Source organism: Rothia sp. QJM3NY_36 (genome assembly GCF_056173115.1).
The window spans coordinates 1,198,525-1,313,367 of sequence record NZ_CM149658.1; the positions used below are offsets into that span (position 1 = coordinate 1,198,525).

The window sequence follows — 114,843 nt, forward strand, 5'->3', positions numbered from 1 at the left end:
TGGAGGATGAGGGCCTGATCGCCGCCCCGCACGCCAGCGCCGGGCGCATCCCCACGGACAAGGGCTACCGCGCCTTCGTGGACCGCATCGACGCCGTGCGGCCGCTGACCCCGGCCCAGCGCCGGGTCATCGTCGAGTTCCTCGGCTCCTCCCACGATCTCGACGAGGTCATGGCCCGCACGGTGCGCCTGCTCTCCCAGCTGACCCACCAGGTCGCCGTCGTGCGCTATCCCCGGCGCACCGGGGAGCGGGTCCGGCACCTGGACCTGGTGCCCCTGGAGCCGGACACGGCCCTGCTGATCCTCATCACCAGCCGCGGGCGCGTGCTGCAGCAGCCGGTGCCCCTGCCCGTCGACGCCGGGCACGCGGGGGAGGACCTCGCCCTGCTGCGCACCCGCCTGCTGGAGGAGCTGGTCGAGGCCCCGCTGGATGCGGCTGCGGCCCGCGCCGACACCGTGCTCGCCACCCTGCCGCCCGGGGCGCGCGAGGCCGGGGCGCGGGTGATGGCGGGCCTGGCGGGCCTGGCCGACGGCGGCGCGCAGGACCGGCTGCTGATGGCCGGGACCAGCTACCTCGCCCAGTCCACCCGGGACTTCCGCAGCAGCATCGCCCCGATCCTGGATGCGCTGGAGGAGCAGGTCGTCATGCTGCGCCTGCTCTCGGAGCTCGGGGAGGAGCACCCCGGAGCCACCGGCGTCTCGGTGCGCATCGGCGCCGAGAACGCCGCGACCCCCCTGACCGACGCCTCGGTCGTGGCCAGCGTGTACGGTCCGGCCGGCAGCGCCCAGCTGGGCGTGGTCGGACCGACCCGCATGGACTACCCCGAGACCATGGCCGCCGTGCGGGCCGTGGCCCGCTACCTCTCGCGCCTGCTGCGCGAGGACCAGCCCTGACCCGCACCCGACCCTGACCATCGACCCCGCCACGCGGTGAGCACACCGCGAGAAGAAGGAACGAGCACACCGTGAGCAGCCACTACGAAACCCTCGGCGTCTCCCGCGACGCCAGCCCCGAGGAGATCAAGAAGGCCTACCGGAAGAAGGCCCGCACCCTGCATCCCGACGTCAACCCCTCCCCGGAGGCCGCCGAGGAGTTCAAGCGCGTCTCCCACGCCCACGACGTCCTCTCCGACCCGGAGAAGCGCCGGATCTACGACGCGACCGGCAACGAGAACGGCACCGCCGGCGGCTTCGGCGGTGGCGGCGGATTCCCCGGCGGGGGCTTCGGCTTCTCCGACATCTTCGAAACCTTCTTCAACGGCGCCCAGTCCTCCCGCGGCCCGGCCAGCCGGGCCCGGCAGGGCCAGGACGCCCTGATCACCGTGCGCATCGACCTGCGCGAGGCCGTGTTCGGCGCCGAGAAGGAGGTCATGGTCGACACCGCCGTGACCTGCCCGGAGTGCTCCGGGAAGGGCACCCAGGACGGCACCGAGCCGGAGACCTGCGAGGTCTGCCACGGGCGCGGGCAGGTCCAGCGCCAGGTCCAGTCCATCCTCGGCAACGTGGTGACCACCGCCGAGTGCCCGCACTGCCACGGCTTCGGCACCGTCATCAAGCACCCCTGCCAGGAGTGCTACGGCGAGGGCCGGGTGCGCCAGCGCCGGCCGCTGACCGTGAAGATCCCGGCCGGGGTGTCCACCGGCACCCGCATCCGGCTGTCCGGGCAGGGCGAGGCCGGCACGGGCGGGGGACCCAACGGCGATCTCTACGTGGAGATCCGGGTCAGCCCGGACGAGGTCTTCACCCGGGAGGGAGACGACCTGCACGCCAGCATCACCGTCCCGATGACCGCGGCCGCCCTGGGCACCTCGGTCACCCTGGAGACCTTCGACGGACCGCGCGAGGTCACCGTGGAGCCGGGCACCCAGAACGGGCAGACCGTGACCCTGCGCGGCCTGGGCGCGACCCGCCTGCGCGGCAGCGGCCGCGGCGACGTGATCGCGCACCTGCAGGTCACGACCCCGACCCGCCTGAACGACGAGCAGCGCGAGCTGCTGCGGAAGCTGGCCCAGCTGCGCGGGGAGGACGACGGCGCCGGGCAGACCGTGCAGCGCGGCTCCGGGCAGGGCTTCTTCTCCCGGCTGCGCGACCGCTTCCAGGACTGACCCCGCCACCGCACAGGAGCCGCCATGACCCGCCCCGTCTTCCGCGTCCCCACCGATCTCCTGCGCGACGCGCGTTCGGAGGACTCCGTCGAACTGACCGGCCCGGAGGGCCACCACGCCCGCACCGTGCGTCGCCTGGGCCCCGGCGAGGAGCTGGATCTGGTCGACGGGCGCGGGCTGCGCGCCCCCGGCGTCGTCCGGGAGCTGCTGCCCGAGGGCCTGTTGGTGCGCCTGATGGCCGATCCCGCCCCGGAGCCGGTCGGCCGACTCGTGCTGGTCCAGGCCCTGGCCAAGGGGGACCGGGACCTGATGGCCGTGGAGATGGCCACCGAGCTCGGGGTCGCGGCGATCGTGCCGTGGCAGGCCGAGCGCAGCATCGTGCGCTGGAAGGGGGAGCGGGCCGCGCGCTCCCACGCCAAGTGGGAGCGCACCGCGGCGGCGGCCGCCAAGCAGGCCCGGCGCGCCGTCGTGCCCGACGTGCTGCCGCTGGCCGATCTGGAGGCCCTGCTCGGGCAGGTGGGCCCCGAGGACCTGGTGCTCGTGCTGCACGAGCAGGCCCGGAACCCGCTGAGCCGGGAGGTGCCCGCCCGCCTGCCGGATCCGCAGGGCCGGGGCCGGGTCCTGCTCGTCGTGGGTCCGGAGGGCGGGATCTCGCCGGAGGAGACGCGCCGGCTCGTCGCGGCCGGCGCGCACCCGGTGCGCCTGGGCCCGGAGGTGCTGCGCACCTCCACGGCCGGGGCCGCCGCCCTGGCCGTGCTGCAGGTCCTGTCCGGGCACTGGTCCCAGCTCGGCCCGGGGTCCGAGGGCGCCGATCCCGACGGGACGGATCCCCTGACCCCCGATCCCGACGAACCCGCCGCATCCTCCTGAGGATCCCTCCCGCCGGACCCCGGGCGCAGACGAGCCCGGGGGCGGGCGGGTAGGCTGGGATGGAGCATCCCGCCCCCGCGCACGCCCACCGTCGAAAGGCTCTCCGCCGCCGTGCTCTCCGATTCGCCGACCGGCGACTCCCGCCCGCTGTCCGTCTCCCGCACGTATGCCTTCGCCTCGCGCGAGGCGATGATCGGGGCCTTGGGCCCCCAGGACTCCTCGCTGCTGGTCATCGAACAGGCCTTCCCCGACGTCTCCCTGCACCTGCGCGGCCTGGAGGTCGGGGTCAGCGGTCCCTCCGCCCAGGTGCAGCTGGTGTTGCGTCTGCTCGAGGAGCTGGAGGCCCTGGCCCGGCAGGACACCCGCATCACCGTGCAGACCGTCCAGCGGCTCACGGACCTGCTCGTGCGCAACATGGCCCAGGCCGCGCCGAGCCTGACGAAGAACATCCTCTCCAGCCGGGGCCGGAAGATCCGCCCCAAGACCGTCAACCAGTCCGCGTACGTCGAGGCGATCGACGCGAACACGGTCGTGTTCGGCATCGGCCCGGCCGGCACCGGCAAGACCTACCTGGCGATGGCCAAGGCCGTGCAGGCCCTGCAGGCCAAGGAGGTCAACCGGATCATCCTGACCCGCCCGGCGGTGGAGGCGGGGGAGTCCCTGGGCTTCCTGCCCGGCAGCCTCAACGAGAAGATCGACCCGTACCTGCGTCCCCTCTACGACGCCCTGCACGACATGATGGACCCGGATTCCATCCCCCGGCTCATGGAGGCCGGGACCATCGAGGTCGCGCCGCTGGCCTACATGCGCGGGCGCACCCTCAACGACGCCTTCGTGATCCTCGACGAGGCGCAGAACACCACCGCGGAGCAGATGAAGATGTTCCTGACCCGCCTGGGCTTCGGCTCCAAGATGGTCATCACCGGGGACGTCACCCAGGTGGATCTGCCCCGGGGGGCCGCCTCGGGGCTGCGGCAGGTGCAGACGATCCTGCGCGATGTGCAGGACGTGCACTTCGCGCGCCTGGAGGCCGTGGACGTCGTGCGCCACCAGCTGGTCAGCGACATCGTCACCGCCTACGGGCGGTGGGAGCAGGATTCCGCCCACGCCCGGGACAAGCGGGCGCGCGACGCCGCCCGGGCGGGTTCCGCGGACTCCCGGAGAGACTCGCGGGACGCCGGGAGCGCCGGGGCGGATGCGGGGGAGCGGGCATGATCCTGGACATCGAGGTCTCCGAGCCGAGCACCGACGCCGAGCGCACGGCCTTCGCGGAGGTGGACCTGGCCCAGCTGCGCGCCCTGGTGGACTTCGCCGGCGCCCGTCTGCACCTGGGGGAGGAGGTCGAGCTGTCCCTGGCCGTGGTCACCGACGAGCAGATGGCCCAGCTGCACCGGCAGTGGATGGATCTGCCCGGGCCCACGGACGTGATGTCCTTCCCGATGGACGAGCTGAGGCCCGGCACCGCCGAGGACCCGGCGGCCGGGGTGCTCGGCGACGTCGTGCTGTGCCCGACGGTGGCCCGGGAGCAGGGTGAGCGCGCGGGGCACGGAACGGCCGATGAGCTGTGCCTGCTCACCGTGCACGGGATCCTGCACTGCCTGGGCTATGACCACGCCGAACCCGAGCAGGAGCGGGAGATGTTCGCTCTGCAGCGGCGGATCCTGGAGGACTTCCTCGGACACCCCGCCCCGGTCGAGACCCGCCACTAGAAGAAGGCCGTCATGAGCACCGTCCTGCTGATCCTCGCCGTCCTCGTCCTGCTGGGCCTGGCCTTCCTGATGACCGCCGCGGAGTCCGCGTTCACCTACCTGCCCCGCCACGAGGCGGAGACCGTCAGCCGGGAGGAGGGGCGGGCCAGCCTGCGTGCGGTGCTGGCCGATCCCCGGCCGCACATGTACGCACTGCGCTTCACCCGCATCGTGGGGGAGTCCGCGGTCAGCGTGATCCTCCTGCTGCTGCTGATGCGGGTGCTGCCCTGGGTCTGGCTGGCGGCGGTGCTGACCGTGCTGCTGGCCTCCCTGGCGGGCTTCGTGCTGGTCGGGGTCGCCCCGCGCCACCTCGGCCGGGCCCATCCGCTGCGGGTGGCCGGTGCCACGGCGAAGCTGCTGCGGGCCCTGACCCGAGGCATGGGGCCCGTGCCCCGCTGGCTGATGCGACTGGGGGCGCGGATCTCCCCGGCCACCGAGGAGAACGCCGGATTCTTCACCGAGGAGGAGCTGCGCGAGTTCGTGGACCGGGCCTCCACCACGGATCTGATCGAGGACAGCGAGGCGGCCATGCTGCACTCGATCTTCGAGCTGGACGACACCCGCATCCGCGCCGTGATGGTGCCGCGCCCGGACATCGTCAGCTTCGAGGCCGAGGACACCCTGGACAACGCCCTGAACCTCTTCCTGAGGTCCGGCTACTCCCGCATCCCCGTGCTGGGCGAGGACGTCGACGACGTGCGCGGCTTCCTGTACCTGAAGGACGTCGCCGAGGCGATGCTCGCGGATCGGGGCCGGGCCCGCGAGCGCGGCGTCGGGCAGCTGCTGCGTCCGGCCAGGTTCGTCCCCGAGTCCCAGAAGGTCTCGGAGCTGCTGCCCCAGATGCAGCGGGAGGGGACCCACATCGCCGTCGTGGTGGACGAGTACGGCGGCACGGCCGGGCTGGTCACGCTGGAGGATCTCATCGAGGAGCTGGTGGGGGAGATCGTGGACGAGTATGATGCCGCGGTCCCGGAGGTCACCGCCGAGGGGGATGCCTACCTGGTCTCGGCCCGGCTGTCGGTGGGGGACCTGGGAAACCTGTTCGACCTGGACCTGGAGGACGACGACGTGGATACGGTCGGGGGGCTGCTGGCCAAGGCCCTGGGGCGGGTGCCGATCGTCGGGTCGGAGGCGCAGATCTACGGGCTGAAGCTGAAGGCCGTTAGGCTCGAAGGACGCCGCAACCGGGTGGGCACGGTCCTGGCCAGCCCCGTCGCCCCGGAGCCGGCCGAGTCCGCCGCCGAGCACGAGGAGTGACCATGGAATTCGCCGCCGTTCCCGAGGGCTTCCGGGCGGGCTTCGCCGTGCTCGTCGGGCGCCCCAATGCCGGGAAGTCCACCCTGACCAACGCCCTGGTGGGTCAGAAGGTGGCCATCACGTCCAACCGTCCGCAGACCACCCGGCACACGATCCGGGGGATCGTGCACCGTCCCGAGCACCAGCTGATCCTCATCGACACCCCGGGGCTGCACCGGCCGCGCACCCTGCTGGGTCAGCGGCTGAACGACCTGGTGGCCGAGACCCTGGCGGAGGTGGACGTCATCGGGTTCTGCCTGCCGGCCGATGAGCGGATCGGTCCCGGGGATCGCTACATCGCCGCGCAGCTGGCCGCGGCCGGGAACCGGCCCGTCGTCGCGATCGTCACGAAGGCGGATGCGGTGCCTCCGCAGCGTCTGGCCGAGCAGCTGCTGGCCGTGCAGGCCCTCGGCGAGGAGACCATGGCCGCCGAGCAGGAGGCCCGCCGGCAGCGTCGGGCCCGACGCCGCGGCTCCGGCGCGGGTGCGCCGAAGGCCGAGTCCGATGCCGGTCGCTCCGGCTGGGCCGACGTCATCCCCGTCTCCGCGGTCAGCGGCTACCAGGTGGAGGCGGTCGCGCAGGTGCTGGGCTCCCACCTGCCGGTCTCCCCGCCGCTGTACCCGGAGGGGGATCTCACGGATGAGCCGGAGGCGGTGATGATCGCCGAGCTGGTGCGCGAGGCGGCCCTGGAGGGGGTCCGGGACGAGCTGCCGCACTCGGTGGCCGTCACGGTCGAGGAGATGGTCGACCGGGAGGGTCGCCCCGCCGAGGACCCGATGGTGGATGTGCACGTGAACCTGTACGTGGAGCGGGAGTCCCAGAAGGCCATCATCATCGGGCGCCGGGGCTCGCGGCTGAAGGAGATCGGCACCAAGGCCCGGGCCGGGATCGAGCCCCTGCTGGGGGCGAAGGTGTACCTGAGCATCCACGTGAAGGTCGCCAAGGACTGGCAGCGCGATCCGCGCGCCCTGGGCCGGCTGGGGTTCTGATCCCGACTCACGGGCGGCATTCAGCCGGGCGTCGTAGAATCGAGCGCGACCCCGGCCTCTTCCCCCAGGAGACTCCGTGCCAGAAACCTCCAGCGCCCCCGAGCAGGACGTCCGCGCCGTGCCCCGCGGTCGGCACTTCCGCAACGACGGACTGGTCTCGCGCAGCGGCCTGTGGGCCGCGCTGTGCTGCATCGCCCTGCTGCTGGTCGTGATGGGCGCCGGCGGCGTCGCGGCCCTGCGGCTGCGGCACAACGTCAGCACCGACGCCCTGAACCTCGGGGGCAGCGAGAACCTCGAGGACGGTCCCCTGGACATCCTGGTGATCGGATCGGACACCCGCGCCGGGGCCAACAGCGCCTACGGCGACGCCGCCGATGCCTCCTCGGGGGCCCGCTCGGATGTGATGATGCTGGTGCAGATCAGTCAGGACCGGCAGAACGTCAGCGTCGTCTCCTTCCCCCGGGACCTGATGGTGGACATCCCGCAGTGCACCAACCAGAAGACGGGGCAGACCTACCCTGAGTCCCCGGACACCCAGATCAACGAATCCCTGGATCACGGCGGGCCGGGGTGCTCGGTGGCCACGATCAACAAGATCACCGGGATCAACATCGACCACTTCATGCTCGTGGACTTCAACGCCGTCAAGCAGCTCAGCTCCGTGGTGGGAGGGGTGCAGGTCTGTGTGGACCAGGCGGTCGATGATCCCTACTCGGGGCTGAAGCTGCCCAAGGGGGAGTCGGAGGTGGAAGGGGAGCAGGCCCTGTCCTTCCTGCGCTCCCGCCACGGCTTCGGCGACGGCTCGGACACCACCCGGATCAAGGCCCAGCAGGCGTTCCTGGCCTCGCTGCTGCGCAAGGTCAAGGCGCAGGGGACCCTGACCAACCCGGGGACGATGTACCGGATCGCGGAGGCGATCACGCAGAACGTGACCGTGGATTCCGGGCTGACCGATCCCAGCACCCTCGTGTCGATCGGCAGCATCTTCGCCGGCGTCGACCTGGACAAGGTGGTCTTCGCGACGGTGCCGAACGAGGCCTATCCGGCCAACCCGAACAAGCTGCAGCTGTCCGACTCCGCGCAGCAGGTCTTCGCGACCCTGCGCAAGGACGGATCCCTGGCGGCGAAGGAGCAGCCCTCCGCCTCCGCCTCCGCGCAGCCCTCCCCGTCGGCGTCGGTGGACCGCTCCGTGCCGGTCTCGGTGATCGATGCGACCGGCACGAGCTCCCAGGGGGAGCACGTGGCCGACCTCGTGGAGAAGCTGGGCTACACGCAGGTCACGCACCAGCAGGCCCAGAACCAGCTGGCCGGCACGACCGTGTACTACAGCACCGGCTATGAGGAGCAGGCGGAGCAGATCGGTCAGGCCCTGGGGGTTGCGGCGGAGCAGATCCAGCCCAGCGAGGCCTACGCCGGGGTCGCGGTGCTGCCCGGGCTGGACTTCACCTCGGGCGACAAGGTCAAGGCCGATGACCAGGAGATCGTCGGCGGCGCCTCCGGGCAGACCGCGCAGGAGTCCCCCTGCCAGCAGGCCTTCGGGTACTAGGCCCGGGCGGCCCGCGCGGTGCGGGAACGCCCGAGCCGGTCCCGGTTCGTCCATTATCTGGACTCCGGGGCGGGCAGGGGGCGTGCGGCGGGGCACGGTGATACGTTGCTGATGTGATGCACACGGCAGTACTCCGACGCCTTAGCCGCCGCAGCGAGGTCAGCTTCCCCTAGGCCGACCCCCTCGCTGCGGAGCCGCCGCCCGCGTCGACCGCCCATCCTGACCCAGGAAGAAGGCGAGTGCCTTGCCCAACCGCCAGCAGCCCTCCCCGATGCCCACCCATCGGTATCGTCCCTATCTCGAGCAGCTGCCCGTGTCCCTGCCGGACCGCACCTGGCCGGACCGGGTCATCACTCAGGCCCCGCGCTGGTGCGCGGTGGACCTGCGCGACGGGAACCAGGCCCTGGCCGATCCGATGGACACCGACCGCAAGCTGGCCATGTTCAAGCTCCTGGTGGCCATGGGCTACAAGGAGATCGAGGTCGGCTTCCCCTCGGCCTCCCAGACGGACTTCGACTTCGTGCGCACCCTCATCGAGGGTCGGCACATCCCCGAGGACGTCACGATCCAGGTGCTGGTCCAGTGCCGGGAGCACCTGATCGAGCGCACCTACGAGGCCATCGAGGGCGCCCCCTCCGCGATCGTGCACTTCTACAACTCCACCTCGGTGCTGCAGCGCCGGGTGGTCTTCCAGGCGGATCAGGACGAGATCCTGGACATCGCCCTGCGCGGGGCCCGGCTGTGCGCCAAGTACGAGGAGCAGCTGGGCAGCGCCGTGCCCATCACCTACGAGTACTCTCCGGAGTCCTACACGGGCACCGAGGTCCAGTACGCGGCCCGGGTCGCCAACGCCGTCGCCGCCGAGCTGGGGGTCGGCGACGGCCGCGAGGTCATCATCAACCTGCCGGCCACCGTAGAGATGGCCACCCCCAACATCTACGCCGACTCCATCGAGTGGATGCACCGGCACCTGGAGCACCGGGAGAACGTGGTGCTGTCCCTGCACCCGCACAACGACCGCGGCACCGGTGTGGCCGCGGCCGAGCTGGGGTACCTGGCCGGGGCCGACCGGATCGAAGGGTGCCTGTTCGGCAACGGCGAGCGCACCGGCAACGTGGACCTGGTGACGCTGGGACTGAACATGCTGACCCAGGGCGTGGATCCGCAGATCGACTTCTCCGACATCGAGCACATCCGCCACACCGTGGAGTACGCGAACCAGCTGCGCGTGCCCGAGCGCACCCCCTACGGCGGGGAGCTGGTCTTCACGGCCTTCTCCGGGTCCCACCAGGACGCCATCAAGAAGGGCTTCGATGCGATGGCCCAGCGGGCGGAGCAGACCGGGCAGGACCCCGCGGACATGGAATGGGCGGTGCCGTACCTGCCGATCGACCCGAAGGACGTCGGGCGCGACTACGAGGCCGTGATCCGGGTAAACTCCCAGTCCGGCAAGGGCGGGATCGCCTACCTGCTGCAGCGGCAGAAGGGCCTGGAGATGCCCAAGCGGGCGCAGGCCGAGTTCTCCGCGCTGGTCCAGGCGCGCACCGACGAGCAGGGCGGGGAGATCACCAGCGTCGCCCTGTGGGAGATCTTCCGGGACGAGTACCTGCCGGCCGAGGAGCCGGGGGCTGCGCGCTGGGGCCGGTTCCGCATCGCCTCGATGACCACCGAGGCCGCAGACACGGGGGACACGACGCTGCGGGTGCGGCTGGAGGCCGGGGGCCGTGTCCTGGAGCGCTCCGGCACCGGCAGCGGCCCGATCGACGCGATGACGCAGATCCTCTCCCGCGAGGGAGTGGATGTGCGCGTGCTGGACTACTCCGAGCACGCGCTGAGCTCGGGGGAGTACGCCCAGGCCGCCAGCTACGTCGAGGCGGCCGTGGGGGATCGGGTGCTGTGGGGCGTGGGCATCGACGCCAACACCACCCGCGCCGGGCTGAAGGCCGTGGTCTCCGCGGTGAACCGCGCGCTGCGCTGAGTTGGGGCGTTCGGATCGGCCCGTGCCGTGGCCGCCGTCGGCCGGGACCCTGCGCTCCCGGCCTCGAGCGGGCTGCCGTGGGAGAATGGAGGCGTGCCTCTGACCGCGATCCCCGCCCGCAGCTCCCGGGACCTGCTGCTGATCCTCGCGACCCACCCCCTGGGGGAGGCCGACCGGATCATCGTGGGTCTCACCGCCCACCACGGGATGCTGCGCGCGGTGGCCAAGGGGGTGCGGCGGGCCTCGTCGAAGATGGGGGCGCGCCTGGAGCCGTTCATGGTCGCGGACGTCTCCTTCGTCTCCGGACGCTCCCTGGCCACGATCACCCAGGCCGTGACCGTCAAGGCCTACTCCGCCCCGCTGGTGGCCGATTGGGACGCGTATCTGGCGGCCAGCGCGATCTGCGAGGTCGCCGACCGCATCGGGCAGGGGGAGCAGGACACGGCCGCGGCGCTGTTCCCCCTCACGGCCGGGGCGCTGTCGGCCCTGGCGCGGCACCTGCACGATCCGCGCGACGTCCTGGACTCCTACCTGCTGCGCGCCCTGGCAGCGGCCGGCTGGTCGGTCAGCACGAACCGCTGCGTGCGCTGCGGGGGTGAGGCGGACCTTCTCGGGTGGTCCGTGCGCGACGGCGGCGCCGTCGGCTCCGGATGCCTGGAACCGGGGGACCGGCCCCTGCGCGCCGGGGATCTGGACCGCCTCGACGCCCTGGCCCGGGGTGACTGGGCCGCGCTGGACTCGGCGGACGACGATGCCTCGCGTCGTCGGACCGGGCGGCTGGTGCGGGCTTCGGTACAGTGGCACCTGGACCACGCGTTCCGGTCCTTCGATCTGCTGGAAGAAAGGCCTCGATGAATCAGCCGGTGCAGCCCTTCCCCCATCCCAGCGGTCGCACCGCGCCGGACATCCCCCGGCGCTTCGTGCCGCAGCACGTCGCGGTGGTCATGGACGGCAACGGCCGGTGGGCCAACGCCCGCGGTCTGCCGCGCAACGAGGGCCACAAGGCCGGGGAGCAGGCGCTGCTGGACGTCGTGGCCGGGGCCATCGAGATGGGGATCCCGTATGTCAGCGCCTACGCCTTCTCCACGGAGAACTGGAAGCGCTCCCTGGACGAGGTCAGCTTCCTCATGCGCTTCTGCACGGACGTGCTGGAGCGCCAGCTGGAGACCCTGAAGTCCTGGGGGGTGCGCATCCGGTGGGCCGGGCGCAGACCCCGACTGTGGACCTCGGTGATCCGGCAGCTGGAGCAGTGCGAGCGGGAGACCAGAGAGAACACGGTGTGCACGCTGGTGATGTGCGTGAACTACGGGGGCCGCGCCGAGATCGCCGATGCCGCCGCCGCCATCGCCGCCGACGCCGCGGCGGGGCGCCTGAAGCCGGGCTCGGTCACGGAGAAGACCTTCGCCCGGTACCTGGACGAGCCCGAGGTGCCCGACGTCGACCTGTTCCTGCGCACCTCGGGGGAGCAGCGCTTCTCCAACTTCCTCCTGTGGCAGTCGGCCTACGCGGAGATGGTCTTCATGGACGTGCTCTGGCCGGACATGGACCGGCTCGTGCTGTGGCGCGCGGTCGAGGAGTACGCCCGGCGGGACCGACGCTACGGGGCGGCCGTCGACAAGGCTTCAAGCAACACCTGAGATTGAACAACAGACCTTCAACTGCAACCTGAGATATAACGAGCGAGGATGAACATGGTGCGCTTCTACCCGACCTTCTTCCGCGTGGTCTTCTCCGGGATGGATCCCGAACGAGCCCACCGCATCGGCTTCGACGGCATCAAGGCGGCCCGGGCCACCGGCGCCTCCCGGCTCCTGCGGGTCCTGTGCGCCCCCCACCCGCAGCTGCGCACCCGCGCTCTGGGGCTGGACTTCCCGTCGCCCTTCGGTCTGGCCGCCGGCTTCGACAAAGGCGCAACCGGCGTCGCGGCGCTGGCGGATCTGGGGTTCGGGCATGTTGAGGTCGGCACCATCACGGCCCAGGCCCAGCCCGGCAATCCCCGCCCGCGGCTGTTCCGCCTCGTGCGCGACCGCGCCGTGATCAACCGCATGGGCTTCAACAACGACGGCGCCGGGGCCATCGGCCCGCGCCTGGCCGCGGCGCACGCGGACCTGGAGGGGGCTCGGAGCGGACGCCGCGTCCGCCCCGTGATCGGGGTGAACATCGGCAAGACCAAGATCGTGCCCCTGGAGGAGGCCACCGCGGATTACCTGGAGAGCACCCGCGCCCTGGCCCCGCAGGCCGATTACCTGGCCGTGAACGTCAGCTCCCCGAACACTCCCGGCCTGCGGGATCTGCAGACCGCGCAGAGCCTCGAGCCGCTGCTGCGCGCGGTCGGGGAGGAGGCGGACCGGGTGGCCGGGCGTCACGTGCCCCTGCTGGTGAAGATCGCCCCGGATCTGGAGGACGAGCAGATCCGGGAGATCGCCGAGCTGGCCGAGCGAGTCGGTCTGGACGGGATCATCGCGGTGAACACCACGATCGCCCGCGAGGGCCTGGGCCTGCGCAGCGACCCCGCGGAGGTGGCCGAGCGCGGTGCGGGCGGGCTCTCCGGCGAGCCCCTGCGTCGACGGGCCCTGGAGGTCCTGGATCTGCTGCGCGGCATCGTCCCGGAGTCCATGGCCGTCGTCTCGGTCGGCGGCGTCACCACGGCCCAGGATGTCTACGAGCGCCTGGAGCACGGGGCGGACCTCGTGCAGGGCTACACCGCGTTCCTCTACGAGGGCCCGTTCTGGGTCCGCCGGATCAACCGCGGCCTGCGCCGGCTGATGGCTCGGCGGGATCCCCGCCGCTCCCGCTGAGGCCGGGATCAGGCGGGGCGCTCCCCGTGGCGGACCTGGGGCTTGGGCAGACGCAGGCGGCGGATCATCATGGCCCGGTTCCACGCGTACCAGGCCGAGCCCTGCTGGACCGTGGTGAACTTCTCGACCAGGCGGGATTTCAGCTTCCGCCACATCAGCCAGGTGTCGATGATCCACACGAGGATCAGGATCCACATGATGTTCACCAGGATGGGCTGCTGGGCCGGCAGGAACATGCTTCCGATGAACAGGATCAGCAGCACGACGATGAAGAAGTCGCCGATGTTGCGCCGGGAATCCACGAAGTCGCGCGCGAAGCGGCGCTGCGGGCCCCGATCGCGCGCGGGCAGATAGCGTTCGTCGCCGGTCTGCATCGCCTGGTTCTGCAGGATCCGCGCCTCGCGGGCGGCCTCGCGGTTGGCTTCCTTGGCCGCCTTGCGATCCTGGGGGACCAGCGGACGACGCCGGGCGGCCTCCTGCTCCTTGCGGCTGGGGGTGGGGCGGCCCTTGCCGGGGGTCGTTCCGCGCCCGCCGTCGTGTGGGCGGGTCGGCGATTCCCGGACGCTCTCCTGGGCGGGATCGGGCCGATCTTCCTGGGCTTTCTTCTTCTTTCCGAACACCCGACCATGGTACCGGTCCGCCGTCCCGGTGCGGCCCGGGCGCACGACCTGCCGGGCGGGCCGGTGGGAAGCCCGCGCGGCGGCCCGGGCCGGTGCATGCGGGGCGGGCGCGGATAGGCTGGAGGGCATGAGCACCGATGCAACACCCCACACGCCCGCCGACCGCCCGCAGGAGCACGCCGCGCTGATGCGCGCGGTGGAGGAGGACTTCCCGCGGATCCTCGAGCAGCTCACCGAGCTGGTCGCCATCCCCTCGATCGCCTGGGAGAGCCACGACCTCAGCCAGGTGTCCCGCAGCGCGGAGGCCGTCGCCGAGCTGGCTCGCCAGGCCGGGCTGGAGCAGGTGGAGATCCTCACCGCCGCCCGCCCGGACGGATCCCAGGGGATGCCCGCCGTCGTCGCCTCCCGACCGGCCGCCCCGGGGTATCCGACCGTCATGCTCTACGCCCACCACGACGTGCAGCCGGTCTCCGATCCGCAGCAGTGGAACACCGAGCCCTTCGTCGCCACCCCGGTGGGCGATCGGCTCTACGGCCGCGGGGCCGCCGATGACAAGGCCGGGGTCATGGTCCATCTGGCCTCGGTGCGCCACCTGATCGACACCCTCGGGGATGACCTGCGCCTGGGCATCACCCTGTTCATCGAGGGGGAGGAGGAGGCGGGCTCGCCCAGCTTCGAGAACTTCCTGGCTCAGTATCGGGACAAGCTGGCCGCGCAGACCATCGTCGTCGCTGATTCGGCGAACTGGCGGGCCGGGGTCCCGGCCCTGACCTCGAGTCTGCGCGGGGTCGTCTCCGGCACGGTCACCGTGCGCACGATGGACCACGCGCTGCACTCGGGGATGTTCGGCGGGCCCCTGCTGGATGCGACCACCGTGATGGTCCGGCTGCTGGCCACCCTGCACGATGCCGACGGCGCGGTCGCCGTCGAGGGCCTCGTGCGCGCGCCGGAGCCGGAGCTGGACTACGACGAGGCCGACTTCCGGGCCGACGCCGGGGTGGCCGAGGAGGCGGCGCTGGCCGGGCGCGGATCCCTCACGTCGCGGCTGTGGGCCCAGCCGGCGCTGTCGGTGATCGGAATGGACGTGACCCCGGTGGAGCACTCCTCCAACACGATGGTCGAGACCTGCCGCGCCCGGGTCAGCCTGCGGCTGGCACCGGGCCAGGACCCGGCCGAGGCCCACCGACTGCTGGAGCGGCACCTGCGCGAGCACGCTCCCGCGGGCGTGCAGGTGACCTACGACGCGGGGGAGGCAGGCAGCCCGTTCGAGGCCGACACCTCCTCGGCCTCGGCCCAGGCCGTGCTCGCCGCGATGGGCGAGGCCTGGGGCGTGCAGCCGGTGCTGACCGGCATGGGCGGCTCCATCCCGTTCGTCGCCTCGCTGACCGAGACCTTCCCGCAGGCCGCGATCCTGATCACCGGCATCGAGGATCCGGACACCCGCGCCCACAGCGCCAACGAGTCCCTGTACGTCCCGGACTTCCGCCGGGCCATCGAGGCGCAGGCGCTGTTCCTGGCGCGGATGAACGAGAACGGCTCCGGGTCCGAGGCCGCCGGGGAATAAACGGAAGGCCCACCGCCGTTGGCCACAGGTGCACGGCGGACTAGGCTTTCGGAACACGAGGACGGATCCGCCAGATCCCCGATCGGGAAAGGAACACGACCATGAGCGTCGCCACCGAAGAGACTGCCACCGAGATGCCCACCCACGGGGTGACCCTGACCGAGGTCGCCGCCGAGAAGGTCCGCTCCCTGCTCGAGCAGGAGGGCCGCGAGGACCTGCGGCTGCGGGTCGCCGTGCAGCCGGGCGGCTGCTCCGGGCTGATCTACCAGCTGTACTTCGACGAGCGCGTGCTCGACGGCGACGCCGTGCGCGACTTCGACGGCGTCGAGGTCATCGTGGATCGGATGTCCGTGCCGTATCTGGACGGCTCGACCATCGACTTCGAGGACACCATCCAGAAGCAGGGCTTCTCCATCGACAACCCCAACGCCCAGGGCTCCTGCGCCTGCGGGGACTCCTTCCACTGATCCGCCCACGCGGATTCCCGAGCGTAACGTGGCCCGCATCCCCCCTCCCAGGAGGGCGGATGCGGGCCGCGTTCGCGTGCGGCTGCTGCCCCGGGATCACGCGGCGGCGCGGTCCTCGAGACCGGGATGTCGCAGCCGGGCGAGGCGCGCGACACGGGATATCCTGATGACACAGTGTCAGTGCGAACTCGCAGGTGCGGGTAAGCTTCTGAAGAGAAAACCAGGCTAGGGTCGGTCCCGGCTTCCCCTCCGGGAGGCACACCGGACCGCCCCTGCGCCGCATCACACGCATGGATTTAGAGGAAGGGCAGTCTGTGAGTTCGCAGCATCGAACCGGCTCCCGGTGGACCAAGACGCTCGTCGTCGGGGCATCGGCCGCGGCCACCCTGCTGATGACGGGGTGTTCGGACGTCGCGCAGCGAGGCTTCCTGCCGACGGAGCGGGGCACCACCAACCACGTGGACACGATCATGGATCTGTGGATCGGGTCGTGGATCGCGGCGCTGGCCGTGGGCCTGATCACCTGGGGTCTGATGCTGTGGTGCATCATCGCCTACCGGCGTCGCAAGAACGAGACCGGGTACCCCAAGCAGGTGGGCTACCACCTGCCGCTGGAGATCTTCTACACGCTGGTCCCGATCATCCTGATCGTCAGCCTCTTCTCTTTCTCCGATCGCGTCGAGCGCGAGGTGGACGCCCGCTACGACCACCCCGACGTCACCGTCGAGGTCTACGGCAAGCAGTGGGCCTGGGACTTCAACTACGTGGACTCCAACGTGCACACCTCCGGGGCGCAGGCGGACCTGACCGGCAAGGAGGGCGTCGAAGAGAAGCTGGACACCCTCTACCTGCCGGAGCACTCCAAGGTCGAGCTGCAGCTGAAGAGCCGCGACGTCAACCACTCCTTCTGGGTTCCGGCGTTCCTGCAGAAGCTGGACACGATCCCCGGCCAGACCAACTACATGAGCTTCACCACCGGCGGTACGGGGGAGTACCAGGGCAAGTGCGCCGAGCTGTGCGGTGAATACCACTCCGAGATGCTCTTCAAGGTCAAGGTGGTCTCCCAGGAGGACTACCGGAAGCAGATGGAGCTGTTCGCCGACGAGGATCACCCGCAGAACCACGGGATCCTCGGCGACGAGTACAACCGGAACCCGAACAAGACCAAGACCGACCAGTAGGGAAGCACCGATGTCTACCTTCGAGTATTCAGCGGACCAGACCCAAGTTGCTCCGCGCGCCGTGCCCCGCTCCCGCGGGCGCATCGTCGTCAACTGGCTGACGTCCACCGACCACAAGACCATCGGGTACATGTACCTGATCGCGTCGTTCACCTTCTTCTGCCTCGCCGGCGTCATGGCGCTGATCATGCGCCTGGAGCTGTTCGAGCCGGGGATGCAGATCCTGGAGACCAAGGATCAGTTCAACCAGCTGTTCACGATGCACGGCACCCTGATGCTGCTGATGTTCGGCACGCCCGTGTTCGTCGGCTTCGCCAACGTCATCGTGCCCCTGCAGATCGGCGCACCCGACGTCGCCTTCCCGCGGCTGAACGCGCTGGCCTTCTGGTTCTTCCTCTTCGGGTCGCTGGTGGCCATCGCCGGGTTCATCACCCCGCAGGGCGCGGCCTCCTTCGGCTGGTTCGCGTACGCACCGCTGAACTCCACGACGTACAGCCCCAGCGTGGGCGGCGACCTGTGGGTCTTCGGCCTGGCGCTGCAGGGCTTCGGCACCATCATGGGCGGCGTCAACTTCATCACCACGATCCTGTGCATGCGCGCCCCGGGCATGACCATGTGGCGCACCCCGGTGTTCACCTGGACCACCCTGATCACCGCGATCCTGATCATCATGATCTTCCCGCCGCTGGCCGCGGCGCTGTTCGCCCTGGGGATGGACCGTCGCCTGGGCGGTCACATCTACGACGCCGAGAACGGCGGGCCGATCCTGTGGCAGCACCTGTTCTGGTTCTTCGGGCACCCCGAGGTGTACGTCCTGGCGCTGCCGTTCTTCGGCGTCGTCTCCGAGATCATCCCGGTGTTCTCCCGCAAGCCGATCTTCGGCTACAAGGGCCTGGTGTACGCGACCATCGCGATCGCCGCCCTGTCGGTGACCGTGTGGGCGCACCACATGTACGTGACCGGCGCCGTGATGCTGCCGTTCTTCTCCTTCATGACGATGATGATCGGCGTGCCCACGGGCGTGAAGTTCTTCAACTGGATCGGCACGATGTGGCAGGGTTCGATCACCTTCGAGACGCCGATGCTGTGGGTGTTCGGCTTCCTGCTGACCTTCCTGTTCGGCGGCGTCACCGGCATCATCCTGGCCACCCCGCCGCTGGACTTCCACCTGTCCGACACCTACTTCGTGGTGGCGCACTTCCACTACACGGTCTTCGGCACCGTGGTGTTCTGCGCCTTCGCGGCCACCTACTTCTGGTGGCCCAAGTTCACTGGGAAGATGCTCAACGAGCGTCTGGGCAAGATCCACTTCTGGCTGCTGTTCATCGGCTTCCACACGACCTTCCTCATCCAGCACTGGCTGGGCGTGGACGGCATGCCGCGTCGCTACGCGGACTACATGGTCGAGGACGGCTTCACCTGGATGAACCAGATCTCCACGATCGGCTCGATGATCCTGGCGGTGTCGATGATCCCGTTCTTCTGGAACGTGTACATCACCACCCGCTACGGCAAGAAGGTCGAGGTGGACGATCCCTGGGGCTTCGGCGGCTCGCTGGAGTGGGCGACCTCCTGCCCGCCCCCGCGGCACAACTTCACGGCCCTGCCCCGGATCCGCTCCGAGCGCCCCGCGCTGGATCTGCACCATCCGGAACTGTCCACCAACCACGACGTCGCTGCCGCGGCCCGCCAGGCCGCCTCGGTCAGCGCCTAGGGGAGGAACACGCTATGCGCATCACCGGACTGCTCTTCGGAGGCCTCACGGTCTTCCTGGTCCCTGTGGCCATCGTGTACGGATTCATGACGGGCTTCGAGGAGTGGGTCGGATTCCCCGCCCTGCTGCTGACCGCCATCATGTGCGGGTTCCTGGCCTTCTTCATCTTCTTCACGGAGAAGCACCACCCCGATCAGCCGTCGGACAACCTGGACGGTGAGATCGTGGACGCCGCCGGGGACTACGGGTTCTACTCCCCGTGGAGCTGGTGGCCGCTGATGCTGGGCATCGTCTGCGCCATCGCCGTCGTCGGCATGGCTGTGGGCTGGTGGATCCTGGCGATCGCGGCCCCGCTGGCCGTGGTCGGCCTCGTCGGCTGGGTCTACGAGTACAACCGCGGGGCCCACGCCCACTGACACCCCTCCGCCGCGGATCCCCGGTGTGGGGAACCGCGGCCGCCGGGTAGGTACCGGCACGATACGGGAGCGTCCCCCTCGGCGCAGAGCATGCTCTGCACCGAGGGGGACGCTCCTTTTTCGTATGCTTGCGCCCCTGTGCCCCTGTCTGATGCCCTCGCGGGGCCGCTGCGCTCGGAAGCCGGTTTTCTTCTCCCGGCCCGCGGCCTTGCGGGGATGCGCACGCCTCGTGCCCGCGGACAGTCTGCCCGAGGGGCGTCCGTTCTCGTGGCGAGCAGCTGTCGCCGTGGCGCCCGTCGATGCCGGGCCCCGCCGGGCGCCATCGGCCCGGTGGGGGGCCGGGGACCATCTGCCGAGGGCTGCCTCATGCTGGAGCCCCCCGCAGGGTCCGATACCGGTCCCACGGGCCCCGGTTCTCCGCCGGAGGCAACCCTCTGTCTGTCCCCTACGGGCGAGCCAAGTCGGGGGATCCGGGTGGTCTCGTTCCCGGACTGATCCTGGGCCGATCCCAGACCGACGGGGGCGACGCTGGGCCGACCGGGGAGTGCTCCTCTGGTTTTCGCCAAACCGTCGGCGCCATGCCGGAAGCCGGGGCGGGTCCCCGGCAGAAGGACCTACCCCGGATCATCGGATGCAGGACGCCCGCCCCGCGTCCGGCTCCGGCGATGCCTTCCCGGTGATGCCGCGTGCCCGCAGCGTCGTGAGTGCAGCACTCCCGAGTGCGTTGAGATGAGGGTTTAGTGCTGACGTGCACTGTTCGTTCTCAGGTGCGTCCCGTCGTGCGGTATCCCAACACGATCCCCGCATCTCAGCACGCATCCGGTATCTCCGCGGGGGCGGGGAGAGAGACGAGTCAGGAAGCGACGCCCAGGACGCTGGATCGGCCCTGCGGCTCTCCCCGGCGGGGACCAAATCCACCGTGTGACCGCACGTACTCAACGTGATGACCGAGACCCGACCGAGAGCCTGCCCCTCGTCCCCTCTCGCGCTCCCACCTGGAGCCGGGCACCGCGCCGCAGCACCCGCCCAGCCCGGATATCGCACCCCCGGCCTGCGCCCGCCGCGCCGGCCCCGCGCTCCAGCGCCTCTCTGCGTCTGTGTGCGCCTCCGAACGCAAGTCAGCGGGCAGCCCCGCAAGAGTGGTGACGGTGGGCCGACGCCGCCAGAGGGGGCGCCGGATCCGCTCCGGGACAGGGCACCGGCTCCGGAACGGGGACCTCAGGGCCTCGCCAGTGCGGCGCAGGGCGACGTGGAGGCGAGGGCGGGTCCCCGTTCGGACCCGGTGGGTGTGTGCCGGCCGGGTCTCACGTCATGAGCACCAGGGGACCGGAACCGGCATCGGCCGCGTTTGGGGACGGGTTCGTCGCTTCGGGACGGGGTATTCCGGTCCCGAAACGACGAACCCCTCCCGAACGGCCCGCGAGGTGAGCCCGGTCCGAACCCGGCCCAGAGTATGCGAAGAGGCCCCGCGCATCAGCCGATGCGCGGGGCCTGTCCAGACCGGGGGAGCGGATCAGTGCTTCTCGTCGGACTCCAGCTCGTGGTGGTGCTGTGCCGCCTCCAGCTCACGCGGGGTGACCGGGGCGACCCGGTCGTGGAAGAACACGCGGGACAGGGCCCCGCGGATCTTCTCCTTGCCGCCGATCTTCCCCTCCTCATCCGGGGTGGCCGGCTGGTAGACGGGGGACTCGAAGGAGACCAGGCGGTACCGGTCGTACTCGTTCAGCGGCTCGTGGATCTCGATGAACTCGCCGTGCGGCAGCTGGACGACCCGACCGGACTCGACGCCGTGCAGGACCAGCTCCCGGTCCTTGCGCTGCAGGGACAGGCAGATCCGCCGAGTGATCTCGAAGGCGATGAACGGGCCGAAGAAGAACAGGAACCGCAGCACGTAGAGCACGTCGTTGAAGGCCACGTGGAAGTGGGTGGCGATCAGGTCGGAGCTCGCGGCGGTCATCATCACGGCGTACCAGGTGATCCCGGCGACCCCGGCACCCGTGCGGAACGGGGCGTTGCGGGGACGATCCAGGATGTGGTGCTCCCGGTTGTCCTTGGTCACCCAGCGCTCCAGCCACGGCCAGGTGAAGAACACGCCCAGCAGGATCGCGGCCGGGATCATCGGCAGCAGAACCGCCAGGACCCAGGTGCCGCCGGCCTGCAGCTGCCAGTGCCACGGCCAGGAGCCGGGCATCAGACGCAGCGCGCCGTCGACCCAGCCGATGTACCAGTCCGGCTGCGTACCGGCCTGCACGGGGGAGGGATCGTAGGGGCCGTAGTTCCAGATCGCGTTGATCGTGGTGGTCGCCCCGAGCAGGGCGATCACGCCGAAGACGATGAAGAAGAACCCGCCGGCCTTCGCGGCGTAGACGGGGCCCACGGGGAAGCCCACGACGTTCTTCTCGGTGCGGCCCGGACCCGGGTACTGGGTGTGCTTGTGCACGACGACCATGAACAGGTGGATGGCCACCGTCAGCAGGATCAGGGCCGGGACGATCATGATGTGCAGCGTGTACAGGCGCCCGATCACGTGGTGGCCCGGGAACTCCCCGCCGAAGAAGAACAGGGAGAGGTAGGTGCCGACCAGCGGGATCGCCTTCATGACGCCGTCGATGATGCGCAGGCCGTTGCCGGAGAGCACGTCATCCGGCAGGGAGTAGCCGGTGAATCCGGCGGCCATGGCCAGCACGAACAGCGTGCCGCCGACGACCCAGTTCAGCTCGCGCGGGCGGCGGAAGGCGCCGGTGAAGAACACGCGCATCATGTGCACCGCGATCGCGACGACGAACATCAGCGCGGCCCAGTGGTGGACCTGGCGCATGAACAGCCCGCCGCGGGTCTCGAAGGAGATGTCCAGCGCCGAGGCGTAGGCCCCGGACATCTCCACGCCCTTCATGGGCACGTAGGCGCCGTCGTAGACGACCGTGTCCATGGTGGGGTTGAAGAAGAAGGTCAGGTAGGTGCCGGACAGGATGAGGATGACCAGGCAGTACAGGGCCACCTCGCCGAACATGAAGGACCAGTGGTCCGGGAAGATCTTCCGCCCGAACTCCTTGATGATCCCGGACATCCCAACCCGGGAGTCGACGAAGTTGGCAATGCGGCCGGTGCGGGTCTCCGGCTGGTATTCGGTCACAGCGTTGGACATGATCAGGCCTCACTCGCCATTTCTTTTTTCTGCTTGCCGCGCTCCCAGTAGGCCGGGCCGACGGGCTCGTGGAAGTCGCTGCGCGCCTCCAGGTAGCCCTCGGCGTTGACCCGGATGGGCAGCTGGGGCAGCGCGTGAGCCGCGGGTCCGAAGACGACCTCGCACTCGTGGGAGGCGTCGAAGGTGGACTGGTGGCAGGGGCACAGCAGGTGGTGGGTGCGCTGCTCGTACAGGGCGATCGGGCAGCCGACATGGGTGCAGACCTTGGAGTAGGCGACGATGCCGTCCACGTTCCAGTCCTCGCGCCCCTCGGAGACGTGCATCTCCTCGGGCTTCATGCGCATCAGCAGCACGACGGCCTTGGCCTTCTCCTCCAGGTAGCCGTCCTGGTGGGAGATGCCGAGGATGTTCTCCGGCAGCACGTGGTAGGCGGAGCCGATCGTGACGTCCGCGGCGCGGATCGGGGTGCCGGAGGGATCCCGGACCAGACGCACGCCCTCGCCCCACAGGGTCTGCTTGAGCACACCCGGGTTGATCGGGCCGAGCTCGCGGAACAGCGTCACGAAGGTCAGCGGCGCGAGGATCACGGCGCCGATCAGGGTGTTGCGCAGCAGCGGGCGGCGCTTGACCCCGGACTCCTCGATGATGGTCTCCACGATCTCCTGGGCCTCGGCCCGGTCGGGCTCGGCGGAGATCTCGTGGCGCATCTCGACCATCTCGTGATCGGGCATCAGGCTGCGGGCCCACTGCACGATCCCGACGCCGATGCCGAACATCGCGAAGGAGATGCCCAGCCCCAGCAGCAGGTTCTGCAGGCGCAGCCGCGCGGTGGGATCGGGATCCATGACGTCGTAGATGTCGCCGTCCACGCGGACCCCGAAGAAGCCCACGAAGAACAGCAGCGAGCCCAGCATCGAGAGCACGAACAGCCAGGAGACGCGGTGCTCGGCCTTCTTGGCGGCCTTCGGGTCCACATCCGTCAGGCGCGGACGGTGGTGGGGAAGCCCCGGATCGGGGAACGAGCCCTCGCGGTGCTGATCGGAGGTAGCGACGGCGCCGGAGCTCTCCGGTGCTGCGTCACGATGGTTGCCCATGTGTTCCTCTATCTTCCTAGGTACGAATTCTTGTGTGTGAGCGCGGCCTGTCCGCTCAGGCGGAGCGGGAGGTCAGCCAGACGGTGAAGGCGATGACGATGCCCAGCCCGATGGTCCAGATGAACAGGCCCTCGGAGACGGGGCCCAGGGAGCCCAGCGCGAAGCCGCCGGGGGTCGTGTTGGTCTCCAGGGACTTCAGGTAGGTGATGACGTCGCGCTTCTCCTCGGGGGTGATGTTCGCGTCGTTGAACACCGGCATGTTCTGCGGGCCGGTCTCCATGGCCTCCCAGATGTGCTTCTCGGAGACGCCCATCAGGGTCGGGGCCCACTTGCCGCGGGTCAGCGCACCACCGGCGCCGGCCGCGTTGTGGCACATGGCGCAGTTGGCCAGGAAGACCTTGGCGCCGTTGGCGGCGTCGCCCTTGGACACGTCCACGTCCTCGTCGTCGGGCACCCCCGGGCCCGCGCCGAGGGAGGCCACGTAGGCGGCGAGCTGCTTGATCTGCTCGTCGTTGAACTGGCCGGGCTTGACCTGGGCCTGCACCCCCTGCATCTCCAGCGGCATGCGCCCGGTGCCGACCTGGAAGTCGACGGCGGCAGCGCCCACGCCGATCAGCGACGGGCCCGCATCGGTGCCGTCGGCCTCGGTGCCGTGGCAGGTGGCGCAGTTGGCGCTGAACAGCTTCTCACCCTGCTCGATGTCCTGGCTGGTGTACGCGGCGGTGTCAGCCTGGGCCTGGTTGGAGGCGGTGGCAACTGCGTAGAGACCGCCGGTGAGCACCAGGGCGATGGCCAGGAGGACGACGGCCGCCAGCGGGTGACGCCGCTTCTGGGAAAGTGCCTTCACGTCAATGATCCTTCGGTGTGTGAGTGAGTACGTGGGGGAGCCCGCAGGCCGGTGCTACTTCAGGAAGTAGACGACGGCGAACAGGACGATCCACACGACGTCGACGAAGTGCCAGTAGTAGGACACGACGATCGCGGAGGTGGCCTCGTAGTGCCCGAATCGCTTGGCCACCAGCGCCCGTCCGATGATGAACAGGAACGCGATGAGCCCGGCGGTCACGTGCAGCGCGTGGAATCCGGTGGTGATGTAGAAGGCCGAGCCGTAGGCGTTGGCGGCGATGGTCACGCCCTCCTGCACCAGGGTCGCGTACTCCATGGCCTGCAGGCTCACGAACACGGCGCCCATGATGAAGGTCAGGAAGAACCACTCGACCATGCCCCACTGGCCGATCTGGAAGATCGAGCCGGTGCGGCGGGCCTTGAGCTGCTCCGCCTTGAACACGCCGAACTGGCAGGTCACGGAGCTGAGCACCAGGACCACGGTGTTGCCGAAGGCCAGGGGCACGTCCAGCAGCTTCGTGTCCTCCGCCCAGACCTCGGGGGAGGTGGCACGCAGCGTGAAGTACATGGCGAACAGGCCGGCGAAGAACATCAGCTCGCTGGCCAGCCACACCACCGTGCCTACGGACACGATGTTGGGCCGGTTCAGGGTCGGTGCCGCCGACTGACTGGGGGTATGGGATGCAGTTGTCACACAGACATTATGTCGGTAAAACTCACAGGCCACCAACAGGCGCGCCCATGTCGACCCCTCGGCGTGTCCCTCACAGGGCCTGCGGCCCGCCGAATCCCGCGTGTTTCCGGCCCCCGACCATCGTAAAGATCACGTAACCCGTACCGGCGCGGATGGCAAGGGCAGGGGAGCGGTTCCCAGCAGACGCCCAGAACACGTGCGGATGCTCCCCAGGGTGGCGGCGCACCCTGTGCGCGTGTTCTCCTAGTCTTTAAGGCATGACGACGCAGCAGAGCACCGGGACCAGCTGGACGCAGCTCCTCCTCGCCATCGAACGGCGTGAGGACCTCACTGAGGAGCAGGCCGCCTGGGCCATGCGCGAGATGATGAGCGGGAGTGCGGACCCCGCGGTCGTGGCCGGCTTCCTGATCGGCCTGCGCACCAAGGGGGAGACGGCCGCCGAGCTGCGGGGCCTGGCCGAGACCATGCTCGCCATGGCTCGGCCCTATGCGGGGTCGCGGGAGGCCGTGGACATCGTGGGCACGGGCGGGGACCGGCACAACACGGTGAACATCTCGACGATGGCGGCCCTGACGATCGCCGGCGCGGGGGAGAAGGTGGTCAAACACGGCAACCGCGCCTCGACCTCCGCGACCGGCTCCGCGGATGCCCTGGAGCGCCTCGGGGTGCCCCTGGATGCCCCGCAGGAGCGGATCGAGGCGGCCGCCGACGCCGTCGGATTCAGCTTCCTGTTCGCCAACACCTACCACCCGGCCATGCGCCACATCGCCCCGGTGCGCCGCGCCCTCGGCGTCCCGACCGTGTTCAACGTGCTGGGGCCGCTGGCCAACCCCGCCCGGGTGCGCTCCTCGGTGATCGGCGTCGCGGACCCGAGGATGGCCCCGCTCATGGCGGAGGTCTTCGCCCGCCGCGGGGACCGCGCCCTCGTCTTCACCGGCGCCCGGAACCTGGATGAGCTCAGCCTGATCGGGCCCAACGAGATCTGGGAGACTGCGGACGGGCAGATCCAGCGGATGCGCCTGGAGCCGGCGGACGTGGACCTGCCCGGAAACACCCTGGAGGACATCACCGGCCGGGACGCCGCGCACAACGCGGAGGTGATCCGCCGGGTGCTGGCGGGGGAGCCGGGTCCCATCCGGGACACCGTCGTGCTCAACGCCGCCGCCGGGCTCGTGGCGCGCCGGGCGGACGTCGGCTGCCCGCTGGCCGAGCGGATCGGCGAGGCGATTCCGCGCGCGCAGCGGGCCCTGGATTCGGGGGCCGCGCAGCGGCTGCTGGAGCGCTGGATCCGGTTCCTGACCGATGGAGAGCTCGACGAAGACACAACCTCAGCTTGAGGTTGACCTCTGCCGGATGCCCTCAGGGGCAACGGCGGGCGAGCAGCCGCCCCAGCGCACGGTGCCCGAGCAGGAAGATCCCGGTGACGATCAGGGTCACGACGACGAAGCTCCAGTGTGTGCCCTCGCCGACGAGGCGGCGCAGCACCATGCCGAGCAGCACCGTGCCCAGCCACATGACGATCCCGGTGGGCCAGAGCCCGCCCGGGGCGCGCCAGGCGCGGCAGACCAGCCAGGTGACGGCCAGGCCGACGAGGAACGGCCAGGCCGTCACCGGGGTGCCCAGCAGATCTTCGCCGTGCGAGAGCCTGCCGAGGCCGGCGAACACCACGACAGCGAGAACGTCGGCCGTCAGAACGGGCCACACCGCCCGCGTCGGCGCGGCGTCGGAGGATGATGCGGTGGTGCGGGGATGCCGAGAGCTCATGATCTCCGAATCTACCGGGGACCTCGTTTCGAGCCGCATCCGCCGCCGCCGGAGGAGGGGCGCTCCGCGCTCTACTTTACATAATGTAGATTATCGGCGTGTTATGGGGCGGCGGGATCCCGCGCATGAGGTGGCCCTCGGTGCCCGGATTCGGCAGGATGGTGAGCACGAGCCGACATCGCCACCGGAGAGGAACCCACCCGCCATGTTCGACTGGTTCGCACAGAATCCCTGGGCCCTGTGGCTGCTGGTCGTGCTCCTGCTCGGCGTGATCGAGATGTTCTCGCTGGAGTTCGTCTGCCTGATGATGGCCGGCGGCGCGGCGGCCGCCGCGGTGACCGCCGTCGCCACCGGTTCCTGGCCGATCCAGGTGCTGGTGTTCGCCGCGGTCTCCCTGGCCCTGCTCGGTCTGGTGCGCCCGTCCATGGTCCGGCGGCTGAACCGCAACACCCCGGAGACCCGCAACAACGCCGAGGCGCTGGTGGGTCGACCCGTGCAGGCCCTGGAGCGGGTCACCGGCCTCCAGGGGCTGGTGCGCCTGGAAGGCGACGTCTGGACCGCTCGCAGCGCGGGCGGGCTGAGCCTGGACACCGGCGCCTTCGGACGGGTCGTGCGCATCGACGGGGCGACCGCTGTGGTCGACCCCGACGCCGATGCCGGCGAGTCCTCCGTCTCCGCCCACTGACCCTCGACACCATCCACCATCACCGGCGGGGCCGCGTCCCCTCCCTGACCCCCGAGGAGAAACCATGAACGGCGGAACCGCAGGACTGATCCTGCTGGCCCTGCTCATCCTGTTCGTCGCGGTCGTGCTGTTCAAGGCCGTGCGCATCATCCCCCAGGCTCGTGCCGGGATCGTCGAGCGCCTGGGCAAGTACCACACCACCTTGAACCCCGGTCTGCACTTCACGGTGCCGTTCATCGACCGGGTGCTGCCCCTGATCGACTTGCGCGAGCAGGTGGTCTCCTTCCCGTCCCAGTCCGTGATCACCGAGGACAACCTCGTGGTCGGCATCGACACCGTGGTCTACTTCCAGGTCACCGATCCGCAGGCGGCGACCTACGAGATCACCAATTACATCCACGCCGTGGACGAGCTGACCAGCGCGACCCTGCGCAACGTCGTCGGCGGGCTGAACCTGGAGCAGACCCTGACGTCCCGCGATCAGATCAACGCCGAGTTGCGCGGGGTCCTGGACTCGACCACCGGGCGCTGGGGGCTGCGCGTGTCCCGCGTGGACATCAAGGAGATCACCCCGCCGGCCTCCATCCAGGATTCGATGGAGAAGCAGATGCGCGCCGAGCGGGACCGGCGTGCCGCGATCCTGACGGCCGAGGGCGAGAAGCAGTCCCAGATCCTCACCGCGGAGGGTGAGCGCCAGGCCGCGATCCTCTCCGCGGAAGGCGACGCGAAGGCCGCGATTCTGCGGGCCGACGGCGAGGCTCAGGCCGTGCACAAGGTGTTCACCGCGATCCACCGGGCTAAGCCGACCCAGAAGCTGCTCAGCTACCAGTACCTGCAGACCCTGCCGAAGCTGGCCGAGGGCAGCGCGAACAAGCTGTGGTTCGTGCCGACCGAGCTCGGCGACGCCCTGCGCGGCATCGGCAAGGCCTTCGGCGACGGCACCCCCGGGGATCCCCTCTCCCCCTTCGGCGGGACGGATGAGCAGGAGCCCGCCCCGGAGCCTGAACCGGAGGACGAGCCGATCGTGGACAGCCCAGAGCTTCGCATCACCGATGAGGACCTCACCGCGGATCCCACGCGCACCAGCGTGGATCCCGACGAATTCGAGATGCCGCCCTCCAGCATCGACCCGGAGGCCCCGGCGTCCGCGGCGGATCCCTTCCCCCGCACCCCCGCCTCCGGCACCGCAGCCGAACCCGAGGCCGGCGCCGAGCCCGACGAGGGACCCGCCCGCTCCTGAACCGCCGGTGCGGGTCGGCCCAGGATGAACCGGGCATCCCGGGGAATAACGGGCCGGTCCGTCCGGTTGTAGGGTGACAGAAAAGCGCGTCCCCGGCTCGCGAGCCGGAGACCGGGACGAGACATGCGAAGGGATCACCGATGAGCGATCGCAGCCTCCGGGGCATGCGCCTGGGCTCTCAGTCCATGGAGACCGAAGCCGGTGTGGAGCCGGCCCCGCGCCAGCGGGTGGAGTACCGCACCGAGGACGGCGAGCGGGTCTTCGTGATCTTCGCCGCCGAGGCGGAGATCCCCCCGACCTGGACCGCCAAGTCGGGCAAGGAGGCCGTGCTGGTGGACGGGTCCAAGCCGGACGCCTCCCACGAGAAGCCCGTGCGCACGCACTGGGACATGCTGCTGGAGCGGCGCAGCATGGAGGAGCTGGAGCAGACCCTCCAGCAGCGCCTCGAGTACTACCGGGAGCGCCACGCCGTCTGAGGCGCCGGAAGACCCACGCCGCGCTCCTTGCGCCGCAGACGGTGCGACCGCGGAGCGCTGAGGGCGGCGAAAGGCCCCCGCCCACCCTTCACGGGTGCGCGGGGGCCTTTCTCATGCTGTGGGAACGGGCCCGACGGCGCCGGCTTACTCCCCTGCCGCCTGGGCTGCTCAGGCTCGGGAGAACAGCTGGCGCACGCGGCGGCCCAAGGTTGCGGCCCGCGCACTCAGGCCCCACCGGGCCACCTTCGTCATGGACTCCAGGATGACCCCGGAATCCATCTTGGAGTTGCCCACCTCGCGCTCGACGAAGGTGATGGGCACCTCCACCACGCGCATCCCGGCCAGCTCCGCTCGCCACCCCAGATCCACCTGGAAGCAGTAGCCCACGGATTCGACGCCGTCCAGGTCGATCCGCTCCAGGGTGGTCCGTCGGAAAGCCCGGTAGCCGGCGGTGATGTCCTTGACCCCGGTGCCCAGCATCACCTGGGTGTACACATTCGCGCCGCGGGAGAGCGCCTGCCGGTACCACGGCCAGTTCTCGGTCTCGCCGCCCGGGACGTACCGGGAGCCGATGGCCAGATCCGCGCCCCGCTCCACGGCCTCCAGCAGGCGGCCCAGCTGCTCGGGCTGGTGCGAGCAGTCCGCGTCCATCTCCACCAGCACGTCGTAGTCCCGCTCCAGGCCCCAGCGGAAGCCGGCCAGATAGGCCGCGCCGAGGCCGGCCTTACCCTGCCGGTGCAGGACGTGCACGTGCTCATCGGCGGCCGCGATCTCATCGGCCAGCTGTCCCGTGCCGTCGGGGCTGTTGTCATCGACCACCAGGATGTGCACCTGCGGCTGCGCGGCGCGCAGGCGACGCACCACCACCGGCAGCGCCTCCCGTTCGTCATACGTGGGGATCACGGTCAGGGTCTTCAGTCGCACAGGGCACTCCTCATCGCCGCGTCCCAGGGCGCGCGGCGAGCATAGTCTCGGGTCGCTGGCCAGTATATCGGCCAGCCCTTCCCCGCACCGACCCAGCGACCGGGCACCCCGTCCGACGGGCCTCTCACCAGGTCAGCTCCGAGGTGCCGATCAGGGAGAGGCGGGCCTGCGGGAGCGGGACATCCGGCCCCAGCGCGGGCAGCAGCGGGGTGCGGGCTCGGGGATCCGTGCTCCATGCGGCGATCCTCTCATCGGCGGTCTGCACCATGAGCGCCTCCGTGCGCCACCCGATGAGATCCGCGGGGGCCTCCGGCACGAGCTGGCCGCCGAAGGGTCCGTCGACGCCGCAGACCCGACGCACCCCGCGGGTCTGCAGCCCGAAGCAGCCGCGGGTGGAGATCCCGGGGCCCTGCTGCTCAAGGCGCAGGGCCGCCAGCGTGAGCCGCCACGGCCGCGGGGCCGTTCCGGGTTCGAGGACCTCGGCCACGCCCAGGGGTCGCCCGGCGCTCAGGCCCGCCCGGGCCACGTCGATCCATCCGCCCGGCTCCGGTGCGTCCTCCGGGGCCAGCACGAGCAGCGGATCGCCCTCCGCCTGCTCGGCCTGCGCCGGATCCAGGGGTCCCTGCGGGCCCAGGCGCCGCACGCGCGCGGGAAGCGGGCTGCGCTGACCGGCGGCGTCCACCCACCCGCGCTGCGGATCCAGGACCGCGTGCACGCCGGCCCGCCGCAGGTCCAGCCAGCCCCGCTCTTCCGAGGGCTCCGGTCCGGCGGCCGCGAAGCTGGGGGTCAGCAGCAGGCCGTCCAGGTCCACGGTGTGCACGTGCACGTCCGTGAGGGAGTCGGCCCCGGCTTCCTGCCCGACCCAGCGGATCCGGCCGTCCTGGACCAGCAGCGCGGTGGCGAAGGGATCGACCGGCGAGTACACGGAGCCGTTCCGGTAGATCACCGTCGCCGCGCTCCGATCGGCCGTTCGTATCTGCTGCTGCGCGCTCATCGCCGCTCCTCCTCGATCGGTTCCTCCCCGCGCGGTGCCTGCGCGCGGGGCTCCTGCGCCGCGGCCTCATCGGGGGTGCGCGCCTGCGGGTCCAGCTCGTGCAGCACGACGCCGCGGCGCACGCGGGCCGCGGCAGCCTCGCACAGGGTGCGCCAGTCGGGATCCTCTGCGCGGGCGTGTCCGAGCTGATCCAGCGCGTCGATGACCTGCTTCGCGGCGCGTACGAAGTCCCCGGCCGCCAGCCCGGAGTTCTCCAGGGACTGCGCGAGGCTGTCCCCCCGGGCCCAGCGGTGCATGGACCACATCAGCCCGACGTCCGGCGCGGGGGTCTCGGGCAGGCGGTGGTGCCGCTCGGCCTCGGTCAGCCGCTGCCAGAGCCGGCGCAGCTGGGCCATCCGCTCCCCCAGGCCCGCGGGATACCGGCCGAGGAACTCCGTGGCCTCGCGCTTGCCCTCATGCACGACGGCGGTCACGGCCGCGGCCAGGGCCGCCGGGTCCAGATCGTCGAAGACCCCGTCGCTCAGGGCAAGGCTGGTCAGTAGGTCCCGCTCCCCGTAGATCCGGCGCAGCGGCGCCGCCAGCGGGGTCAGTCTCAGCTCCTCGCGCTCGCCGCCGCGCTCGACGTAGCCGTAGTCGGTGAGCAGGTCGGTGATGCGCTGGAACCGGTGGGCGATGGTGCTCGTGCGGGAGTCGATCTCCCGGCGCAGGGCGTCGGTCTCCCGGCGCAGGCGCACCCACCGGTTGAACCAGCGGGCGTGCTCCTCGCGGTGGGAGCAGCCGTGGCACGGGTGGGACTCCACCGCGGTGCGCAGTCGATCGATCTCCTCCCGGCGGGTGTCCCGGGCCGGATCGAAGTCGGCCTCCCGCGCCCCGGAGATCGAGCGGGGCGGTTTGTGCTCGCGCAGGGCGGCGAACATGCGCGAGGCCATATCCCGGCGCTCCTGAGCGCTGCGGGGGGCGAAACCCTTGGGCATCTTGGCCCGGGAGACCGGGCGCACAGCACCCGCGAAGTCCTCCGGACGCAGCTGACGCAGCTGAGCGGCCTCGGTGACCACCCCCACCTGCACGTCCCGGGCCTCCTGAGGCCGGGCGATCACGACGGCGTGCCCGGCGTGCTTCCCATGGGGGACCTCGAGGATGTCCCCGGGCTGCAGCAGCCGCAGGTCGTCCGCGGCGACGGCCCGGCGGGCGAAGCGGCGGTCCCGGGTGGACTTCTTCTCCAGCTGATTCAACCTGTACTTCAGGTCCGCATATTCCGCGTAGTCCCCGAGGTGGCAGGTCATGGACTCCTCGTACCCGGCGAGGGCCTGCTCCTGGCGGCGGACCTTCGCGGCCTGGCTGACCACGGAGCGATCCGCCTGGAACTGGGCGAAGGAGGACTCCAGAATGGTCATCGTCCGCTCGACCCCGAAGCGATCCAGCAGGTTCACGGACATGTTGTACGTGGGCTTGAAGCTCGAGTAGAGGGGATAGGTTCGGCGGGAGGCCAGCCCGGCGATGGACTTGGCGTCCATCCCGTCGTTCCACAGCACCACGGCGTGGCCCTCGACGTCGATGCCGCGCCGCCCGGCCCGCCCGGTCAGCTGGGTGTACTCCCCCGGTGAGATGTCCACGTGGCGTTCGCCGTTGAACTTGGTGAGCTTCTCCAGCACGACGGAGCGGGCCGGCATGTTGATGCCCAGGGCCAGGGTCTCGGTCGCGAACACGGCCTTGACCAGCCCCTGGGAGAACAGCTGCTCCACGATCTCCTTGAACAGCGGGAGCATCCCCGCGTGGTGGGCGGCGATGCCGCGGGTCAGGCCCTCCCGCCAGGTGTCGTATCCCAGCACGCGCAGATCCTTCAGCGGCACCCCGACCGTGGCCTCCGCGAGGTAGGCCCGGATGAGCCGGGCCTGGCGGTCGTCGGTCAGGCGCAGATCGGCGTCGATGCACTGGCGCACGGCGTCGTCGCAGGCGGCTCGGGAGAAGATGAACACGATCGAGGGCAGCAGACCCTCCCGATCCATCTCCTGCAGCACCACCGGGCGCGGGGCCCGGCGGGTCCGCGGGGTGCGGGGTCGCTGCCCGCCGCGGCGCCCGCGCCGGGGACCTGTGCGGTGGGAGGTGGCCTGCAGCAGGTCCGGGTTGACCCTCACCTGGTCGGCCCCGCGATCGCGCACGATGTCCGCGGCCTGGGCGATCGTGGTGTCCCCGGAGAACAGGTCGAACAACCGCGAGCCGACCATGACGTGCTGCCACAGCGGCACGGGCCGGTGCTCGGAGACCACCACGCGTGTGGAGCCGCGCACGGCGTCCAGCCACTGCCCGAACTCCTCGGCGTTGGAGATGGTCGCGGACAGGGAGATGACGCTGACCGAGGCCGGCAGGTGGATGATGACCTCCTCCCACACGGCCCCGCGGAAGCGGTCGGCGAGGTAGTGCACCTCGTCCATGACCACGTAGCGCAGGCCCCGCAGCGTCGGGGCGCCGGCGTAGAGCATGTTGCGCAGCACCTCGGTGGTCATCACGAGGATCGGCGCCTCGGTGTTGACCGACACGTCCCCGGTGAGCAGGCCGACGCGGTCCGCGCCGTGCACCCGCACCAGGTCCTGGTACTTCTGGTTGCTCAGCGCCTTGATGGGGGTCGTGTAGAACGCCTTGGCGCCCTCGGCGCGGGCCAGATGCACCGCGAACTCGCCGACGACGGTCTTCCCGGCCCCGGTCGGCGCCGCCACGAGCACCCCTTCACCGTCCTCGACGGCGCGGCAGGCCTGCAGCTGGAAGTCATCCAGCTCGAAGTCCAGTCCGGCGGCGAAGCGCCCCAGCGGGGTCTTGGCGAAGGAGGAGCGGTCCCGGGCGGCGAGGTACTGGTCGGCGTAGCTGGGCATATACCCATCCTATCGGCGGAGCTGTGCGGCTCATCCGGGATTCGGCGGGCGGCGGACAGCCCCGAGACAGGTTCAGCGGCCCAGGGTGCGCAGCTGATCCTCCGGGGTGGCCGCATCCGATCCGACGCCGGCATCGTCCAGCGCGGCGGCGGCCCTGCGGTCCCGTCGTCGGTCCCCCCACAGGCACAGGCCGATGGCCAGGAAGAACAGGATCAGCAGCGGGGCCATGAGGTAGAACATGGTCAGCACGTCCGAGCCGGGAGCCGCGATCGCGGCGAGCAGGGCCACCAGCACCACGACCCAGCGCCAGGACTTCAGGATGGTGCGGCCCCGGATCAGCCCCATCATGTTCAGCCCCACCAGCACGACCGGCAGCACGAAGGCCACGCCGAAGGCCAGCAGCAGGCGCAGCACGAAGGCGATGTAGGTCTTGGCGTCGATGAAGTTGTCCCCGCCCTCCGGCGTGAAGATGGTCAGGGCGATGACCGCCGCCGGCATGCACAGCCACGCGATGACCACTCCGCCCAGGAACAGCAGGACGGAGCTGCAGAAGAACACCAGGGCGTAGGCCTTCTCCTTCCGGTGCAGAGCCGGCAGGATGTACGCCCACAGCTGGTAGAGCCACACCGGGGAGGCCAGGATGACGCCGATGGTCAGGGAGACCTGCACCATGAGGTCGAAGGGGGACCCGACCGCGGAGTAGTTGATGGAGATGTTGCGGGAGGGATCCTGCGCGATCTGGTGCAGGGGCGCCTGGATGGCCTGCATCGCCGGGTCGTAGAGGAAGAACCCTCCGACCATGCCGGCCAGGGTCGCGACGGCGGATTTGATCAGACGGTTGCGGAACTCCCTCAGGTGCTCGCGCAGCTCCATCTGGGCGCCGGGCGTGCGCTTGCGACGGCGCGGGCGGTCCGCCCTCTGGGTACGTGCCATGGCTCCCGGTCAGCTGCGGGTGGAATCCGAGCCGGTGCTGGTCTGCTCGGCGCGGGACTGGTCGGCCGCGGTGGAGCCTTCGCCGGAGGAGGCGGACCCGTCCTTGACGACCTCGCCGTTGACCACGGTGGTGGACTGGCCGGAAGCGGGTTTCTTGTCGTTGCGCATCTCGGAGACCTCCGACTTGAAGATGCGCATGGACTGGCCCAGGCTGCGGGCCATGCCGGGCAGCTTGGGCGCCCCGAACAGCAGCAGCAGGACCACGAGGAGGATGAGCAGGTGCGTGGGGCTGTGGAAGAGGTTACCCATGGTTGTTTCCTTTCTGTGCGCCGCGGCGCAGGTCATCCACGCGCTGCGGCTGGCCTCGGCGGTCACGACGGGCGATGCGGCGGGCGGCCAAGCGGTCCCGACGTGCCTCCCGCCCGGTCAGGTACTCCCGCCGCGCCTGATCCAACGGAACCAGGATACCGGGCACCGGGGTCCGGCGGATGTGACGTGCGACCGCCGCGGAGCCCTGCTCCCAGCGGCGGGTCATGTCCTCGCCGAGCTCGGAGACGGCTTCCAGCGCGGCCAGGGCTCGGCGTCCGGTGCGCAGCGTCAGGATCGCGAGCACGGCGAGGCCCGTCAGCGCGAGCACGGCCCAGAGCAGGACCCAGAACCACCACGGCATGGGCCCCAGTATACGCAGACGAGGGGCGCCGGGACCGCAGCGGCGAGCACCGGATACCCGCTTCCGGGGCGGCTCAGGTGGCGGGTGTGACGTCGGGGATCTGCTCCCAGGCCGCCATCTGCCCGCCGTGGCGGCGCAGGACCCGGCGCAGCTGGTCGGGATCGCGCACGGGGATGCGCCAGAGCCCGGCCCGGGCCAGGTCCGCCGGGGCGAGGACCTCGGCCTCACGGATCGCGCCCAGCTCCCGGGCCGCGTCGGCCTCGACGTCGGGGTGCACCCACAGCAGCATGCTCGCCTGCGCCGCTGCGCCCGTCCGCACCCGGGCCCGCGCTTCCTCCGGCTCCGTGGCCGGGAGATCCGGCTCCCCGGGCCGGCCGGGGCCGGCGTCGTGCACGCCGTGCACCGCGTCCAGCCGGTAGGTGCGCTCCTGATCCCGGGCGAGGTCTCGGGCCCGCAGGTACCAGATGCCTCGCCGGGATTCGACCGCCAGGGGCTGGAGCAGCCGCTCCCGCGGTCGGTCATCGCCCCGCGAGCGGTAATCCAGCCGGACCCGTCCCCCCGTGCGGGCGGCCTCCCGCAGGCGTCCGGCGAGCCGACTGAGGTCCTCCTCCAGACGCACGGACAGGGCCGGTACGGGGGCGGCCGCCTCGTCCGGGCGCGGCAGCGTGCGGGCGAGCATCAGGGCGAGCTCGCCGAGCTCGGCGTCGTGGTCGGGCAGCAGCTCGGCCAGCAGGCGGGTGCCCAGCAGCAGTCGCAGGGTCTGCTGGGGCCCCAGGCGCACCGGGCCGGCCAGGCGGGTGCTCAGGCTCAGGCGCACGTCGTCCTCGTGCGCTTCGACCCGCAGGTCGGCACCGTCCCCCACGGCGTCGCCCGCGTCGGCCAGGATCTCCAGGTCCTTCACGATCCTGCGGCGATCCACCCCGAACTCCTCGGCCAGCTGCGAGACCTCCGCCCCCGGGACCTCGGACAGGCGCACGATCAGATCAGCCAGGCGGGCGAACCGGGCGTAGCGGCTCTCCCGCTCCGGGCTGCGGCGGACCGGGCGGGTGCGTACCCGGCCCTCCGCCCGGGCCCGGCGGATCAGCTCGCGTCGGTCCTGCGCCGCGTCCACCAGATGTCGGGCCCGGGTTCGCACCGCCTCCAGGCCTCGTGTTCCCAGCTCCGGGGACTCCACGGTGACGGCGCCGTCGGCTTCGGCCAGGCAGCGAGCCAGCTCCAGCACGTCGAGGATCCGCACAGGAACCCCGTCCTCCGGTGTGATCGGGGTCTCCGAATCCGCCCGCAGCGCCAGGCCCTCCTCGATCCAGTCCCGCACCAGCGGAGCGAGGGCGGCCGGTGCGCGCAGCACGGCACGAGGCCCGGAGACCTCGGTGATGCCGTCCAGCACGGCCGACAGGTCCAGGTCCGTCGGGACGGACCGCCCCTGGGCGGGGGCCCTCCGCAGCTGGGCCATGCGCGAGAGCCGGAACAGCCGGGGCGCCCGCCGCTGCGGATCCCAGCCGTGGACGTACCAGTGCCCGAAGCGCTGGCCCAGGCCCCACGGGCGCATCCGTCGCTCCCGCCCGGTCAGTTCCAGGGCGCCGCGGTAGGTGAAGCGCAGGTCCTCGCCCAGCGCCAGGGCATCCAGCACCTGGTCCAGCCCCGGGGCGGAGCTCAGCCGCACCTCGAGGCGATCCAGGCGCGCCGTGGTCACCGGGTCTTCATCGGGGATGTCGGTCACCGGCCCGGACTCCGCGGGCCCGGGGAGCTCGGCCTCGGCCTCTCGGTCCGAAGCGGCCTCGGGGGTCAGCACCCGCAGGCGGCGCAGGGCCTGGTCGCCCTCGCGCACCAGCTCCGGTTCCTCCCACAGTCGGGAGGCCAGGCCCAGGAAGAGCCGCTGGCGTGCGCTGAGACTCAGCCGGGGCAGCCACAGCCCGTCCTGATCCAGGACGTAGGCCGGGCCATCGGCTCGGTGCACAGTGCGCAGGGGGAGACCGACGGCGCGCAGGGCCGCCTTGTCCCGCTCGAAGCTGCGCTCGAAGGCCTCCTCGCTCGGGGCCTGCCGGTAGTCCTGGATGGCCTCGCGGATCCTGGCTCGGTCCGCGGGAAGCTCCCGGGTGATCAGGAAGGCGTACAGGGCCAGCAGACGCTCGGAGACCCCGGCCGGCACGGTGCTGCTCATCGGCGCCGCCTCTGGCGCGCGGCGGATCTGTGCCCCACGACGGCGGTGCCGCTCAGCGGGCGTCGACCAGATCGACGACGAAGATCAGCGCCTCGTTCGGTCCGATCACCCCGCCGGCCCCGCGCTCGCCGTAGGCCTGCTGCGCCGGGATCTCCAGGCGGCGGCGTCCGCCCACCCGCATCCCGAGCAGGCCCTGGTCCCACCCTTCGATGACCTGCCCGACGCCCACGGTGAATCGCAGCGGCTCCCCGCGGTTCCAGGAGGCGTCGAACTCCTCCCCGCCGGAGAAGGTGACGCCGACGTAGTGGCAGCTGACGGTGTCGCCGCGCTGCGCGGCCCGCCCGGCGCCTTCGATGAGGTCGGTGACCACCAGCTCGGTGGGCGCCGGGCCCTCGGGGAAGTCGATCTCGGGCTTGGTTCGATCCAGGGTGCGCTGGCCGAAGGACATGAGATGCTCCTTATCGTCGTCGGGGTGGGATGCTCACTTGCTCTCGGCCGAGGCCGAAGGAGCCACCGAGGCGGGGGCCGAGGAGGCCTGTCCGGAGGGGCTCGGGGAGGGTGTGGTCTGCTTCGGGGTGGGCTGGGTGCCGAGGATGTCCACCACGAAGACCAGGGCCCCGCCCGGGTTCTTCGTGCCCTTGACCTCCTCGTCGGTGCCGTAGGCCTGGTCCGCCGGGACCACCAGCTCCACCCGATCCCCGACGTGCTTGCCCTTCAGCCCGTCCTTCCATCCGGCGATGACCTGGTCCAGGGCGAAGCTGGTCGGGTCCTTCGTCCAGTTGGAGTCGAACTGCTTGCCGTCGGACCACTTCACCCCGGCGTACTTCACGAACACGGTGTCCGTGGCTTTGACCTCCGTGCCGGAGCCGTTGATGAGGTTCTGGGCGGTCAGCTCGGTGGGCTGCTCGGTGTCCTTCGGGATCGTGATCTTCGGGCCGTCGTCCTCGATCTTCACGCTGGGCAGCCCGGAGGGCAGGTCCTTGACCTCATCACCCTCGGCGTGGTCCAGGATCTTCTCGGACACGGTGTAGACCTCCAGCACGGAGGCGTCCTTCGAGCCGGTCTTCGCCTCATCCGGGGCCTGGGCGAAGGCGAAGGTCGTGCCGACCTTGGCGTTGACCAGCGCGTCGTAGAGCTCGGGCAGCTTGTCCTTCACGTCGTCGTTGAGCACGACGGTCATCGGCTGCTGGCTCTGGTAGGTGTCCTGCACCTCCTTGCCGTCCTCGCCGTTGTACAGCGCGGCGTTGACGATGACGGTGTCCCCCGGATCGACGTCGGCGCCGTCGCCTTCCTTGAGGACCTTGGTGGTCGCGTCGTCGACCTTGAACGGGGTCTGGAAGCTGACCTCGGGGGCCTTGTCCGCTCCCTTGTCCGTGTAGTCGATGGAGTCCATCGCGTGCTGGCCGCAGCCGGTCAGGGCCAGGGCCAGGATGGCCGCGGCGGCGGAGAGCTTGAGGGGTTTGCGCACTGGGATTCTTTCCTCGCTGACGGGATCGGTGGTCTTCGCGGTGCCTCACCGGTGGATGCGTGCCCGACTCTAGTACATGCGCCGGGGCGCACCCTGCGCCGGACTAGACCAGCGGGACGCCGGCCTGATCCTCGGGCGGGTCTGCCGGAGCCCGGCGACCCACCAGGGTGCGCACGGTCTCCTCGACGGCCGGGTCGCTGGCCGCGAAGGGATCCTGGCACACGTGGGAGAGGTCGGGACGCTGGTTGATCTTCAGGTGCACCCAGTCGACCGTGAAGTCCTGGCCGGCCTCGCGGGCGGCGCGGATGAATCCGCCGCGCACCCGGGCCCGGGTCCGCGGACCCTCGGCGATGGACTGGGCGATCTGCTCCTCCGTGACCCACCGCCGGGTCAGGCCCCGCCGCTGCAGGAGGTGGAACAGCCCCCGGGAGCGGTTGATGTCGTGGTAGGCCAGGTCCACCTGCGCCAGGCGCGGGTCGGCGGGATCCAGGCCGTGGCCCCGTGAGACCCGCTCCATCAGCCGGCGCTTGATGGCCCAGTCGATCTCCGTGTCGATCCCGGAGATGTCCTGGGTCTCGATCGCCTCCAGCGTGCGCTCCCACAGGTCCATCACGACGTCGGTCTCCGGGCGGTCCGAGCCCTGGGCATCGAGGAAGTCCGCGGCGGCCTCCAGGCAGATCCGCTGCAGCTGCAGCCCGCTGAGCCGGCGCCCGTCGGCCAGCTCCACCTCGGCGGCACCCGTGGGGTCGTGGGAGACCGCGCGCAGGGCCTGCCCGGGGTGGCGCAGCTGCAGATCCGGCAGGCCCACCCGGTGCTCGATCATCCGCAGCATCAGATCCGTCATGCCCGCCCGCGCCAGCAGGGTGGTCTCGGACATGTTGGAGTCCCCCACGATCACGTGCAGGCGCCGGTAGGCCGAGGGATCCGCGTGCGGCTCGTCCCGGGTGTTGATCAGGGGCCGGGAGCGGGTGGTCGCCGAGGAGGCCGCCTCCCAGACGTGGTCCGCGCGCTGGGAGAAGGAGTAGGACCCGCCCTCCCGGCCGGCCTGCACGGCGGCCGCGGAGCCCGGGGGATGCAGTCGGCCCGCGCCGACCACCAGCTGCCGGGTCACCAGGAACGGCACCAGGTGGCGCACCAGCCGTGGGAACTCCACGCGCCGGGAGATCAGGTAGTTCTCGTGCGAGCCGTAGGAGTTCCCGGCCGAGTCCACGTTGTTCTTGAACAGGTGCAGCCGGCCCGGACGGTCCCTCAGCGCCAGCGCGTCCTCGGCCTGCTCGGCGAGATCCTCGAAGATCCGCTCGCCGGCCTTGTCCTGACGGACCAGATCGGTCAGGCTCGCGCACTCGGCCGTCGCGTACTCCGGGTGGGAACCGACGTCGAGGTACAGCCGCGCGCCGTTGCCGAGGAACACGTTGGAGGACCGCCCCCACTCCACCACGGGCCGGAACAGCACGCGGGCGGCCTCCTCGGGAGCCAGCTGCCCCAGCCCGTCCGGGGCGAAGCGGAGGCCGAACTCGGTCTCGACGCCGAAGATCCTGCTGCGCATGGGGCCTACTGGCCGCCCTTCTGCACGAAGCCGCGCACGTAGTCCTCGGCGTTCTCCTCCAGGACGCTGTCGATCTCGTCGAGGATGTCATCGGATTCGCTCACCAGCTGCTGATCCACCGGGCGCGCGGCGCCCAGCAGCTCCTGGTCCGTCTCGGTACCGGTCTCGGTCTGCCGCTGCTGCGCGGCGTCGCGGAACTGCGCCATCTCGATCTGTCCTCTCCTCCGGGGTCGCGGGCCTGCTCAGCCCAGGGTCTGCATCCCGAGTCTACGCAGGGCCGCCACGGCGCTCGGTGAGGTCTCCAGCACGTGCTCGGTCTCGGCCCGGGTCCCGCGCAGCGGGTCATCAACGACCCAGCGGTGCACCCGATCGGTGTCCGGGTCGCGCAGCGCCAGCACCTCCCAGCCGGCCGAGTGCACCTGATCCGGCCAGAGGACGATCAGCCGACCCCGCAGCCACGCGCGGGTGTCCTCCGGGGGCGTGCGCACCGCCTCCTCGATCCGCTCCTGCGGCACCAGGGTGCGCATCCGACCCAGGGCGACCAGCTTGGCGTACAGGCTGCGCTCCGGGCGCAGATCCGCGTACTGCAGGTCCAGGGCCTGCACCTTCGGGTGCCCGACGTCGATGCCGCGCTGGGCGTAACCGCGGATCAGGGCGTACTTGGCGACCCAGTCCAGGCGATCCGCCTGGCTCAGCGGATCCCGCGCGAGCCCATCCAGCACCTCGAACCAGATCCGGAAGATCTCCTCGTCCCGCGGCTGCAGAGCGCCCAGGGCCTCCGCGCGCTCGCGGGAGGCCTCTGCGTAGATCCGCTGGATCTCCAGACCCGTCAGGCGCCGCCCGTCGGTCAGCTCCACGCGGGTGGTCAGCGAGGGGTCCCGGGAGATGAGCTGCATGGCATGCACGGGGGCGGCCAGCTCCAGGGCCGGGGCTGCGTCGTGCTCGATGAGGGTGAGCACGGCCGCGGTGGAGGCGAACTTCAGCAGCGTGGAGGTGTGGGAGAGGGTGGCGTCCCCGGGGATCACGTGCAGGCGCCGCCACCGGGCGGCATCGGCGTGGGGCTCGTCCCGGGTGTTGACCAGGGGACGCCGGATGGTGGTCTCCAGGCCGATGGTGCGCTCGAAGAAGTCCGCGCGCTGGCTGATCTGGAAGCCGGGGCGCACGCCCTGCGCCCCGAGTCCGGCCCGCCCGGCCCCGGCCAGGACGGGGCGGGTGGCCAGGAAGGGGATCATGACCGCGGCGATGCGGGAGAAGTCGATGCGGCGGGGCACGAGGTAGTTCTCGTGGTAGCCGTAGGACACAGCTTTGTTGTCCGTGTTGTTCTTGTGCAGCACCACCGGATCCGGCCAGGAGGCGCCGTAGCGGGCGGGCACCGCCTGGGCCGCCCGGCCGGCGATGAGGTCTCCGGCGGCGTCGCGCACCAGCGCCTCCCACGGGTGGGTGGTCTCCGGGGCGGAGTACTCCGGGTGGGCGTGATCCACGTAGAAGCGCGCGCCGTCCGGCAGCACGCGGTTCATCGCGGCCCGCTCCCAGAACCGCGGATCCGCGGCCTGCGGGGAATCGGCGATCAGCTCCCGGGCCACGTCCTGGCTGGTGAGCACCCGGCTGCGGTGGGTCAGCTGGCTCGGGTGGGCCTGCTCCTCCTCCATCCGCCCGCCGCGGGCATCGCGCAGCGGCGTCTCCCCGGCGTAGTCCCAGCCCGCGTCCCGGGCCGCATCCGGGTAGGAGTCGACGACCAGCGCGGACAGGATGGTCTCGTGGGCGCCGGGGCGCGTCGGGCAGCTGACCCCGAACTCGGTCTCGGAGCCCATGGGCCGGGTGAAGATCACGAGCGCCCCTCCCCCGACGCCGCCGCGGGCCGCTCCAGCCCCTGCAGGGCCACGGAGTGCCCGAGGCTCTTGAGCCAGTCCTCCACATCCGCCCGGGAGGCGGCGTCGCGCTGCTGGGCGAACTCCTCGGCCGCGCTGCGCACCAGGTGCCGGGTGGCCAGGCCCTTCTCCCCGGTCTCCAGGTACTCCTTGATCGCGTGCTTCTTGGCCCGATCCACGACGTTGCGCAGCAGCGCCCCGGAGACGAAATCCCCCCAGTGCGCCGGGATCCGGTGGCCGTCGGCGAGGATCGCGTCCAGGTACCGGTGCCGCTCGTCCCGGGCGAAGATCTCCTCGGCGGTGGTCTCGATCATCGCCGCGACGGCGGCCGCCCGGTCCCCGCCGTGGGCGCGCACCTCCTGCGCGTCCAGTGGCAGCTCGGTGGTCACGTAGAGTCCGAGGATCTGGGCCGAGCCCTCCCGGTCCGGGCGGTCCACCCGCACCTTCACGTCCAGGCGGCCGGGGCGCAGCACGGCCGGATCGATCATGTCCTCCCGGTTGGTGGCCCCGATGACGATGACGTTATCCAGCGCCTCGACGCCGTCGATCTCGGCGAGCAGCTGCGGGACGATGGTGGTCTCCACGTCCGAGGAGCGCCCGGCCCCTCGGGTGCGGAACAGGGACTCCATCTCGTCGAAGAAGATCACCACGGGGCTGCCGGCGTCGGCCTTGTCCCGGGCGCGGGAGAAGATCGCCCGGATCTGGCGCTCGGTCTCTCCCACGAACTTGTCCAGCAGCTCCGGGCCCTTGACGTTGAGGAAATACCCCCGCACATCGGCCCCGCCGGCGGCGGCCTCCATCCGCTGGGCCAGGGAGCGGGCCACGGCCTTGGCGATCAGGGTCTTGCCGTTGCCGGGCGGGCCGTAGAGCAGGATCCCCTTGGGGGCCTTCAGATGGTGCTCGCGGTACAGCTCGGGATGCAGGAACGGCAACTCGACGGCGTCGCGGATCTGCTCGATCTGCGCGGAGAGCCCCCCGATGTCCGCGAAGGTCGTCTCCGGGGTCTCCTCCAGGACCAGCTCCTCGGCCTCGGTCTTGGGCACGGTGCACAGGGCCAGGCCCGCCGCCGGATCCCAGGCCACCGCGTCGCCGATGCCCAGCGGGACCTCGGCCAGCAGCCCGGATCGACGGGCCACGGCCTGGGTGGACTGTCCGGTGCCCACCACGAGGCGGTCCTCGTCCAGGATCTCCCGGACTGTGGCGATCTCCCCGGAGAGCCGGTAGCCGAGGTTCGCGCAGGCCCCCGCGGACTCGGTGAGCAGCACGACCATCCCGGGGCGCAGCTGCTCCGGGTCCAGCAGGAGGCTGACCGGCACCCGCATCCGGCGCCCGCCCAGCAGCACGTCCAGGCTGGCCTGGGTCAGGATCGCCGGGGTCTCGGCCTCCTGGGTCAGCGCCCCCGCGCGCACCGGCGGGTTCACCCGCAGCACCAGCGCCTCGTTCATCGGGGCCTCGAGCTCCTGGGCCAGGGCCTGGCGCAGCCGGCGGATGTCGTCCTGGGCGGTGCGCAGGGTTCCGGTGAGCCGCTCGTTGCGGGCCATGGCCTCGCGCAGGGCGCGGTCCAGGCTCAGCCGCTGCTGGCGCAGTCCTGCGGCCTCGCGACGCAGCCGCTCGCGCTCTCGGTCGGCGGGGGGATTCTCGGCGGTGGACATGCCTCTCAGCATCTCACCACCGGGCGCACCGGGCCGAATCCGTTGCGCCGGGATGCGGCTAGTCCTCGTCCGCCTCTCCGGCGGCGTGGCGGGCCAGGGAGCGGGCATCGCGGGCGGCCCGACGCAGCTTCCGGTCCGAGACCGCCCGCTCCCCCAGGGCCTGCGGGGTCCAGGCCTCCAGGTCCTCCGCGGTGTAGTCGGTCTTGGAGGCCCGCCGCTTCGGAGCCAGGCGCTGCTCGCCGTCGGCCAGGCGCCGGGCGCTGATGAGGAAGCCGGTGTGCGCGACCATCCGGTGGTCCGGGCGCACCGCCAGCCCCTCCACATGCCAGCCCCGGACCATGGTCTCGAAGGACTCCGGCTCGGTGAAGCGGCCATCGGCGCGCATCGCCTCCGCGGTGCGCGAGAGCTGGGTGACGGTCGCGACGTAGCAGATCAGCACCCCGCCCGGGGCCAGGGCCGTGGCGACGGCGTCCAGGCACTCCCAGGGGGCCAGCATGTCCAACACGGCCCGATCCACGGTCCCGGGCTGCTCGTGCTCCCCGAGGGCCTCGGCGAGGTCCCCGAGAGTCAGCTCCCAGGCCGGGTGGGGCCCGCCGAACATCGTCTCAACGTTGCCTCGGGCGATCTCGGCGAACTCCTCGCGCCGCTCGAAGGAGCGCAGGTGCCCGGCCTCCCCGACCGCGCGCAGCAGCGAGATGCTCAGGGCCCCGGAGCCGACCCCGGCCTCGATGACCCGGGCCCCGGGGAAGATGTCCGCCATGGTGATGATCTGCCCGGCGTCCTTGGGGTAGACCACCGCGGCCCCGCGCGGCATGGACAGCACGAAGTCCTTCAGCAGCGGACGCAGCGCCTGGTACCGGAAGCCCGCGGAGTTCTCCACGACGATGCCCTCGGGCCGCCCGATCAGCTGCTCGTGGTGCAGCACGCCGCGGTGGGTGTGGAACTGCCCATCCTCGACCAGGGTGATGGTGCTCATCCTGCCCCGCTCGTCGGTGAGCTGCACCCGCTCCCCCGGGCGCAGCGGGCCGCGGCGGCGCGCCGCCCCCACCGGCTCGGCGGGGGCAGCCGGGCCCTTCCGCGCCTCGTCCGCAGCGTCGGCCGGGTGCGTGGGATTCTCGGGGCTGGGGGTCATGGGCGGGGCACCTGCTCCTGGTCGGGGTCAGCTCTCCCCGGAGCACGAGCTCCGGGCAGCTGCCAGTATCTCATGCGCCGCGGGAGCGGGAGCCGGCGGCCAGGGCCCCGGTCACGGCCCGGCGCACGTCCTCCTCGGCCAGGATCGCGGGAGCGGGCAGCCCCGTGACCGGCCACCACCCGCCGGGCAGCGCCTGGGCGGTGCGCACCAGCTCCTCCCCCGCCAGGTCGGCGGCGACGGCAGGGCCGAACGGCGCGCGGCGCAGCACCGCCTCGACCGGCGTCGAGACCGCACCCGCCTCGGCCACGCGACCCAGGGCCTGGGCGTCGACCACGCCCAGGGCCTCGGGACCCGCGGCGACCACCAGGACCGGGGCGGGCGCGCCGTCCGGCGGCACGCCCTCCTGCAGCCGCAGGGCCCGGGAGACGGGGTCCCGGGGATCCAGCACGCGCAGCGGACGGGCCAGGTCCCCCGCGCGCAGCGGGGCGAGCCGGTCGCGGGTGCGCTGGGCCAGCACGGCCCGGCGGGCCCCGTCGAGGAGGAAGACCGCGAGCAGGAACGTGATGACCAGCTCCGTCACCCCCGCCGCCCGTCCGGGCAGGAGCAGGCGCAGCACCAGGGCCGCGGCCACGAGCCCGCCGAGGACCGCCGCGGTGCGCACCCCGGCCCGGCGGGATCCGCTGATCCGCCAGATCAGGGCGGCGACGGCGTGCCCGCCGTCCAGCGGCAGACCGGGCAGGAGATTGAAGGCCCCGACCAGCAGGTTGGCGGTCGTGACCAGCTCCACGACCAGCCGCGGCAGGCCGCCGGGGTCCAGACTCCCCAGCAGGATCGCCCCCAGCAGGGCCAGCACGAGGTTCGCGGCGGGCCCGGCGAGGCTGACCAGGGCGGAGCGCCCGGGGGCCTCCCGCGCGGCGTCGAAGGCCGTGTGCCCGCCCATCAGGGTCAGCCGGATCTCCCGCACCTGCCAGCCGAAGGCCCGGGCGGCCCCGGCGTGGGCGAGCTCGTGGACCAGCACGGACAGGCCCAGCAGCACGGCGAAGGCCAGGGCCGCCAGATAGGCCCGGGCGCCGAGCCACGGCAGGCGCTGGTGCAGGTAGCCGCCGTAGCCGACGACGATCAGCCCGGTCAGCAGGAACCACGAGCCGGAGACCCGCACCACGGGAGTCCGCACCCCGCGTTCGGCTCCCCGCTGCGGTGCCACGGCGCTCAGAGGGCGACGCCGAGGCGGGCGGCGATCAGGTCCCGGACCAGACCGGCCTGGCCCGCGCCCTCGCCGCGCAGGGCCTGATCCGCCCAGGCGTCCACCGCGCGCAGCGCCCCGGGAGCGTCGAGGTCATCGCCGAGCCGCTCCCGCACCTGGCGCAGCAGCCGACGCGCCGGCGACTCGTCGGCTTCGGCCTCGCCCTCCCGAGGGCCGGTCAGTTCGGCCTCGCGGGCCGCCTGCAGAGCCTGGCGCCAGGTGCGCAGGCGCTCGCGGGAGCGCTCCAGCAGCTCGTCGGTCCAGAACCAGTCCTCCCGGTAGTGGTGGGCGAGGATGGCCAGGCGGATGGCCCGCGGGTCCTCCCCGCGCTGGCGCAGGGTGGAGACCAGCACCAGGTTGCCCCGGGACTTGGACATCTTCTCCCCGTCCAGCCCCACCATCCCGGTGTGGGCGTAGCGCAGGGCCATCTCCTGCCCGGTCACGGCGAAGGCGTGCCCGGCGCCCATCTCGTGGTGGGGGAAGCGCAGGTCGGAGCCGCCGCCCTGCACGGTGTAGGGCATGCCCAGGAAGCGGTCGGCGATCACGGTGCACTCGATGTGCCAGCCGGGGCGGCCCCGCCCCAGGGCGGCGCCGTCCCAGGACGGCTCGCCGTCGCGGTGGACCCGCCACAGCAGGGGGTCGAAGGGGTCGCGCTTGCCCGGGCGCTGCGGATCCCCGCCGCGCTCGGCGAACAGCGGGCGCATCTGCTCCTCGGTGTATCCGCTGACCCGCCCGAGGAACCACCGGGCGGGATCGTGCTCGGTGTCCGCGGCGGCGCGCACGTCGAAGTACACGTCCCCGTCCGGCTGGGGGACCCCGTGCTCGTCGGGGCCGCCGGGCACGCGGTAGGCGGTGCCCCGCTGCAGCATCGTCTCGACCCACGGCACGATCCACTCCACGGCTTCGGTCGCGCCGATGTAGTGGGCCGGCGGCAGCACGTTCAGGGCGCGCATGTCCGTGCGGAACAGCTCGGTCTGCTCGGCGGCCAGCTCCCGCCAGTCCACCCCGGTGGCTTCGGCCCGCTCCAGCAGCGGGTCGTCCACGTCGGTGACGTTCTGCACGTAGGTGACTTCCTGCCCGGCGTCGCGCAGGGCGCGGTGCAGGAGGTCGAAGGCCACGTAGGTCGCGGCGTGTCCCATGTGGGTCGCATCGTAGGGGGTGATGCCGCACACGTACAGGCCCGCGGTCGGGGCCTCCGGGAGGGCCTCGGTCCGGGCGAGGCGGGTGTCGTACAGGGTGGGGGCCGGCGCGTGACCGGGCAGCGGGGTCCAGGGGGTCGCGGTCCAGGACTTCATGGCGGGCGCCTTTCGTCGGGTGGGATCCGACGCCGCGGCGTCGGATCCCGGTGCGGATGCGGGGGATGCGGCGGGGATCAGGGCACGAGCACGCCGGTGCCCAGCAGCACGAAGACCAGCGCGCCGAGGCCGATCCGGTACCACACGAACAGCGTGTAGCTGTGGGAGCTGACGTACTTCAGGAACCAGCCGATCATGACGTAGCCGACGCCGAAGGCGACCACGGTGGCCAGCAGGGTCGGGCCCGCCGTGTAGTAGGCGTCGAAGCCGTCGCCGATGGACTTGGCGAATTTGTACAGGCCGGACAGGAACACCGCGGGGATCGCGAGGAGGAAGGAGTAGCGGGCCGCGGCCTGGCGGGTGTACCCCATGAGCAGGCCGGCGGTGATGGTCCCGCCGGAGCGGGAGACCCCCGGGATCAGGGCCAGGGCCTGCGCGAAGCCGTAGAGCACGCCATCGCGCAGGTTCAGGTCGCTCAGGCGCAGCTGCTCCCGGCCGACCCGGTCCGCCAGCCCCAGGAACACGCCGAAGACGACGAGCATGGTCGCCGTGATCCACAGGCTGCGGAACTCGGTGTCGATGTAGTCCTGCAGCAGCAGCCCGAGGATGCCGATGGGCAGGGAGCCCAGGATCACGTACCAGCCCATCCGAGCGTCGGGGTCGGAGCGGGGGACGGTGCCGCGCAGGGATCCGAACCACCGGGTGATGATCCGGACGATGTCGCGCCAGAAGAAGATCAGCACGGCCGTCTCGGTGCCCAGCTGGGTGATCGCGGTGAACGCGGCCCCGGGGTCCGAGTCATGGGGCAGCAGCTGCCCGACGATGCTGATGTGCCCCGAGGAGGAGATCGGGAGGAATTCCGTCAGGCCCTGCACCAGGCCGAGGATGAGTGCTTGTAACCATGCCACGGATGCTGACTCTACCGAAACGGCCCCGCCGCGCAGACACCGTCTGCGCGGCGGGGCCGCAGCATGGCCGCCATCCGCCGGGGCGGGTGGGGCGCAGATCACCCGAGGGGCTCAGTCGAGCTCGCCCTCCGGGTCCTCGTCATCGTCGTCCTCGAGGTCCTCCTCGTCGAAGTCCTCGTCGTCGTCTTCTTCGTCCTCATCATCGTCCTCGACGAAGACCTCCAGGGGCGTCACCTCGTCGTAGGTGACGTAGAGGGCGTCCTCGTAGACCTCGAAGGCGTCGGCGATGCCGAGATAGGCGGCATCCACGGCCGGGTCCTGGTCCCCGCGGCGGGAGGCGACCGCGTTCAGGTGCTCTTCCAGGGCTTCGGTCAGCTGGGTCAGCGCGGTGCGGGGATCTGTCGTCATGGTCTCCAAACTAGCCCCTTTCGGCGGTCAGGGGAACACGGGCACGCTGTGGGCGGACGCGGCGTCGCCGCCGTCCCCGGTGACCCGGAAGCGGACGGCGGCGACGCGGCGTCGGCGAGCAGCCGGATCGGCCTCTCGCTGGGGGTTTCGGCTGTCAGTACCCGAGGCTGGACAGGGACTCGCGCAGGGTCTGCGCGGAGGCCTGCAGCTTCTTGGTCTCGGCCTCGTCCATCGGCACCTCCAGCACGCGCCGGACGCCGCCGAAGCCGACGACGCAGGGCACGGACAGGGCCACCCCGTCGATGCCCTGGTAGCCCTCCAGCACGGTGGACACCGGCAGCACGGCGTCCTGACCCTGCAGCACGGCCTTGGCGATGCGGGCCCCGGACAGGCCGATCGCGTAGTTGGTCGCGCCCTTGCCCTCGATGACCTTGTAGGCCGCGCGCATGACGTCGTGGCCCAGGGTGTCCTTGACCTCGTCGGTGAACAGGGCGGAGCCGTCATCCCCGGTCCACTGGTCCACGGGGACCTGCCCGATCGTGGCGGAGGACCACAGCGGGAACTCCGAGTCCCCGTGCTCGCCGACGATCATGGCGTGCACCGAGTCGCTGGAGACCCCGGCGGCGTTGCCGATCAGCCAGCGCAGCCGGGAGGAGTCCAGCACGGTGCCGGAGGAGAAGACCTGGTGGGCGCCCAGCCCGGAGATCCGCTGGGCGACGACGGTGAGGACGTCGCAGGGGTTGGTCACGAGCATGTAGACGGCGTCCGGGGCCTGCTCCAGCAGCGTCGGCATCATGGACTCGAGGATCTTGACGTTGGTCCCGGCCAGCTCCAGGCGGGTCTGCCCGGGCTTCTGGGGGGCGCCGGCGGTGATGATGATCATGTCGCAGCCCTTAAGCAGCTCCGGGTCTCCCCCGCCGGTGATCCGGACGTTGGAGGCGAACAGCGAGCCGTGGGCGATGTCCAGGGCCTCGGCCTCGGCCTTCTGGGCGGCGATGTCGTAGAGGACGACCTCGCGGGCGACGTTCTGGATCACGGAGGCGTAGGCCATGGCGGAGCCGACGCCGCCCGCTCCGACGATGCCGAGCTTGGTGGACGGACGATCCTGGGTGACGGTCATGGTGTTCCCTTTCCTGCGACGTTCGGCCGCTTTCTTCGTCGACGGGCCGATACCACGCACCATGATGCCACCTGAGTGAGGGTTTCTGTGGGTTTCTGTGGGTTTATGACGTGGATGTTGCCGCGGCACCCCACACGAACCCGCACAGACGCGACCGCACCCCGCCGAGTACGGCGAAGGCCCCGGAACCTGGATCCGTTCCGGGGCCTTGTGATGACTCGCGTGCGCGAGGGGGGACTTGAACCCCCACCCTCTAATACGAGGACTAGCACCTCAAGCTAGCGCGTCTGCCTATTCCGCCACCCGCGCGAGTGCCGTCTGACGTCCCCTGGGGGCGCCGGACAACGAGTAGAAACTTACCTGCTGGCTCGACGCTGTGCAACTTCCGCATCGCCAGCCCCGCCCCCGCCCCGCGGAGCCGCGGGACGGGGGCGGGGGCCGCCTCAGGACGGACGGCCGAAGGAGACCTCGAAGTGCTGCCGGGCCCCGCGCCCGATGCCGCGCACGGCCGTCTGCCCGTCGGGCTCGGGATCGCATACCTTCCACAGGTCCACGGCGGCCGGCAGGAAGACCGGGGATCCGAAGGCCACCCGCCAGGTCCCGGCCGCGCCGGGATCGGAGACCAGCAGCCCCAGGGCCCGCGAGGCGCAGTACATCCCGTGGGCCAGGGAGGACTTCATCCCGAAGGCCTTGGCGCTCACCGCGCTGAGGTGGATCGGGTTGGCGTCGCCGCTCACCGCGGCGTAGCGGCGCCCGATGTCGCCCGGCAGGCGCCAGCGCCCGATCAGCCGGGCCCCCTCCCGCGGATCCGGCCGGTCGGTCTTCGCCGTCGGGGCGCCGTCGTCGCCTGCGGCCGTCTTGGACAGGTACAGGGATTCGTCCGAGAAGACCAGCCGTCCGGACTCGTCCCAGATCTCGGCGAGCACGGTGACGGTGATGCCGCGCCGGTGGCGCCCGAACTCCCGGATCCGGGAGCGGACCGTGAGCTGCTCGTCGGCGCCCACCGGGTGGTGCACCGTCGCGGTGTTCTCCAGGTGGATCAGGCCGAGCACCGGCAGCGGGAAGGCCTTGGCGGTGAGCACCCGCATGGAGACGGGGAAGGTCAGCGTGTGCAGGAATCCCGCGTGCACGTGCTCGGCCTGTGCGGCCCCCACGCAGCGGGCGAAGGCCGCCGCCCGCTCGGCGTCGGCCTGCACCCGCTGGCGCACGGGGGTGATCGCCTGGGGGTCGGGCAGGGCGTCCGGGCGGGTGCGGCCCCGCTCGGGCAGGCGCGAGCGCAGGGCGCCCGAGGCCTCGTGGCGCACCACCGAGCCCAGGGTCCCCAGGGGTCCGGCGGGCCCGGCCGAGCCGGTGGATCGGGAGGAGGAGAAGGACGTGGGCAGGGAGATCCTGGGCATCGCGCGGATCACGCCCCCACCATGGACTGCCCGCACACGCGCAGGGTCTGTCCGTTGACCCCCGCCGCGGCGTCGGAGGCGAGGAAGGCCACGGCCTGGGCCACGTCCTCCGGGCGCCCGCCCTGGGACAGGGAGTTCAGGCGGCGGGCGACCTCGCGGGTCACGGTCGGCATGGCCCGGGTCATCTCCGTCTCGATGAATCCGGGGGCCACCGCGTTGATGGTCCCTCCGGTCTCGGCGAGGTCCTCGGCTTCGGCCGCGACCATGCCGATGATCCCGGCTTTGGAGGCGGCGTAGTTGGTCTGGCCCTTGTTCCCCGCGATGCCGCTGGTGGAGGCCAGGCACACGATGCGCGGGTGCTGCCCGAGCGCCCCGGATTCCAGCAGCTGGCGGTTCATCCGCAGCTGGGAGGAGAGGTTCACGGCCAGCACGGAGCCCCACCGGGCGGCGTCCATGTTGGCCAGCATCTTGTCGCGGGTGATGCCGGCGTTGTGGATCACGACGTCGAGGGTGCCGAAGGCGCGCCGAGCGGTCTCGGCGATGCGCCGGCCGGCGTCCTCGGCGGTGATGTCCAGCTGCAGGGCCTGGCCGGAGACCTCGTTGGCCACCGTCGCCAGGGCCTCCCCGGCCGCGGGCACGTCTACGAGCAGCAGGCGGGCGCCGTCGGCGTGCAGGCGGCGCACGATAGCCGCGCCGATGCCCCGGGCGGCGCCGGTGACGACGGCGACCTTGCCTTCCAGCGGACGCTCGGGGTCCGGGGCGCCCGGGCCATCGGCGGCGGCGACCACCAGCGGCTGACCGGAGACGTAGGCGGAGCGGGCCGAGAGCAGGAAGCGCAGCGGGCCCTCCAGCGCCGGGGCGTCGAGGCCGAAGTCCCCGTCCAGCAGCAGCGCATTGCAGGTGGCGCCGCGGCGGGACTCGTGGGCGAGGGAGCGCATGAAGCCGACGACGCCGGCCTGGGCGGCGACCAGCTCAGGGTCGTCCTCGGTGCTGCCGGTGCGTCCCAGCACCACGATGCGCCCGGAGGAGCCCAGGCTGCGCAGCGCCGCACCGACGCCCAGGGCGATCTCCTGCAGCTGGCCGGGGTCGGTCACGGCAGTGAAGTCGGCGATGATCGCGCCGTAGGTGGTGCCGGGGCTGGGGTGCCGGTGCACCTCGAGGTCCCAGGCCAGCAGACGCCGGGCCAGCGGATCCGACGCGGGGCCGCCGACGACCAGAACGCGGGGGTCGGCCAGCAGCGGCGCGCCGGGCTCGTCGCGGCGCAGGGCGGTGGGTCGGGGCAGGCCGAGGGCTTCGGCCAGCTTCTTGCCGATCGGGGAGTTGACCAGCTGGGTGTAGGAGTCCTTCATGGTCTCTCGTCGCCTCCTGGGGCGTGGGTGGTGCGGCCCTGACGGGGGCCGCGGACGATGGGCGGGGCCGGGGATGATGGGAACCGAGCCCGGCGCCGGGAGGGGCGCCGGGCCGGCCCCCGGGGTGCGGATCAGGCGGATTCGAGGATCATGGCCACGCCGAGGCCGCCGGCGGCGCACACGGAGACCAGGCCGCGCTGGGGCTTGCCGGTCTGCTCGGCGCTCTCGTGCAGCTGCTTGGCCAGGGAGGCGATGATGCGTCCGCCGGTGGCCGCGAAGGGGTGCCCGGCGGCCAGGGAGGAGCCGTTGACGTTGAGCTTGGCGCGGTCGATCGCGCCGAGGGCTCCGTCCCGGCCCAGGCGGGTGCGGCAGAACTCGTCGTCCTCCCAGGCGGCCAGGGCGGAGAGCACGGTCCCGGCGAAGGCCTCGTGGATCTCGTAGAAGTCGAAGTCCTGCAGGCTCAGGCCCTGCCGCTCCAGCAGCTGGGGCACGCCGTAGACGGGGGCCATCAGCAGGCCCTCCGCGCCGGAGACGAAGTCCACGGCGGCGGCCTGCGCGTCCACGACCTTCGCCAGCGGGGCCAGCCCGTGGGCCTCGGCCCACTCCCGGCTGCCCAGCAGCACCGCGGAGGCGCCGTCGGTCAGCGGGGTGGAGTTGCCGGCGGTCATCGTGGCCTCCTCCGGCAGGGAGCGGCCGAAGACGGGCTTGAGCTTGGCCAGGGCCTCCATCGAGGAGTCCGGGCGCAGGTTGTTGTCCCGGGCCAGACCGTGGAAGCCGGTGAGCAGATCGTCGAAGAAGCCGCGGTCGTAGGCGGCGGCGAGGTTGCGGTGGCTGTTCATGGCCAGCTCGTCCTGGGCCTCGCGGGTGATGCCCCAGCCGGCGGTGGTGATGGCCTGGTGCTCCCCCATGGACAGGCCGGTGCGCGGCTCGCCGGTCCCGGGAGCCTCGGGCTTGATGTCGGCGGGGCGCAGGGCGGCGACGGCGGCCAGGCGCTGCTTGACGGTCTTGGCCCGTCCCAGGGCCAGCAGGGCGCGGCGCAGCTTCTCGGATACGGCGATCGGGGCGTCCGAGGCGGTGTCCACGCCGCCGGCGATGCCGGAGTCCAGCTGGCCCAGCCGGATCTTGTTGGTCAGGTTCCACACGGTCTCCACCCCGGTGGCGCAGGCCATCTGGACGTCGAAGGCGGGGGTCGCGGGATCCAGCGCGGAGCCGAGCACGGCCTCGCGGGTGAGGTTGAAGTCGCGGGCGTGCTTCAGGACGGCGCCGGCGGCCACCTCCCCGACCCGCTCCCCGGCCAGCCCGCAGCGGGCGACCAGCCCGTCGATGGCGGCGGTGAGCATCTCCTGGTTGGGCACGTCGGCGTAGGCGCCGTGGGAGCGGGCGAAGGGGATGCGGTTGCCGCCGAGGACGAAAGCTTCTGCTGCTGACAAGGGATCCTCCGGATCGTCGGGGCGTGCGGGTGGGTCCCGCGCGCCGGCAGATGTGACTGGACTGACACAGGACAGAGTACCTGATACTCTGCGTATCGTGAACACCGCAGCCCACCGCCCCGCAGGTCACGGCCCCTACCGCACCCGCGACGGCCGCAGCACCCGATGGGAGGCGCACCGGGTCGCCCGCCGCGAGGAGCTGCTGAGCAAGGCCCGACGAGCCATCCACGAGATCGGCGCCGAGGCCTCCATGGAGGAGATCGCGCAGTACGCCGGGACCTCCAAGTCCGTCTTCTACCGGTACTTCCGGGACAAGAACGGGCTGGGCCAGGCCCTCGGCGAATCCCTGCTGGCGCACCTGGAGGCCCGCATCGCCGAAGCGGTCCGGCGCGATCCGCAGGACAGCGCCCCGCCGCGCGCCGTCGTCGCCCGGATGATCGAGGTCTACCTGGTCCTCGTGCAGCGCTCCCCCGCACTGCACGCCTTCGTCACCTCCCAGGCGGGCCTGGGCTGGTCCCGACCCTCCGAGGCCCAGCGACCGACCGCGAGCCTGGGGCTGTTCGCCGACCACGTCTCGCGGCTGCTGCTGGAGGCGCTGGGCCCGGTCCCCGATCAGGCCCTCGCCGCCCGGCTGCCCGACCCCGACCAGGCCGCTCACCTGCTGCACTACTGGGCCCGCTCCGTCGTCGGCCTGGTGCACGCCGCGGCCGAGCAGTGGGCCGGAGAGGTGGCCGCAGGCACCGCCCCCGACCGCGACCTGCTGGTCCGGCAGCTGAGCGCCTGGGTGCTGTCCCCGATGCCCGCACCCACCGGCTGATCCCCCCCAACTCCCCTCCGCATCCAGCGGAATCCGACCCCGTCTGACACGAAGGAGTACCGCAGACATGACCCTCACCGAGCACCCCCGCACCGCACCCGAGCCGACCCCCGCCGACGATGCCGCCACCAACCGCGAGGTCCCCGAGCGCCGTCGTTCTCCCCGCCCGGACCACGCCCGCACCCTGGACACCGACGCCCTCTACGCGCAGCTGATGGGCCGCTGGCGGGCGGAGCGGGAGGACACCCGGAAGCTGATCAAGGACCCGGCGCTGTGGAAGCAGCCCGAGCTGACCTACCACGATCAGCGCCAGCGCGTCTTCGAGCAGCTGGGCATCCTCGTGCAGAACCAGTCCGTGCACCGGGCCTACCCCGCCTACGTCGGCGGCGGAGAGAACCCCGGCGGCAACATCGCCGGCTTCGAGGAGCTGGTCGCGGCCGACCCGTCCCTGCAGATCAAGGCCGGCGTGCAGTGGGGCCTGTTCGGCGCCGCCGTGCACCAGCTGGGCACCGAGGAGCACCACCGCAAGTGGCTGCCGGGGATCATGTCCCTGGAGATTCCCGGGGCCTTCGCGATGACCGAGATCGGGCACGGCTCGGATGTGGCCGCGATCGGCACGACCGCCACCTACGATCCGGACACGCAGGAGTTCGTGATCAACACCCCGTTCAAGGCCGCCTGGAAGGAGTACCTGGGCAACGCCGCGGTGCACGGTCAGGCCGCCACGGTCTTCGCGCAGTTGATCACCCGGGGCGTGAACCACGGGGTGCACTGCTTCTTCGTGCCGATCCGCGATGCGCAGCTGAACCTGCTGCCCGGGGTGCAGTCCGCCGACGACGGCATGAAGGGCGGCCTGAACGGCATCGACAACGGCCAGCTGGCCTTCGACCACGTGCGCATCCCCCGGGAGAACCTGCTCAACCGCTACGGCGACGTCGCCGAGGACGGCACCTACACCTCCCCCATCGAATCCCCCGGCCGCCGGTTCTTCACGATGCTGGGCACCCTCGTGCAGGGCCGGGTCTCCCTGGACGGGGCCTCGACCAAGGCGGCCCAGGTGGGACTGTCCATCGCGCTGACCTACGCCTACCAGCGCCGCCAGTTCGACGACGGCGCCGGGGAGGAGGCGACCCTGATGAGCCACCAGCTGCATCGGCGTCGGCTGCTGCCGCTGCTGGCCCAGACCTACGCCGCCTCCTTCGCCCATCACGACCTGCTGGAGGCCTTCCACGACGTGTTCAGCGGGGACAACGACACCCCGGAGTCCCGGGCCGAGCTGGAGACCCTCGCGGCGGGGCTGAAGCCGATCTCCACCTGGCACGCGCTGAACACCCTGCAGACCTGCCGCGAGGCCTGCGGCGGATCCGGATTCATCACCAAGAACCGCTTCACCGGGCTGTACCAGGATCTGGACGTGTACGCGACCTTCGAGGGGGACAACCACATCCTGCTGCAGCTGGTCGGCAAGCGGCTGCTCGGGGACTACTCCAAGGAGTTCGCCGGCGCCGACTTCGGCTCGATCACCAAGTACGTCTCCTCCCGCGCCGAGGACCTCGCCCTGAACCGCTCCGGTCTGCGCCGGGTGGCCCAGGCGGTCCAGGACACCGCCGACGCCCGGAAGTCCGCGAACGCGCTGAAGGATCCGGTGGCCCAGGCGCAGCTGATGCGGGCCCGGGTGGACAACCTGATCGGCCGGATCGCCGATGAGCTGCGCCCGGCCCGGAAGATGTCCAAGGCCGACGCCGCCGAGGTGTTCAACTCCCAGCAGGTGCGTCTGATCGAGGCCGCCCGCTCGCACGCCGAGCTGCTGCAGTGGGAGGCGCTGCACCGGGCGGTGCAGGAGGCCGAGGGCGTCAACGCCGAGGTGCTGACCTGGCTGCGGGACCTGTTCGGGATGACCCTGATCGAGAAGAACCTGGGCTGGTACCTCTCCCACGGCCTGCTCTCCACCCAGCGGGCCCGCACCGTGGAGTCCTACATCCTGCGCCTGATCGACCGGATCGAGCCCTACACCCTGGATCTGGTGGCCGCCTTCGGCTACGAGCAGGAGCACCTGCGCGCGGAGATCTCCTCCGGGATCGAGGCCGAGCGCCAGGAGGAGGCCCGCGCCTACTACCGCGATCTGCGGGCCAGCTCCGAGGCTCCGGTGGAGGAGAAGACGCTGCGGGCCCGTCAGGCCGGCGCCGGGAAGACCGCCCGACGCCGCTGAGCCACCCCCCCCCCCCGCCGAGTCGCGCTCGCCGATGCGCCGCACCCGGGTCCCTCCCCCCCACGGGACCCGGGTGCGGCCATGCCGACATGGTGCATCTCACGTGTGTTTTGATGAAGGGGTGCGAAACGACAACCTGACGGCTGAGGAAGCCCGCGACCGCTCGGCCCTGCTGCGCGTCGACAGCTACGACGTCCATGTGGACCTGACCCACGCCGTGGACCCCGAGCGCCTGGCCTACCCGGTGCGCGCGGCGGTCCGCTTCGAGGTGCTCGCCGAGGATCCGGCGGCTCAGACCACGTTCATCGAGTATCTGCACCATTCGGTCGAGGCGATCACCCTCAACGGCCGCCGCCTGGACCCCCGGACCGCGGTGGTCGGCTCGCGGATCACCCTGACGGGTCTGGAGCGCAGCAACGAGCTCGTCGTGCACGGCTTCTCCCTGTACTCCCGCTCCGGGGAGGGCCTGCACCGCTTCCTGGACCCGGAGGACGGGCGCACCTACCTGTACACCCAGTACGAGCCGGCCGACTGCCGCCGGGTCTTCCCGACCTTCGAGCAGCCGGACCTGAAGGCCTCCTTCCGCTTCGCCGTGACCGCCCCCAGGGACTGGGTCGTCGCCTCCAACACCCCGGTGGAGCGGGAGGATCAGGATCCGGTGGATGAGAGCGTGAGCAAGCGGATCTTCGCCCCGACGCAGCGGATCTCCACCTACATCACGACGCTGCTGGCCGGACAGTACCACGCGGTCAGCTCGATGTACCAGCCCAGCGCGGACACCGCGGTGGACGGCGTCGAGCCGAAGCCGATGACCCTGTACTGCCGGCAGGCGCTGGCCGCGCATCTGCCGGCTCGGGAGCTGTTCGAGCTGGTCGGGGCCGGTCTGGACTTCTTCCAGGACCTGTTCGACCTGGCCTACCCCTTCCCGCAGTACGACCAGGCCTTCGTCCCGGAGTACAACCTGGGCGCGATGGAGAATCCGGGGCTGGTGACCTTCACCGAGAACTACCTGCACCCGGGCGGGGCCACCGAGGCCCAGCGCGAGGCGCGGGCCAACGTCATCATGCACGAGATGTCGCACATGTGGTTCGGGGACCTGGTCACCATGAGCTGGTGGTCCGGCCTGTGGCTGAAGGAGTCCTTCGCGGAGTTCATGGGCGCCCTGGGGGCTGAGCGCGCCGGCGGCTTCGACCAGGCCTGGGTCAGCTTCGCCCACGGACGCAAGGCCTGGGCCTATCGCCAGGACGCCTACTCCACGACCCACCCGATCGTCGCGGACATCCCCGATGTGGAGGCGGCCAAGCAGAACTTCGACGGCATCACCTACGCCAAGGGCGCCTCGGTGCTCAAGCAGCTGGTGGCCCACGTGGGCTTCGAGCGGTTCATCGGCGCCGCCCGGGTCTACTTCCGCCGCCACGCCTGGGGGACCGCGCGCCTAGAGGATTTCCTGGCGGCCCTGGAGGAGTCCTGCGGGCGGGACCTCGCGGCCTGGGCGCGGCAGTGGCTGCAGACCTCCGGGGTCTCGGTGCTGCGCCAGGACGGCTCCCGCCTCATCCAGGAGCTGCCCGAGGGCGTCTCCCCCGAGCTCGGCCGGGCCCACACGCTGCACGCGGGCGTCTTCGACGAGATCGACGGCACCCTGCGCCTGCGCGAGGACCGGGCCCTGGAGGTGCCCGCGGGCCCCGAGGGCCTGGACCTGGAGCTTCCGGGCGCCCTCGCCGCCGCGGATCCGCGGGGTCTGCTGCTGCTGAACCGGGAGGACCTGACCTACGCCGTCACCCGGGTGGCCCCGGACCAGCTGGACACCTCGCTGCGAGCCGGACACACCCTGGAGGCCCCGCTGGATCGGGCCGTGCTCGGCTCCGCCCTGTGGACCATGGTCCGCGACGCGCAGCTGACCCCGTCCTCCTACCTCGACTACGCTCTGGCCGGGGTGCGCGCGGAGAACAGCGCGACCCTGTTGGAGACGACGGCCCGGCACGTGCACGAGGCCATCGAGGAGCTCTGCGCCCCCGCCCAGCGCCCGCAGCTGCGTTCCCGGGCCGCCGAGGCCTTCCTCACCGCCCTGGAGGCAGCGGCCCCCGAATCCGACGCGCAGCGCATCCTGCTGCGCCACGTCCTGATCCTGGCCCGCACCACCGAGGAGGCGCTGCCGGTGGCCGAGCAGGTGCACGCCGCCTGGTCTGAGGATCCTGGTGCGGCCCGCTGGGGCGGGCTGGAGCTGACCGACGAGTTGGCCTGGAGCGCCCGGCTCGCCCTGGCCCTGTCCGGTCGTCTCACAGCGGAGGACCTGGACGTCGCCCTGGATGCCCGGCGCAACCGGCACGCCGAGGTGGGCTGGAACCGGGCCAGGGCAGCGGTGCCGGATGCCGCGGCCAAGCAGTGGGCGTGGGCGCGGATCTTCTCCGGGCGTCTGTCCAATGACGAGCTCTCCGCCGCGGCCGCAGGCTTCGCCGACGGTCCGGCGCGGCTGCGCGCGGCCTACGCCGATCGCTACTTCGCCGCGCTGGAGTCGGTGTGGGCCGAGCACTCCATCGGCATGGCCTCCCGGATCGTGGGAGGGCTGTTCCCGGACCTCGACGCCGTCGAGGACTCCCCGCAGCGAGCCGGGGCCTGGCTCGAGGAGCATGAGCAGGCCCCCCGGGCGCTGCGTCGGCTGGTCATCGAGCACCGGGAGGACGCGCTGCGGGTGCGCCGGGTGCGCGCAGCCTGCGCCGGGGTGTGAGATTCTGGAGGGGCCGCCGCGCGCTGGTCCCCTCCACGTGCGGCATCCAACGGGCATGAAGGAGAACTGGCGTGACGCAGTACGCACTCAATGATCGCGGATCCCTGGAAGTGATCACGGACGACTACTACGACACCGAGATCCTCCGGCTCATGGACAATCTGCGCTTCGACCGGGAGCAGCACCACGACGGGCTGGCCCACCTGGTCCCGGAACCGGACAATCCGCACGCCCCCGGCTCCATCGCGGTGTGGGTGGACGGGCTGAAGATCGCGCGGATGTCCGCCGAGGACTCCCGCCGCTACCTGCCCGCGATCGCCCGCGTCGTGGTCTCCGGGCACGACCCCGTGGTCCCGGTGCGGGTGTGGGCCACGATGCGCGGGAAGGCGGGCCAGGTGCGCCTGGAATCCCGGGCGGTGCTGTCCATCGCCCGGCCGGATCAGCTGTTCCCCCTCAACGCCTGCCCGTCCCGGGCGGCCCTGCTGCCCCAGGGCCCCACCCTGAAGGTGCTGGACGAGAAGGACCACGCCGAGTACCTGCACTCGATCCTCCCGGTCTCCGGGGAAGGCCGGGTGATCCTGACCCTGGAGGCGGATCGGCACCGGCAACCCGACGGCACCGAGACGGACTCCGTGGACGTGCTGCACGACCGGCGGGTGGTCGGGCGCCTGTCCACGCAGATGTCCGAGCAGCTGGCCCCGGTGGTGCGCTACGCCTTCGAGCGGGACAAGCTCACCGCGGCCTGGGGCACGATCCGCGGCAACGCCTTCGAGCTGTCGCTGTCGGTGCAGACCGCTCGCGCCGAGGACCTGACACCTGCCTGGTTCGAGCAGCTGCCCCACGGCCTGCCCCCGCTGGTCCCGGAGCAGGAGCACTACGATCTGGAGGACGCCTACCGGCCCAGCCACGCCGAGAAGCACCCGGAATCCCGTCGCCCCGCCGCTCCCGCGCCCGAGGACCCGGCCCCGTCCTCCCAGCGCGCCCCGCGGCGGGAGGCGCAGCGTCGCCCCGCCCGACGGCGCGCGGGCAGCGCCTCCGCCCCGCGGGCCTCCCGCGCGCCGCGCGCCCAGCGGGGCCCGAATCAGCGGATCGGCTGGCTCATCGGGGTGCTGGGGGCGCTGGTGCTGCTGGCCGGGGTGGTCCTGCTGTTCGTCCGCCCGGTCCTGGGCATCCTGGGACTGCTGCTGGGCGGCTCCCTGGCCTTCTGCGGGCTGTACCTGGCCCGCCTGGACGTCGCCGAGCAGCCGGTGCCCATCCGGCATCCGGCCCTGGACCAGGACCCAGCCCCGATCGAGGAGACGGCTCCCGCCCCGACGGCGTCGGCCCCGCAGACCCAGGATCCCGCTCCGGACGCCTCGGCGGATGCTCCGGCGGCAGACTACCCCGGCGAGGGCTATGACTGGGCCCCGCAGCGCGCCTCCCGTCGTGCGACCCGGGAGACCGAGGGCGCCTGATGCTGGAGCGCGCCCGCACCCGCACCGACCGCTTCCTGCAGATCGGCGAAGTCCTGATCAAGCACGGCCTGGGGTCTCTGCTGGGCGGGGTGCTCTCCGCCCCGTGGGCCGCTCCCCTGCGGAAGGTGCGGCAGCTGGATCCGCAGCATCGGCACACCCAGGCCGAGCATCTGCGCCTGGCGCTGGAGGAGCTGGGCCCCACCTTCGTCAAGCTCGGCCAGCTCGCCTCCACCCGGCAGGATCTGCTGCCGGAGGATTACACGCGGGAGCTGGCCCGGCTGCAGGACTCCTCCCCGCCGGTCTCCTTCCAGCGTCTGATCGGGCAGTTCGACGGGCAGCCGGAGGAGCAGCTGCTGGCCTCCTTCGAGAGCATCGATCCGCAGCCGCTGGCCACCGGCTCCATCGGCCAGGTCCACGCCGCCGTGCTGGACGGGCGCGACGTCGTCGTGAAGATCCGGCGCCCAGGGGTGCTCGCGGGCGTGCACCAGGACCTGGACATCCTCGCCGAGCTGTCCAAGATGCTCTCCCGCTATGTCGGGATCGCCCGCGGCTACGACGTCGTGGAGCTGACCCGGCAGTTCGCTCAGCGCATCGAGGAGGAGCTGGACTACACGATCGAAGGCGAGCACTGCGATCGCTTCGCGGAGTTCTTCGCCGAGGACCCCTGGATCCGCATCCCCCGCATCCACTGGGAGGCCAGCAGCTGCGCGCTGCTCACCGAGGATCGGGTGCGGGGACTGAAGATCAGCGACATCCCCGCGCTGGATGCCGCCGGGGTGGACCGGCACCTGCTCGCGGTCACGGCCACGCAGGCCCTGTGCCGCATGGTCTTCCAGCTGGGCCTGTTCCACGCCGACCCACACCCCGGCAATCTGTTCGTGCAGCCGGACGGGTCGATCACCGTCATCGACTTCGGGATGGTCGGGGAGCTCTCGGAGCGGTTCCGGGACCGTCTGGTCCCGCTGCTGGTCGGGATCACCACGGGCAATGCGCGCCAGGCCGCGCGGGCGACGGTGCGCCTGACGGCCCGCCCCGAGCAGGAGGTCCGGGCCGCGGACCTGGAACCGGACATGCAGCGGATCATCTCCGGGTACACCGGGCGCAGCCTGCAGGAGCTGAACCTGGCCCAGCTGCTCACGGATGTGCTGCGGATGCTGCATCGACACCACCTGGTCCTGCCCCCGGAGGCGGCGATGCTGGTGAAGATGATCGCCACCGCCGAGGCGCTGGGCACCACCCTGGACCCGGGCTTCGACATCGTGGCCGTCCTGACGCCCTATGCGCAGCAGTACGTCCGCTCCCGGCTCAGCCCGGAGATGCTCCTGCGCCGGGCCCGGGAGGCCGCCAAGGAGGCCGTCTCGTTGGGCATGGACGCCCCGGAGTCCGTGCGCCGGGTCCTGGGGGTGCTGGAGAGCGGCGGCTTCGACGTGCACCTGCGCGCCGATGAGCTGGAGGAGCTCATGGGCAAGGTCGAGAAGCTGGGCACCCGGGTCGTGGCCGGAGCCGTGCTGGCGGCGGTGATCAACGGGTCTGCGCACATCGTCGCCTCGGACCCGGGCCGGTTCAAGTCCTGGTATCCGGCGCTGGTCGGGGCGGGGGCCGGCTCCGCCGGGATGATCGGCGGGTACCTGGCCTGGTCCCTGCGCCCGCGCCGACGCCGCTGATCCCCCGCCCCGCCGGCCCCGCCCCGGTGCGGACTCAGTCCGTCGGGATGGTCTTGACGTAGTCGGCCATGGTCCCGTTCTCCAGGGCCTGGGAGAGCCGGTGGATCGCGTCCTCATCCGGGATGACGATGGACTGCCCGTCCTCGGACCACCCGGTGCCTGAGTTGGGCAGGGTGAACATGGTCATGTTCCGCAGCCCGCTGGGTCCGGCCTTCATGCCCATCGCGACGATCTCGCGGGCCGTGAGGTCCTCGTCCACGGAGACGTACGGAGAGAACTTCTCCACGGCGTCGCTGAGCTTGGTGGGGCTGGAGAGGGTCTCGGGGCTGAGGATCTTCTTCAGGAGTCCGCGCAGGTAGATCCGCTGGTCGCGCACCCGCTGGTAGTCCCCGTCCTGGAAGCTGTACCGGTCGCGCACGAAAGCCAGCGCCTCGTCCCCGTCGAGGGTCTGCTCGCCCTTGCGGAACTCGTGGCCGTCGGCGGTGAAGTCCATGGGCACATCCACCGGCACCCCGCCGACGGCGTTCGTCAGGTCGCGGAAGCCCTGGAAGTCGATCTCTGCGACGTGGTCGATGCGCGTGCCCAGGAGCTGCTCGATCGTCCGCACCTCCAGGGGGATCCCGCCGTAGTTCAGCCCGGCGTTGATCTTGGCTTTGCCGTGACCGGGGATGTCCACCCAGGTGTCGCGCATGATGGACACCACGTAGGCGGCGCCGCCGTCGGAGGGGATGTGCACGAGCATGATCGCGTCCGAGCGCTGACCGCTCACGACCTTCTCGTCCGCCTCTCCTTTGCGAGAGTCGCTGCCCAGGAGCAGGATGTTGTAGGAGCCATCCTCCTTGGGCCGGCCGGCGTCATCCGAGGGCAGCGCCTGGGAGAGCTTGGGCGAGTCGGTGTCGAAGTCGTGGCCGAGCTTGTACAGGAAGCCGCCGACGATCAGCACCGGGATCAGCAGCAGCACCAGCAGAACACCGAGCAGGGTCAGCACCTTGCGCCGGCGCGACCAGGGCCTGCGGCGCGATGGGGTCTCGGGAAGGGCGGATTCCGGGGTGGTGGACATGGGTGCTCCGGTGGCTCGGGCTTGGCGGGGATCGGGTCGATCCCACTGTAGCGGCTCGGGGCTCACCCCGAGATCACCGGCACGGGCCCACCCGGTCGACCGCAGACGCCTCGGGCCGGGGCGCGCTCACCGATCCGGTGAGCGCGCCCCGGCCCGAGCCGGTGGTGGCAGTCGCCGCCTACTTGGCGGACTTGCCGAAGTTCTTGAACCGGGCGTTGAAGCGCTCGACGCGCCCGGCGGAGTCCATGATCCGCTGCTTGCCGGTGTAGAAGGGGTGGGACTCGGAGGAGATCTCGACCTCGACGAGAGGGTACTCGTTGCCGTCTTCCCAGGTGTCGGTCTTGGAGCTGGTGACGGTCGAACGGGTCAGGAAGGACTTGCCGGAGGCGAGGTCGCGGAAGATGACCTCGTGGTAATCCGGGTGGATATCGGTCTGCATGGTGTCTACCTCTCGCGGACTGGATTTTGCCAGGCCTGGGGACGCGGTGTCCCGCCCGGTCATCCGGGCGGGCGCCGTCGGAGTCGACGGCGACTCCCCAGGCTACCACGCGACGGCCCTCGCGGTCAGGGGCGCGCGCCGTCTTCCTCGGCGGACTCCCGCGGGCGGGTCTCCCAGAAGGCGACGGCCGAGGCCGCGGCCACGTTGAGGGAGTCCACGGCGTGGCTCATGGGGATGATCACGCGCGCATCCACCGCCGCCAGGGTCTCCGAGCGCAGGCCGTGACCCTCGGTGCCCAGCACCAGGGCGAGTCGCTGCGGGGCGGCCCGCCCGAGCCGGTCCAGGGTCACCGCGTCGTCGCTGAGGGCCAGGGCGGCCGTGGTGAATCCGCGCTCGCGCAGCAGGGACAGGTCCGCGGGCCAGGAGTCCAGCCGGGCCCAGGGGACCTGGAAGACGGTGCCCATCGAGACGCGGATGGAGCGTCGGTACAGGGGGTCGGCGCAGCGCGGGGTGATCAGCACGGCGTCCACGTCCAGGGCGGCGGCGCTGCGGAAGATCGCCCCGACGTTGGTGTGATCCACCACGTCCTCCAGGATCGCGACCCGCCGGGCGCCGTCGAGCACCCGCTCGACCGGGACGGGGGCGGGGCGGCGCATCACCGCGAGGGCGCCGCGGTGCAGGTGGAAGCCGGTCAGACCCTCCAGCACGGCGTCCTCCGCGACGTACGCGGGGGTCTGCGGATGACTGCGCAGCACGTCCGCCAGGTCCTCGGCCCATTTGTCCGACATGAGGAAGGAGAGCGGCTCGTGCCCGGCCGCCAGGGCGCGGCGGACCACCTTGGAGGATTCCGCGAGGTAGACGCCCCACTCGGCTTCCCGGGAGGTGCGCAGGCGCACGTCCGTCAGCCCCCGGTAGAAGCGCAGGTCTCGCAGCACCGGGTCCGCGGCTCGCCCGTCGGCGGCCTCCACCTGCTCGGCGTCGATCCGACGCACCGAGGGGATCGCATCGACCAGCGCCCGCCGGGCAGCCAGCTGGGCGGGGCCGTTCTGCGGGGTGCTCACGGGCGCGCGGCGAAGGCCGTGTGCCGCCCGTCGATGGTGCGCAGCCGCAGCGGGGTCTGGTAGGCGCGGGAGAAGCTGCGGTCCGTGAGGACCTCCTCCAACGGGCCCTGGGCGATGACCCGCCCGTGGCTGAGCAGCAGCAGGTGGGTGATTCCCTGCGGCAGCTCCTCGAGGTGGTGGGTCACCAGGACGCTCGCGGGCGCGTCCGGGTCGGCATTGAGCGCGGACAGACGCTGCACGAGGTCCTCGCGCCCGCCGATGTCCATGCCCGCGGCGGGCTCATCGAGGATCAGCAGCTCGGGATCCGTCATCAGGGCGCGGGCGATCAGGGTGCGCTTGCGCTCCCCGTCGGACAGCGTGCCGAAGGTCCGCTCGGCCAGGCGGGAGATGCCCCAGTCCACCAGCAGCTGCTCGGCGCGGTCGTGGTCGTCGGCGTCGTAGGATTCCCGCCAGCGCCCGGTCACCCCGTAGGCGGCGGTGACGACGACGTCGCGCACCGTCTCCCCCGCCGGGATCTGGGCTGCCACCGCGGCGGAGGTCAGCCCGATGCGCGGGCGCAGCTCGAAGACGTCCACGGCTCCGAGGATCTCGTCGAGGATGTCCACCGTGCCGCGCGTGGGGTGCAGCCGGGCGGAGGCGACGTTCATCAGCGTGGACTTCCCGGCCCCGTTGGGGCCCATCACGGCCCAGCGCTGCCCGTCCTCCACCCGCCAGGTCACCCCGTCCAGGAGGGCGCGCCCGCCGCGCACGACCGAGACGTCGACCAGATCCAGTACAGTGCTCATGCCTCGACCCTAAGCCACGGCGCGCGCACCGGCCCAACCGATCCGCGGTTCCGGTCGGCCGCGCGCGGAAGGACTCTTCTGCGATCCCGCCGAGGCATCAGCAGCCCCAGGCGCGGGGGTTCGCGGAGCAGCCGTCCTTCACCCACCCGGACTTCGTCCGCCACACGCTCACCGTCTGCGGTTGGGATGGGAGGGTCGCGGTACCCTCGACCGGCTGCCACTGCCCGTCCCCCACCCGGTACTCCCCGCGGAACTCGGTGGAGATGACGATGGCGTAATCCCCGGTCTCCCGGTACTGGTGGGAGGTGGAGGTGGGGGTGTCCCAGCTGTTCTCCGGCAGGGCCCGACCGGGGTCGGTGGTGGGTCCGGTGGTGGTGCCGTCGCCGTAGTCGAAGGTGTAGGAGACCGGGGTGGCCCGCACCCGCACCGACTGCCCCAACAGGGTGACCTCCAGTTCCTGGGGCCGGCTGTCGACGTAGATGTTGGTGTGGTAGTTCTTCAGCGTGTTGGGGCCGGGCTGGATGCTCACGGTCCCCGGGTGGATGGGCATCTTCTTCAGATCTTCGGCGGTGACGGTCGGGGTCGGCGGTGTGGTGACTCTTTCGGCGGCGTCTTCGGGGGACTGGGAGCCGGGAGACGCGCAGTATTGCGTTCCCGTGGACTCCCATTCGCCGCCTGATTTGAGGCGACGAAAGACTCGATGCAAAACGCCACGACCTCCATCGGGTCTAGCGCAGGATGGATTCAGGTTGCATGCGTCTCCGGGCACGTCCTCCCCGGGCCTCGGGCATCCGTAGTGTGCGAAGTATTCATAAGGGTCCTCCGGGATCTCATCGACAGAACCTCCTCCTTGGTCACCGCCGGATGGAGGCTGGCTCCCTGGTTCGGTCGGCCGTCCTCCGGGTTGGGTCTTCTGCCTCTTGATGATGAGGGAGCCGTTTCCATCGATCCACCCATCATCAGCGGACTTCTCTGCGAAGCTCGGGGGCAACGCGAACGATGAATATAAAAGGAGCGCCATTGCGATCAAGCACAGCCTTTTCCACTTACTCCGGATCGCCATAATCAACATCCTGGATGTGGTTGAATCCGCGGAACTTCCATTGGTCCTTCTCCCACGAGAGGACGGCAGTCATGGGTTGATTGTTGAAGTCTCTCCCGGGAGTGTCATGCTCGTGTCCTGATGGGGAGTACACCCCACCACTGAGTCGGTTGAGACGCACGTAGAGTTCCTGGTATTGGGGGTCGACCTTCTCCAGGGGCTGCGGCTCCAGGTAGATCTGCTGCTCCGTGCCCACGCTCCACTTGCCCTCGCGGTAGTACCGCTCGTAGTTCTCCATGACCTTGGTGAACTGGTCGTTGTCCGCCGACATCGCTTCGCGGACGTACTGCGGGTCCCCGGTCTGCAGGAGGTAGTTCAGGGAGTCCGCCCAGTACTGGAGGAAAGCTCTCGCCCCGGCGTCGGTCTCCTCCTTGCCCACGTCCGGCAGACTCGGCACCGGCACATTGCGGGCCGGGTGCTCCGGCGTCGCCTTCTCGTACCCGGTCGAGGACGCCGACGCAGAGGCGCTGGCGGAAACCGAGGCGCTGGCCGATGCCTGCGGATCCGCGGTGCCGACCACCTCACCGCTGCTCTCACCCCCGCAGCCGGACAGCAGGAGGGCGCCGGCCAGGACCAGCGGCGCCAGGAATGATGCGGGACGGTGCGAACGGGCCACGGGAGCCTCCGGGTGCTCGAGGGTCAGACGAGGATCATGCGATGTGAATCACTCAGGTCCCCCGAGACTAGCCCATCCCACGCCCCGGCCGGAAGGTTGTCCACAGCTCCGGGGGGGGGGCGACGCCTCCGCACCGGCGACTCAGTCCAGCCGCGTCGGGTCCTCCGGGTCGAAGCTGCCGTAGCGACCGAGCAGATCCCGCTCCCGCTCGCTCAGGGCCGTGGGCTCACCGGTCTCGGCATCGACCATGACCATCACCGTCAGGCCGTCGAAGGCCACCCGACCGTCCTGGATGCCGCGGCAGGTGATCGTGTACGAGCTGCGGCCCACGCGCCCGACGCCGAGCTCCACGCTCAGCTGCGGCCCGTAGACGACGGGGCGGCGGTAGTTCAGCTCCATCCGCGCCACGAGCGTCGGGCGATCCCGCACATCGGTCCGGTCCCAGGCCTCTCGGAGCCACCGGATGCGGGCCTCCTCGATCAGGGTGATCACCCGGGCGTTGTTCACGTGCCCCAGCAGATCCTGATCCGACCAGCGCACCTCGGGGGTGCACACGTACGCGGGATACTCGGCCATGACGTCCTCTTCCGACGAACCACCCGCGGGCATCCGAGGACGCCGGCGGCTTTCGATCACCGTACCGCCGCCCGGACGCCAGCCGCACCCGCGACCGCTCTCCGATCCCCCACCGACGGTCCCTCTCGGCACGGCACCTACGATGGGGACATGTCCGACCCCCGCCGTCTCATCGCCTTCTCCTCCCGTCCCCCGTCCGAGGAGAACCGGTCCTCCTCCGCCCCCGCCTCGGCCGCGCCGCCGCTGGGGCAGCTGCCCGTGCCAGCACCCGGGGAGAGGACGGAGGCCGTGCCCGGGCTGCTCGGATCCCGTACCCGGCCCACGGCGCTGGTGCAACGCGCAGCCGCCGCAGGAATCGGCCTTCCGGCGGGGGTCGAGGAGATCCACGTGCCGCCCCTTCCCCCGCGCGACGGCGGCACCTCCGCTCGCCGGGGACCCCGCCAGGCCCCCGGCCCCGGGTTCCGCGTGCTGCGCTGGCCCCCGACGCTCGCAGCCGATGCGGAGTCTTCCGCTCACGGAGCCGCCGCAGGGTCGGAAGCTGACGTGAACCTGGAGGTCCCGGACCCCGGCGTCGAACGGGTGCAGAGCGTCCTGGACGCCCTGGATCCGCAGGCGCGCTGGCAGGTCATGGCCGTGCCCGCGCTGCCGGAGGGCACCCCCCGACTGGTGGTCACGGACGTGGACTCCACACTGATCGGCCAGGAGGTCATCGACGAGCTGGGCGCCCGCGCCGGGGCCCGCGAGCGGATCGCGGCGATCACCGAGCGGGCCATGCGGGGGGAGCTGGATTTCGCGGCCTCCCTGCGCGAACGAGTCGCCGCCCTGGCGGGCCTGTCGGCCAGCGTGCTGGAGGAGGTGCGCGAGGACCTCGTCCTGAATTCGGGGGCGCGCGAGCTGGTGGCGCGGCTGCACGCCCGGGGGGATCGGATCGGCGCCGTCTCCGGCGGCTTCTGTGCGATCCTGGATCCCCTGGGTGCAAGCCTCGGGCTGGATCGGACCCTGGCCAACGGCCTGGAGATCGCCGACGACGGGTCCGGACCCCGCCTGACCGGTCGGGTGCTCGGGCCCGTGGTGGATGCCGCGGCCAAGCGCCGCGCCCTGACCGCCTGGGCCGGGGAGCTCGGCGTCGCCGAAGAGGCGACGACGGCGATGGGCGACGGCGCCAACGACCTGCTCATGGTCGAGGCCGCCGGACTGGGCGTCGCCTACTGCGCCAAGCCGACCCTGGACGCGGCAGCCGCGGCACGGATCCCCGTGCCGCGGCTGGATGCGCTGCTGGCGCTGCTGGGCTGAGCGCGACAGCACGGGTGCCGCCGATCCGGGACCGGCGGCACCGAGGCGGTGTCGATCAGTCTACGAAGCCCTTGGCCCCGCCGACCAGCTCCACGTGGCCGGTGGGAACACCGGCCGTGACCATCGCGGCGACCTCGGAGGCGAACTCCTCGACCGAGTACAGCTTCCCGGCCTCCGCCCGACGGGCCTCCAGCGCCCCGGGGCGAGCCCGGTTGAGCAGGGTCGCGGTGACGGTGCCCTCGATCATGTCCCCCGAGACGACGACGAAGTCGATGCCCCTCTCGGACAGCTGCGGGATCTCCTCGGTGAGGGCGTCCTCTCCGGCGCGCTTGGAGCGGGCGACGGCCTCGTACTCGGGCATCGTCTCGACCTCGCGGATGAAGTGCGCCTGGTGGCTGGTCACGTACACGACCCGACCCCCGGGGCGCATCACGGCGGCGGCGGTGCGCAGCACATCCAGCTGCGCGTCGCGGTTCAGCCGCAGCGCGTAGTCCTCCCCCAGATCGGTCTCCATGCCGCCGGAGGCGTTGAGCACCAGCACGTCCAGGCCCCCGTAGGTCTGCACCGCCGTGTCCACCAGGGTCTGCACGTCCTCGTGCTTCGTGACGTCCGCTCCCACGGCGACGGCGCGGCCCCCGGCCTCCTCGATCGCCTGGACCACCTTCTTGGCCCGCGGGGCCTTCTGCCGGTAGTTCACCACGACGCCGGCGCCCTCGGCGGCCAGCAGCTTGGCCGTGTCCGCCCCAACCCCCCGCGAGGAGCCGGTGATGATCGCGGACTTCCCGTCCAACTGTCCCATTGCTTCGTGTCCTTTCCTCGATGCCGCACCCGGGCCCGCCTCGTTCAGGCGGGCCCGGCTCGCGGCGGATGATCGGTGCGCGGGTCCCCCGGAGGGGATTCCCGCGATGTGTCTCAGTGGCCCATGCCGAGCCCGCCGTCGACGGGGATCACGGCTCCGGAGATGTACCCGGCGTCCTCCCCGGCCAGCCAGCGGACCACGCGCGCGACCTCCTCGGCCTGCCCGTAGCGCTTGGCGGGGATCGCCTCGAGGTACTTCTGCTGCGTCTCCTCCGGCAGGGCGTCGGTCATCTCGGTCTGGATGTACCCGGGGGCCACGACGTTGGCCGTGACGTTGCGCGACCCCAGCTCGCGGGTCAGGGAGCGGGCGATGCCCACCAGCCCGGCCTTGGAGGCCGCGTAGTTCAGCTGGCCCGGGGAGCCGTAGAGCCCGACGACGGAGGAGATCAGGATGACGCGACCGAACTTCTTCCGCAGGAACCCCTTGGCCGCCCGCTGCACCACCCGGAACGCGCCGGTGAGGTTGGTGTCGATGACCGCGGAGAAGTCCTCCTCCTTCATCCGCAGCAGGAGGGTGTCGCGGGTGATCCCGGCGTTGGCGACCAGGACCTCCACCGGGCCGAACTCGGCCTCGATCTCGGAGAAGGCCCGGTCCACGGAGGCTGCGTCGGTCACGTCGGCCTGCACCGCGAAGAAGCCCTCAGGCGCCTCGCCCGAGCGGTAGGTCACGCAGACCCGGTGCCCCTGCTCGCGGAAGGCCTCGGCGATGCTGCGTCCGATCCCCCGGTTGCCGCCGGTCACCAGCACGGTGCGGGGGGTCGTGGCGGGTTCGTCGGGGTGCTCGATGCTCATCGGGGTCCTTCCCGGGATGCGGTGGATGGAATCGCCCCCATCCTAGCCGAGGTCCCCTCCGGCCCGCCCGGTGGGATCCCGGACACCGGCCCCTGCCGATCGGAGCCGGAGGTGACACAATGGGCACGGTCATCAACCCAGCGGGTCCCCCTCTCCATGAGCACCGGGCGGGCGCCGCGATCATCCGGTGAGGAGGGCGGTGTCCCATGTCCGAGGCCACGACGTCGCGCTCCCGCGCATCCCGCCGGGAGGAGCCCGAGGCGTACTCCATCACCGGGGCGCAGGCCCCGCACAGCCAGGGCGTCGAGACGCGGATGCGCCGCTACGCGCTGAAGATGGCCCTGCGCCTGGTGTGCATCGTCCTGGCGCTAGTCACCGACGGCTGGATCCGCTGGACCTGCGTGGGCGCGGCCATGGTGCTGCCGTGGGTGGCGGTGGTCCTGGCCAACGGCAGCGATCGCGCGGAGGTGCGCGACGTCTCCGCCTACACCGATCCCGCGCCGCGCCCCCTGCCCTCGCCCGATCTCTCCGGGGATCACGCGAGCACGCCGCGGGAGGACGTCATCGAGGGCGAGTTCCGCGAGGGCCCGGGCGCCTCGCCGACGCGCGGAACCGGCGGGGACGGGCCGGATCCGCGCAAGGGGCGGTCATGGACCTGACCGACCTGCTCGGCGTCGGCCGGGAACCGCCCGCACCGGAGCGGCCCGTGTGCTCCCGCCGCGGGTGCACCGCCCCGGCCCGCTGGCGCCTGGAATGGAACAACCCGAAGATCCACGCCCCCGAGCGGCGCAAGACGTGGCTGGCCTGCGAGGAACACCGGGAGCACCTGGCGCGATTCCTGCGGGCCCGCGGATTCCTGCGGGACATCCGCCCGATGGACGCCCCCGACGACTGACGCCCGCCCTTTCCCCTCCCTTACCCTTTCCCGATCCGAGAGGAGCCCCTGACTTCCGTGTACCGATTTCTCGTCAGCGGCCGGTGGATCGCGGGCTTCCTGGTCTGCGTGCTGTTCTCCCTGCTGTGCGTGTACCTGGCCGGCTGGCAGATGGACCGCAAGGAGGCCCTGGATCACCGCAACAACCTGATCAGCGAGAACTACGACGCCCGCCCCCTGGAGGGCCAGGCCGCGCTGGAGCAGTTCGAGCGCTTCGATCCCGACCGGCAGTGGACCCCGGCCCGCGTGCAGGGGCGGTACCTGCCCGAGCACCAGGTGCTGGTGCGCAACCGCCCGCACGAGGGCGCCGTCGGCTTCGAGGTGCTGGTGCCGCTACGCACCTCGCAGGGTGAAATCGTGGTGATCGACCGCGGCTGGGTGCCCGCCGGGGACTCCAACGCGGCTCCGGCCCAGGCAGTGCCCGCCCCGCCGTCGGGGACGGTGCAGGTCACGGCCCGGCTGCACGCGGGTGAGCCCTCCACGGACCGCTCCGCCCCGGCCGGGCAGATCCAGTCCGTGGACCTGCCGGACTACGCCCGGCAGACGGGACTGGATCTGGCCGAGGCCGCCTACGGGATCATGGCCTCGGAGGATCCCGCCCCGGCCCAGCGGCCGCAGCAGCTGTCCGCCCCGGAGCAGAGCGCCGGACCCAACCTGTCCTACTCCCTGCAGTGGTACTCCTTCGCGGTGCTGGTGTACGTGGCCTACGGCTGGTGCGCCCGGCAGAAGGTGCGCAACGATCGCCTGGATGCCCAGCTGGCCGAGGAGCTGCAGCGCCGGTTCCGCAGCTACTACGCCGAGGACGGCACCTACATCGGCACCGAGGACGAGGCGGTGGTGCGCCGTCAGATGGAGATGATCGACGACATGCCCCCGCACATGAAGTCGATCGTGCGCCCCAAGCTCGCCAAGGCCCGCAGCCGTCCGACGGACGCCGAGGAGGAGGACGCCCTGCTGGACGCGATGGCCCGCTCCCGCGACGCGGACCCGGTGGATCGCGACTGAGCCGACAGAGCCGACGGCCCCGACGCCGACCCGGGACCGCCCCGGCCCGCCGGCTCAGGCGAGACTGATGAGGTCCTGGTACTCCTGGGACCAGTGGTCCTCCACCGCGTCGGGCAGCATGAGCACCCGCTCCGGGTTCAGCGCCTCCACCGCGCCCTCGTCGTGGGAGACCATGACGATCGCGCCCTCGTAGGTCTTCAGCGCGTTGAGGATCTCCTCGCGGCTGGCCGGATCCAGGTTGTTGGTCGGCTCATCCAGCAGCAGCACGTTGGCCGAGGAGGCCACCAGGGTCGCCAGAGCCAGGCGGGTCTTCTCCCCGCCGGAGAGCACCCCGGCGGGTTTGGCGACGTCGTCCCCGGAGAACAGGAAGGATCCGAGGATGGTGCGCACCTGGGTGTCCTGCAGATCCGGTGCGGCGGTGCGCATGTTCTCCAGCACGGTGCGGCTGCCGTCCAGGGTGTCGTGCTCCTGGGCGAAGTAGCCCAGCTTCAGCCCGTGCCCGGGCTGCACCTGGCCGGAGTCCGGGGCGGACACCCCGGCGAGCATGCGCAGCAGGGTCGTCTTGCCGGCCCCGTTCAGGCCCAGCACCACCACGCGCGAGCCGCGGTCGATGGCCAGGTCCACGTTGGTGAAGATCTCCAGGGACCCGTAGGACTTCGACAGCCCCTGGGCCCGCAGCGGGGTCTTCCCGCAGGGGGCCGGCGCCGGGAAGCGGATCGCGGCCACCCGGTCCTGGGCCTGCTCCGGCTCGACCTCGCGCATCAGCCGCTCGGCCCGCTTGATCATCTGCTGGGCGGCCACGGCCTTGGTCGCCTTGGCGCGCATCTTCTCCGCCTGGGCCATCAGGGCCCCGGCCTTCTTCTGCGCGTTGGCCCGCTCCCGCTTGCGCCGGGCCTCGTCCTGCTCGCGCTGGGCGAGGTAGTGCTTCCAGTCCATGTTGTATTCGTCGACCACGCAGCGCATGGCGTCCAGGTACAGCACCTTGTTGACCACCAGCTCCATCAGGGCGACGTCGTGGCTGATCACCAGCAGGCCGCCCGAGTAGGTGCGCAGGAACTCCCGCAGCCACTCGATCGAATCGGCGTCGAGGTGGTTGGTCGGCTCGTCCAGCAGCATGGTGTCAGCACCCTGGAAGAGGATGCGGGCCAGCTCCACACGACGCCGCTGCCCGCCGGAGAGGGTGGACAGGGGCTGGTCCAGGACGCGATCGGGCAGGTCCAGGTTGTGGGTGATGCTCGCGGCCTCGGATTCGGCCGCGTACCCGCCGCCGGCGATGAACTCGGCCTCCAGCCGGTCGTAGCGGCGCAGGGCCTTGGCCCGCACGGACTCGTCCTCGCTGGCCATCTCCTCCTGGGTGCGCCGCATCCGGGAGACGACCCCGGCGAGGTTGCGGGCGGAGAAGATCCGGTCCCGGGCGGACTGGGTCATGTCCTCGACCTTCGGGTCCTGCGGCAGGTAGCCGATGGACCCGGAGCGGGTGACCTCGCCGTCGGCGGGCAGGGTCTGCCCGGCCAGGACCTTGGTCATTGTGGTCTTGCCGGCGCCGTTGCGTCCGACCAGCCCGATCTTGTCCCCGCGGTTGATGCGGAAGCTCACATCCTCCATGAGCAGTCGGGCGCCGGCGCGCAGTTCGAGGTGGGAGACGGTCAGCAAGGGCTTACGGCCAGCCTTTCGGTTGCGGGAGTGGGATGGGGCGAGACGAGGGGCCGGCGGGCCCACAGGCGCCCGCCGACCCCTCATCCTAGCGGCGTGCGGTCACCGCGTCGGGTCGGTGCCGCGGGATCAGATGTTGAAGCCGAGGGCGCGCATCTGGTCCCGGCCCTCCTCGGTGATCCGCTCGGGACCCCACGGCGGCATCCACACCCAGTTCACGTGCCACTGGTCGATCAGCGGCTCGAGGTTCTGGGCGACCTGCTCCTCGATGACGTCCTGCAGGGGGCAGGCGGCGGTGGTCAGGGTCATGTCCATGACCAGGGCACCGTCCTCCTCGTTCCAGCGGGTCCCGTACAGCAGGCCCAGGTCCACGATGTTGACCCCGAGCTCCGGGTCGATGACGTTGGCCAGGGCGTCCTCGATCTCCTGGTCGGAGGGCCGCCCGGCGGGTGCGGTCTCGGTCATGCCTGGGCGGCCTCCCGGTTCTGGAGGTAGTTGACGTAGCCCTCCTCCTCCAGGCGCTCGGCCAGCTCGGGCCCGCCCTGGTCGGCCATCTTGCCGTCCACGAAAACGTGGACGAAGTCGGGCTTGATGTAGCGCAGGATGCGCGTGTAGTGGGTGATCAGCATGACGCCCATGTCGTTGGCGTCGTGGGCGCGGTTCACGCCCTCGGAGACCACCTGCAGGGCGTCGATGTCCAGCCCGGAGTCGGTCTCGTCCAGGATCGCGAACTTGGGCTTGAGCAGCTCCAGCTGCAGGATCTCGTGGCGCTTCTTCTCGCCACCCGAGAAGCCCTCGTTGACGTTGCGGGTCACGAAGTCCGGGTCGATCTTCAGCTGGCCCATGGCCGCCTTGACGTCCTTGGTCCAGGTGCGCAGGGCCGGGGCCTCGCCGTCCACGGCGGTCTTGGCCGAGCGCAGGAAGTTGGACATGGTCACCCCGGGGATCTCCACCGGGTACTGCATGGCCAGGAACAGCCCGGCGCGGGCGCGCTCGTCCACGGACATCTCGGTGACGTCCTCGCCGTCGAGCAGGATCTCGCCGGAGTCCACGCGGTACTTGGGGTGCCCGGCGATGGTCGAGGCCAGCGTGGACTTGCCGGAGCCGTTGGGGCCCATGATCGCGTGGATCTCGCCGGAGTTGATGGTCAGGTTCACGCCCTTGAGGATGGGCTTGGTGTTCTCGTCATCGAGGATGACCGAGACGTGCAGGTCCTTGATTTCCAGAGTGGACAAGGGATTCCTCCTTGGGAAGGGAAGTCGGTGCGGGCCGCACGGGCCCGAGGGGTCAGTTGTCGCTGATGGCCAGCTCGTCCTCGAGGGCGTCCATGAGCCGCTCCTCCAGCTCATCCACCCGGATCTGCTGGATGATCTCGTTGAGGAAGCCGCGCACCACCAGGCGGCGGGCCTGCTTCTCGGGGATGCCGCGGGCCATGAGGTACCACAGGTGGTCGCCGTCCAGCTGACCGGTGGTCGAGGCGTGCCCGGCGCCCTCGATGACGCCGGTCTCGATCTCCAGGTTCGGCACGGAGTCGGCGCGGGCGCCGTCGGTGAGCACGAGGTTCTGGTTCTTCTCGTAGCTGTCGGTGCCCTCGGCCTCCTTCTGGATCAGCACGTCCCCGACCCACACGGTGTGCGCGTCCTGCCCCTGCAGCGCGCCCTTGTAGAGCACGTTGGAGGTGTTGTTCGGGGCGTTGTGGTCCACGAAGGAGCGGTGCTCCAGGTGCTGGCCGGCGTCGGCGAAGTACAGCCCGAACAGCTGGGCGTCGGCGCCCTCCCCGGCGTAGCGGACGTTCGCGTTCAGCCGCACGATGCCGCCGCCGAGGGTCACGTTGACGTGGCGGTAGTGGGCATCGCGCCCGACCTGCGCGTCGTGCTGGCCCACGTGGATCGCGGAGTCCTCCCACAGCTGCAGGGAGATCACGGACAGGCTCGCCCCGTCGCCGACGATCACCTCGACGTTGCCGTTGTGGTGGGCGGTGCCGGTGTGCTCCAGGACCACGGTCGCGTGGGAGTTCGGCCGCGCCTCGATGACCAGGTGGGAGTTGGCTCGGCGGCCCTCGGCCTGTCCGCGCAGGCGCACGGTCACGGGTTGGCTGCGCTCCTCATCCTGCGGGATGACCAGGTGGGTCGCGGACTCGGCGTTGGCGGAGCCGACGACGGCGGCCCGGTCGGCCGGGCGCAGCACGGTCCCGCGCGGGGCCTCGGTGCGGCCCAGGGCCGGAGCCTGCCAGGCCTGCGGGGCGTCGACCTCGATCTGCAGGGCGCCGTCCTCGGTGGGGGCGTCGGCGAAGACGGGGGCGAGCTTCTTCACCGGGGTGAAGCGCCATTCCTCCTCGCGCCCGGTGGGCTCGGCGAAGTCGGCGACGTCGTGGCTCCAGGGCCGCTCGGCCCGGGAGTGCATGACCTGGGACCCGGGCTGCCCGGCGTTGGCGGACTTGCGCACCCGGATCGTGTCGTCGGCGGTCAGCTCCGGGGAGAGCTTCTCGCCCTCCTCGCTCATCCCGGGGATGGCCACCCGGGACTCGCCGGTGTGCACGCCGTCGACCTTCTCCGGTTCGGCGGCGGGGTGCTCCTTGTTGATCTGCTCAGTCATCGGGTTAGCCTACGGATCCTTCCATCTGGAGTTCGATCAGACGATTCAGCTCGAGCGCGTACTCCATGGGCAGCTCGCGCGCGATCGGCTCGACGAACCCGCGCACGATCATCGCCATGGCCTCGTCCTCGGGCAGGCCGCGCTGCTGGAGGTAGAACAGCTGCTCCTCGGACACGCGAGACACGGTGGCCTCGTGGCCCAGGGTCACGTCGTCCTCGCGGATGTCGATGTACGGGTAGGTGTCCGAGCGGGAGATGGTGTCCACCAGCAGGGCGTCGCACACCACGTTGTTCTTGGAGTTGTGCGCCCCCTCCCGGATCTGCACGAGCCCCCGGTACGCGGCGCGTCCGCCGGAGCGGGCCACGGACTTGGAGACGATCGAGCTGGAGGTGTTCGGGGCGATGTGCACCATCTTGGAGCCGGTGTCCTGGTGCTGGCCCTCGCCGGCGAAGGCGATGGACAGGGTCTCGCCCTTGGCGTGCTCGCCGACCATGTAGACGGCCGGGTACTTCTGGGTGACCTTGGAGCCGATGTTCCCGTCGATCCACTCCATGGTGGCGCCCTCGTGGGCGATGGCCCGCTTGGTCACCAGGTTGTAGACGTTGTTGGACCAGTTCTGGATGGTCGTGTAGCGCACGCGGGCGTTCTTCTTGCAGATGATCTCCACGACCGCGGAGTGCAGCGAGTCCGACTTGTAGATCGGGGCGGTGCAGCCCTCGATGTAGTGGACGTAGGAGTCCTCGTCGGCGATGATCAGGGTCCGCTCGAACTGGCCCATGTTCTCGGTGTTGATGCGGAAGTAGGCCTGCAGCGGGATCTCCACGTGCACGCCCTTGGGCACGTACACGAAGGAGCCGCCGGACCACACGGCCGTGTTCAGCGCCGCGAACTTGTTGTCCCCGACGGGGATCGCGGTGCCGAAGTACTCCTCGAAGAACTCGGGGTGCTCCTTCAGGGCGGTGTCCGTGTCCATGAAGATCACGCCCTGCTTCTCCAGGTCCTCGCGGATCTGGTGGTACACGACCTCGGACTCGTACTGCGCGGCCACGCCGGCCACCAGGCGGTTGCGTTCGGCCTCGGGGATGCCCAGCTTCTCGTAGGTCTCCCGGATGTCCTCGGGCAGCTCCTCCCAGGACTCGGCCTGCTTCTCCGTGGAGCGCACGAAGTACTTGATGTTGTCGAAGTCGATCCCGGACAGGTCCGCACCCCACGTGGGCAGGGGCTTGCGGTCGAAGAACTTCAGGCCCTTCAGCCGCAGCTGCAGCATCCACTCGGGCTCGTTCTTCTTCGCGGAGATGTCCCGGACGACCTCCTCGCTCAGCCCGCGCCGGGCGGCCTGCCCGGCGGCGTCGGAGTCGTACCAGCCGTACTGGTAGTTCCCGATGCCCTCGAGCTCCGGGTTCTTCTCCAGGATCTCGGAGATGACTCCTCCGTCGGCCTGGCGCTCAACCTGTTCAGTCATGTGAGCCTTCCTTGGTGGGTCGGACGTTTCTTCCTGAAACGCTGGCTTGTGCTCCCCGCGCGAGCGGGATGTGCGTGGTGCAGACGTGGGCCCCGCCGGCCATGGTGGACAGCCTGCGCACGTCCACCCCCAGCAGCGAGGCGATCATGCGGGTCTCCTCGTCGCAGAACTCCGGGAACTCCTCGGCCAGGTCCCGCACCGGGCAGTGGCCCTGGCACAGCTGGACGCTGGAGAGCAGGTGCTCCGGAAGCTCCACCGCCTTGGCGGCTTCGCTCATGGCCATCGTGGAGGTGCTGGCGACGAAGCCGTCGCGGGTCATCGCGTCCCCCAGGGCCCGGGCGCGGGCGCCGATGTCCGGGCCCGCCGCCTCAACGACGGGGCGGTAGCGCCGCTCCATCTCCTCGAAGCGCGACTGGGCGAAGCGCTCCAGGGCCCCCTCCCCGAGTGCCGCCCGCAGGGTGCGCAGGGAGTCCAGGGCGATGTCCAGGTAGTCGTTGCCCAGCTGGGCGTGACCCTGGGGGGCGACGACGTAGCGCCGGGCGGGCCTGCCGGCCCTCGCCCCGGGCTTGCGCACCAGGGTGACTTCCACGAGCTGGTCCTTCTCCAGGGCCTCGAGGTGGCGCCGGATGGCCGCCGGGGTGAGCCCGAGGGCGCTGGCGAGGTCGGCCGCAGATACCGGACCGTGAGCCAGCACGCCCTGGAGGACGCGGTCGCGCGTCCTCTCCTCGGGCTCCCCGGCACCGGCGGCGCGGGGCGCGGACTGCTTCTGCTTCACGGAATACACAACCAAAGTATGTGCTTATTTGTTCCGGGCGATCCAGTGAGGCAGACCTTTCCTCGTGCCACCCGCCCGCAGGGACCACTCGGTGGAGGCGCGGGCCCCGAGATGCCCCTGCCCTCCCGCCGCGGACCGTACACTGGGACGGTGCCGAACCACGGATCCACCCCGACCGCCGTGGCCCCCGCGGAGACCGCGCCGGGGCCCCTCGCCGACGAGCAACCCGCCGTGCTGGTGCAGCGGCTGCGCAAGGAGTTCCCCGCCGCCGGTTCCCGCCGGACCCGGGGCGGGCGCACGGTGTGCGCCGTCGACGGGGTGAGCCTGAGCGCGCGCGCCGGGGCCGTGACCGCCCTGCTGGGCACCAACGGCGCCGGCAAGACCACCACGCTGTCCTGCGCCCAGGGCCTGGTGCGCCCGAGCTCCGGTACCGTGCGCCTGCTGGGCGAGGATCCATGGCGGGCCGGGCCGCAGCTGCGCGCCCGCGTGGGCATCATGCTCCAGGACGGCGGACTGCCCCAGGCGATCCGGCCCGTGCCCCTGCTGCACCACGTGGCCTCGATGTATGAGGACCCGGTGGACATGGATGCCCTGATCCGGCGACTGGGCATCGATGAGTTCGACGGGACCACCATCCGGCGCCTGTCCGGCGGGCAGCGCCAGCGGGTCAGCCTGGCCGCCGCCCTGGCAGGCGGCCCGGAGGTGCTCTTCCTGGACGAGCCCTCGGCCGGGCTGGACCCGCACTCGCGCAAGGTGGTCTTCGACCTGATCCGCGAGGTGAGGGCTGCCGGGACCGCCGTCGTGCTGACCACCCACCTCATGGACGACGCCGAGCGGCTGGCGGACCAGGTCTACATCATGGACGCCGGGAAGGTGGTCCTGGAGGGCACGGTGGATCAGCTGCTGGCCGGCTCCCGCGACGCCCAGACCCTCGTGTTCACCCTGCCGCGCTGCGGGCTCGGGATCGAGGACCTCCTCCCCCAGCAGCTGCGCGCGGGGCTCACGCTGTCGGAGGACTCCCCCGGCGCGTACACCCTCACCGGCCCCCTGGGCCCGGCGCACCTGGCGGCGCTGACCGCCGGGTGGGAGCGGCAGGACGTGCTGCCGACGCACCTTGAGCTGACCCCGCGCTCCCTGGAGGACCTGTTCCTGGACATCTCGGAAGGAGAGCGGTCGTGAGCGCGACTCCCACGGACTTCACCCGCCGCACGGGCCGGCCGGCACCGGCCGCCCGGCGGATCCTGCGCCAGGGCGGATACGAGATCCTGGCGATGCTGAAGAACGGCGAACAGCTGCTGCTGCTCATCCTGTTCCCGCTGATGGCGCTGATCGGCCTGACCAGCACGGGTTTCCTCGACGGATGGGCCCGGGAGTTCGGCGCGTCCCGGGTGGACCTGGCGATGCCCGGGATCCTCGCCCTGTGCACGATCTCCACGGCCCTGTCCGGTCAGGGCATCGCCACCGGCTTCGACCGCCGCTACGGGGTCCTGCGCTTCCTGTCCACCACTCCCCTGGGTCGCGGCGGGCTGATCGCCGGCAAGGCCCTGGCGGTGCTGGGGGTCATGGTCGTGCAGTACGCCGTGATGGGCGCGGTCGGGCTGTTCCTGGGCTGGGAGCCGCGCCCGACGGCGGTGCTGGCCTCCGTGCCCACCCTGGTGCTCGGGGCCGCGGCCTTCACCGCCCTGGGGCTGCTGGTGGCCGGTACGATCCGGGCCGAGGCGACCCTGGCCGTGGTCAACACGCTGTGGGTCCTGCTGGCCACCGTCGGCGGCACGCTGCTGCCGGCCCGGCACTTCCCCGGCGCGGCCGCCGCCCTGATCGAGCTGCTGCCCTCCGGGGCCCTGGGCTCGGCGCTGCGCGCGGAGATGCTGGGCCAGGGGCCGCTGTGGGGTCCGCACCTGGTGCTGCTGGTCTGGGCCGCGGCCGCCGGGCTGCTGGCGCGCCGGCTGTTCCGGTGGTCCTGAGCATTCCCTGCGCCTGCCCGCCAGCGTCGGCGTCGCAGGCATCTGACGCGGGCATCACGGCGTCACGGTTGGCTCCGCGCACCACCGACGGCGGATAATCGACGGGGGCCCAGCGCCCCGCACGCACGCGGAAACCGGGAATGCGCCCCGGCCCCTTTTGACGATTCAGCCCACGACCAGGACGCGAGGTGTCCGCTTGAGCACGAGCAGCACACAGCCCCAGACCCGCACCCCTTCCGACTCCGCGCCGGCCCGCCTCTGGCGCGTGCTGACCCCGCTGACCGTCACCGGGTGGGTGCGCGGCACGGCCCTGGCGTCGGTGCTGGCGAACCTGCTGCTGGTGATCACCGGGGGGCTGGTGCGCCTGACCCAGTCCGGGCTGGGCTGCCCCACCTGGCCGCGCTGCACGGACGACTCCTGGAACAACGTCCCGGAGATGGGGATCCACGGCTTCATCGAATTCGGCAACCGCACCCTCACCGGGCTCCTCGGGATCGTCGCCGTGCTGACCGTCCTGGCCGTGATGCGCCTGCGCACCGAGTACCGCGACCTGTTCTGGCTGGCGATCCTGCTGTTCGCGGGGATCCCGGTGCAGGCCGTGGTCGGCGGCTTCTCCGTATGGCTGCGCCTGAATCCCTGGATGGTCGGGGTGCACTTCGTGCTCTCGGCCGTGATGATCGCGCTGGCCGCGGCCCTGTGGAGCCGCACCCGACGCTACTCATTGCCGCGGGTGCGCGAGGTCGAGCGGCTGGAGCGCCTCGAGGAGTCGGATCCGACGATGGGACGCCTGGGGGCGATCCTGCTGGCGCTGACGGGCATCGCCGTGTACCTGGGCACCCTGGTCACCGGCACCGGCCCGCATTCCGGGGACGCCACCAGCGCCCGCCACGCCTTCGACGCCGTGATGGTCGCCCGGATGCACTCGATCTCCGTGTGGTTGACCGTGCTGACCGTGGCCCTGGGCATCACCCTGTGCGTGCGCCGGGGCTGGGCCCCCGGGGTGCGGGCGGCGCTGCTGCGGATGGTGGGGGTGCTGGTGCTGCAGGGCGGCATCGGCTACCTGCAGTACTTCAACGGCCTGCCGATCTGGATGGTGGAGCTGCACCTGCTGGGCGCCGGGCTGACCGTGTGGGCCGCGGCCGCCGCCTACGACCGGATGGCGGTGCTGGCCCAGCCCACCCGTCGGGAGACGGCCCTGGTGCACACCGTCACGGCCCCGGAGTGGCGTGCGGCGCAGGAGATCGCGGGGACCGAGGCCTGACGCAACGCCGCCCCGGAACGCGGCGGGCGCCGTCCTCAGAGGACGGCGCCGCCGACGAAGGGGTCCACGGCCACCGCGACGAACAGCACCGTCAGGTAGGTGATGGAGGCGTGGAAGACGACCATCGCGGTGCGGCTGGTGGCCTGCTCGGCCATGGCCAGCGCGTGCAGCCGGTGGCAGGTCCAGATGAACCAGGCCCCGGCGCCCAGCGCCGTGAGGCCGTAGACCCAGCCGGCCCCGCCCACTGGGATCAGCAGCAGCGAGCAGATCACCGTGGCCCAGGCGTAGAGCACCACCTGCACGGACACGGCCTTGGCCGACGCGATCGCCCCGAGCATCGGGATCCCCGCGCGCTGGTAGTCCTCCGCGTACTTCATCGACAGCGGCCAGTAGTGCGGCGGGGTCCACAGGAAGATCACGAGGAACAGCACGACGGCGGCCCAGCTGAGGGTCCCCTGCACGGCGGCCCAGGCGATGAACACGGGCATGCACCCGGCGATCCCGCCCCAGACGATGTTCTGGGAGGTCCGGCGTTTGAGGAACAGGGAGTAGAAGACCACGTACAGCAGGATCGCGACGAGGCCCAGCGCCCCGGCCAGGAGATTCACGGCCAGGCTCAGGTACACCACGGAGACCGCGGACAGCGCCCAGGCGAAGATCAGCGCCTCGCGATCCGAGACCTCCCCGGTGACCAGGGGGCGGCGCTCCGTGCGCTTCATGAGCCGATCGGCCTCGCGGTCGATCCAGCAGTTGAAGGCGCCGGCGCCCCCCGCGGCCATCGCCCCGCCGAGCATCGTGTTCAGGATCAGCCACAGCGAGGGCATCCCGCCGGCCGCGAAGATCATGGTCGGCGCGGTGGTCACCAGCAGCAGCTCGATGACCTGCGGCTTGGTCAGCAGGAGGTAGGCGCGCAGCTTGCGGCGCAGGCCCACCCGGCCGGTCTTCCCGGCGGGGGCGGGGACGGCGGGCTTGGCCTCCAGGAGGGATCCATGGTCCGTGCTCTGGCGCTTCACAGGTGCTTCCTTACGCGATCGGTGCCGCTGTCCTCCCGGTCTCGGGGCGGGCGCGCACGACGGGCGCGCGATGGTCACAGCTTCCTTCGAGCATATATCCCAGCCCGCGCGGCCTTCCAGGACGGTGCGGTGATGTTTCACTCCCTCGGCGGGCCGCCCCCCCGGGACTCGCGGCGTCCGCCCACAGCGTCACCGACAGACGCGCGGCGCGGCGGTGGCCTAGAGTTGGGTGGAGCACCGCGGCCCCTTCAGGTACACGGTGGCCGCGCGGCGGGCTCGGGAATCGGGCCGGCGCCGCGGCGACGCCGTCGGACCGGGGCCACGCGAGACGACTTCCGAGACGAAAGGGGCATGCCTCGTGTCCGACGACCGCGAGAACCTCGAGTGGACCGACCTGGACCGACGGGCGGTGGACACCGCCCGGGTCCTCGCCGCCGACGCCGTGGAGAAGGTCGGCAACGGCCATCCCGGCACCGCGATGAGCCTCGCCCCGGTGGCGTACCTGCTCTTCCAGAAGATCATGCGCCAGGATCCCTCCGATGACCGCTGGACCGGACGGGACCGCTTCATCCTCTCCCCCGGCCACACCTCCCTGACCCAGTACATCCAGCTGTACCTCGGCGGGTACGGCCTGGAGCTGGAGGACCTGCAGGCCCTGCGCACCTGGGGGTCGCTGACCCCGGGGCACCCCGAATACAAGCACACCCGCGGCGTGGAGATCACCACCGGCCCGCTGGGGCAGGGCCTGGCCTCCACCGTCGGCTTCGCCTACGCCCAGCGCTACCTGCGCGGCCTGCTGGATCCTGACACCGCTCCGGGGCGCAGCCCCTTCGACCACACCGTGTTCACCATCGCTTCCGACGGGGACCTCGAGGAGGGGGTGACCAGCGAAGCCTCCTCCCTGGCCGGGCACCAGCAGCTGGGCAACCTCGTGGTCATCTACGACCAGAACCAGATCTCCATCGAGGACGACACCGACGTCGCCTTCACCGAGGACGTCGCCGAGCGCTACCGCGCCTACGGCTGGGACGTGCGCACCGTGGACTGGCGGGCCGGCGGGGAATACCGCGAGGACGTCCAGGCCCTCTACGACGCGATCCAGGAGGGTCGGAAGGTCACGGACAAGCCGACCTTTATCAGCCTGCGCACCATCATCGGCTGGCCCGCCCCGACCAAGCAGAACACCGGCGGGATCCACGGCTCCAAGCTCGGCGCCGACGAGGTGCGCGCGACCAAGGAGGTCCTCGGCTTCGATCCGGAGAAGACCTTCGACGTCGCCCCCGAGGTCATCGAGCACACCCGGGCCCTGCAGGCCCGCAGCGACGAACGGCGCGCCGCCTGGGATCGGTCCTACCAGCAGTGGCGGGAGGCGAATCCGCAGCGGGCCGAGCTGCTGGATCGGCTTCAGGAGGGCCGCCTGCCCGAGGGGTACAGGGACGCCTTCCCGGCCTTCGAGGCCGGCGGCTCCCTGGCCACCCGCGCGGCCAGCGGCCAGGTGATCAACGCGGTCGCCCCGCTGCTGCCCGAGCTGTGGGGCGGCTCGGCGGACCTGGCCGGATCCAATAACACCACCATCGAGGACGCCTCCTCCTTCAACCCCACCTCCCGCTCCACCGCCAAGTTCACCGCCAGCCCCTACGGGCGGGTGCTGCACTTCGGGATCCGGGAGCACGCGGCGGCCGCGATCGTCAACGGCATCGTGCTCTCCTCCCCCACGCGCGCCTTCAGCGGGACCTTCCTGATCTTCAGCGACTACCAGCGCCCGGCGATCCGCCTGTCCGCGCTGATGGGAGTCCCCTCCATCTACGTGTGGACCCATGATTCCATCGGCCTGGGCGAGGACGGGCCCACTCACCAGCCGGTCGAGCAGCTCTCGAGCCTGCGGGCCATCCCGGGCCTGGACGTCGTGCGCCCGGCGGATGCCAACGAGACCTCGGTGGCCTGGCGCACGATCCTGGAGCACCGGGACCGCCCCGCCGGCCTCGTGCTGACCCGGCAGAACCTCACCACCCTGGCCCGCCAGGACCTGCACCCGGAGGCGGACGGGGAGAAGTTCGCTTCCGCGGAGGGTGTCGCGCGCGGCGGCTACGTGCTGGCCGACGCCGAGGGCGAGCCCGACGTCATCCTCATCGCCACCGGCTCCGAGGTGGAGCTGGCCCTGCAGGCCCGCACCCAGCTGGCTGACGACGGCATCGCCGCCCGCGTGGTCTCCATACCCTGCCGGGAGTGGTTCGACGCCCAGGACGCCGAGTACCGCGAGCAGGTGCTCCCCCGCGGGATCACCGCCCGGGTCAGCGTGGAGGCGGGCCTGGCCCAGTCCTGGCACGACCTGCTGGGCTCGCGCGGGCGCGCGGTCTCCCTGGAGCACTTCGGTGCCTCCGCGGACTATCAGACCCTCTTCCGCGAGTTCGGCATCACGGCCGACGCCGTGGTCGAGGCGGCCCGGGAATCCCTCGCCGCCCGCTGAACCCCCACCGACATCCATCCCTCGAGCGAAGGAGCACGAGAACCCATGACCGAAGCGACCCAGAAGCTCTCCGACGCGGGAGTCTCCCTCTGGCTGGACGACCTCTCCCGTGAGCGCCTGGAGACCGGCAACCTGCAGGAGCTGGTCGAGACCCGCAACGTCGTCGGCGTGACCACCAACCCCACGATCTTCGCCCAGGCGCTCTCGCGCGGGGACCGCTACGACGCCCAGATGCGCCGCCTGGCCGAGGAGGGCCGCGACGTCGAGGAATCCGTGTTCGCGGTGACCACTGACGACGTGCGCGAGGCCTGCGACGTGCTCGCCCCGATCTACCGCCAGACCCGCGGGCAGGACGGGCGGGTCTCCATCGAGGTGGATCCCCGCCTGGCCGTGAAGGGCGAGGAGACCGCCGAGATGGCCCGGCGCCTGCACCGGACCGTGGACCGTGAGAACGTGATGATCAAGATCCCGGCCACCGAGGAGGGCCTGGAGCCGATCGCCGCGACCCTCGCCGAGGGGATCAGCGTCAACGTGACCCTGATCTTCTCCCTCGAGCGCTACCGCGCGGTGATCAACGCCTACCTCACGGGGCTGGAGCGGGCCCTGGAGCAGGGCCGCGACCTGTCCAAGATCCACTCCGTGGCCTCCTTCTTCGTCTCCCGCGTGGACTCCGAGGTGGACGCCCGCCTGGAGCAGATCGGCACCGAGCAGGCACTGGCCCTGAAGGGTCGGGCCGGCCTCGCCAATGCCCGGCTGGCCTACCAGGTCTTCCAGGAGGCCTTCTCCTCCGAGCGCTGGAAGCTGCTGGCCGAGGCGGGGGCCGTGGTCCAGCGGCCGCTGTGGGCCTCGACCGGCACCAAGGACCCGGCCTACCCGGACACGATGTACGTGGACGGCCTGGTGGCCCCGGACACCGTGAACACCCTGCCGGAGAAGACCCTGGAGGCGGCCGCCGACCACGCGGAGGTCACCGGGGACACGATCACCGGCACCTACGACGACTCCGAGCGGGTCCTCAACGAGCTGGAGCAGCTGGGCATCTCCTACCAGGAGGTCGTCGAGAAGCTCGAGCGCGAGGGGGTCGACAAGTTCGTGGCCTCCTGGGAGGAGCTGCTCGAGACCGTCACCGCCAATCTGCACGACTGAACCCCGCCTCCGCCCCGCCCGCCGGCCTCCTCTCGACGTCGGCGGACGGGGCGGGAGCGCGCCGCACCCATCCCCGACACGAGGAGCCCCTGTGTCCCCTTCCCCGGCTCTGCCGCCGGATCCCAATCCCCTGCGCGACCCGAAGGATCGGCGCCTGACCCGGGTCGCCGGTCCGTCGGCGCTGGTGCTGTTCGGCGTCACCGGCGACCTGGCGCAGAAGAAGCTGCTGCCGGCGATCTACGACCTGATGAACCGCGGCCTGCTGCCCCCGAGCTTCGCGCTGGTGGGCTTCGGGCGCCGGGACTGGTCCGATGAGCGGTTCCAGCAGGTGGTTCGGGAGTCGGTGGAGGCCCACTCCCGGACCCCGTTTCGGGAGGACGTCTGGCATCAGCTGACCACCGGCATCCGCTTCGTGCAGGGCGCCTTCGACGACGGCGAGGCCTTTCGGCGCCTGGGTGAGACCCTCGCGGAGCTGGACGAGACGCGCGGGACCCAGGGCAACCACGCCTTCTACCTCTCGATCCCGCCGAACGCCTTCGAGACGGTGTGCCAGCAGCTGGCCGACCACGACCTGGCGGGCCGGCACACGGAGCACGGGTGGCGGCGAGTGGTCATCGAGAAGCCCTTCGGGCACGATCTGGACTCCGCCCGGGAGCTGAACGCGATCGTCGAGCGGGTGTTCCCGGCCGACTCCGTGTTCCGCATCGACCACTACCTCGGCAAGGAGACCGTCCAGAACATCCTGGCCCTGCGCTTCGCCAACCAGATGTTCGAGCCGCTGTGGAACGCGAACTTCGTGGACCACGTGCAGATCACCATGGCCGAGGACATCGGCATCGGGTCCCGCGCCGGGTACTACGACGGGGTGGGCGCCGCCCGCGACGTCATCCAGAACCACCTGCTGCAGCTGCTGGCCCTGACCGCGATGGAGGAGCCGATCACCTTCGACGCCCAGCAGCTGCGGGCCGAGAAGGCGAAGGTCCTGGCGGCGGTCACCCTGCCCGAGGACCTCTCCGCCGGCTCCGCCCTCGGGCAGTACGAGGCCGGGCTGCAGGGCGGTCGCGCGGTGAGCGGATTCCTGCAGGAGAAGGACATTCCCCCGGATTCGCGCACGGAGACCTTCGCCGCGCTGAAGCTGGGCATCGACACCCGCCGCTGGGCCGGAGTGCCGTTCTACCTGCGGGCCGGCAAGCGGCTGGGGCGGCGGGTCACGGAGATCGCCGTCGTGTTCAAGCGCGCCCCGAACCTGCTGTTCCAGAAGAACGACCACGAGGAGTTCGGACAGAACGCGATCGTGCTGCGCATCCAGCCGGATGAGGGCATGACGATCCGCTTCGCCTCCAAGGTCCCCGGGACCCAGATGGAGCTGCGCGATGTGTCCATGGACTTCGGCTACGGCCAGTCCTTCACCGAGTCCAGCCCGGAGGCCTACGAGCGGCTGATCCTGGATGTGCTGCTGGGTGAGCCGCCGCTGTTCCCCCGCCACGAGGAGGTCGAGCTGTCCTGGAAGATCCTCGATCCCTTCGAACGGCACTGGGCCGAGCACGACGTGCGGCCCGAGCCGTACGCGCCCGGATCCTGGGGTCCGGAATCCGCTCATGAGCTGCTCGCCCGGGACGGGCGGGCCTGGAGGAGGCCGTAATGAGGACCGAGCTGAAGGACACCACCACCTCCGAGGTGGACAAGGAGATCTCGCGCCTGCGCGGCGAGATCGGGTTGCGCACCCAGGGTCGAGTGCTCACGCTGGTCATCATGGCGGAGAAGGGGCACTCCAAGAACGCGGTTCAGGCCGCGATCTCCGCCAGCCGGGAGCACCCGTGCCGGATCATCGTGCACATCGCCCACAGCGTCGAGAAGCCGAACCGGCTGGACGCCGAGGTGAGCATCGGCGGGGACGCCGGAGCCAGCGAGGTCATCGTGCTGCGCGGCTGGGGGGAATCCTCCCACCCGACCGAGTCCCTGCTCTCCGCGCTGCTGCTGCCCGACGCGCCGATCGTGGCGTGGTGGCCGCACGCGCTGCCGGAGTCCCCGGTCGATCACTCGGTGGGCCGGATCGCGACCCGCCGGATCACCGACTCCGCCCGGGAGCCGGATGCGATGCGCGCCCTGCACCGGCTGCGCGAGGTCTTCGCGCCCGGGGACACGGACCTGGCCTGGACGCGGCTGACGCAGTGGCGCATCCAGCTCACCGCCGTGCTCGATGACCTGGAGCCCTCCCCGGTGCGCAAGGTCATCGTGGAGGGATCGGACCGGTCCCCCTCGGTGATCCTGCTCGGGGCGTGGCTGGGCCACCGGCTGGGCGCCCCCGTGGAGTTCTCCGGCGCAGACCAGCCGCGGGGCCTGTACCGGGTGCGGCTGGAGCGGGAGGACGGCGAGGTCGTCCTGTACCGTCCCGGCCGCAGCGTGGCCACGCTGAGCCCGCCCGGTGCCCCCGAGCAGCAGATCGCGCTGCCGGTGCGCACCCTGTCCCAGTGCCTGGCCGAGGAGCTGCGTCGACTCTATCCCGACGAGGCCTACGGCGAGGTCCTGATGGACGCCCTCACCTCGACGCCGCTGGACTGGTGCCGCACGCACCAGGAGCCCGCGGCGGATGAGGATCACTCTCGATACACGGAGGTCTTCGATGCCTGAGCAGTCCCCTCTCTCCCCCGCCGAGCCCCTGGTGCCCGCCCCGGCCCCGGTGGTCGTGGAGCACCCCGACAAGGAGGCCCTGGCTCAGGCGGCGGCGGCCCGCCTGGCGCTGACCCTCTCGGATGAGCTGGCCGAGACCGACGAGGACGTGCACGTGTGCCTGACCGGCGGTTCCCTCGGCATCGCCGTGTGGGAGCGGCTGGCCGACTCCGCGCTGCACCGGATCGTGGACTGGTCCCGGGTGCACTTCTGGTGGTCCGATGAGCGCTACGTGCCGGAGGGCCACGAGGACCGCAACGTGCAGCAGGTCCGCGAGGTCTTCTTCGACCGGGCCGAGGTACCGGCGGGCAACATCCACCCGATGGGTTCATCGGACGCCTACCCCACCCCCGGGGAGGCCGCCGAGGCCTACGCCCGGGAGCTGGCCGAGCACGCCCCGACCGGCGAGAAGGCCCCGGTGTTCGCGGTGTCACTGCTGGGCATGGGTCCGGACGGGCACATGGCCTCCCTCTTCCCGGGACGCCGGGAGATCCTCGACGACGCCGTGGACGTGCTGCCCATCGAGGACTCCCCGAAGCCGCCGCCGCGCCGGGTGACCATGACCCGACCGATGATCGACCTGGCCGCGCGCATCTGGTTCCTGGTCTCCGGGGCGGATAAGGCCGAGGCGTTCTCCCGGCTCGAGCAGGCCGCCCGCGTCGAGGCCCGGGACGGGCGCGCCCCGGATGAGCAGGCGCTGCTGGAGGCGCCGGCGGTGGCCGCCCGCGGCTGGGCCCAGACCCTCTACCTGGTCAGCCGGGAGGCGCGACCGGCCTCCTGACGACGGGTTCCAGGTCCCGGCCCGCGGCCGTCACGGGCCGCGGGTGCGGAGAAGGCCCCGGTGAGCCGAAGCTCACCGGGGCCTTGTCATACCGGGGTCCGGGCGACACCGCCCGTGGTGCTCACACCGCGTCGAAGCGCAGCACCAGGCCGTAGCCGATGATCGCGAAGACCCAGATGAGGATCGTCGTGACGGTCAGGCGCACCAGGTTGCGCGAGGCGACGCCGGAGGAGTTCAGGGAGCTGGTCATCCCGCCGCCGAACATGTCCGACAGCCCCCCGCCCTTGCCCTTGTTGAGCAGGACGAAGAAGATCGTCATGATGCTGGTCAGCACGATCACGCCCAGCAGGATCCAGCGCAGCGTCTCCACGGGTGTTCCAGGCCTTTCCTCGGCGGGCGGTGCCGGCGCCTCGAGCGCTCCGGCTCACCGCCGCGCATGATGTTCGCGGGTGTCCTCGCCCCACTGTACGCCATCGGGCGCGCGGGACTCGGGTGGGCGCAAGCCCGAGGCCGCCCGCGGGGATCATCCGATCCGACCGGGGCGGCCTCGGGCTCATGAGAGCGGGTGGCTCATGCCACCACGTGCTTCTCGAAGCGGGCGATGTTGGCGAACTCCTCCGCCTTCAGGGAGGCCCCGCCGACCAGGACGCCGTCGACGTCCTTCTCCGCCAGCGTGCCGGCCGCGGTCGCGGCCTTGACGGAGCCGCCGTAGAGGATCCGGATCTTCCCGGCGGTCTCCTCATCGAACAGCTCGGCCAGCTGCCCGCGGATGGCCGCGGACATCTCCTGGGCGTCCTCGGGGCCGGCGGTCTCGCCCGTGCCGATGGCCCAGACGGGCTCGTACGCGACGACGAGGCTTGCGGCCTGCTCCTTGGTGAGCCCGTCGAGGGAGCCGCGCAGCTGCTCGAGGGTGTAGGAGACGTGGTTGCCGGCCTTGCGCTCCTCCAGGCCCTCGCCCACGCACAGCACGGGGGTGAGCCCATGGCGGTAGGCCGCCTGGACCTTCTGGGCGCACAGCGCATCGGACTCGTGGTGGATGCTGCGGCGCTCGGAGTGCCCGACCAGCACGTAGGAGCACTCCAGCTTGGCGAGGAACTGCCCGGAGATGTCACCGGTGTAGGCCCCGGAGTCCTGCTCGGAGAGGTCCTGCCCGCCGTAGGCGATGCTCAGCTTGTCCCCGGCCACCAGGCTCTGCACGGAGCGCAGGTCGGTGAACGGCGGGAAGACGGCCACCTCGACGCGGTCGTAGTCGAAGTTCGCGTCATCCAGGGTCCAGGCGAGCTTCTGCAGCAGCGCCACGCCCTCGGAGTGATCCATGTTCATCTTCCAGTTGCCGGCGATCAGCGGCTTCCGGTCGAAGCTCCCGTTGGTCTGGGTGGTCATGCGGATGGTCCTTTCGGGTCGTCTGCTCTCGGTGCGGTGGGGATCCGGGCTCAGGCGCCCAGGGCCTCGAGACCCGGCAGGGTCTTACCCTCGATGAACTCCAGGGAGGCCCCGCCCCCGGTGGAGATGTGCCCGAACTCGTCGTCCGAGAAGCCGAGGTTGCGCACCGCGGAGGCGGAGTCGCCGCCGCCGATCACGCTGAAGGCGTCGGAGTCGGCGATGGCCCGGGCGATGGCCTCGGTGCCCTTGGCGAAGGCGGGCATCTCGAACACGCCCATGGGGCCGTTCCAGAAGATGGTGCGGGCGTCCTTGATCCGCTCGGAGAACAGCTTGACCGTCTCGGTTCCGATGTCCAGGCCCTCGCCCTCGGGGCCGATCTTCCCGCCCTCGAGGTCCTCCACGGGGCGGATCTCGTGCTCGGCGTCGGCGGCGAAGTCCGCGGCCCAGGTGACGTCCACGGGCAGCACGATCTCGGTGCCCTTCTCCTTCGCCTCGGCCAGGTACCGCTTGACGGTGTCGATCTGGTCCTTCTCGAGGATGGACTTGCCGACCGCGTGACCCTGCGCGGCGGCGAAGGTGTAGCTCATGCCGCCGCCGATCAGGAGGGCATCGGCCTTGCCGATGAGGTTCTCGATCACGGCGAGCTTGTCGGAGACCTTGGCCCCGCCCATCACGACCACGAAGGGCCGCTGTGGGTCCTCGGTGATCCGCTTGAGGACCTCCAGCTCGGTCTTGACGAGGTCGCCCAGGTAGGCCGGCAACTTCCGGGCGACGTCGTAGACGGAGGCGTGCTTCCGGTGCACGGCGCCGAAGGCATCGTCCACGTAGGCGCCGTCCTGACCCGTCAGGGCCACGAGCTCGTCGGCGAACGCCTCGCGCTCGGCGTCGTCCTTGGAGGTCTCCCGGGGGTCGAAGCGCACGTTCTCGACGACGAGGACCTCGCCGTCGGACAGCGCCTCGGCCTTGGCACGGGCGTCATCCCCCACGACGTCCTCCGCGAGCTGCACGGGGAAATCCGCGAGCTCACGGAGGCGGTCGGCCGCGGGCTTGAGGGAGTACTTGGGGTTGTGCTCCCCCTTGGGCCGACCGAGGTGGGCGGTCACGATGACCCGGGCACCGGCGCCGGTCAGCTTCTCGAACACGGGCAGGGACGCCCTGATGCGTCCGTCGTCCGTGACCTGCTGTCCGTCCAGCGGGACGTTGAGGTCGGACCGGACCAGGATCCGGCGTCCCTTCACGCCCGCGTCGATCAGTTCATCCAGTGCCTGTGCCATCGCTTGCTCCCTTGCCTCGCGTCGAAAGGTGATGTTCCCGCTCAGTCCGCGCTTACAGCGCGGCGGCGATCTTGTTGGTGAACTTCACCGTGCGGGAGGTGAAGCCCCACTCGTTGTCGTACCACGCGAAGACCTTGACCTGGCCGTTCAGCACGGAGGTCAGCTGCGCGTCGAAGACCGTGGAGATCTCCTCGCCGACGATGTCGGTGGAGACGATCGGGTCCTCGGTGTACTTGATGATGCCCTGGTACTCGCCCTCGGCGGCCTCCTTGACGGCGGCGTTGATCTCCTCGACGGTGGCGTCCTTCTCCAGGGTCAGGGACAGGTCCACGATGGAGCCGGTGATGGTCGGCACGCGGAAGGCCATGCCGTCCAGCTTGCCGGCGACCGGCTCGTAGACCTTGCCCACGGTGCGGGCGGCGCCGGTGGAGGTCGGGATCATGTTCACGGCCGCGGCCCGGGCGCGACGCAGATCCTTGTGGGGGGCGTCCTGCAGGCGCTGGTCCGCTGTGTAGGAGTGGATGGTGGTCATCAGGCCGGACTTGATGCCGAACTTCTGGTCCATCACCTTGGCCAGCGGGGCCAGGCAGTTGGTGGTGCAGGAGGCGTTGGAGACGACGTTGTGCTTCTCGGCATCGTAGGTGTCGTCGTTCACGCCCATGACGAAGGTGCCGTCCAGGTTGGTGCCCGGGGCGGAGACGATGACCTTCTTGGCGCCGGCCTCGATGTGGGCCTTGGCCTTGTTGCCGTCGGTGAACAGACCGGTGGACTCCAGGACGATGTCCACGCCCAGGTCCTTCCACGGCAGGTTGGCCGGGTCCTTCTCGGACAGGACCTTGATCTCCTTGCCGTCGACGACGATGTTGCCGTCCTTGACGGACACCTCGGCCTTCAGCGGCCCGAGGATGGAGTCGTACTTGAGGAGGTGAGCCAGGGTCTCCGGGGAGGTGAGGTCGTTGACGGCGACGATCTCGATGTTCTCGCCCTGCTCCCGCACGGCGCGGAAGTAGTTGCGCCCGATGCGTCCGAAGCCGTTGATGCCGATGCGTACAGTCACTGTGATCAAACTCCTCAGTTTGAGTATTCGTGGTCGAGGGGACCCGCGGGGGCCTCCCCAGGTCCGGACCCGGCGGCGGGTGGAACCGCCCTCGCATCCGGTGCTGGTTCCAGCCTAGTGGATCGCGTGTGTGTTTGGGTGCGATTCCGGGGGTGAATTTTGTTTCCGGTGGGATTTCACACCCTCCGAGCCCTCCTTCTCGTGACGCCCGCCACCGAAATGGCCGTCTCCCGGGCCGCTGAGCCGCCGGATCTGGGATCGTGTGGGTTTCTCATCGCCGATGGCGAACAGCGCGGGCGGCGCGGCGTCATCGACGCGCGGGCTCACCGGCCCGCGGCGTCCTGCTCCTCGCCCGCCCGCGCCTGCTCGGCCTCGGCCGTGCGCCGGGCCAGGGCCAGCAGCCGCCGGATCCGCCCGGCGATCGCGTCCTTGGTCAGCGGCGGATCCGCCAGGCGCCCCAGCTCATCCAAGCTCGCGTGTCGGTGCTCCAGTCGCAGCCTCCCGGCCTCGCGCAGATGCTCCGGGACGTCATCGCCCAGGATCTCCAGGGCGCGCTCGACCCGCGCCCCGGCGGTCACGGCCGCCTGCGCGGAGCGCCGGAGGTTGGCGTCGTCGAAGTTGGCCAGCCGGTTGGCCGTGCCGCGCACCTCCCGGTGGACGCGGCCCTTCTCCCAGCGGCGCAGCGCCCGGGTGGCCCCCAGGGCGCGCAGCAGCGCGCAGATCCCGGCGCCGTCGCGCACGAGCACCCGGTCAGCCCCCCGGGACTCCCGGGCCTTGGCCAGCACGTCCAGGCGCCGGGCGCAGCCGACCAGAGCCAGGGCCGCCTCGGAGCCCGGGCAGGTGAACTCCAGGGCGGCGGAGCGGCCCGGCTCCGTCAGGGATCCGCGGGCCAGGAAGGCCCCGCGCAGGGCGGCGGCCGCATCATCGACGGAGCCGTTGACCACGGCCGAGGGCAGCCCGCGCACCGGCCGACCCCGGGCATCCAGCAGGCCCGTCTGGCGCGCCAGGGCCTCCGCGCCCCGGTCGATGCGCAGGACGTAGTGCCCGCCCTTCTTCAGCGCGCCGCCGGCCACCGAGTACAGCCGTCCCGTCTGCCCGTACAGCTCCCCGATCTCCGCGAGCAGCCGCCGCCCGGTGGGCAGGTGATCCAGCTCGGCCTCGATGACGATGCGCCCGCCGACCAGGTGCAGACCCCCGGCGAAGCGCAGCAGCGCGGCGGTCTGCGCCTGGCGCGCGGAAGCCCGGGGCGTCTCCAGGCCTGCCAGCTCGTCCTTAGCCAGTGCGGTCAGGGCCATGGTGGGGGATTCCTCTCCGAAGGGGGTCTGGGCCGGGTGCCCGCGGTGAGACGGCGCTCAGCGGAGGCACCGGCCGGGATGGTCAGTGGGTGGGGTCAGTCGCGGGGCCTCAGTCGTGAGGCGCCGCGGGCGGGCTGAGCACGGGCTCCTCGGGCAGGCCCATGGCCTCCTGGTAGGCCGCGGCCAGGCGCAGGTGGCTGTGCACGTCCTCCCCGCGGCGCCGACGCAGCGACTGGCTGACCAGCCGCGCGCCGCGTTCGCGCACCGCCGCGTCGAACCCCTGCGGATCCGACAGGGCCGAGGGGTCCGCGACGACGGCGTCGATCTGCAGGCCGGGAGCGTACCGCTCCAGGACCTCCAGGTGCCCGACGGCACCCAGTCCGGCGGTCTCGCGCCGCTCCATCGCGAGGTTCATGCACACGCACACCCGCGCCGCGGAGGAGCAGATCGCCTCCCGCAGCTCCGGCAGCAGCAGGTGCGGGATGACCGAGGTGTACCAGGATCCGGGGCCCAGCACGAGCCAGTCCGCCGCGCGGATCGCCTCCAGCGCTTCGGGGCAGGCCCGGGCCTCGGCCGGCTCCAGGCTGATCCGCTCGACGCGCTCGGCGGTGGCCAGGCGCGCCTGGCCCGTGATCCGCTTCGGGGCGCCCTGATGGTCCCGCACCCACCCGGAGACCACGAGGGGATCCACCGCCATCGGCAGGACCCGCCCGCGGGCCTTCAGCAGCTGGGAGGCCCAGTCCAGTCCGGCCACCGGGTCATCCAGCAGCTGCCACAGGCTCAGCAGCAGCAGGTTGCCCATCGCGTGCCCGTCCAGCTCCCCCGAGGAACCGGGCAGGGTCGAGAAGCGATGCTGCATCGCCTCCCGCCACAGGTGCCCCCACGCGGAGTCGTCGCACAAGGCGGACAGCGCCATGCGCAGGTCCCCCGGCGGCAGCACGTCGAACTGCTCCCGCAGCCGCCCGGAGGAGCCGCCGTCATCGGCGACCGTGACCACCGCGGTCAGCTGCGGGGTGAGCAGGCGCAGCGCCGAGAGCGAGGCGTAGAGCCCGTGGCCCCCGCCGAGGGCGACGACGCGCGGGGCGCCGGCCCCGGCCTCCGGGACGGCCTCGCCCCGGGATCCGATCGCGGCCACGGCGCTACTCCCGCCCCAGATCGCGGTGCTGGACGTTCACGGTGACGTTGGGCAGGCCCTTGAGCCGCCGGGCCAGCTCCTCGGTCACCGCGACCGAGCGGTGCTTGCCGCCGGTGCAGCCGATCGCGATGGTCGCGTAGTGCTTGTTCTCCGAGCGGTAGCCGGCGATCACGGGCTTCAGCGCCTCGGCGTACTGGTCCACGAAGGTCTGGGCGCCGCTGTCCTTGAGCACGAAGTCCCGCACCTCCGGGTCCTGGCCCGTCTTGGGCCGCAGGGCGGGAACCCAGTGCGGGTTGGGGACGAAGCGCATATCGGCCATGAAGTTCGCATCGGCCGGCACCCCGTACTTGAAGCCGAAGCTCATGACCGTCAGGTTCACCACCGAGGGGCCCGTGGCCGAGTAGGTGCGGGAGATGACCTTGGACAGCTCGTGCACGTTGTACTCCGAGGTGTCCAGCACGACGTCGGCCCGGCGCTTGAGATCGGCCAGCAGCTCCCGCTCGGCGTGGATCCCGTCCAGGATGCGCCCCTCCCCCTGCAGCGGGTGGGGGCGGCGCTGGGCCTCGTAGCGGGCGATGATCGCCTGATCCGAGGCGTCGAGGAAGAGCACCGTGTACTCGACCGGGGCGGCGTTGAGCACGTCCAGGGCCTCGCGGAAGTTCTCGAACAGGGCGGTGCCCCGGATGTCGATGATCACGGCCAGGCGCGGCATGGCCTTGGGGCTGCGCGCCACCAGATCCACCAGGGGGGTGAGCATCTGCGGCGGCAGGTTGTCCACGACGTACCAGCCGTTGTCCTCCAGCGTGTGCGCGGCGGTCGAGCGCCCGGCCCCGGAGATCCCGGTGATCACGAGCATCTCCGACTGGGCGGCGGGCTTCTGGGGCACGAGCGGATCATTCCCGGCGTCGGGGGCGGGGGTCTCGGACCGGTCGCGGGGCGGTTGTGGGGCGGATGCTGAGGGGGGCTGCTGCGAGGTCACCGGGTGCTCGTCTCCTGCTGGGTCGTGCCTGTGGTCAGGGGCGCGTCCCCGGACGGGGGAAGCGGGACGCGGCTGCCCCTCCAGGATACTCCGGCGCCCCAAGACCCCAGGGCCCCAAGGCCCCGATCAGGCGCCGTCGGCGGCCGGTGCCGGTCCCGATGCCGATTCCGGCTGCGGATCCGGCGCCGGTTCCGGCTCCTCGGCGCGCAGGTGCTCCTGCACGGCCTCGGCCAGCTTCGGCCCGATCCCGCGCACCCGGGTGAGCTGCTCGACGTCGGCCTCCCGGATGGCCTGCAGCGTGCCGAACTGCGCCAGCAGCGCATCCCGGCGGGCGGCCCCGAGCCCCGGGATCCCGTCCAGGGCCGAGGAGAGCATGGCCTTGCCGCGCTTGGAGCGGTGGAAGGTGATCGCGAACCGGTGGGCCTCATCGCGCAGGCGCTGCAGCAGGAACAACCCCTGCGAGGCGCGCGGCAGGATGACCGGGAAGTCGTCGTCCGGCACCCAGATCTCCTCCAGGCGCTTGGCCAGCCCGACCACCGCGACGTCGGAGATCCCCAGCTCGTCCAGGGCCTGGCGGGCCGCGGCGACCTGCGGGGGCCCGCCGTCCACGACGACGAGATTGGGCGGGTAGGCGAAGCGCTGCGGCTCCGGGGCCCCGGCCTGCTCGGCGTCGATCTGCCCGGTGCGCACCCCCGCCCGGGCCCGCTCCTCCTGATCCGCCAGGTGGCGCTTGAAGCGGCGGGTGATGACGTCGTGCATCGAGGCGGTGTCGTCGCGGGCCGCCTCCCCGCGGATGGAGAACTTGCGGTACTCGGATTTGCGGGGCAGCCCGTCCTCGAAGACCACCATGGAGGCCACCACGTTGGTGCCCTGCACGTGGGAGATGTCGTAGCACTCGATGCGCATCAGCGGGTCCGGCAGCCCCAGGGCCTCCTGCAGCTCCTGCAGGGAGGCGCTGCGGGTGGTCAGGTCCCCGGCCCGGCGGGACTTGTGCAGCATCAGGGACTGCTTGGCGTTGTCCGCGACGGTGCCCATCAGCTGCGCCCGCTCCCCGCGCTGCGGCACGGAGATCCGGACACGCGAGCCGCGCAGTCCCGTCAGCCACTGCTCCAGCTGCTCGCGGTTGCTGGGCAGCACGGGCACCAGCACGGTGCGGGGGATCTCGTGGGCGCTGGTCTCGTCCTCATGCGGGGTGGAGGCCAGGGTCACGGCCGATTCCCCGTAGACCTGCTGCAGCAGCTGCTCGACCATCTCCCCCGGGGTGAGGTCCTCGACCTTCTCCACGATCCACCCGCGCTGGCCGCGGATGCGCCCGCCGCGCACGTGGAAGACCTGGGCGGCGGCCTCCAGCTCGTCCTCGTGGAAGGCGAACAGGTCCGCGTCCACCGAATCCGAGAGCACGACGGCGTTGCGCTCGAAGGCGGTGCGCAGGGCCTGGATGTCATCGCGCAGCCGGGCGGCGACCTCGAAGTCCATCTCCTCCGCCGCCCGGTGCATCCGCCGGGTCAGCTCCCGGATGAACCGCTCGGAGTCCCCCGCCATGAACCGGCAGAGTCGATCGGCCAGCTCTCGGTGGTCCTCCGCGGAGATGCGCCCGACGCACGGGGCGGAGCACTTGTCGATGTACCCGAGCAGGCAGGGCCGATCCTGCTGCTCGGCGCGGCGGAACACCGCCCCGGAGCAGGTGCGCACGGGGAAGACCCGCAGCAGGGCGTCCAGGGTCTCGCGGATGGCCCACGCCTGGGAGAACGGCCCGAAGTAGCGGGTGCCCTTCTTCTTCTCCCCGCGCATCACCTGCGCGCGGGGGTACTTCTCGGCCATGGACACCGCGAGGTACGGGTAGGACTTGTCGTCCCGGTATTTGATGTTGAACCGCGGGGTGTACTGCTTGATCCAGGTGTATTCCAGCTGCAGGGATTCCAGCTCGGAGGCCACCACGGTCCATTCGACCCCGGCCGCGGTGTGGACCATCGCGTAGGTCTTCGGCGCCAGCTGCTCGGGTTTGGCGAAGTAGCTGGTCAGCCGGTTGCGCAGGTTCTTGGCCTTGCCCACGTAGATGACCCGCCCGACGTCGTCCCGGAAGCGGTACACGCCGGGGTCGGTGGGGATGTCCCCCGTGCGGGGCCGGTAGGTCGCCGGATCGGCCATGGGAAGGGTGTCCTCCTGAGTGCTCGGGCACCGGGTCCTCCCCGCGGGACGTCAGGCGCCGGCGTCCTTGGCCAGGGAGGGCGAGGTGTTGTATTCGTTCTTGCGCGGCTGCCCGCACAGGCGGGCGATCTCGTCCATGATCGCGTCCGTGGTGGCCCGCCGCTGGGCCCCGGACTGCTTCTCGCCGAGCTTCTCGAAGCTCATCGGCTCGCCGACGCGCACCGTGAAGCGCACCGGGCGCAGCAGCTTCGTGCCGGGCGGCTGGATCCGCTCGGTGCCGATCAGCCCGACGGGGACGACGGGGGCGCCGGTCATGTGCGCCAGCCACGCCACCCCGATCTTGCCGCGGTAGAGGTAGCCGTCCAGGGAGCGGGTGCCCTCCGGGTAGATCCCGAAGACCCCGCCGCGCTCCAGGCGCTCCAGGCCGATCTCCAGGGCCTTGAGCCGTTCGATCTGATCCGCGCGGTTCACGGGGATGATGTCGATCAGCTCGAAGATCCGCTTCATCAGCCGACCCTTGAACCCCGGGGAGTTCACGTACTCGGCCTTCGCCAGGAAGGCCACCCGCCGCGGCATGAGCGCGGAGATGATGACGGAGTCCAGGAAGGCCCGGTGGTTGGAGGCCACGATCACGGGACCGGAGGCGGGGAAGCGCTTCAGACCGGTGACCCTGGCCCGGAAGACGGTCTTGATCAGGCCGGTCACGGCCGTCTGCGTCAGCCGGTACAGCTTCTCCATGGGTCTGGTCAGGGTCCTTCCCTCATCCGAGCCGGCGACCTCGCCGGTGTGGTGCGCGTGTCATGAACACTGTACATTTCCCCGACACCGGCTCCCACCCCCGGGCGCGGCACGTCACGGCGGCGAGGTCATCCCGTCCCCTCCAGCCGCAGGTCGCAGCGCCGGGCCAGCTGGGCCCGCAGCGCGTCGACGTCCTCCGCGACGGCGGCGGCCCCGTGTGCGGTGAGCTCTCCGGGGGCGGCGAACCCCCAGGCCACCCCGACGCAGTCCAGGCCGTGGACCCGGGCGCCCTCGACGTCGTACTCCCGGTCCCCGACCATCACGGTGCGCCGCGGATCGGCCGCCAGCCCGCGCCGGGCCAGCAGGTCCAGGGCGCGGGCGATGACCCCGGCCTTGTCCACGGGCAGGTGGGCGGTCTCCGAGCGCAGCTCATCCCTCGCCCCGGAGATGACGTCCGCGAGGGCGTCCAGCCCGAAGTGCGCGGCGATCCGCTCGGCGCTGGGCTGCGGCTTCTGGGTGGCCAGGGCCACCGCGGCCCCCGCGGCGCGCAGGTCCCGCAGCAGCTGCGCCACCCCGGGGTAGAGCCGGGAGTCCCGGGCAGCCCGGGCGGGATACGCCTCGCGGTAGGCGGCCAGGGCGGCGCGGCGCTCGGCCGGGGAGAGGTCCGTGTGCCGCTCCAGGCCCACCGAGGCGGGCGGCCCTACGAACCGGCGCAGCGTGGCCTCCTCCGGGCGCGGATGGCCCTGGGCCTGGATGGCCTCGGCGATGGTCTCGGTGATGGCCCCGGCCGGATCCAGCAGGGTCCCGTCCAGGTCGAACAGCACCGCCGGGACGGATCCGGCGGGAGCGCCGCTCACGCGCCGTGCCCGTCGTCGTCGGCCCCGAGGATCTCCGCCAGGAAGCGCCCGGTGTGGCTGCCCGGCTCCTGGGCGACCTGCTCCGGGGTGCCCTGGGCGATGACCTGCCCGCCGCCGGAGCCGCCCTCCGGACCCATGTCCACGATCCAGTCCGCGGATTTGATGACGTCCAGGTTGTGTTCGATCGTCAGGACGGTGTTGCCCTTGTCCACGAGGGACTGCAGGACCTTGAGCAGCTTGGCGATGTCCTCGAAGTGCAGGCCCGTGGTCGGCTCATCCAGCACGTAGATGGTCCGCCCGTTGGAGCGCTTCTGCAGCTCGGAGGCGAGCTTGACCCGCTGGGCCTCACCCCCGGAGAGGGTGGGGGCGGGCTGACCCAGCCGGATGTAGCCGAGCCCGACGTCGACGAGGGTGTTCAGGTGCCGGGCGATCGGGGTGAAGGCGGAGAAGAACTCGGCGGCCTCCTCCACGGGCATGTCCAGCACCTCGGCGATGTTCTTGCCCTTGTAGCGGATCTCCAGGGTCTCCCGGTTGTACCGGGCCCCGTGGCAGACCTCGCACGGCACGTACACGTCGGGCAGGAAGTTCATCTCGATCTTCAGCGTCCCGTCCCCGGCGCAGGCCTCGCAGCGCCCGCCCTTGACGTTGAAGGAGAAGCGCCCCGGCTGGTAGCCGCGCACCTTGGCCTCGTTGGTCTCGGCGAACAGCCGCCGGATGTGGTCGAAGACCCCCGTGTAGGTGGCGGGGTTGGAGCGGGGCATCCGGCCGATGGGGCTCTGATCCACGTGCACGATCTTGTCCAGGTGCTCCAGGCCCTCCACCCGCCGGTGCCGACCCGGAACCTGCTTGGCGCCGTTGAGCCGGTTGGCCAGCGCGGTGTAGAGGATGTCGTTGACCAGGGTGGACTTGCCCGAGCCGGAGACCCCGGTGACGGCGGTGAGCACGCCCAGGGGGAAGGACACCGTGACGTCGCGCAGGTTGTTCTCCTTCGCCCCGACCACCTTCACCATCCGCTTGCGGTCCACCGGGCGCCGCCGCGCGGGCACCGCGATCTGACGGCGCCCGGACAGGTAGGCCCCGGTCAGGGACTCCCGGTTCTCCAGCAGCTGCCGGTACGGCCCGGAGTGCACGATGCGCCCGCCGTGCTCGCCCGCGCCGGGTCCGACGTCGACCACCCAGTCGGATTCCCGGATGGTGTCCTCATCGTGCTCCACGACGATCAGGGTGTTGCCCATGTCCCGCAGCTTGGTCAGGGTCTCGATCAGCCGCCGGTTGTCCCGCTGGTGCAGGCCTATCGAGGGCTCGTCCAGGACGTAGAGGACCCCGACCAGCCCGGAGCCGATCTGGGTGGCCAGGCGGATGCGCTGGGCCTCCCCGCCGGACAGGGTCGCGGCCGCCCGGTCCAGGGTCAGGTAGTCCAGGCCGACGTCGAGCAGGAACTGCAGCCGGGCATTGATCTCCTTGAGCACCTGCTCGGCGATGTGCCGCTCGCGCTCATCCAGGCGCAGCCCGGCCATGAACTCCTGGGCCCCGGTCATCGGCATCGCGGTGACCTCGGCGATGGACTTCCCGCCCACGTGCACCGCGAGCATCGTCGGGTTCAGCCGGGCGCCGCCGCAGGCCGGGCACGGGGTCTGGCGCATGTACTGCTCGTAGCGGTCCTTGGCCCAGTCGGACTCGGTCTCCTCGTGCTTGCGCTGGATGTACGCGTAGACGCCCTCGAAGCCGGAGGTGTAGCGCCGCTCGCGGCCGAAGCGGTTGCGGTAGGCGACCTCCACCTTGAAGTCCTTGCCGTGCAGGATCGCCCGGCGGGCCTTCTTCGGCAGCTCCTCCCACGGGGTGTTCAGGTCGAAGCCGACCTCCCGGCCGAGCCCGCCGAGCAGACGCAGCCAGTACTCGGTGGTGGACTTGCCCTGGGACCACGGGGCGATGGCCCCCTCCCCCAGGGTCTTCTCCGGGTCGGGGACCACCAGGGACTCGTCGACCTCCAGCCGGGAGCCGATGCCGTCGCACTCGGGACAGGCGCCGAAGGGGCTGTTGAAGGAGAAGGAGCGCGGCTCGATCTCGGTCTGGCCCAGCTCGTGGCCGTTGGGGCAGGCGAGGTTCTCGCTGTAGGTGCGGCTGCGCGCCTCGGAGTCCTCGGGCTCGTCCACCCAGTCGATGGTCACTCGCCCCTCGGCCAGACCCAGGGCGGTCTCGATGGAGTCCGTGAGCCGCTGGTGGGCGGAGTCCTTGATGGCGATGCGGTCCACGACCACGGAGATGGTGTGCTTGTACTGCTTCTTCAGGCTCGGCGGCTCGGTGAGTCGGATCTGCTCCCCGTCCACCACGGCCCGGGAGTAGCCCTGCTGGGCCAGGGAGGAGAACAGGTCCTGGAACTCGCCCTTGCGGGCGCGGACCACCGGGGCGAGGACCTGCAGGCGGGTCCGCTCCGGGCGGGTCATCAGCTGGTCCACGATCTGCTGCGGGGTCTGCTTCTCGATCGGCTCCCCGCAGACCGGGCAGTGGGGGTGCCCGATGCGCGCCCAGAGCAGGCGCATGTAATCGTAGATCTCGGTGATGGTGCCGACCGTCGAGCGGGGGTTCTTGGAGGTGGACTTCTGATCGATGGACACCGCCGGGGACAGGCCCTCGATGAAGTCGACGTCGGGCTTGTCCACCTGGCCGAGGAACATCCGGGCGTAGGCGGACAGGGATTCGACGTAGCGGCGCTGGCCCTCGGCGAAGATGGTGTCGAAGGCCAGGGAGGACTTGCCGGAGCCGGACAGACCGGTGAACACCACCATGGCGTTGCGGGGGATCCGCAGGTCCACGGTGCGCAGGTTGTTCTCCCGCGCCCCCTTGACGATGATCTCGGTGGGGTCCTGGGCGCCCGCGGCGGGCGCGGCGGCGGTGGTGCTCATGGGTGCGGGAGGGCTCCCTTCCGGGTTGGGGGCGGCGCGGTCGCCGGGCATTCGAAGATCTATTCTACGGCTCGCGAAGCTGTCCGGAACGACCGCCGGGCGGATTTCCCTCACCGGCGAACGCACCGGCCCGCCCCTTCCGCGCCCCATGAGCCCGGCAGGGGTCGCGGCGTGTCCGAGGCTCACGGGCGCGGGTCCACGGGTGCGGAGGGGCGGTCGCGTTGCGCGTGCGTCACGCGCGTGTTGCGGGGGCGGGGCCGCGGGGCCCTAGAATCGTGCGCATGATGGCACTCGCGACCGAGAAGCTCGACCTGTCCGAGGTGACGATCCGGTGGATCAGCGTCTCCTCGATGGACAACAACGTGTACCTGATGACCTGCCGCTCCACCGGGGCCCAGCTGCTGATCGACGCGGCCGATGAGCCGGAGCGGATCTCCGGGTTGGTGGCCGCCGGGCGCGAGGACGTCTCCGGGTCCTGCACCTGCTGCGGCAACGTGCAGCTGATCGTGACCACGCATTCGCACTGGGATCACGTGCGGGCGCTGGCGGAGATCCGCTCCCGCTCGGAGGCCCTGACCGCCTGCGGGGCGCGGGACGAGCAGGACATCGACGTGCCGATGGACATCACCTTCCAGGACGGGGACACCGCGGATCTGGAGGGCTTCTCCCTCAAGGTCATCGAGCTGCGCGGGCACACCCCCGGCTCGATCGCCCTGGCCTACGAGGACCCGGCCGGGCGCACCGTGATCTTCACGGGCGACTCCCTGTTCCCCGGCGGGGTGGGCAAGACCGACTCTCCCGAGGCCTTCCGCGCCCTGCTGCACGATGTGCGCACCAAGATCTTCGACGTCTACGACGACGACACCCTCATCCTGCCCGGTCACGGCGAGTCCACGACTCTGGGAGCCGAGCGCCCGCACCTGGACGAGTGGGAGCGGCGCGGCTGGTGAGCCGCGGATCGGCAGCCGGGAGCGTGGTCTCGGCCGATCGCTGATCCCTCCCCCGCCCTCCCGACGACGCCGCGACGCCCCGTCGACCGCCCTCGTGCGAGCGGTCGACGGGGCGTCGTCGCGCCTGAACCGGCTCAGAACAGCCCGTGCACGGCGCCGTCGGCGTCGAGCCCGATGCGCTCGGCCGCCGGGGAGGCGGACAGCCCCGGCATGGTGCGCATGGTCCCGCAGATCGCGTAGACGTAGCCGGCCCCGGCGGCCAGGCGCACCTCCCGCACGGGCAGGCGCCATCCCGTGGGGGCGCCCTTCCGGGTGGGATCCGCGGTCAGGGACAGGTGCGTCTTGGCGATGACCACGGGCAGGTCCCCGTAGCCCTGCTCTTCGCAGCGGGCCAGCTGGCGGGCAGCCGCCGGGGCGATCTCCAGCCCGTCGGCCCCGTAGACCTTCCGGGCCACGGCGTCGAGCTTGTCCGTCAGGGAATCCTCGGGGGCGTAGGTGGGCACCAGCTCGTGCGGCTGCTCGCAGGCCTCGGCCACGGCGTCGGCCAGCTCGGTGGCGCCGTCTCCACCGCGGGCCACGCCCTCGTGCACGGCCACCCGCGCCCCGGCCCGCTCGGCGATCTCCCGGATGACGGCGTGCTCGCTGGGGTGGTCGGTAGGGAAGGCGTTGATCGCCACGACGGCGCTGATGCCGAAGCCGCGCAGGATCGCCAGGTGCTTGAGCAGGTTCGGGGCCCCGGCGCGCACGTCCTCGGGGTTCTCGGCCAGCAGCTCCTCGGGCAGGGGCTTGCCGGGCACGATCCGGTGGCGTCCGGAGTGGGCCTTCAGCGCCCGGACGGTGACCACGAGGACCGCGGCGTCCGGGGTCAGCCCGGAGACCCGGCACTTGACGTTGACGAAGCGCTCGGCACCCATGTCCGCTCCGAATCCGGCCTCGGTGATGACGTAGTCGGCGTGCTCCAGGGCGGCGTAGTCGGCGAGGATCGAGGAGTTGCCGGTGGCGATGTTGCCGAAGGGCCCGGTGTGGATCAGGGCGGGGACCCCTTCGAGGGTCTGCATCAGGTTCGGGTGGATCGCGTCGGCCAGCAGGGCCGCCAGCGCGCCGTCGGCCTTCAGGTCCTCGGCGGTCACGGGCGCGCCGTCCCGGGTGGAGGCCACGACGATGCGGGCCAGCCGGGCCTTCAGATCCGCCAGATCCGTGGCCAGGGAGAGGATGACCATGATCTCGCTGGCCGAGGTGATGTCGAAGCCGCTCTGGCGGGTGACCCCGTCCTGGCGCTCACCCAGGCCGATGACGACGTGGCGCAGGGAGCGGTCGTTGATGTCCAGGACGCGCCGCCACGTGATGCTGCGCTCGTCGATGTCCAGGGCGTTGCCGTGGTGCAGATGGTTGTCCAGCAGCGCCGCGAGCATGTTGTGCGCGGCGGTGACGGCGTGGAAGTCCCCGGTCAGGTGCAGGTTGAGCTTGTCCATGGGGATGACCTGCGAGTACCCGCCGCCGGCGGCCCCGCCCTTGATCCCGAAGGTCGGGCCCAGGGAGGGCTGGCGCAGGGTGAGCATCGCGGAGCGGCCGGTGCGCGCCATGCCCTGGGCCAGGGAGACGGAGGTGGCGGTCTTGCCCTCCCCCAGCGGCGTCGGAGTGATGGCGGTGACCAGGACGTAGCGGCCGCGACGCCGTTCGGGGGCGGCGTCGGCGGCGGGCAGGAGCTTGGCGACGTGGCGGCCGTAGGGCTCCAGCCGGTCGCGCTCGATGCCGGCGGTCGCGGCGATCTCCTCGATGGGCCGGGGCTGGGCCTGCTGGGCGATCTCGAGGTCGGAGGGCATGCTCATGGGGACTCCCGTCGTCGTGGGGATGGGTGCGTTCCCTCTCCAGTATGGTGGCGGCGGGACCCAACCCGGCCGAGGCGGCGGGGTCGGGTCGGGCGGGCGCAAGCGGGGCCGACCCGGGCGGGTCGGTAGACTCGGGCCCGATGAGACTGCTCGAAGCCCTGGACCCCCGCCTCGCCGATGACGACCGCCGCTACTTCCGGGGAGATTTCGCCTCGAATCCGCTGACCGCGGAGGAGATCGCCGACGGCTTCTCCCGGTGGATCGACTCCCGGGGGATGCAGCTGTACCCGGCGCAGGAGGAGGCGGTGCTGGAGCTGGCCTCCGGGGCCAACGTCATCCTGGCCACCCCGACCGGCTCCGGGAAGTCCACGGTCGCGGTGGCCGCGCACTTCACGGGCCTGGCCCGCGGGCAGCGCTCCTACTACACGGCGCCGATCAAGGCGCTGGTCTCGGAGAAGTTCTTCGACCTGTGCGCGATCTTCGGCGCGCAGAACGTCGGGATGGTCACCGGGGACTCCTCGATCAACGCCGGTGCGCCGATCGTGTGCTGCACCGCGGAGATCCTGGCGAACGTGGTGCTGCGCGAGGGCGCGGGGGCCGATCTGTGCCAGGTGGTCATGGACGAGTTCCACTTCTACTCGGATCCCCAGCGGGGCTGGGCGTGGCAGGTGCCGCTGCTGGAGCTGCCGCAGGCGCAGTTCCTGCTGATGTCCGCGACCCTGGGGGATGTGACCCGGTTCCGGCGGGAGCTGAGCGAGCTGACGGGCCGGGAGACGGCCTACGTGACCTCCTCGGAGCGGCCGATCCCGCTGCACTACTACTACTCGGAGCAGCCCGTGCACGAGGCCATCGAGGAGCTGGTGCGCACGGACCGGGCCCCGGTGTACGTGGTCCACTTCTCCCAGGCCCAGGCCATGGAGCAGGCCCAGGCGCTGATGAGCATCGCGGTGCTGTCCAAGGAGGAGCAGCAGGCGGTCTCCGAGGCGATCGCGGGCTTCCGGTTCTCGGCGGGCTTCGGCAAGACCCTGAACAAGCTGGTGCGCCACGGCATCGGGGTGCACCACGCCGGGATGCTGCCCAAGTACCGGCGGCTGGTCGAGCAGCTGGCCCAGCGCGGGCTGCTGAAGGTCATCTGCGGCACGGACACCCTCGGCGTCGGCATCAACGTGCCGATCCGCACGGTGCTGATCACGGCCCTGTCCAAGTTCGACGGACGCCGCACCCGGCGGCTGAAGGCCCGGGAGTTCCACCAGATCGCCGGACGGGCCGGGCGGGCCGGATATGACACGGCCGGGACCGTCGTCGTGCAGGCCCCGGAGCACGAGATCGAGAACGCGAAGCTGCTGGAGAAGGCCAGGAACCGCTTCGGGGAGGACGAGAAGCGGATCGAGCAGTCCCTGCGGGGCAAGCGGAAGAAGCCCCCGCAGGGCTTCGTGACGTGGTCGCGCCAGACCTTCGAGCAGCTGGTGGCCGCCGAGCCTGAGCCGCTGACCAGCTCCTTCGGGGTGACCCACTCGATGCTGCTGAACCTGCTGCACCGGCCCGGGGACCCCTTCGCCGCGGCCGGCCGGCTGCTGCGGGAGAACCACGAGACCCCGGCCCGGCAGCGGGAGATGATCCGCCGGGCCCTGGGCATCTACCGGGAGCTGCTGGCTGCCGGCGTCCTGCGCCGCCTGGATCGCCCGGATGAGGAGGGCCGCCCGGTGGCGCTGACCGTGCAGCTGCAGGAGGACTTCGCGCTGAACCAGCCGCTGTCCCCCTTCGCCCTGGCGGCCCTGGAGCTGCTGGATCGGGAGTCGCCGGACTACGCGCTGGACGCCGTCTCCGTGATCGAGGCGACCCTGGATGACCCGCGGCAGGTGCTCATCGGCCAGGAGCGCAAGGCCCGCGGGGAGGCCATCGCCGCGATGAAGGCCGAGGGCATGGAGTACACGGAGCGGATGAACGCCGCGGACCGGATCACCTACCCGCAGCCCCTGGCCGAGCTGCTGGAGCAGGCCTTCGAGACCTACCGCTCCGGGGCGCCGTGGATCGCGGAGTTCGAGCTGTCCCCGAAGTCGGTGGTGCGGGACATGTACGAGCGGGCCATGTCCTTCGGCCAGTACGTGCAGTTCTACGAGCTGTCCCGCTCGGAGGGCATCCTGCTGCGCTACCTCTCGGACGCCTACCGGGCCCTGCGCCAGACGGTGCCCCCGGCGGCGCTGACCGAGCAGCTGGAGGATCTCATCGCGTGGCTGGGCGAGCTGATCCGGCAGACGGACAACTCCCTGATCGACGAGTGGGAGCGAATGAGCGCCGGGCAGGACGCGGCACCCGCGCCGGAATCCCTGGAGGAGCTGGTGGCCGAATCCGCCCCGAAGGTCACGGACAACCCGCGGGCCTTCCGCGTCATGGTGCGCAACGCCCTGTTCCGGCGAGTGGAGCTGTTCGCCGACGAGCGCGAGCGCACCCTGGGCTCCCTGGACGGGGACTCCGGGTGGGATGCCGACCGGTGGGCGGATGCGATGGACGAGTACTTCGAGACCTACGACGACCTGTTCACCGATGCCCAGGCGCGCTCCCCGCAGCACCTGATGATCGATGACTCGCAGCCCGGGATCTGGCGGGTGCGGCAGGCCTTCGCGGATCCGGAGGAGGCCTACGACCACGGGATCACGGCGGTGGTGGATCTGGCGGCCTCGGATGAGGCGGGCGCCCCGGTGCTGCGCATCGGGCGCGTCGGTCCCTTCGCCGAGGCCGGACCGCTGGAGGCCGCGGAGGACCTGCTGGATGGGGAGTCGCCTCTCGATGGCACCTTGGGGGCACGGCGATGAGCCGGGTCCTGCCGGTGCCCGGTGCGGCACCCGTGCCCCACCGGGCCGGTCCCGTGCACGAGGTCGGGAGCCTGCGGCTGAGCGAGCATCGGTTCCGGGTGCCGCTGGCCCACGCCCGGGCTTGGACCCACCCGGAGGATCCGGCGGTGCCGGAGGCGGTGGCGGACCGGGAGATCGAGGTCTTCGCCCGGGTGGCCTCGAGCACGGATCCGGAGGCGCCGGTGCCGGTCCAGCGGCGGCCGTATCTGGTGTATCTGCAGGGCGGGCCGGGCATGGCCTCGCCGCGCCCGGCGTCGGATTCCGGGTGGCTGGGGCTGCTCGCCCCGCACTACCGGGTGGTGCTGCTGGATCAGCGCGGCACGGGCCTGTCCACCCCGCTCAGCGCAGGTTCCCTGGCGCGGGAGGGCGACGCCGCGGCGCAGGCGGCGTACCTGGAGCATTTCCGCGCTCCGGACATCGTGGCCGATGCGGAGGCGGTGCGCGCGACGCTGCTGGCCGGGGAGCCGGAGACCCGGTGGGCGAGCCTGGGGCAGAGCTTCGGCGGCTTTCTGACCCTGACCTATCTGTCCTTCGCCCCGGAGTCCCTGCTGCACTGCTGGATGACCGCGGGCCTGGCCCCGATCCATCGGAGCTCCGAGGAGGTCTACCGGGCGACGTACCGAAGGATGGCCGAGCGCAGCCGGGAGTTCCACTCCTGGTACCCGGAGGATGCCGAGCGGGCCGGGCGCATCGCGGATCTGCTGGCGGGGCGGGAGGTGCTGCTGCCGGATGGGTCTCCGCTGAGCCCGGAGCGGTTCCAGAGCGTCGGGATGCTGCTGGGCGGCACCGGCCGGGTGCACCGGCTGCACTATCTGCTGGAGTCGGCCTTCGCCGAGGGCCCGGACGGCCTCGCGGAGGGCTTCCTGGCGGAGGCGGCCGGCGTCGTCGGCTTCACGGGGCACCCGCTGTACGCCCTGATGCACGAGGCCATCTACGCGGATGGCCCGGGCACGGCGACGGCGTGGGCGGCGCAGCGGGTGCGGAAGGAGCTGCCGGAGTTCTCCCCGGCGGCCCGCCCGCTGCTGTTCACCGGGGAGATGATCCAGCCGTGGCACTTCCGCCTGGACCCGGCGCTGCGCCGGCTGCGGGAAGTCGCCGAGCTGCTGGCGGCCAAGGAGGACTGGGGACGGCTGTACGACCTCTCGGTCCTGCGGGGCAACGAGGTGCCGGTGGCGGCCAGCGCCTATGAGCATGACGTCTACGTGGACTTCGACGCGGCCCGGCAGACGGCGGCGTCGGTGGGCGCCCTGGACCTGTGGACCTCCCCGACGCTGCACCACGACGCCCTGGGCAACGACTCCCGGGAGGTGCTGCACGGGCTGGGTGAGCTCCTGACCCGGGCCGGGGCCCTGCCGGGCAATCCGGTGTCGCCCGCGTGAGGTCCGGGGCGGCCCTGAACGCGGCCCTGAGCGGACGCAGACGGTCATCTGCCCGGTCCCCATGTGGCGCCGGGTACACTGACGTGCAGGTTCCCGGGCGCCCACCCCGGTCCCGCCCGATCCTCGGCGCGGGACCCGAGGCACCCTCTCCCGGAAGGAGCAACCCATGAGCGGAAAGATCACGCTGATCGGGGACACGTGGACGTCCACCCGCCCGGTCACGGTCAGCACCCGTCCGGTGGCCCGCCAGGACGCCGACGGCCTGGCCCGGCTGTTCTTCACGGCCTACGATGACGGTTCGGTGACTTCCCAGGCCCACGCTCTGGAGATCCTGCACCACATGTTCGACGGCGAGTACGGCGCGGTGCTGCCGAAGGCCTCCCCCGTGGTGGTGGATGATGCGGGCCGGATCATCGCCGCCGCCCTGGTGCTGGAGTCCCGGGTGGGCGATGACCTACCGGATTCGCCGTATATCTTCGAGCTGTTCACGGAGTCCTCCCGGCGCCGGGAGGGCTTCGCCGAGCAGCTGCTGCGCGTGGCCATCACAGAGCTGAAGGAGGAGGGGTTCGAGCACGTGGCCCTGCGGATCAGCGAGGACAACGCCGCGGCGCTGGCCCTGTACCTGACCCTGGACTTCCACCGGTGGTTCCCCGAGGAGGATGAGCTCTAGGCTCCCACGGGACGCCGCCGCGCGGGCCCGATCGCACCGAGGTGCGCTCGGGCCCGCGCGCGTCTGACGGGTCTGCTGTGTCTGCCGTGACTGCTCAGAGCAGCCGCCGCTGCCCCGCCGGTTCCAGCAGCTCGGGCCCGTTGTTCCGGGGGCTGCCCACGGCCGGTCCCACCTCGCGCAGGCGCCATGCGGCGGCGACATCGTAGGCTCGTTCCCGCACCGCGTCGATGGCCCGCTGGGCGGCCTCGGCGCCCTCGGCGGCGGTGCGCAGCCAGGTGCTCAGCCCGTCCTGCGGGTCCCCGGTGGTCTCCAGGGGGATCGGCAGGCGGTCGTGCAGCCGGGAGAGCTGGCGCAGGGTCTCGGAGTTCCGGGTATCGGCCTCCTCAGCGGACGGCGAGTCCATGGTGAGGATGGTCGCCGAGAGCAGCCACTGTCCTTCATCGGGGCCGCTGGGGATGCGCCACCAGTCGTAGAGGCCGGCGAAGTAGATGCTCTGCTCCTCGGCGGGAGGGTGCACGTAGTACGGGGTCTTCTCGGGGGTCTTGCGGCCGGGAACCTCGGTGCGCAGCCACTCGTAGTAGCCGTTGGCGGGGATCGCGCAGTGCTGGGCACGGGCGGCGTGGCGGAAGGCGGGCTTGGTCGCGGCGGTCTCGCTGCGGGCGTTTAAGGTCCGGGAGGAGAAGGTCTCGTCCTTCGCCCACCGGGGCAGCAGGCCCCAGCGGGCCGGGTGGATGGCGCGGGACCAGGTGCCGTCCTCCTGGGCGTGGTCCACGATGATGGGCACCGTGTGCGTGGGTGCGACGTTGTAGTCCGCGCAGCTCTCCTCCAGCTCCACCCCGGCCAGCAGGTCCCCCGCCGCCCGGGCGATCACGTAGCGTCCGCACATCGCCGGTCCCCCTCTCCCAGTCCTCGGCGTCTCCCCTCGTCCGACGGCCATCATGCCACGCCGACGTCGCCTCCCCCACACCCTGGGAAAAACCTGTAAGGTTCTTCGGGTTCCCATCCATCTCGCACCAACAGGAGATCCCCCGTGTCCGAGAACCCCCACGGCTCCCACCCGAGCCAGGAGCCCACCCCCGAGGGCTACCCCACACCCACCCACCAGAGTGGCCAGCAGCAGGCCGGCTACCCGCAGGCCCCCTACGGCGCTCCCCAGGTTGCGCCCCAGAGCAAGGCGCGCAACGTCGTCGGCATCATCGCCATGATCTGCGCGATCCTCGGGACCATCCTGGCCTGCATCCCCGGGATCTTGGCCCTGGGATGGATTCTGCTTCCGGTGGGCTTCATCATGGGCATCGTCGCCGTGTGCCTGAAGGGCAAGGTCAAGTGGCAAGGGATCACCGCGATCATCGTGTCGGTGGTCGGGACGCTGATCGGCTTGCTCGTGTTCTTCCTCGTCATCGCCGACGCCGTCAACGACGCCGTGCAGGATAGTGATACCTCGCCGTCCACTTCAGCGTCCTCCTCCGCCGCGGCGGGTTCCGCCGCCGAGGAGACGGGCAAGTTCGGCCAGACCGTCCAGTGGGATGATGGTCTCAAGGCCACCGTGGGCGAACCGCAGGAGTTCACCCCCTCGGAAAGCGCTTCCGTCCAGGGCGATGGACAGGCTCGGAAGTT

General features: G+C 71.3%; 100 protein-coding genes and 1 tRNA gene (2 of these 101 cut by a window edge). 43 read left to right on the forward strand and 58 right to left on the reverse strand.

Annotated elements, in window-relative coordinates; all coding sequences use genetic code 11:
- From hrcA to AC0VXQ_RS05300, 12 genes are all read left to right on the forward strand, one after another.
- Positions 1-893: the 3' portion of a heat-inducible transcriptional repressor HrcA gene (gene hrcA / locus AC0VXQ_RS05245; protein WP_061225516.1), read on the forward strand. 145 nt of this gene lie to the left of the window's left edge; only the last 893 of its 1,038 coding nucleotides appear in the window; its start codon lies beyond the left edge, outside the window; it ends in the stop codon at positions 891-893.
- Between the two features lie 71 nt (positions 894-964).
- Positions 965-2,104, forward strand: coding sequence for a molecular chaperone DnaJ (gene dnaJ, locus AC0VXQ_RS05250; RefSeq protein WP_058730854.1), 1,140 nt, complete (start codon positions 965-967; stop codon positions 2,102-2,104).
- 24 nt (positions 2,105-2,128) lie between these two features.
- Positions 2,129-2,974, forward strand: coding sequence for a 16S rRNA (uracil(1498)-N(3))-methyltransferase (locus AC0VXQ_RS05255; protein WP_064725342.1), 846 nt, complete (start codon positions 2,129-2,131; stop codon positions 2,972-2,974).
- Between the two features lie 189 nt (positions 2,975-3,163).
- Positions 3,164-4,189, forward strand: a complete 1,026-nt coding sequence (locus AC0VXQ_RS05260; protein ID WP_081046166.1) for a PhoH family protein — start codon at positions 3,164-3,166, stop codon at positions 4,187-4,189.
- Positions 4,186-4,683: an rRNA maturation RNase YbeY gene (gene ybeY, locus AC0VXQ_RS05265; RefSeq protein ID WP_058730855.1), complete on the forward strand. Its 498-nt coding sequence runs from the start codon at positions 4,186-4,188 to the stop codon at positions 4,681-4,683. The genes AC0VXQ_RS05260 and ybeY overlap by 4 nt, the downstream gene beginning before the upstream one ends.
- Before the next feature lie 12 nt (positions 4,684-4,695).
- A complete protein-coding gene (locus tag AC0VXQ_RS05270; RefSeq protein ID WP_058730856.1) occupies positions 4,696-5,979 on the forward strand; it encodes a hemolysin family protein in 1,284 nt (427 codons plus the stop codon).
- A gap of 2 nt (positions 5,980-5,981) precedes the next feature.
- On the forward strand, positions 5,982-7,007 hold the full coding sequence (locus AC0VXQ_RS05275) for a GTPase Era (RefSeq protein WP_058730857.1): 1,026 nt from the start codon (positions 5,982-5,984) through the stop codon (positions 7,005-7,007).
- A 76-nt stretch (positions 7,008-7,083) separates the two neighbouring features.
- The gene (locus tag AC0VXQ_RS05280; protein WP_099049732.1) at positions 7,084-8,553 is read left to right on the forward strand and encodes an LCP family protein; all 1,470 of its coding nucleotides are present in this window, start codon (positions 7,084-7,086) and stop codon (positions 8,551-8,553) included.
- A 244-nt stretch (positions 8,554-8,797) separates the two neighbouring features.
- Positions 8,798-10,531: a 2-isopropylmalate synthase gene (gene leuA / locus AC0VXQ_RS05285; RefSeq protein ID WP_058730858.1), complete on the forward strand. Its 1,734-nt coding sequence runs from the start codon at positions 8,798-8,800 to the stop codon at positions 10,529-10,531.
- 93 nt (positions 10,532-10,624) lie between these two features.
- Positions 10,625-11,386, forward strand: coding sequence for a DNA repair protein RecO (gene recO, locus AC0VXQ_RS05290; RefSeq protein ID WP_064725341.1), 762 nt, complete (start codon positions 10,625-10,627; stop codon positions 11,384-11,386).
- The gene (locus AC0VXQ_RS05295; RefSeq protein WP_064725340.1) at positions 11,383-12,168 is read left to right on the forward strand and encodes an isoprenyl transferase; all 786 of its coding nucleotides are present in this window, start codon (positions 11,383-11,385) and stop codon (positions 12,166-12,168) included. The genes recO and AC0VXQ_RS05295 overlap by 4 nt, the downstream gene beginning before the upstream one ends.
- 57 nt (positions 12,169-12,225) lie before the next feature.
- Complete coding sequence (locus tag AC0VXQ_RS05300; protein ID WP_064725375.1) at positions 12,226-13,329, forward strand: quinone-dependent dihydroorotate dehydrogenase; 1,104 nt, start codon at positions 12,226-12,228, stop codon at positions 13,327-13,329.
- Between the two features lie 8 nt (positions 13,330-13,337).
- Here the strand turns inward: AC0VXQ_RS05300 and AC0VXQ_RS05305 are convergent, their stop codons facing one another.
- On the reverse strand, positions 13,338-13,949 hold the full coding sequence (locus AC0VXQ_RS05305; protein WP_058730860.1) for a DUF3043 domain-containing protein: 612 nt from the start codon (positions 13,947-13,949) through the stop codon (positions 13,338-13,340).
- 127 nt (positions 13,950-14,076) lie between these two features.
- Between AC0VXQ_RS05305 and AC0VXQ_RS05310 the strand changes: the two genes are divergently transcribed.
- The 5 genes from AC0VXQ_RS05310 to AC0VXQ_RS05330 all read left to right on the forward strand — a co-directional run bounded on the left by AC0VXQ_RS05310 (position 14,077) and on the right by AC0VXQ_RS05330 (position 19,291).
- Positions 14,077-15,513: a dipeptidase gene (locus AC0VXQ_RS05310; protein WP_064725339.1), complete on the forward strand. Its 1,437-nt coding sequence runs from the start codon at positions 14,077-14,079 to the stop codon at positions 15,511-15,513.
- 101 nt (positions 15,514-15,614) lie between these two features.
- Complete coding sequence (locus tag AC0VXQ_RS05315) at positions 15,615-15,980, forward strand: HesB/IscA family protein (RefSeq protein WP_058730862.1); 366 nt, start codon at positions 15,615-15,617, stop codon at positions 15,978-15,980.
- 314 nt (positions 15,981-16,294) lie between these two features.
- Positions 16,295-17,161, forward strand: coding sequence for an aa3-type cytochrome oxidase subunit II (ctaC, locus tag AC0VXQ_RS05320; protein ID WP_058730863.1), 867 nt, complete (start codon positions 16,295-16,297; stop codon positions 17,159-17,161).
- Positions 17,162-17,171: 10 nt separating this feature from the next.
- The gene (gene ctaD, locus AC0VXQ_RS05325) at positions 17,172-18,875 is read left to right on the forward strand and encodes an aa3-type cytochrome oxidase subunit I (protein ID WP_075513793.1); all 1,704 of its coding nucleotides are present in this window, start codon (positions 17,172-17,174) and stop codon (positions 18,873-18,875) included.
- Positions 18,876-18,889: 14 nt separating this feature from the next.
- Complete coding sequence (locus AC0VXQ_RS05330) at positions 18,890-19,291, forward strand: cytochrome c oxidase subunit 4 (RefSeq protein WP_475527932.1); 402 nt, start codon at positions 18,890-18,892, stop codon at positions 19,289-19,291.
- 1,513 nt (positions 19,292-20,804) lie between these two features.
- On the opposite strand, the gene qcrB is transcribed toward AC0VXQ_RS05330, so the two are convergent.
- Genes qcrB through ctaE form a run of 4 tightly spaced genes read right to left on the reverse strand, consistent with a single transcriptional unit; the run spans position 20,805 to position 25,070 of the window.
- A complete protein-coding gene (qcrB, locus tag AC0VXQ_RS05335) occupies positions 20,805-22,436 on the reverse strand; it encodes a cytochrome bc1 complex cytochrome b subunit (protein ID WP_475527933.1) in 1,632 nt (543 codons plus the stop codon).
- 2 nt (positions 22,437-22,438) lie between these two features.
- Positions 22,439-23,530, reverse strand: coding sequence for a cytochrome bc1 complex Rieske iron-sulfur subunit (gene qcrA, locus AC0VXQ_RS05340; protein ID WP_475527934.1), 1,092 nt, complete (start codon positions 23,528-23,530; stop codon positions 22,439-22,441).
- 55 nt (positions 23,531-23,585) lie between these two features.
- On the reverse strand, positions 23,586-24,377 hold the full coding sequence (gene qcrC / locus AC0VXQ_RS05345) for a cytochrome bc1 complex diheme cytochrome c subunit (RefSeq protein ID WP_224799494.1): 792 nt from the start codon (positions 24,375-24,377) through the stop codon (positions 23,586-23,588).
- Between the two features lie 54 nt (positions 24,378-24,431).
- Positions 24,432-25,070 (reverse strand): aa3-type cytochrome oxidase subunit III, encoded by a 639-nt coding sequence (gene ctaE / locus AC0VXQ_RS05350; RefSeq protein WP_196826202.1) that lies wholly within the window; start codon positions 25,068-25,070, stop codon positions 24,432-24,434.
- A 257-nt stretch (positions 25,071-25,327) separates the two neighbouring features.
- On the opposite strand from ctaE, the gene trpD reads away from it, so the two are divergent.
- Positions 25,328-26,407 carry an anthranilate phosphoribosyltransferase gene (gene trpD, locus AC0VXQ_RS05355; protein ID WP_475527935.1) on the forward strand — a complete coding sequence of 360 codons (1,080 nt, stop codon included), beginning with the start codon at positions 25,328-25,330 and terminating at the stop codon, positions 26,405-26,407.
- Positions 26,408-26,429: 22 nt separating this feature from the next.
- On the opposite strand, the gene AC0VXQ_RS05360 is transcribed toward trpD, so the two are convergent.
- On the reverse strand, positions 26,430-26,834 hold the full coding sequence (locus AC0VXQ_RS05360; RefSeq protein WP_224799496.1) for a DUF3054 domain-containing protein: 405 nt from the start codon (positions 26,832-26,834) through the stop codon (positions 26,430-26,432).
- A gap of 205 nt (positions 26,835-27,039) precedes the next feature.
- Here AC0VXQ_RS05360 and AC0VXQ_RS05365 point away from each other — a divergent pair, with 205 nt between their 5' ends.
- From AC0VXQ_RS05365 to AC0VXQ_RS05375, 3 genes are all read left to right on the forward strand, one after another.
- Positions 27,040-27,519 carry an NfeD family protein gene (locus AC0VXQ_RS05365; protein WP_058730871.1) on the forward strand — a complete coding sequence of 160 codons (480 nt, stop codon included), beginning with the start codon at positions 27,040-27,042 and terminating at the stop codon, positions 27,517-27,519.
- A 64-nt stretch (positions 27,520-27,583) separates the two neighbouring features.
- The gene (locus tag AC0VXQ_RS05370) at positions 27,584-28,759 is read left to right on the forward strand and encodes an SPFH domain-containing protein (protein ID WP_058730872.1); all 1,176 of its coding nucleotides are present in this window, start codon (positions 27,584-27,586) and stop codon (positions 28,757-28,759) included.
- A 140-nt stretch (positions 28,760-28,899) separates the two neighbouring features.
- Entirely contained in the window at positions 28,900-29,235 is a 336-nt protein-coding gene (locus AC0VXQ_RS05375; protein WP_058730873.1) for an RNA polymerase-binding protein RbpA, read from the forward strand.
- A gap of 168 nt (positions 29,236-29,403) precedes the next feature.
- Here AC0VXQ_RS05375 and AC0VXQ_RS05380 read toward each other — a convergent pair whose 3' ends face one another.
- The 23 genes from AC0VXQ_RS05380 to AC0VXQ_RS05490 form a co-directional block, all read right to left on the reverse strand.
- Positions 29,404-30,153, reverse strand: coding sequence for a polyprenol monophosphomannose synthase (locus tag AC0VXQ_RS05380; RefSeq protein WP_058730885.1), 750 nt, complete (start codon positions 30,151-30,153; stop codon positions 29,404-29,406).
- 130 nt (positions 30,154-30,283) lie between these two features.
- A complete protein-coding gene (locus AC0VXQ_RS05385; RefSeq protein ID WP_260008449.1) occupies positions 30,284-31,153 on the reverse strand; it encodes a hypothetical protein in 870 nt (289 codons plus the stop codon).
- Complete coding sequence (locus tag AC0VXQ_RS05390; protein WP_081046183.1) at positions 31,150-34,020, reverse strand: DEAD/DEAH box helicase; 2,871 nt, start codon at positions 34,018-34,020, stop codon at positions 31,150-31,152. The genes AC0VXQ_RS05385 and AC0VXQ_RS05390 overlap by 4 nt, the downstream gene beginning before the upstream one ends.
- 72 nt (positions 34,021-34,092) lie before the next feature.
- Entirely contained in the window at positions 34,093-34,953 is an 861-nt protein-coding gene (tatC, locus tag AC0VXQ_RS05395) for a twin-arginine translocase subunit TatC (protein ID WP_224799497.1), read from the reverse strand.
- 9 nt (positions 34,954-34,962) lie between these two features.
- Positions 34,963-35,262, reverse strand: a complete 300-nt coding sequence (tatA, locus tag AC0VXQ_RS05400; RefSeq protein WP_058730876.1) for a Sec-independent protein translocase subunit TatA — start codon at positions 35,260-35,262, stop codon at positions 34,963-34,965.
- Positions 35,255-35,623, reverse strand: coding sequence for a hypothetical protein (locus AC0VXQ_RS05405; protein ID WP_058730877.1), 369 nt, complete (start codon positions 35,621-35,623; stop codon positions 35,255-35,257). Before AC0VXQ_RS05405 ends, tatA begins: the two co-directional genes overlap by 8 nt.
- Positions 35,624-35,696: 73 nt before the next feature.
- Positions 35,697-37,784, reverse strand: a complete 2,088-nt coding sequence (locus AC0VXQ_RS05410; RefSeq protein ID WP_260008454.1) for a helix-turn-helix transcriptional regulator — start codon at positions 37,782-37,784, stop codon at positions 35,697-35,699.
- Between the two features lie 52 nt (positions 37,785-37,836).
- A complete protein-coding gene (locus AC0VXQ_RS05415) occupies positions 37,837-38,232 on the reverse strand; it encodes an FKBP-type peptidyl-prolyl cis-trans isomerase (RefSeq protein ID WP_260008456.1) in 396 nt (131 codons plus the stop codon).
- 33 nt (positions 38,233-38,265) lie between these two features.
- Entirely contained in the window at positions 38,266-39,252 is a 987-nt protein-coding gene (locus AC0VXQ_RS05420; RefSeq protein ID WP_260008458.1) for an FKBP-type peptidyl-prolyl cis-trans isomerase, read from the reverse strand.
- 103 nt (positions 39,253-39,355) lie between these two features.
- Positions 39,356-40,798 carry a Pup--protein ligase gene (gene pafA, locus AC0VXQ_RS05425; RefSeq protein ID WP_058731721.1) on the reverse strand — a complete coding sequence of 481 codons (1,443 nt, stop codon included), beginning with the start codon at positions 40,796-40,798 and terminating at the stop codon, positions 39,356-39,358.
- A 5-nt stretch (positions 40,799-40,803) separates the two neighbouring features.
- Positions 40,804-41,004 (reverse strand): ubiquitin-like protein Pup, encoded by a 201-nt coding sequence (locus AC0VXQ_RS05430; RefSeq protein ID WP_058731722.1) that lies wholly within the window; start codon positions 41,002-41,004, stop codon positions 40,804-40,806.
- Between the two features lie 36 nt (positions 41,005-41,040).
- Positions 41,041-42,627: a depupylase/deamidase Dop gene (dop, locus tag AC0VXQ_RS05435; RefSeq protein WP_224799498.1), complete on the reverse strand. Its 1,587-nt coding sequence runs from the start codon at positions 42,625-42,627 to the stop codon at positions 41,041-41,043.
- The gene (arc, locus tag AC0VXQ_RS05440; protein WP_058731723.1) at positions 42,624-44,318 is read right to left on the reverse strand and encodes a proteasome ATPase; all 1,695 of its coding nucleotides are present in this window, start codon (positions 44,316-44,318) and stop codon (positions 42,624-42,626) included. Before arc ends, dop begins: the two co-directional genes overlap by 4 nt.
- Positions 44,319-44,376: 58 nt before the next feature.
- The gene (locus AC0VXQ_RS05445) at positions 44,377-45,450 is read right to left on the reverse strand and encodes a tRNA (adenine-N1)-methyltransferase (protein WP_081046162.1); all 1,074 of its coding nucleotides are present in this window, start codon (positions 45,448-45,450) and stop codon (positions 44,377-44,379) included.
- 70 nt (positions 45,451-45,520) lie between these two features.
- Positions 45,521-46,654: a site-2 protease family protein gene (locus AC0VXQ_RS05450; RefSeq protein WP_100463656.1), complete on the reverse strand. Its 1,134-nt coding sequence runs from the start codon at positions 46,652-46,654 to the stop codon at positions 45,521-45,523.
- Positions 46,655-46,659: 5 nt separating this feature from the next.
- Positions 46,660-47,988: a cysteine--1-D-myo-inosityl 2-amino-2-deoxy-alpha-D-glucopyranoside ligase gene (gene mshC, locus AC0VXQ_RS05455; RefSeq protein ID WP_058731725.1), complete on the reverse strand. Its 1,329-nt coding sequence runs from the start codon at positions 47,986-47,988 to the stop codon at positions 46,660-46,662.
- 77 nt (positions 47,989-48,065) lie between these two features.
- Positions 48,066-48,896, reverse strand: a complete 831-nt coding sequence (locus AC0VXQ_RS05460) for an undecaprenyl-diphosphate phosphatase (protein WP_058731592.1) — start codon at positions 48,894-48,896, stop codon at positions 48,066-48,068.
- Between the two features lie 111 nt (positions 48,897-49,007).
- Positions 49,008-49,304 carry a hypothetical protein gene (locus AC0VXQ_RS05465; protein WP_058731591.1) on the reverse strand — a complete coding sequence of 99 codons (297 nt, stop codon included), beginning with the start codon at positions 49,302-49,304 and terminating at the stop codon, positions 49,008-49,010.
- A gap of 154 nt (positions 49,305-49,458) precedes the next feature.
- A complete protein-coding gene (locus AC0VXQ_RS05470; protein ID WP_058731590.1) occupies positions 49,459-50,424 on the reverse strand; it encodes an L-lactate dehydrogenase in 966 nt (321 codons plus the stop codon).
- Between the two features lie 223 nt (positions 50,425-50,647).
- A tRNA-Leu gene (locus AC0VXQ_RS05475) sits at positions 50,648-50,733 on the reverse strand.
- Between the two features lie 134 nt (positions 50,734-50,867).
- Complete coding sequence (locus AC0VXQ_RS05480; protein WP_133143354.1) at positions 50,868-51,821, reverse strand: MaoC family dehydratase; 954 nt, start codon at positions 51,819-51,821, stop codon at positions 50,868-50,870.
- An 8-nt stretch (positions 51,822-51,829) separates the two neighbouring features.
- Positions 51,830-53,170: a 3-oxoacyl-ACP reductase gene (locus AC0VXQ_RS05485; protein WP_475527936.1), complete on the reverse strand. Its 1,341-nt coding sequence runs from the start codon at positions 53,168-53,170 to the stop codon at positions 51,830-51,832.
- Positions 53,171-53,301: 131 nt separating this feature from the next.
- Entirely contained in the window at positions 53,302-54,600 is a 1,299-nt protein-coding gene (locus tag AC0VXQ_RS05490; protein WP_058731587.1) for an acetyl-CoA C-acetyltransferase, read from the reverse strand.
- A gap of 97 nt (positions 54,601-54,697) precedes the next feature.
- Here AC0VXQ_RS05490 and AC0VXQ_RS05495 point away from each other — a divergent pair, with 97 nt between their 5' ends.
- The 5 genes from AC0VXQ_RS05495 (at position 54,698) to AC0VXQ_RS05515 (ending at position 63,469) form a co-directional block, all read left to right on the forward strand.
- Positions 54,698-55,417, forward strand: coding sequence for a TetR/AcrR family transcriptional regulator (locus tag AC0VXQ_RS05495; protein ID WP_165596173.1), 720 nt, complete (start codon positions 54,698-54,700; stop codon positions 55,415-55,417).
- Between the two features lie 67 nt (positions 55,418-55,484).
- On the forward strand, positions 55,485-57,626 hold the full coding sequence (locus tag AC0VXQ_RS05500) for an acyl-CoA dehydrogenase family protein (RefSeq protein ID WP_404434441.1): 2,142 nt from the start codon (positions 55,485-55,487) through the stop codon (positions 57,624-57,626).
- A 121-nt stretch (positions 57,627-57,747) separates the two neighbouring features.
- A complete protein-coding gene (pepN, locus tag AC0VXQ_RS05505) occupies positions 57,748-60,351 on the forward strand; it encodes an aminopeptidase N (protein ID WP_475527937.1) in 2,604 nt (867 codons plus the stop codon).
- 71 nt (positions 60,352-60,422) lie between these two features.
- Positions 60,423-61,805 carry a hypothetical protein gene (locus tag AC0VXQ_RS05510; RefSeq protein ID WP_475527938.1) on the forward strand — a complete coding sequence of 461 codons (1,383 nt, stop codon included), beginning with the start codon at positions 60,423-60,425 and terminating at the stop codon, positions 61,803-61,805.
- On the forward strand, positions 61,805-63,469 hold the full coding sequence (locus tag AC0VXQ_RS05515) for an ABC1 kinase family protein (protein WP_475527939.1): 1,665 nt from the start codon (positions 61,805-61,807) through the stop codon (positions 63,467-63,469). Before AC0VXQ_RS05510 ends, AC0VXQ_RS05515 begins: the two co-directional genes overlap by 1 nt.
- A 34-nt stretch (positions 63,470-63,503) precedes the next feature.
- On the opposite strand, the gene AC0VXQ_RS05520 is transcribed toward AC0VXQ_RS05515, so the two are convergent.
- The 7 genes from AC0VXQ_RS05520 to AC0VXQ_RS05550 all read right to left on the reverse strand — a co-directional run bounded on the left by AC0VXQ_RS05520 (position 63,504) and on the right by AC0VXQ_RS05550 (position 69,108).
- On the reverse strand, positions 63,504-64,529 hold the full coding sequence (locus AC0VXQ_RS05520; RefSeq protein WP_475527940.1) for an LCP family protein: 1,026 nt from the start codon (positions 64,527-64,529) through the stop codon (positions 63,504-63,506).
- A 178-nt stretch (positions 64,530-64,707) separates the two neighbouring features.
- A complete protein-coding gene (locus AC0VXQ_RS05525) occupies positions 64,708-64,968 on the reverse strand; it encodes a type B 50S ribosomal protein L31 (protein WP_058731781.1) in 261 nt (86 codons plus the stop codon).
- Positions 64,969-65,093: 125 nt separating this feature from the next.
- Positions 65,094-66,029, reverse strand: coding sequence for a TrmH family RNA methyltransferase (locus tag AC0VXQ_RS05530; RefSeq protein ID WP_475527941.1), 936 nt, complete (start codon positions 66,027-66,029; stop codon positions 65,094-65,096).
- Positions 66,026-66,814: an ABC transporter ATP-binding protein gene (locus AC0VXQ_RS05535; RefSeq protein ID WP_475527942.1), complete on the reverse strand. Its 789-nt coding sequence runs from the start codon at positions 66,812-66,814 to the stop codon at positions 66,026-66,028. Before AC0VXQ_RS05535 ends, AC0VXQ_RS05530 begins: the two co-directional genes overlap by 4 nt.
- Positions 66,815-66,911: 97 nt before the next feature.
- The gene (locus AC0VXQ_RS05540; protein ID WP_475527943.1) at positions 66,912-67,343 is read right to left on the reverse strand and encodes a hypothetical protein; all 432 of its coding nucleotides are present in this window, start codon (positions 67,341-67,343) and stop codon (positions 66,912-66,914) included.
- A 517-nt stretch (positions 67,344-67,860) separates the two neighbouring features.
- Positions 67,861-68,532 (reverse strand): DUF6318 family protein, encoded by a 672-nt coding sequence (locus tag AC0VXQ_RS05545; protein ID WP_404434460.1) that lies wholly within the window; start codon positions 68,530-68,532, stop codon positions 67,861-67,863.
- 141 nt (positions 68,533-68,673) lie between these two features.
- On the reverse strand, positions 68,674-69,108 hold the full coding sequence (locus AC0VXQ_RS05550; protein ID WP_129357494.1) for an acyl-CoA thioesterase: 435 nt from the start codon (positions 69,106-69,108) through the stop codon (positions 68,674-68,676).
- Positions 69,109-69,258: 150 nt separating this feature from the next.
- On the opposite strand from AC0VXQ_RS05550, the gene serB reads away from it, so the two are divergent.
- Positions 69,259-70,401, forward strand: a complete 1,143-nt coding sequence (gene serB, locus AC0VXQ_RS05555) for a phosphoserine phosphatase SerB (RefSeq protein WP_328798555.1) — start codon at positions 69,259-69,261, stop codon at positions 70,399-70,401.
- Positions 70,402-70,456: 55 nt separating this feature from the next.
- On the opposite strand, the gene AC0VXQ_RS05560 is transcribed toward serB, so the two are convergent.
- The gene (locus AC0VXQ_RS05560; protein ID WP_058731185.1) at positions 70,457-71,200 is read right to left on the reverse strand and encodes an SDR family oxidoreductase; all 744 of its coding nucleotides are present in this window, start codon (positions 71,198-71,200) and stop codon (positions 70,457-70,459) included.
- A 113-nt stretch (positions 71,201-71,313) separates the two neighbouring features.
- The gene (locus tag AC0VXQ_RS05565; RefSeq protein ID WP_058731186.1) at positions 71,314-72,051 is read right to left on the reverse strand and encodes a beta-ketoacyl-ACP reductase; all 738 of its coding nucleotides are present in this window, start codon (positions 72,049-72,051) and stop codon (positions 71,314-71,316) included.
- Between the two features lie 206 nt (positions 72,052-72,257).
- Between AC0VXQ_RS05565 and AC0VXQ_RS05570 the strand changes: the two genes are divergently transcribed.
- Genes AC0VXQ_RS05570 through AC0VXQ_RS05580 form a run of 3 tightly spaced genes read left to right on the forward strand, consistent with a single transcriptional unit; the run spans position 72,258 to position 73,990 of the window.
- Complete coding sequence (locus AC0VXQ_RS05570; RefSeq protein WP_058731187.1) at positions 72,258-72,710, forward strand: DUF3099 domain-containing protein; 453 nt, start codon at positions 72,258-72,260, stop codon at positions 72,708-72,710.
- The gene (locus tag AC0VXQ_RS05575; RefSeq protein ID WP_058731188.1) at positions 72,701-72,946 is read left to right on the forward strand and encodes a hypothetical protein; all 246 of its coding nucleotides are present in this window, start codon (positions 72,701-72,703) and stop codon (positions 72,944-72,946) included. Before AC0VXQ_RS05570 ends, AC0VXQ_RS05575 begins: the two co-directional genes overlap by 10 nt.
- 57 nt (positions 72,947-73,003) lie before the next feature.
- On the forward strand, positions 73,004-73,990 hold the full coding sequence (locus AC0VXQ_RS05580) for an SURF1 family cytochrome oxidase biogenesis protein (RefSeq protein WP_242650373.1): 987 nt from the start codon (positions 73,004-73,006) through the stop codon (positions 73,988-73,990).
- 54 nt (positions 73,991-74,044) lie between these two features.
- Here the strand turns inward: AC0VXQ_RS05580 and AC0VXQ_RS05585 are convergent, their stop codons facing one another.
- The 6 genes from AC0VXQ_RS05585 to AC0VXQ_RS05610 all read right to left on the reverse strand — a co-directional run bounded on the left by AC0VXQ_RS05585 (position 74,045) and on the right by AC0VXQ_RS05610 (position 80,475).
- Positions 74,045-75,643: an ABC-F family ATP-binding cassette domain-containing protein gene (locus tag AC0VXQ_RS05585; RefSeq protein ID WP_064725500.1), complete on the reverse strand. Its 1,599-nt coding sequence runs from the start codon at positions 75,641-75,643 to the stop codon at positions 74,045-74,047.
- Positions 75,644-75,772: 129 nt separating this feature from the next.
- A complete protein-coding gene (locus AC0VXQ_RS05590) occupies positions 75,773-76,108 on the reverse strand; it encodes a metal-sulfur cluster assembly factor (RefSeq protein WP_058731191.1) in 336 nt (111 codons plus the stop codon).
- The gene (gene sufC, locus AC0VXQ_RS05595; RefSeq protein WP_058731192.1) at positions 76,105-76,878 is read right to left on the reverse strand and encodes a Fe-S cluster assembly ATPase SufC; all 774 of its coding nucleotides are present in this window, start codon (positions 76,876-76,878) and stop codon (positions 76,105-76,107) included. The genes AC0VXQ_RS05590 and sufC overlap by 4 nt, the downstream gene beginning before the upstream one ends.
- A gap of 52 nt (positions 76,879-76,930) precedes the next feature.
- Positions 76,931-78,145, reverse strand: coding sequence for a Fe-S cluster assembly protein SufD (gene sufD / locus AC0VXQ_RS05600; RefSeq protein ID WP_058731201.1), 1,215 nt, complete (start codon positions 78,143-78,145; stop codon positions 76,931-76,933).
- A gap of 97 nt (positions 78,146-78,242) precedes the next feature.
- On the reverse strand, positions 78,243-79,700 hold the full coding sequence (gene sufB, locus AC0VXQ_RS05605; protein ID WP_058731193.1) for a Fe-S cluster assembly protein SufB: 1,458 nt from the start codon (positions 79,698-79,700) through the stop codon (positions 78,243-78,245).
- On the reverse strand, positions 79,693-80,475 hold the full coding sequence (locus tag AC0VXQ_RS05610) for a helix-turn-helix transcriptional regulator (RefSeq protein WP_328798553.1): 783 nt from the start codon (positions 80,473-80,475) through the stop codon (positions 79,693-79,695). The genes sufB and AC0VXQ_RS05610 overlap by 8 nt, the downstream gene beginning before the upstream one ends.
- Before the next feature lie 150 nt (positions 80,476-80,625).
- On the opposite strand from AC0VXQ_RS05610, the gene AC0VXQ_RS05615 reads away from it, so the two are divergent.
- The 3 genes from AC0VXQ_RS05615 to AC0VXQ_RS05625 all read left to right on the forward strand — a co-directional run bounded on the left by AC0VXQ_RS05615 (position 80,626) and on the right by AC0VXQ_RS05625 (position 83,700).
- On the forward strand, positions 80,626-81,654 hold the full coding sequence (locus tag AC0VXQ_RS05615; protein ID WP_064725508.1) for an ABC transporter ATP-binding protein: 1,029 nt from the start codon (positions 80,626-80,628) through the stop codon (positions 81,652-81,654).
- Positions 81,651-82,439, forward strand: coding sequence for an ABC transporter permease (locus AC0VXQ_RS05620; protein WP_058731195.1), 789 nt, complete (start codon positions 81,651-81,653; stop codon positions 82,437-82,439). The genes AC0VXQ_RS05615 and AC0VXQ_RS05620 overlap by 4 nt, the downstream gene beginning before the upstream one ends.
- 196 nt (positions 82,440-82,635) lie before the next feature.
- Entirely contained in the window at positions 82,636-83,700 is a 1,065-nt protein-coding gene (locus tag AC0VXQ_RS05625) for a COX15/CtaA family protein (RefSeq protein ID WP_061225640.1), read from the forward strand.
- A gap of 35 nt (positions 83,701-83,735) precedes the next feature.
- On the opposite strand, the gene AC0VXQ_RS05630 is transcribed toward AC0VXQ_RS05625, so the two are convergent.
- Positions 83,736-84,680 carry a heme o synthase gene (locus tag AC0VXQ_RS05630; RefSeq protein WP_058731203.1) on the reverse strand — a complete coding sequence of 315 codons (945 nt, stop codon included), beginning with the start codon at positions 84,678-84,680 and terminating at the stop codon, positions 83,736-83,738.
- Between the two features lie 391 nt (positions 84,681-85,071).
- On the opposite strand from AC0VXQ_RS05630, the gene tkt reads away from it, so the two are divergent.
- The 5 genes from tkt to pgl all read left to right on the forward strand — a co-directional run bounded on the left by tkt (position 85,072) and on the right by pgl (position 91,777).
- On the forward strand, positions 85,072-87,180 hold the full coding sequence (tkt, locus tag AC0VXQ_RS05635) for a transketolase (protein ID WP_475527944.1): 2,109 nt from the start codon (positions 85,072-85,074) through the stop codon (positions 87,178-87,180).
- 45 nt (positions 87,181-87,225) lie between these two features.
- On the forward strand, positions 87,226-88,326 hold the full coding sequence (gene tal, locus AC0VXQ_RS05640) for a transaldolase (RefSeq protein WP_058731198.1): 1,101 nt from the start codon (positions 87,226-87,228) through the stop codon (positions 88,324-88,326).
- A 130-nt stretch (positions 88,327-88,456) separates the two neighbouring features.
- Positions 88,457-89,968: a glucose-6-phosphate dehydrogenase gene (gene zwf / locus AC0VXQ_RS05645; protein WP_058731204.1), complete on the forward strand. Its 1,512-nt coding sequence runs from the start codon at positions 88,457-88,459 to the stop codon at positions 89,966-89,968.
- Positions 89,968-90,957, forward strand: a complete 990-nt coding sequence (locus tag AC0VXQ_RS05650; protein WP_058731199.1) for a glucose-6-phosphate dehydrogenase assembly protein OpcA — start codon at positions 89,968-89,970, stop codon at positions 90,955-90,957. Before zwf ends, AC0VXQ_RS05650 begins: the two co-directional genes overlap by 1 nt.
- Positions 90,950-91,777, forward strand: a complete 828-nt coding sequence (pgl, locus tag AC0VXQ_RS05655; RefSeq protein ID WP_058748412.1) for a 6-phosphogluconolactonase — start codon at positions 90,950-90,952, stop codon at positions 91,775-91,777. Before AC0VXQ_RS05650 ends, pgl begins: the two co-directional genes overlap by 8 nt.
- 121 nt (positions 91,778-91,898) lie before the next feature.
- Here pgl and secG read toward each other — a convergent pair whose 3' ends face one another.
- From secG to uvrA, 11 genes are all read right to left on the reverse strand, one after another.
- Entirely contained in the window at positions 91,899-92,138 is a 240-nt protein-coding gene (gene secG / locus AC0VXQ_RS05660; RefSeq protein ID WP_263619119.1) for a preprotein translocase subunit SecG, read from the reverse strand.
- Between the two features lie 209 nt (positions 92,139-92,347).
- A complete protein-coding gene (gene tpiA, locus AC0VXQ_RS05665; protein WP_058730510.1) occupies positions 92,348-93,160 on the reverse strand; it encodes a triose-phosphate isomerase in 813 nt (270 codons plus the stop codon).
- A 50-nt stretch (positions 93,161-93,210) separates the two neighbouring features.
- Positions 93,211-94,434, reverse strand: coding sequence for a phosphoglycerate kinase (locus tag AC0VXQ_RS05670; protein WP_475527945.1), 1,224 nt, complete (start codon positions 94,432-94,434; stop codon positions 93,211-93,213).
- A 52-nt stretch (positions 94,435-94,486) separates the two neighbouring features.
- Entirely contained in the window at positions 94,487-95,491 is a 1,005-nt protein-coding gene (gene gap, locus AC0VXQ_RS05675; protein ID WP_058730512.1) for a type I glyceraldehyde-3-phosphate dehydrogenase, read from the reverse strand.
- A 323-nt stretch (positions 95,492-95,814) separates the two neighbouring features.
- Positions 95,815-96,786, reverse strand: coding sequence for a DNA-binding protein WhiA (whiA, locus tag AC0VXQ_RS05680; protein ID WP_058730513.1), 972 nt, complete (start codon positions 96,784-96,786; stop codon positions 95,815-95,817).
- Positions 96,787-96,895: 109 nt separating this feature from the next.
- Complete coding sequence (locus AC0VXQ_RS05685) at positions 96,896-97,921, reverse strand: gluconeogenesis factor YvcK family protein (RefSeq protein WP_058743508.1); 1,026 nt, start codon at positions 97,919-97,921, stop codon at positions 96,896-96,898.
- Positions 97,922-97,925: 4 nt separating this feature from the next.
- A complete protein-coding gene (gene rapZ / locus AC0VXQ_RS05690) occupies positions 97,926-98,777 on the reverse strand; it encodes an RNase adapter RapZ (RefSeq protein WP_081046244.1) in 852 nt (283 codons plus the stop codon).
- A 249-nt stretch (positions 98,778-99,026) separates the two neighbouring features.
- The gene (uvrC, locus tag AC0VXQ_RS05695) at positions 99,027-101,048 is read right to left on the reverse strand and encodes an excinuclease ABC subunit UvrC (RefSeq protein ID WP_061225643.1); all 2,022 of its coding nucleotides are present in this window, start codon (positions 101,046-101,048) and stop codon (positions 99,027-99,029) included.
- Between the two features lie 51 nt (positions 101,049-101,099).
- Complete coding sequence (locus AC0VXQ_RS05700; RefSeq protein ID WP_061225644.1) at positions 101,100-101,786, reverse strand: lysophospholipid acyltransferase family protein; 687 nt, start codon at positions 101,784-101,786, stop codon at positions 101,100-101,102.
- A gap of 128 nt (positions 101,787-101,914) precedes the next feature.
- Positions 101,915-102,643, reverse strand: coding sequence for an HAD family hydrolase (locus tag AC0VXQ_RS05705; protein ID WP_196826263.1), 729 nt, complete (start codon positions 102,641-102,643; stop codon positions 101,915-101,917).
- A complete protein-coding gene (uvrA, locus tag AC0VXQ_RS05710; RefSeq protein WP_064725489.1) occupies positions 102,640-105,546 on the reverse strand; it encodes an excinuclease ABC subunit UvrA in 2,907 nt (968 codons plus the stop codon). The genes AC0VXQ_RS05705 and uvrA overlap by 4 nt, the downstream gene beginning before the upstream one ends.
- A 281-nt stretch (positions 105,547-105,827) precedes the next feature.
- On the opposite strand from uvrA, the gene AC0VXQ_RS05715 reads away from it, so the two are divergent.
- Complete coding sequence (locus AC0VXQ_RS05715) at positions 105,828-106,496, forward strand: MBL fold metallo-hydrolase (RefSeq protein ID WP_100462935.1); 669 nt, start codon at positions 105,828-105,830, stop codon at positions 106,494-106,496.
- A gap of 134 nt (positions 106,497-106,630) precedes the next feature.
- Here AC0VXQ_RS05715 and AC0VXQ_RS05720 read toward each other — a convergent pair whose 3' ends face one another.
- A complete protein-coding gene (locus AC0VXQ_RS05720; protein ID WP_196826265.1) occupies positions 106,631-108,325 on the reverse strand; it encodes a formate--tetrahydrofolate ligase in 1,695 nt (564 codons plus the stop codon).
- 140 nt (positions 108,326-108,465) lie between these two features.
- On the opposite strand from AC0VXQ_RS05720, the gene AC0VXQ_RS05725 reads away from it, so the two are divergent.
- From AC0VXQ_RS05725 to AC0VXQ_RS05735, 3 genes are all read left to right on the forward strand, one after another.
- Positions 108,466-111,138, forward strand: coding sequence for a DEAD/DEAH box helicase (locus tag AC0VXQ_RS05725; RefSeq protein ID WP_475527946.1), 2,673 nt, complete (start codon positions 108,466-108,468; stop codon positions 111,136-111,138).
- Positions 111,135-112,556: an alpha/beta fold hydrolase gene (locus tag AC0VXQ_RS05730; protein WP_475527947.1), complete on the forward strand. Its 1,422-nt coding sequence runs from the start codon at positions 111,135-111,137 to the stop codon at positions 112,554-112,556. Before AC0VXQ_RS05725 ends, AC0VXQ_RS05730 begins: the two co-directional genes overlap by 4 nt.
- Positions 112,557-112,722: 166 nt before the next feature.
- Positions 112,723-113,226 (forward strand): GNAT family N-acetyltransferase, encoded by a 504-nt coding sequence (locus AC0VXQ_RS05735; protein ID WP_058731696.1) that lies wholly within the window; start codon positions 112,723-112,725, stop codon positions 113,224-113,226.
- Between the two features lie 94 nt (positions 113,227-113,320).
- Here the strand turns inward: AC0VXQ_RS05735 and AC0VXQ_RS05740 are convergent, their stop codons facing one another.
- Positions 113,321-114,112 (reverse strand): SOS response-associated peptidase, encoded by a 792-nt coding sequence (locus tag AC0VXQ_RS05740; RefSeq protein ID WP_475527948.1) that lies wholly within the window; start codon positions 114,110-114,112, stop codon positions 113,321-113,323.
- Positions 114,113-114,256: 144 nt separating this feature from the next.
- On the opposite strand from AC0VXQ_RS05740, the gene AC0VXQ_RS05745 reads away from it, so the two are divergent.
- Positions 114,257-114,843: the 5' portion of a tripartite tricarboxylate transporter TctB family protein gene (locus tag AC0VXQ_RS05745; protein ID WP_058743674.1), read on the forward strand. The gene runs 262 nt beyond the window's last position; only the first 587 of its 849 coding nucleotides appear in the window; it begins with the start codon at positions 114,257-114,259; its stop codon lies beyond the right edge, outside the window.

What these genes read in the sequence shown, in the direction of transcription:
- AC0VXQ_RS05375 (WP_058730873.1), top strand. Translation starts at nt 28,900, where the DNA reads ATGAGCGATCGCAGCCTCCGGGGCATGCGCCTGGGCTCTCAGTCCATG.
- AC0VXQ_RS05485 (WP_475527936.1), bottom strand. Translation starts at nt 53,170, where the DNA reads ATGAAGGACTCCTACACCCAGCTGGTCAACTCCCCGATCGGCAAGAAG.
- AC0VXQ_RS05255 (WP_064725342.1), top strand. Translation starts at nt 2,129, where the DNA reads ATGACCCGCCCCGTCTTCCGCGTCCCCACCGATCTCCTGCGCGACGCG.
- AC0VXQ_RS05480 (WP_133143354.1), bottom strand. Translation starts at nt 51,821, where the DNA reads ATGCCCAGGATCTCCCTGCCCACGTCCTTCTCCTCCTCCCGATCCACC.
- AC0VXQ_RS05560 (WP_058731185.1), bottom strand. Translation starts at nt 71,200, where the DNA reads ATGGGACAGTTGGACGGGAAGTCCGCGATCATCACCGGCTCCTCGCGG.
- AC0VXQ_RS05520 (WP_475527940.1), bottom strand. Translation starts at nt 64,529, where the DNA reads ATGTCCACCACCCCGGAATCCGCCCTTCCCGAGACCCCATCGCGCCGC.
- AC0VXQ_RS05730 (WP_475527947.1), top strand. Translation starts at nt 111,135, where the DNA reads ATGAGCCGGGTCCTGCCGGTGCCCGGTGCGGCACCCGTGCCCCACCGG.
- AC0VXQ_RS05270 (WP_058730856.1), top strand. Translation starts at nt 4,696, where the DNA reads ATGAGCACCGTCCTGCTGATCCTCGCCGTCCTCGTCCTGCTGGGCCTG.
- ybeY (WP_058730855.1), top strand. Translation starts at nt 4,186, where the DNA reads ATGATCCTGGACATCGAGGTCTCCGAGCCGAGCACCGACGCCGAGCGC.
- AC0VXQ_RS05590 (WP_058731191.1), bottom strand. Translation starts at nt 76,108, where the DNA reads ATGACCGAGACCGCACCCGCCGGGCGGCCCTCCGACCAGGAGATCGAG.
- AC0VXQ_RS05550 (WP_129357494.1), bottom strand. Translation starts at nt 69,108, where the DNA reads ATGGCCGAGTATCCCGCGTACGTGTGCACCCCCGAGGTGCGCTGGTCG.
- AC0VXQ_RS05515 (WP_475527939.1), top strand. Translation starts at nt 61,805, where the DNA reads ATGCTGGAGCGCGCCCGCACCCGCACCGACCGCTTCCTGCAGATCGGC.
- serB (WP_328798555.1), top strand. Translation starts at nt 69,259, where the DNA reads ATGTCCGACCCCCGCCGTCTCATCGCCTTCTCCTCCCGTCCCCCGTCC.
- pgl (WP_058748412.1), top strand. Translation starts at nt 90,950, where the DNA reads ATGCCTGAGCAGTCCCCTCTCTCCCCCGCCGAGCCCCTGGTGCCCGCC.
- AC0VXQ_RS05575 (WP_058731188.1), top strand. Translation starts at nt 72,701, where the DNA reads ATGGACCTGACCGACCTGCTCGGCGTCGGCCGGGAACCGCCCGCACCG.
- sufD (WP_058731201.1), bottom strand. Translation starts at nt 78,145, where the DNA reads ATGAGCGAGGAGGGCGAGAAGCTCTCCCCGGAGCTGACCGCCGACGAC.
- AC0VXQ_RS05315 (WP_058730862.1), top strand. Translation starts at nt 15,615, where the DNA reads ATGAGCGTCGCCACCGAAGAGACTGCCACCGAGATGCCCACCCACGGG.
- AC0VXQ_RS05260 (WP_081046166.1), top strand. Translation starts at nt 3,164, where the DNA reads ATGATCGGGGCCTTGGGCCCCCAGGACTCCTCGCTGCTGGTCATCGAA.
- AC0VXQ_RS05700 (WP_061225644.1), bottom strand. Translation starts at nt 101,786, where the DNA reads ATGGAGAAGCTGTACCGGCTGACGCAGACGGCCGTGACCGGCCTGATC.
- AC0VXQ_RS05735 (WP_058731696.1), top strand. Translation starts at nt 112,723, where the DNA reads ATGAGCGGAAAGATCACGCTGATCGGGGACACGTGGACGTCCACCCGC.
- trpD (WP_475527935.1), top strand. Translation starts at nt 25,328, where the DNA reads ATGACGACGCAGCAGAGCACCGGGACCAGCTGGACGCAGCTCCTCCTC.
- AC0VXQ_RS05535 (WP_475527942.1), bottom strand. Translation starts at nt 66,814, where the DNA reads ATGAGCACTGTACTGGATCTGGTCGACGTCTCGGTCGTGCGCGGCGGG.
- AC0VXQ_RS05385 (WP_260008449.1), bottom strand. Translation starts at nt 31,153, where the DNA reads ATGAGCGCGCAGCAGCAGATACGAACGGCCGATCGGAGCGCGGCGACG.
- AC0VXQ_RS05405 (WP_058730877.1), bottom strand. Translation starts at nt 35,623, where the DNA reads ATGCCGTGGTGGTTCTGGGTCCTGCTCTGGGCCGTGCTCGCGCTGACG.
- AC0VXQ_RS05465 (WP_058731591.1), bottom strand. Translation starts at nt 49,304, where the DNA reads ATGACGACAGATCCCCGCACCGCGCTGACCCAGCTGACCGAAGCCCTG.
- sufB (WP_058731193.1), bottom strand. Translation starts at nt 79,700, where the DNA reads ATGACTGAACAGGTTGAGCGCCAGGCCGACGGAGGAGTCATCTCCGAG.
- AC0VXQ_RS05275 (WP_058730857.1), top strand. Translation starts at nt 5,982, where the DNA reads ATGGAATTCGCCGCCGTTCCCGAGGGCTTCCGGGCGGGCTTCGCCGTG.
- arc (WP_058731723.1), bottom strand. Translation starts at nt 44,318, where the DNA reads ATGTCCACCGCCGAGAATCCCCCCGCCGACCGAGAGCGCGAGCGGCTG.
- AC0VXQ_RS05650 (WP_058731199.1), top strand. Translation starts at nt 89,968, where the DNA reads ATGAGGACCGAGCTGAAGGACACCACCACCTCCGAGGTGGACAAGGAG.
- mshC (WP_058731725.1), bottom strand. Translation starts at nt 47,988, where the DNA reads ATGAAGTCCTGGACCGCGACCCCCTGGACCCCGCTGCCCGGTCACGCG.
- AC0VXQ_RS05415 (WP_260008456.1), bottom strand. Translation starts at nt 38,232, where the DNA reads ATGTCCTTCGGCCAGCGCACCCTGGATCGAACCAAGCCCGAGATCGAC.
- AC0VXQ_RS05445 (WP_081046162.1), bottom strand. Translation starts at nt 45,450, where the DNA reads ATGACCCCCAGCCCCGAGAATCCCACGCACCCGGCCGACGCTGCGGAC.
- tal (WP_058731198.1), top strand. Translation starts at nt 87,226, where the DNA reads ATGACCGAAGCGACCCAGAAGCTCTCCGACGCGGGAGTCTCCCTCTGG.
- AC0VXQ_RS05390 (WP_081046183.1), bottom strand. Translation starts at nt 34,020, where the DNA reads ATGCCCAGCTACGCCGACCAGTACCTCGCCGCCCGGGACCGCTCCTCC.
- ctaD (WP_075513793.1), top strand. Translation starts at nt 17,172, where the DNA reads ATGTCTACCTTCGAGTATTCAGCGGACCAGACCCAAGTTGCTCCGCGC.
- uvrC (WP_061225643.1), bottom strand. Translation starts at nt 101,048, where the DNA reads ATGGCCGATCCGGCGACCTACCGGCCCCGCACGGGGGACATCCCCACC.
- AC0VXQ_RS05570 (WP_058731187.1), top strand. Translation starts at nt 72,258, where the DNA reads ATGTCCGAGGCCACGACGTCGCGCTCCCGCGCATCCCGCCGGGAGGAG.
- pafA (WP_058731721.1), bottom strand. Translation starts at nt 40,798, where the DNA reads ATGCGCAGCAGGATCTTCGGCGTCGAGACCGAGTTCGGCCTCCGCTTC.
- AC0VXQ_RS05670 (WP_475527945.1), bottom strand. Translation starts at nt 94,434, where the DNA reads ATGGCACAGGCACTGGATGAACTGATCGACGCGGGCGTGAAGGGACGC.
- uvrA (WP_064725489.1), bottom strand. Translation starts at nt 105,546, where the DNA reads ATGAGCACCACCGCCGCCGCGCCCGCCGCGGGCGCCCAGGACCCCACC.
- rapZ (WP_081046244.1), bottom strand. Translation starts at nt 98,777, where the DNA reads ATGCTCGTGATCACCGGGATCTCCGGGGCCGGGCGCTCGACCGCCGCG.
- qcrA (WP_475527934.1), bottom strand. Translation starts at nt 23,530, where the DNA reads ATGGGCAACCATCGTGACGCAGCACCGGAGAGCTCCGGCGCCGTCGCT.
- AC0VXQ_RS05360 (WP_224799496.1), bottom strand. Translation starts at nt 26,834, where the DNA reads ATGAGCTCTCGGCATCCCCGCACCACCGCATCATCCTCCGACGCCGCG.
- AC0VXQ_RS05500 (WP_404434441.1), top strand. Translation starts at nt 55,485, where the DNA reads ATGACCCTCACCGAGCACCCCCGCACCGCACCCGAGCCGACCCCCGCC.
- AC0VXQ_RS05725 (WP_475527946.1), top strand. Translation starts at nt 108,466, where the DNA reads ATGAGACTGCTCGAAGCCCTGGACCCCCGCCTCGCCGATGACGACCGC.
- AC0VXQ_RS05470 (WP_058731590.1), bottom strand. Translation starts at nt 50,424, where the DNA reads ATGACCGTCACCCAGGATCGTCCGTCCACCAAGCTCGGCATCGTCGGA.
- AC0VXQ_RS05720 (WP_196826265.1), bottom strand. Translation starts at nt 108,325, where the DNA reads ATGAGCATGCCCTCCGACCTCGAGATCGCCCAGCAGGCCCAGCCCCGG.
- AC0VXQ_RS05715 (WP_100462935.1), top strand. Translation starts at nt 105,828, where the DNA reads ATGATGGCACTCGCGACCGAGAAGCTCGACCTGTCCGAGGTGACGATC.
- AC0VXQ_RS05410 (WP_260008454.1), bottom strand. Translation starts at nt 37,784, where the DNA reads ATGAGCAGCACCGTGCCGGCCGGGGTCTCCGAGCGTCTGCTGGCCCTG.
- AC0VXQ_RS05310 (WP_064725339.1), top strand. Translation starts at nt 14,077, where the DNA reads ATGAGCACCGATGCAACACCCCACACGCCCGCCGACCGCCCGCAGGAG.
- AC0VXQ_RS05430 (WP_058731722.1), bottom strand. Translation starts at nt 41,004, where the DNA reads ATGGCGCAGTTCCGCGACGCCGCGCAGCAGCGGCAGACCGAGACCGGT.
- AC0VXQ_RS05365 (WP_058730871.1), top strand. Translation starts at nt 27,040, where the DNA reads ATGTTCGACTGGTTCGCACAGAATCCCTGGGCCCTGTGGCTGCTGGTC.
- tatC (WP_224799497.1), bottom strand. Translation starts at nt 34,953, where the DNA reads ATGGCACGTACCCAGAGGGCGGACCGCCCGCGCCGTCGCAAGCGCACG.
- AC0VXQ_RS05295 (WP_064725340.1), top strand. Translation starts at nt 11,383, where the DNA reads ATGAATCAGCCGGTGCAGCCCTTCCCCCATCCCAGCGGTCGCACCGCG.
- AC0VXQ_RS05370 (WP_058730872.1), top strand. Translation starts at nt 27,584, where the DNA reads ATGAACGGCGGAACCGCAGGACTGATCCTGCTGGCCCTGCTCATCCTG.
- AC0VXQ_RS05330 (WP_475527932.1), top strand. Translation starts at nt 18,890, where the DNA reads ATGCGCATCACCGGACTGCTCTTCGGAGGCCTCACGGTCTTCCTGGTC.
- tatA (WP_058730876.1), bottom strand. Translation starts at nt 35,262, where the DNA reads ATGGGTAACCTCTTCCACAGCCCCACGCACCTGCTCATCCTCCTCGTG.
- AC0VXQ_RS05525 (WP_058731781.1), bottom strand. Translation starts at nt 64,968, where the DNA reads ATGCAGACCGATATCCACCCGGATTACCACGAGGTCATCTTCCGCGAC.
- AC0VXQ_RS05565 (WP_058731186.1), bottom strand. Translation starts at nt 72,051, where the DNA reads ATGAGCATCGAGCACCCCGACGAACCCGCCACGACCCCCCGCACCGTG.
- AC0VXQ_RS05740 (WP_475527948.1), bottom strand. Translation starts at nt 114,112, where the DNA reads ATGTGCGGACGCTACGTGATCGCCCGGGCGGCGGGGGACCTGCTGGCC.
- tpiA (WP_058730510.1), bottom strand. Translation starts at nt 93,160, where the DNA reads ATGACCACCCAGACCAACGGGAGCTTCGACCGGAAGCCGCTGATCGCC.
- qcrB (WP_475527933.1), bottom strand. Translation starts at nt 22,436, where the DNA reads ATGTCCAACGCTGTGACCGAATACCAGCCGGAGACCCGCACCGGCCGC.
- whiA (WP_058730513.1), bottom strand. Translation starts at nt 96,786, where the DNA reads ATGGCCCTGACCGCACTGGCTAAGGACGAGCTGGCAGGCCTGGAGACG.